Source organism: Winslowiella sp. 2C04 (assembly GCF_050037805.1).
GTDB classification, from domain to species: Bacteria; Pseudomonadota; Gammaproteobacteria; order Enterobacterales; family Enterobacteriaceae; genus Erwinia; species Erwinia toletana_A.
In genome coordinates, this window is record NZ_CP188300.1 from 2,703,016 (window position 1) to 2,818,096 (window position 115,081).

Annotated in this window: 114 protein-coding genes and 1 tRNA gene (2 of these 115 running past the window's edge); 47 read left to right on the forward strand and 68 right to left on the reverse strand. The window is 52.4% G+C overall.

All coding sequences use genetic code 11. The annotated features are described in order from the left end of the window. Nucleotides 1–367: the 5' portion of a DUF421 domain-containing protein gene (locus tag ACP3TC_RS12050; protein WP_313857688.1), read on the reverse strand. 284 nt of this gene lie to the left of the window's left edge; only the first 367 of its 651 coding nucleotides appear in the window; its start codon is at nt 365–367; its stop codon lies beyond the left edge, outside the window. A 518-nt stretch (nt 368–885) separates the two neighbouring features. On the opposite strand from ACP3TC_RS12050, the gene ACP3TC_RS12055 reads away from it, so the two are divergent. Then, the gene (locus ACP3TC_RS12055) at nt 886–2,916 is read left to right on the forward strand and encodes a choline transporter (RefSeq protein ID WP_313857163.1); all 2,031 of its coding nucleotides are present in this window, start codon (nt 886–888) and stop codon (nt 2,914–2,916) included. A gap of 108 nt (nt 2,917–3,024) precedes the next feature. Here the strand turns inward: ACP3TC_RS12055 and ACP3TC_RS12060 are convergent, their stop codons facing one another. The 3 genes from ACP3TC_RS12060 to ycgZ form a co-directional block, all read right to left on the reverse strand. Beyond that, complete coding sequence (locus tag ACP3TC_RS12060) at nt 3,025–3,279, reverse strand: biofilm/acid-resistance regulator YmgB/AriR (RefSeq protein ID WP_313857162.1); 255 nt, start codon at nt 3,277–3,279, stop codon at nt 3,025–3,027. A gap of 215 nt (nt 3,280–3,494) precedes the next feature. Then, the gene (locus ACP3TC_RS12065) at nt 3,495–3,788 is read right to left on the reverse strand and encodes a hypothetical protein (protein WP_313857160.1); all 294 of its coding nucleotides are present in this window, start codon (nt 3,786–3,788) and stop codon (nt 3,495–3,497) included. A gap of 197 nt (nt 3,789–3,985) precedes the next feature. Next, complete coding sequence (gene ycgZ / locus ACP3TC_RS12070) at nt 3,986–4,231, reverse strand: regulatory protein YcgZ (protein WP_313857159.1); 246 nt, start codon at nt 4,229–4,231, stop codon at nt 3,986–3,988. Nucleotides 4,232–4,594: 363 nt separating this feature from the next. Between ycgZ and ACP3TC_RS12075 the strand changes: the two genes are divergently transcribed. Next, nucleotides 4,595–4,798, forward strand: a complete 204-nt coding sequence (locus ACP3TC_RS12075) for a hypothetical protein (protein ID WP_313857157.1) — start codon at nt 4,595–4,597, stop codon at nt 4,796–4,798. A 16-nt stretch (nt 4,799–4,814) separates the two neighbouring features. On the opposite strand, the gene ACP3TC_RS12080 is transcribed toward ACP3TC_RS12075, so the two are convergent. From ACP3TC_RS12080 to hisN, 5 genes are all read right to left on the reverse strand, one after another. Further along, nucleotides 4,815–5,072: a biofilm development regulator YmgB/AriR family protein gene (locus ACP3TC_RS12080; RefSeq protein WP_313857156.1), complete on the reverse strand. Its 258-nt coding sequence runs from the start codon at nt 5,070–5,072 to the stop codon at nt 4,815–4,817. Between the two features lie 317 nt (nt 5,073–5,389). Beyond that, complete coding sequence (gene lldD, locus ACP3TC_RS12085) at nt 5,390–6,532, reverse strand: FMN-dependent L-lactate dehydrogenase LldD (RefSeq protein WP_313857155.1); 1,143 nt, start codon at nt 6,530–6,532, stop codon at nt 5,390–5,392. Beyond that, entirely contained in the window at nt 6,529–7,326 is a 798-nt protein-coding gene (gene lldR, locus ACP3TC_RS12090) for a transcriptional regulator LldR (RefSeq protein ID WP_426816529.1), read from the reverse strand. Before lldR ends, lldD begins: the two co-directional genes overlap by 4 nt. Before the next feature lie 208 nt (nt 7,327–7,534). Continuing rightward, nucleotides 7,535–8,701 (reverse strand): MFS transporter, encoded by a 1,167-nt coding sequence (locus tag ACP3TC_RS12095; RefSeq protein ID WP_313857153.1) that lies wholly within the window; start codon nt 8,699–8,701, stop codon nt 7,535–7,537. 33 nt (nt 8,702–8,734) lie between these two features. Beyond that, on the reverse strand, nt 8,735–9,529 hold the full coding sequence (gene hisN, locus ACP3TC_RS12100; RefSeq protein WP_313857151.1) for a histidinol-phosphatase: 795 nt from the start codon (nt 9,527–9,529) through the stop codon (nt 8,735–8,737). Nucleotides 9,530–9,625: 96 nt separating this feature from the next. On the opposite strand from hisN, the gene ACP3TC_RS12105 reads away from it, so the two are divergent. After that, a complete protein-coding gene (locus ACP3TC_RS12105; protein ID WP_426816530.1) occupies nt 9,626–10,396 on the forward strand; it encodes a DeoR/GlpR family DNA-binding transcription regulator in 771 nt (256 codons plus the stop codon). Between the two features lie 57 nt (nt 10,397–10,453). On the opposite strand, the gene ACP3TC_RS12110 is transcribed toward ACP3TC_RS12105, so the two are convergent. After that, a complete protein-coding gene (locus ACP3TC_RS12110) occupies nt 10,454–11,884 on the reverse strand; it encodes a 6-phospho-beta-glucosidase (protein WP_426816531.1) in 1,431 nt (476 codons plus the stop codon). A gap of 15 nt (nt 11,885–11,899) precedes the next feature. Next, a complete protein-coding gene (gene ascF, locus ACP3TC_RS12115; protein ID WP_313857147.1) occupies nt 11,900–13,360 on the reverse strand; it encodes a PTS cellobiose/arbutin/salicin transporter subunit IIBC in 1,461 nt (486 codons plus the stop codon). Nucleotides 13,361–13,709: 349 nt separating this feature from the next. Here ascF and ACP3TC_RS12120 point away from each other — a divergent pair, with 349 nt between their 5' ends. Continuing rightward, complete coding sequence (locus tag ACP3TC_RS12120) at nt 13,710–14,732, forward strand: LacI family DNA-binding transcriptional regulator (protein ID WP_426816532.1); 1,023 nt, start codon at nt 13,710–13,712, stop codon at nt 14,730–14,732. On the opposite strand, the gene ACP3TC_RS12125 is transcribed toward ACP3TC_RS12120, so the two are convergent. The 3 genes from ACP3TC_RS12125 to ACP3TC_RS12135 form a co-directional block, all read right to left on the reverse strand. After that, complete coding sequence (locus tag ACP3TC_RS12125; protein ID WP_313857145.1) at nt 14,725–15,804, reverse strand: RHS repeat-associated core domain-containing protein; 1,080 nt, start codon at nt 15,802–15,804, stop codon at nt 14,725–14,727. The genes ACP3TC_RS12120 and ACP3TC_RS12125 overlap by 8 nt on opposite strands. 184 nt (nt 15,805–15,988) lie before the next feature. Next, on the reverse strand, nt 15,989–17,509 hold the full coding sequence (gene exaC / locus ACP3TC_RS12130) for an acetaldehyde dehydrogenase ExaC (protein WP_313857144.1): 1,521 nt from the start codon (nt 17,507–17,509) through the stop codon (nt 15,989–15,991). Between the two features lie 132 nt (nt 17,510–17,641). Next, nucleotides 17,642–18,547, reverse strand: coding sequence for a LysR family transcriptional regulator (locus tag ACP3TC_RS12135; RefSeq protein WP_426816533.1), 906 nt, complete (start codon nt 18,545–18,547; stop codon nt 17,642–17,644). A 131-nt stretch (nt 18,548–18,678) separates the two neighbouring features. Here ACP3TC_RS12135 and ACP3TC_RS12140 point away from each other — a divergent pair, with 131 nt between their 5' ends. Next, nucleotides 18,679–20,001, forward strand: a complete 1,323-nt coding sequence (locus ACP3TC_RS12140) for an MFS transporter (RefSeq protein ID WP_313857142.1) — start codon at nt 18,679–18,681, stop codon at nt 19,999–20,001. A gap of 16 nt (nt 20,002–20,017) precedes the next feature. Next, nucleotides 20,018–21,115 carry a tartrate dehydrogenase gene (locus ACP3TC_RS12145; RefSeq protein ID WP_313857141.1) on the forward strand — a complete coding sequence of 366 codons (1,098 nt, stop codon included), beginning with the start codon at nt 20,018–20,020 and terminating at the stop codon, nt 21,113–21,115. A 39-nt stretch (nt 21,116–21,154) separates the two neighbouring features. Here ACP3TC_RS12145 and ACP3TC_RS12150 read toward each other — a convergent pair whose 3' ends face one another. Continuing rightward, the gene (locus tag ACP3TC_RS12150; RefSeq protein WP_313857140.1) at nt 21,155–21,865 is read right to left on the reverse strand and encodes a glutamine amidotransferase; all 711 of its coding nucleotides are present in this window, start codon (nt 21,863–21,865) and stop codon (nt 21,155–21,157) included. A gap of 209 nt (nt 21,866–22,074) precedes the next feature. On the opposite strand from ACP3TC_RS12150, the gene ACP3TC_RS12155 reads away from it, so the two are divergent. Next, nucleotides 22,075–22,968: a DMT family transporter gene (locus tag ACP3TC_RS12155; protein ID WP_426816534.1), complete on the forward strand. Its 894-nt coding sequence runs from the start codon at nt 22,075–22,077 to the stop codon at nt 22,966–22,968. Nucleotides 22,969–23,022: 54 nt separating this feature from the next. On the opposite strand, the gene ACP3TC_RS12160 is transcribed toward ACP3TC_RS12155, so the two are convergent. From ACP3TC_RS12160 to ACP3TC_RS12175, 4 genes are all read right to left on the reverse strand, one after another. Continuing rightward, nucleotides 23,023–23,571 carry a TorD/DmsD family molecular chaperone gene (locus ACP3TC_RS12160; protein WP_426816535.1) on the reverse strand — a complete coding sequence of 183 codons (549 nt, stop codon included), beginning with the start codon at nt 23,569–23,571 and terminating at the stop codon, nt 23,023–23,025. Nucleotides 23,572–23,607: 36 nt separating this feature from the next. After that, nucleotides 23,608–24,345 carry a phosphatase gene (locus ACP3TC_RS12165; RefSeq protein ID WP_313857136.1) on the reverse strand — a complete coding sequence of 246 codons (738 nt, stop codon included), beginning with the start codon at nt 24,343–24,345 and terminating at the stop codon, nt 23,608–23,610. Nucleotides 24,346–24,400: 55 nt separating this feature from the next. Continuing rightward, a complete protein-coding gene (gene ghrA / locus ACP3TC_RS12170; protein ID WP_313857135.1) occupies nt 24,401–25,342 on the reverse strand; it encodes a glyoxylate/hydroxypyruvate reductase GhrA in 942 nt (313 codons plus the stop codon). An 85-nt stretch (nt 25,343–25,427) separates the two neighbouring features. After that, complete coding sequence (locus ACP3TC_RS12175; RefSeq protein WP_426816536.1) at nt 25,428–26,897, reverse strand: peptide MFS transporter; 1,470 nt, start codon at nt 26,895–26,897, stop codon at nt 25,428–25,430. A 233-nt stretch (nt 26,898–27,130) separates the two neighbouring features. Between ACP3TC_RS12175 and ACP3TC_RS12180 the strand changes: the two genes are divergently transcribed. Then, nucleotides 27,131–27,218, forward strand: a tRNA-Ser gene (locus ACP3TC_RS12180). 241 nt (nt 27,219–27,459) lie between these two features. Here ACP3TC_RS12180 and ACP3TC_RS12185 read toward each other — a convergent pair. After that, nucleotides 27,460–27,903, reverse strand: a complete 444-nt coding sequence (locus tag ACP3TC_RS12185; protein ID WP_426816537.1) for a DUF3237 family protein — start codon at nt 27,901–27,903, stop codon at nt 27,460–27,462. Between the two features lie 265 nt (nt 27,904–28,168). Between ACP3TC_RS12185 and ACP3TC_RS12190 the strand changes: the two genes are divergently transcribed. Continuing rightward, a complete protein-coding gene (locus ACP3TC_RS12190; protein WP_426816538.1) occupies nt 28,169–28,996 on the forward strand; it encodes an aminoglycoside phosphotransferase family protein in 828 nt (275 codons plus the stop codon). A 162-nt stretch (nt 28,997–29,158) separates the two neighbouring features. Here ACP3TC_RS12190 and phoA read toward each other — a convergent pair whose 3' ends face one another. Next, complete coding sequence (gene phoA, locus ACP3TC_RS12195) at nt 29,159–30,571, reverse strand: alkaline phosphatase (RefSeq protein WP_426816539.1); 1,413 nt, start codon at nt 30,569–30,571, stop codon at nt 29,159–29,161. A 304-nt stretch (nt 30,572–30,875) separates the two neighbouring features. Between phoA and treA the strand changes: the two genes are divergently transcribed. From treA to ACP3TC_RS12210, 3 genes are all read left to right on the forward strand, one after another. After that, nucleotides 30,876–32,495, forward strand: coding sequence for an alpha,alpha-trehalase TreA (gene treA, locus ACP3TC_RS12200; RefSeq protein WP_426818274.1), 1,620 nt, complete (start codon nt 30,876–30,878; stop codon nt 32,493–32,495). Between the two features lie 77 nt (nt 32,496–32,572). Further along, nucleotides 32,573–33,853: an MFS transporter gene (locus ACP3TC_RS12205; RefSeq protein WP_426816540.1), complete on the forward strand. Its 1,281-nt coding sequence runs from the start codon at nt 32,573–32,575 to the stop codon at nt 33,851–33,853. Between the two features lie 259 nt (nt 33,854–34,112). Continuing rightward, the gene (locus tag ACP3TC_RS12210; RefSeq protein ID WP_313857125.1) at nt 34,113–36,233 is read left to right on the forward strand and encodes a TonB-dependent siderophore receptor; all 2,121 of its coding nucleotides are present in this window, start codon (nt 34,113–34,115) and stop codon (nt 36,231–36,233) included. Nucleotides 36,234–36,296: 63 nt separating this feature from the next. Here the strand turns inward: ACP3TC_RS12210 and ACP3TC_RS12215 are convergent, their stop codons facing one another. Continuing rightward, complete coding sequence (locus tag ACP3TC_RS12215) at nt 36,297–36,545, reverse strand: GlsB/YeaQ/YmgE family stress response membrane protein (protein ID WP_313857123.1); 249 nt, start codon at nt 36,543–36,545, stop codon at nt 36,297–36,299. A 10-nt stretch (nt 36,546–36,555) separates the two neighbouring features. After that, nucleotides 36,556–36,753, reverse strand: a complete 198-nt coding sequence (locus ACP3TC_RS12220) for a DUF883 family protein (protein WP_313857122.1) — start codon at nt 36,751–36,753, stop codon at nt 36,556–36,558. 210 nt (nt 36,754–36,963) lie between these two features. Here ACP3TC_RS12220 and ACP3TC_RS12225 point away from each other — a divergent pair, with 210 nt between their 5' ends. Then, nucleotides 36,964–37,701 (forward strand): flagellar brake protein, encoded by a 738-nt coding sequence (locus ACP3TC_RS12225; protein ID WP_426816541.1) that lies wholly within the window; start codon nt 36,964–36,966, stop codon nt 37,699–37,701. A gap of 70 nt (nt 37,702–37,771) precedes the next feature. Here the strand turns inward: ACP3TC_RS12225 and ACP3TC_RS12230 are convergent, their stop codons facing one another. After that, on the reverse strand, nt 37,772–38,986 hold the full coding sequence (locus ACP3TC_RS12230; RefSeq protein ID WP_426816542.1) for an oxalate decarboxylase family bicupin: 1,215 nt from the start codon (nt 38,984–38,986) through the stop codon (nt 37,772–37,774). A gap of 580 nt (nt 38,987–39,566) precedes the next feature. Here ACP3TC_RS12230 and ACP3TC_RS12235 point away from each other — a divergent pair. Next, a complete protein-coding gene (locus ACP3TC_RS12235) occupies nt 39,567–39,881 on the forward strand; it encodes a SelT/SelW/SelH family protein (protein WP_426816543.1) in 315 nt (104 codons plus the stop codon). 7 nt (nt 39,882–39,888) lie between these two features. On the opposite strand, the gene ACP3TC_RS12240 is transcribed toward ACP3TC_RS12235, so the two are convergent. The 4 genes from ACP3TC_RS12240 to emtA form a co-directional block, all read right to left on the reverse strand. Continuing rightward, nucleotides 39,889–40,869, reverse strand: coding sequence for a LacI family DNA-binding transcriptional regulator (locus ACP3TC_RS12240; RefSeq protein WP_313857118.1), 981 nt, complete (start codon nt 40,867–40,869; stop codon nt 39,889–39,891). A gap of 63 nt (nt 40,870–40,932) precedes the next feature. Next, the gene (locus tag ACP3TC_RS12245) at nt 40,933–41,988 is read right to left on the reverse strand and encodes a sugar phosphate isomerase/epimerase family protein (protein ID WP_313857117.1); all 1,056 of its coding nucleotides are present in this window, start codon (nt 41,986–41,988) and stop codon (nt 40,933–40,935) included. Between the two features lie 23 nt (nt 41,989–42,011). Beyond that, the gene (locus tag ACP3TC_RS12250) at nt 42,012–43,241 is read right to left on the reverse strand and encodes an MFS transporter (RefSeq protein ID WP_426816544.1); all 1,230 of its coding nucleotides are present in this window, start codon (nt 43,239–43,241) and stop codon (nt 42,012–42,014) included. A 230-nt stretch (nt 43,242–43,471) separates the two neighbouring features. Next, the gene (gene emtA, locus ACP3TC_RS12255; protein ID WP_426816545.1) at nt 43,472–44,098 is read right to left on the reverse strand and encodes a membrane-bound lytic murein transglycosylase EmtA; all 627 of its coding nucleotides are present in this window, start codon (nt 44,096–44,098) and stop codon (nt 43,472–43,474) included. Between the two features lie 233 nt (nt 44,099–44,331). Here emtA and ldcA point away from each other — a divergent pair, with 233 nt between their 5' ends. Both ldcA and ACP3TC_RS12265 read left to right on the forward strand, forming a co-directional pair. After that, nucleotides 44,332–45,258 (forward strand): muramoyltetrapeptide carboxypeptidase, encoded by a 927-nt coding sequence (gene ldcA, locus ACP3TC_RS12260; RefSeq protein WP_426816546.1) that lies wholly within the window; start codon nt 44,332–44,334, stop codon nt 45,256–45,258. A 26-nt stretch (nt 45,259–45,284) separates the two neighbouring features. After that, complete coding sequence (locus tag ACP3TC_RS12265) at nt 45,285–45,947, forward strand: MBL fold metallo-hydrolase (protein WP_426816547.1); 663 nt, start codon at nt 45,285–45,287, stop codon at nt 45,945–45,947. A 15-nt stretch (nt 45,948–45,962) separates the two neighbouring features. On the opposite strand, the gene ACP3TC_RS12270 is transcribed toward ACP3TC_RS12265, so the two are convergent. Beyond that, nucleotides 45,963–46,382, reverse strand: coding sequence for a GNAT family N-acetyltransferase (locus ACP3TC_RS12270; RefSeq protein WP_426816548.1), 420 nt, complete (start codon nt 46,380–46,382; stop codon nt 45,963–45,965). Nucleotides 46,383–46,415: 33 nt separating this feature from the next. After that, nucleotides 46,416–46,799, reverse strand: coding sequence for a hypothetical protein (locus ACP3TC_RS12275; RefSeq protein WP_426816549.1), 384 nt, complete (start codon nt 46,797–46,799; stop codon nt 46,416–46,418). A 209-nt stretch (nt 46,800–47,008) separates the two neighbouring features. Between ACP3TC_RS12275 and ACP3TC_RS12280 the strand changes: the two genes are divergently transcribed. Both ACP3TC_RS12280 and ACP3TC_RS12285 read left to right on the forward strand, forming a co-directional pair. Then, nucleotides 47,009–47,221, forward strand: coding sequence for a KTSC domain-containing protein (locus tag ACP3TC_RS12280; RefSeq protein ID WP_426816550.1), 213 nt, complete (start codon nt 47,009–47,011; stop codon nt 47,219–47,221). A gap of 201 nt (nt 47,222–47,422) precedes the next feature. Beyond that, a complete protein-coding gene (locus ACP3TC_RS12285) occupies nt 47,423–48,145 on the forward strand; it encodes a dienelactone hydrolase family protein (protein ID WP_426816551.1) in 723 nt (240 codons plus the stop codon). Between the two features lie 34 nt (nt 48,146–48,179). Here ACP3TC_RS12285 and ACP3TC_RS12290 read toward each other — a convergent pair whose 3' ends face one another. Further along, nucleotides 48,180–49,202, reverse strand: coding sequence for an alpha/beta fold hydrolase (locus ACP3TC_RS12290; RefSeq protein ID WP_426816552.1), 1,023 nt, complete (start codon nt 49,200–49,202; stop codon nt 48,180–48,182). Nucleotides 49,203–49,365: 163 nt separating this feature from the next. Between ACP3TC_RS12290 and dld the strand changes: the two genes are divergently transcribed. Next, complete coding sequence (dld, locus tag ACP3TC_RS12295) at nt 49,366–51,060, forward strand: D-lactate dehydrogenase (protein WP_313857103.1); 1,695 nt, start codon at nt 49,366–49,368, stop codon at nt 51,058–51,060. 113 nt (nt 51,061–51,173) lie between these two features. On the opposite strand, the gene ACP3TC_RS12300 is transcribed toward dld, so the two are convergent. The 3 genes from ACP3TC_RS12300 to ACP3TC_RS12310 all read right to left on the reverse strand — a co-directional run bounded on the left by ACP3TC_RS12300 (nt 51,174) and on the right by ACP3TC_RS12310 (nt 52,915). Beyond that, nucleotides 51,174–51,860: a helix-turn-helix transcriptional regulator gene (locus ACP3TC_RS12300; protein ID WP_313857102.1), complete on the reverse strand. Its 687-nt coding sequence runs from the start codon at nt 51,858–51,860 to the stop codon at nt 51,174–51,176. A 26-nt stretch (nt 51,861–51,886) separates the two neighbouring features. Beyond that, nucleotides 51,887–52,297, reverse strand: coding sequence for a GNAT family N-acetyltransferase (locus tag ACP3TC_RS12305; RefSeq protein WP_313857101.1), 411 nt, complete (start codon nt 52,295–52,297; stop codon nt 51,887–51,889). 393 nt (nt 52,298–52,690) lie between these two features. Next, nucleotides 52,691–52,915 carry a YgdI/YgdR family lipoprotein gene (locus ACP3TC_RS12310; protein WP_313857100.1) on the reverse strand — a complete coding sequence of 75 codons (225 nt, stop codon included), beginning with the start codon at nt 52,913–52,915 and terminating at the stop codon, nt 52,691–52,693. A gap of 239 nt (nt 52,916–53,154) precedes the next feature. Between ACP3TC_RS12310 and ACP3TC_RS12315 the strand changes: the two genes are divergently transcribed. The 3 genes from ACP3TC_RS12315 to ACP3TC_RS12325 all read left to right on the forward strand — a co-directional run bounded on the left by ACP3TC_RS12315 (nt 53,155) and on the right by ACP3TC_RS12325 (nt 54,495). Further along, a complete protein-coding gene (locus ACP3TC_RS12315) occupies nt 53,155–53,487 on the forward strand; it encodes a hypothetical protein (protein ID WP_426816553.1) in 333 nt (110 codons plus the stop codon). Between the two features lie 103 nt (nt 53,488–53,590). Further along, a complete protein-coding gene (locus tag ACP3TC_RS12320) occupies nt 53,591–53,926 on the forward strand; it encodes a hypothetical protein (protein ID WP_313857097.1) in 336 nt (111 codons plus the stop codon). A 311-nt stretch (nt 53,927–54,237) separates the two neighbouring features. After that, nucleotides 54,238–54,495, forward strand: a complete 258-nt coding sequence (locus tag ACP3TC_RS12325) for a biofilm development regulator YmgB/AriR family protein (protein WP_313857095.1) — start codon at nt 54,238–54,240, stop codon at nt 54,493–54,495. A 59-nt stretch (nt 54,496–54,554) separates the two neighbouring features. Here ACP3TC_RS12325 and ACP3TC_RS12330 read toward each other — a convergent pair whose 3' ends face one another. Continuing rightward, a complete protein-coding gene (locus tag ACP3TC_RS12330; protein WP_313857094.1) occupies nt 54,555–54,731 on the reverse strand; it encodes a hypothetical protein in 177 nt (58 codons plus the stop codon). 483 nt (nt 54,732–55,214) lie between these two features. Beyond that, nucleotides 55,215–55,646, reverse strand: a complete 432-nt coding sequence (locus ACP3TC_RS12335) for an OsmC family protein (RefSeq protein WP_313857092.1) — start codon at nt 55,644–55,646, stop codon at nt 55,215–55,217. 137 nt (nt 55,647–55,783) lie between these two features. Between ACP3TC_RS12335 and ACP3TC_RS12340 the strand changes: the two genes are divergently transcribed. Continuing rightward, a complete protein-coding gene (locus ACP3TC_RS12340; RefSeq protein ID WP_313857091.1) occupies nt 55,784–55,963 on the forward strand; it encodes a DUF2158 domain-containing protein in 180 nt (59 codons plus the stop codon). Nucleotides 55,964–56,253: 290 nt separating this feature from the next. After that, nucleotides 56,254–57,528, forward strand: a complete 1,275-nt coding sequence (locus ACP3TC_RS12345; protein WP_426816554.1) for a cytosine permease — start codon at nt 56,254–56,256, stop codon at nt 57,526–57,528. Between the two features lie 43 nt (nt 57,529–57,571). Here the strand turns inward: ACP3TC_RS12345 and ACP3TC_RS12350 are convergent, their stop codons facing one another. Then, the gene (locus tag ACP3TC_RS12350; RefSeq protein WP_426816555.1) at nt 57,572–58,120 is read right to left on the reverse strand and encodes a hypothetical protein; all 549 of its coding nucleotides are present in this window, start codon (nt 58,118–58,120) and stop codon (nt 57,572–57,574) included. Between the two features lie 268 nt (nt 58,121–58,388). On the opposite strand from ACP3TC_RS12350, the gene ACP3TC_RS12355 reads away from it, so the two are divergent. Beyond that, on the forward strand, nt 58,389–58,709 hold the full coding sequence (locus ACP3TC_RS12355; RefSeq protein WP_313857088.1) for a hypothetical protein: 321 nt from the start codon (nt 58,389–58,391) through the stop codon (nt 58,707–58,709). Between the two features lie 50 nt (nt 58,710–58,759). Here ACP3TC_RS12355 and ACP3TC_RS12360 read toward each other — a convergent pair whose 3' ends face one another. Beyond that, nucleotides 58,760–58,885 (reverse strand): hypothetical protein, encoded by a 126-nt coding sequence (locus ACP3TC_RS12360; protein ID WP_313857086.1) that lies wholly within the window; start codon nt 58,883–58,885, stop codon nt 58,760–58,762. Between the two features lie 275 nt (nt 58,886–59,160). Next, nucleotides 59,161–60,411 (reverse strand): NADP-dependent isocitrate dehydrogenase, encoded by a 1,251-nt coding sequence (icd, locus tag ACP3TC_RS12365; RefSeq protein ID WP_313857085.1) that lies wholly within the window; start codon nt 60,409–60,411, stop codon nt 59,161–59,163. Between the two features lie 101 nt (nt 60,412–60,512). Here icd and rluE point away from each other — a divergent pair, with 101 nt between their 5' ends. The 8 genes from rluE (at nt 60,513) to ACP3TC_RS12405 (ending at nt 68,439) form a co-directional block, all read left to right on the forward strand. Then, entirely contained in the window at nt 60,513–61,169 is a 657-nt protein-coding gene (gene rluE, locus ACP3TC_RS12370) for a 23S rRNA pseudouridine(2457) synthase RluE (RefSeq protein ID WP_426816556.1), read from the forward strand. Nucleotides 61,170–61,220: 51 nt separating this feature from the next. Beyond that, entirely contained in the window at nt 61,221–61,694 is a 474-nt protein-coding gene (locus tag ACP3TC_RS12375; protein ID WP_313857082.1) for an NUDIX hydrolase, read from the forward strand. A 41-nt stretch (nt 61,695–61,735) separates the two neighbouring features. Continuing rightward, the gene (gene mnmA, locus ACP3TC_RS12380; RefSeq protein WP_426816557.1) at nt 61,736–62,842 is read left to right on the forward strand and encodes a tRNA 2-thiouridine(34) synthase MnmA; all 1,107 of its coding nucleotides are present in this window, start codon (nt 61,736–61,738) and stop codon (nt 62,840–62,842) included. 83 nt (nt 62,843–62,925) lie between these two features. Further along, nucleotides 62,926–63,567 (forward strand): high frequency lysogenization protein HflD, encoded by a 642-nt coding sequence (gene hflD / locus ACP3TC_RS12385; protein WP_313857078.1) that lies wholly within the window; start codon nt 62,926–62,928, stop codon nt 63,565–63,567. 50 nt (nt 63,568–63,617) lie between these two features. After that, on the forward strand, nt 63,618–64,988 hold the full coding sequence (gene purB, locus ACP3TC_RS12390; RefSeq protein ID WP_426816558.1) for an adenylosuccinate lyase: 1,371 nt from the start codon (nt 63,618–63,620) through the stop codon (nt 64,986–64,988). Nucleotides 64,989–65,113: 125 nt separating this feature from the next. Next, on the forward strand, nt 65,114–65,782 hold the full coding sequence (gene phoP / locus ACP3TC_RS12395) for a two-component system response regulator PhoP (protein ID WP_426816559.1): 669 nt from the start codon (nt 65,114–65,116) through the stop codon (nt 65,780–65,782). 3 nt (nt 65,783–65,785) lie between these two features. Beyond that, on the forward strand, nt 65,786–67,246 hold the full coding sequence (phoQ, locus tag ACP3TC_RS12400; RefSeq protein ID WP_426816560.1) for a two-component system sensor histidine kinase PhoQ: 1,461 nt from the start codon (nt 65,786–65,788) through the stop codon (nt 67,244–67,246). A 68-nt stretch (nt 67,247–67,314) separates the two neighbouring features. Continuing rightward, nucleotides 67,315–68,439 (forward strand): cupin domain-containing protein, encoded by a 1,125-nt coding sequence (locus ACP3TC_RS12405; RefSeq protein ID WP_313857073.1) that lies wholly within the window; start codon nt 67,315–67,317, stop codon nt 68,437–68,439. A 55-nt stretch (nt 68,440–68,494) separates the two neighbouring features. On the opposite strand, the gene pepT is transcribed toward ACP3TC_RS12405, so the two are convergent. Next, nucleotides 68,495–69,721 (reverse strand): peptidase T, encoded by a 1,227-nt coding sequence (gene pepT / locus ACP3TC_RS12410; RefSeq protein ID WP_426816561.1) that lies wholly within the window; start codon nt 69,719–69,721, stop codon nt 68,495–68,497. 423 nt (nt 69,722–70,144) lie between these two features. On the opposite strand from pepT, the gene potA reads away from it, so the two are divergent. The 5 genes from potA to potD all read left to right on the forward strand — a co-directional run bounded on the left by potA (nt 70,145) and on the right by potD (nt 74,864). Further along, nucleotides 70,145–71,260: a spermidine/putrescine ABC transporter ATP-binding protein PotA gene (potA, locus tag ACP3TC_RS12415; RefSeq protein ID WP_313857070.1), complete on the forward strand. Its 1,116-nt coding sequence runs from the start codon at nt 70,145–70,147 to the stop codon at nt 71,258–71,260. Further along, nucleotides 71,244–72,104, forward strand: coding sequence for a spermidine/putrescine ABC transporter permease PotB (gene potB / locus ACP3TC_RS12420; protein ID WP_313857069.1), 861 nt, complete (start codon nt 71,244–71,246; stop codon nt 72,102–72,104). Before potA ends, potB begins: the two co-directional genes overlap by 17 nt. Beyond that, entirely contained in the window at nt 72,101–72,877 is a 777-nt protein-coding gene (gene potC, locus ACP3TC_RS12425; protein WP_313857068.1) for a spermidine/putrescine ABC transporter permease PotC, read from the forward strand. Before potB ends, potC begins: the two co-directional genes overlap by 4 nt. Nucleotides 72,878–73,047: 170 nt before the next feature. Next, a complete protein-coding gene (locus tag ACP3TC_RS12430; protein WP_313857067.1) occupies nt 73,048–73,689 on the forward strand; it encodes a pentapeptide repeat-containing protein in 642 nt (213 codons plus the stop codon). Nucleotides 73,690–73,820: 131 nt separating this feature from the next. Beyond that, on the forward strand, nt 73,821–74,864 hold the full coding sequence (potD, locus tag ACP3TC_RS12435) for a spermidine/putrescine ABC transporter substrate-binding protein PotD (RefSeq protein WP_426816562.1): 1,044 nt from the start codon (nt 73,821–73,823) through the stop codon (nt 74,862–74,864). A 101-nt stretch (nt 74,865–74,965) separates the two neighbouring features. Here the strand turns inward: potD and cobB are convergent, their stop codons facing one another. From cobB to lolC, 5 genes are read right to left on the reverse strand one after another with little or no spacing between them, the layout of a single operon-like run. Next, nucleotides 74,966–75,799: a Sir2 family NAD+-dependent deacetylase gene (cobB, locus tag ACP3TC_RS12440; RefSeq protein ID WP_313857064.1), complete on the reverse strand. Its 834-nt coding sequence runs from the start codon at nt 75,797–75,799 to the stop codon at nt 74,966–74,968. A gap of 14 nt (nt 75,800–75,813) precedes the next feature. Then, a complete protein-coding gene (nagK, locus tag ACP3TC_RS12445) occupies nt 75,814–76,722 on the reverse strand; it encodes an N-acetylglucosamine kinase (RefSeq protein ID WP_426816563.1) in 909 nt (302 codons plus the stop codon). Between the two features lie 24 nt (nt 76,723–76,746). After that, the gene (lolE, locus tag ACP3TC_RS12450; protein ID WP_313857061.1) at nt 76,747–77,991 is read right to left on the reverse strand and encodes a lipoprotein-releasing ABC transporter permease subunit LolE; all 1,245 of its coding nucleotides are present in this window, start codon (nt 77,989–77,991) and stop codon (nt 76,747–76,749) included. Further along, complete coding sequence (gene lolD, locus ACP3TC_RS12455) at nt 77,991–78,695, reverse strand: lipoprotein-releasing ABC transporter ATP-binding protein LolD (protein WP_313857059.1); 705 nt, start codon at nt 78,693–78,695, stop codon at nt 77,991–77,993. Before lolD ends, lolE begins: the two co-directional genes overlap by 1 nt. Then, nucleotides 78,688–79,887: a lipoprotein-releasing ABC transporter permease subunit LolC gene (gene lolC, locus ACP3TC_RS12460; protein WP_313857056.1), complete on the reverse strand. Its 1,200-nt coding sequence runs from the start codon at nt 79,885–79,887 to the stop codon at nt 78,688–78,690. Before lolC ends, lolD begins: the two co-directional genes overlap by 8 nt. 254 nt (nt 79,888–80,141) lie before the next feature. On the opposite strand from lolC, the gene ACP3TC_RS12465 reads away from it, so the two are divergent. The 4 genes from ACP3TC_RS12465 (at nt 80,142) to ACP3TC_RS12480 (ending at nt 85,103) form a co-directional block, all read left to right on the forward strand. Next, the gene (locus tag ACP3TC_RS12465) at nt 80,142–80,351 is read left to right on the forward strand and encodes a hypothetical protein (protein WP_313857054.1); all 210 of its coding nucleotides are present in this window, start codon (nt 80,142–80,144) and stop codon (nt 80,349–80,351) included. Nucleotides 80,352–80,487: 136 nt separating this feature from the next. After that, nucleotides 80,488–83,931, forward strand: coding sequence for a transcription-repair coupling factor (mfd, locus tag ACP3TC_RS12470; RefSeq protein WP_426816564.1), 3,444 nt, complete (start codon nt 80,488–80,490; stop codon nt 83,929–83,931). A gap of 328 nt (nt 83,932–84,259) precedes the next feature. Beyond that, complete coding sequence (locus ACP3TC_RS12475; RefSeq protein ID WP_313857680.1) at nt 84,260–84,742, forward strand: cold-shock protein; 483 nt, start codon at nt 84,260–84,262, stop codon at nt 84,740–84,742. A gap of 115 nt (nt 84,743–84,857) precedes the next feature. Then, the gene (locus ACP3TC_RS12480; RefSeq protein ID WP_313857050.1) at nt 84,858–85,103 is read left to right on the forward strand and encodes a YmjA family protein; all 246 of its coding nucleotides are present in this window, start codon (nt 84,858–84,860) and stop codon (nt 85,101–85,103) included. 88 nt (nt 85,104–85,191) lie between these two features. Here ACP3TC_RS12480 and ACP3TC_RS12485 read toward each other — a convergent pair whose 3' ends face one another. From ACP3TC_RS12485 to hinT, 8 genes are all read right to left on the reverse strand, one after another. Continuing rightward, on the reverse strand, nt 85,192–85,731 hold the full coding sequence (locus ACP3TC_RS12485; protein WP_313857049.1) for a glycine zipper 2TM domain-containing protein: 540 nt from the start codon (nt 85,729–85,731) through the stop codon (nt 85,192–85,194). Nucleotides 85,732–85,992: 261 nt separating this feature from the next. Further along, nucleotides 85,993–87,297 carry an NAD(P)/FAD-dependent oxidoreductase gene (locus ACP3TC_RS12490; RefSeq protein ID WP_313857048.1) on the reverse strand — a complete coding sequence of 435 codons (1,305 nt, stop codon included), beginning with the start codon at nt 87,295–87,297 and terminating at the stop codon, nt 85,993–85,995. 221 nt (nt 87,298–87,518) lie between these two features. Further along, nucleotides 87,519–88,061, reverse strand: a complete 543-nt coding sequence (gene ycfP, locus ACP3TC_RS12495; protein ID WP_426816565.1) for an alpha/beta hydrolase YcfP — start codon at nt 88,059–88,061, stop codon at nt 87,519–87,521. 96 nt (nt 88,062–88,157) lie between these two features. After that, nucleotides 88,158–89,207: a beta-N-acetylhexosaminidase gene (gene nagZ, locus ACP3TC_RS12500; protein ID WP_313857679.1), complete on the reverse strand. Its 1,050-nt coding sequence runs from the start codon at nt 89,205–89,207 to the stop codon at nt 88,158–88,160. Nucleotides 89,208–89,294: 87 nt separating this feature from the next. Then, nucleotides 89,295–90,122 (reverse strand): thiamine kinase, encoded by an 828-nt coding sequence (gene thiK, locus ACP3TC_RS12505; RefSeq protein WP_426816566.1) that lies wholly within the window; start codon nt 90,120–90,122, stop codon nt 89,295–89,297. Continuing rightward, nucleotides 90,106–90,672, reverse strand: coding sequence for a penicillin-binding protein activator LpoB (gene lpoB / locus ACP3TC_RS12510; protein WP_390902535.1), 567 nt, complete (start codon nt 90,670–90,672; stop codon nt 90,106–90,108). Before lpoB ends, thiK begins: the two co-directional genes overlap by 17 nt. A gap of 43 nt (nt 90,673–90,715) precedes the next feature. Next, nucleotides 90,716–91,084 (reverse strand): YcfL family protein, encoded by a 369-nt coding sequence (locus tag ACP3TC_RS12515; protein ID WP_313857043.1) that lies wholly within the window; start codon nt 91,082–91,084, stop codon nt 90,716–90,718. A 20-nt stretch (nt 91,085–91,104) separates the two neighbouring features. After that, nucleotides 91,105–91,455: a purine nucleoside phosphoramidase gene (hinT, locus tag ACP3TC_RS12520; protein ID WP_313857042.1), complete on the reverse strand. Its 351-nt coding sequence runs from the start codon at nt 91,453–91,455 to the stop codon at nt 91,105–91,107. A gap of 367 nt (nt 91,456–91,822) precedes the next feature. Between hinT and ACP3TC_RS12525 the strand changes: the two genes are divergently transcribed. Together ACP3TC_RS12525 and ACP3TC_RS12530 are read left to right on the forward strand one after the other, a co-directional pair. Then, nucleotides 91,823–93,415 carry an MFS transporter gene (locus tag ACP3TC_RS12525; protein ID WP_426816567.1) on the forward strand — a complete coding sequence of 531 codons (1,593 nt, stop codon included), beginning with the start codon at nt 91,823–91,825 and terminating at the stop codon, nt 93,413–93,415. A gap of 9 nt (nt 93,416–93,424) precedes the next feature. Next, entirely contained in the window at nt 93,425–94,564 is a 1,140-nt protein-coding gene (locus tag ACP3TC_RS12530) for a glycoside hydrolase family 88/105 protein (RefSeq protein WP_313857039.1), read from the forward strand. Nucleotides 94,565–94,638: 74 nt separating this feature from the next. On the opposite strand, the gene ptsG is transcribed toward ACP3TC_RS12530, so the two are convergent. From ptsG to yceD, 14 genes are all read right to left on the reverse strand, one after another. Next, nucleotides 94,639–96,072, reverse strand: coding sequence for a PTS glucose transporter subunit IIBC (gene ptsG, locus ACP3TC_RS12535; RefSeq protein WP_313857038.1), 1,434 nt, complete (start codon nt 96,070–96,072; stop codon nt 94,639–94,641). A 293-nt stretch (nt 96,073–96,365) separates the two neighbouring features. Continuing rightward, nucleotides 96,366–97,169 carry a metal-dependent hydrolase gene (locus tag ACP3TC_RS12540; protein ID WP_313857036.1) on the reverse strand — a complete coding sequence of 268 codons (804 nt, stop codon included), beginning with the start codon at nt 97,167–97,169 and terminating at the stop codon, nt 96,366–96,368. Nucleotides 97,170–97,173: 4 nt separating this feature from the next. Further along, nucleotides 97,174–98,178, reverse strand: a complete 1,005-nt coding sequence (gene holB / locus ACP3TC_RS12545) for a DNA polymerase III subunit delta' (RefSeq protein ID WP_426816568.1) — start codon at nt 98,176–98,178, stop codon at nt 97,174–97,176. Continuing rightward, on the reverse strand, nt 98,178–98,810 hold the full coding sequence (tmk, locus tag ACP3TC_RS12550; RefSeq protein WP_313857032.1) for a dTMP kinase: 633 nt from the start codon (nt 98,808–98,810) through the stop codon (nt 98,178–98,180). The genes holB and tmk overlap by 1 nt, the downstream gene beginning before the upstream one ends. Beyond that, nucleotides 98,800–99,822: a cell division protein YceG gene (yceG, locus tag ACP3TC_RS12555; RefSeq protein WP_313857031.1), complete on the reverse strand. Its 1,023-nt coding sequence runs from the start codon at nt 99,820–99,822 to the stop codon at nt 98,800–98,802. The genes tmk and yceG overlap by 11 nt, the downstream gene beginning before the upstream one ends. 15 nt (nt 99,823–99,837) lie before the next feature. Next, complete coding sequence (pabC, locus tag ACP3TC_RS12560) at nt 99,838–100,635, reverse strand: aminodeoxychorismate lyase (protein WP_426816569.1); 798 nt, start codon at nt 100,633–100,635, stop codon at nt 99,838–99,840. Nucleotides 100,636–100,777: 142 nt separating this feature from the next. Next, nucleotides 100,778–102,019: a beta-ketoacyl-ACP synthase II gene (gene fabF / locus ACP3TC_RS12565; RefSeq protein ID WP_313857028.1), complete on the reverse strand. Its 1,242-nt coding sequence runs from the start codon at nt 102,017–102,019 to the stop codon at nt 100,778–100,780. 87 nt (nt 102,020–102,106) lie between these two features. Continuing rightward, nucleotides 102,107–102,343 carry an acyl carrier protein gene (gene acpP / locus ACP3TC_RS12570; RefSeq protein WP_052897872.1) on the reverse strand — a complete coding sequence of 79 codons (237 nt, stop codon included), beginning with the start codon at nt 102,341–102,343 and terminating at the stop codon, nt 102,107–102,109. A gap of 154 nt (nt 102,344–102,497) precedes the next feature. Further along, nucleotides 102,498–103,232, reverse strand: coding sequence for a 3-oxoacyl-ACP reductase FabG (gene fabG / locus ACP3TC_RS12575; protein ID WP_052897871.1), 735 nt, complete (start codon nt 103,230–103,232; stop codon nt 102,498–102,500). A gap of 13 nt (nt 103,233–103,245) precedes the next feature. After that, nucleotides 103,246–104,175, reverse strand: a complete 930-nt coding sequence (fabD, locus tag ACP3TC_RS12580) for an ACP S-malonyltransferase (RefSeq protein ID WP_426816570.1) — start codon at nt 104,173–104,175, stop codon at nt 103,246–103,248. A gap of 16 nt (nt 104,176–104,191) precedes the next feature. Continuing rightward, nucleotides 104,192–105,145 carry a beta-ketoacyl-ACP synthase III gene (locus tag ACP3TC_RS12585; protein ID WP_313857026.1) on the reverse strand — a complete coding sequence of 318 codons (954 nt, stop codon included), beginning with the start codon at nt 105,143–105,145 and terminating at the stop codon, nt 104,192–104,194. A gap of 6 nt (nt 105,146–105,151) precedes the next feature. After that, a complete protein-coding gene (gene plsX / locus ACP3TC_RS12590; RefSeq protein WP_313857025.1) occupies nt 105,152–106,186 on the reverse strand; it encodes a phosphate acyltransferase PlsX in 1,035 nt (344 codons plus the stop codon). Nucleotides 106,187–106,212: 26 nt separating this feature from the next. Then, entirely contained in the window at nt 106,213–106,383 is a 171-nt protein-coding gene (rpmF, locus tag ACP3TC_RS12595) for a 50S ribosomal protein L32 (RefSeq protein WP_072133164.1), read from the reverse strand. 14 nt (nt 106,384–106,397) lie between these two features. Beyond that, complete coding sequence (gene yceD / locus ACP3TC_RS12600) at nt 106,398–106,919, reverse strand: 23S rRNA accumulation protein YceD (protein ID WP_052897865.1); 522 nt, start codon at nt 106,917–106,919, stop codon at nt 106,398–106,400. Nucleotides 106,920–107,063: 144 nt separating this feature from the next. Here yceD and ACP3TC_RS12605 point away from each other — a divergent pair, with 144 nt between their 5' ends. Further along, nucleotides 107,064–107,654 (forward strand): Maf family protein, encoded by a 591-nt coding sequence (locus ACP3TC_RS12605; RefSeq protein ID WP_313857677.1) that lies wholly within the window; start codon nt 107,064–107,066, stop codon nt 107,652–107,654. A gap of 45 nt (nt 107,655–107,699) precedes the next feature. Here ACP3TC_RS12605 and rluC read toward each other — a convergent pair whose 3' ends face one another. Continuing rightward, nucleotides 107,700–108,650 (reverse strand): 23S rRNA pseudouridine(955/2504/2580) synthase RluC, encoded by a 951-nt coding sequence (gene rluC / locus ACP3TC_RS12610; RefSeq protein WP_313857023.1) that lies wholly within the window; start codon nt 108,648–108,650, stop codon nt 107,700–107,702. 572 nt (nt 108,651–109,222) lie between these two features. On the opposite strand from rluC, the gene rne reads away from it, so the two are divergent. Together rne and ACP3TC_RS12620 are read left to right on the forward strand one after the other, a co-directional pair. Further along, entirely contained in the window at nt 109,223–112,648 is a 3,426-nt protein-coding gene (rne, locus tag ACP3TC_RS12615) for a ribonuclease E (protein WP_426816571.1), read from the forward strand. Between the two features lie 496 nt (nt 112,649–113,144). Further along, nucleotides 113,145–115,081: the start of a hypothetical protein gene (locus tag ACP3TC_RS12620; protein WP_426816572.1), read on the forward strand. Its footprint extends 3,709 nt past the window's final position; only the first 1,937 of its 5,646 coding nucleotides appear in the window; it begins with the start codon at nt 113,145–113,147; its stop codon lies beyond the right edge, outside the window.

Here is a 115,081-nt window from a genome sequence, read left to right on the forward strand (position 1 = left end):
GTGAGGTGATATTCAGAATATCGATTTTGTTCTGTTTCTGAAGGATATTCTCCATCATAAACCGACCCTTTTTGATAATCGGTATCGGTTCTCCAATGGCAACGATTCGAAAGAAGCTGATGTGCTTGGTCACTGAATTAAGCAGCGAGATTAAGCTAACGCCGATAAGCAATACAATAAGGTACTGATAAAGTGGGATAGTATCACTGTATATCACTCCACCTATCACCCCACCCAGCACAAAGTTACCAATAAAGTCTACCGGGGTCATTTGGGACAACTGAGTTTTACCTGACAGATTAAGATGAAGAATGACAATAAAAAAACCAATAATAAATTTTACTAAAACTATTCCATAGTATTCCACTGTGTCTCTCTCTTGCTGATCTATCCGGGTAACAGCACTGCTGGTAGCTGAGGAATCGCGGGATAATTCGCGAAAAATGAGCTTCCCGCGCGAATAGATATGATAAGACATTCGGTCCATCTCTGCATTGCTTTACCCGATGAGTCGTAATTTGTGGTTAAAAATTAAGCAACGGAGCGCTTATTTCCTCGCGCCAGCTTACCGCTGCTGCTGATTAAATAATTGCATCAGGCCACGTATTCTGCGGCATTGGCCACCAATTATATCAGTCTCGAAAAAGTCAACCGGCTAAAGTTTTTTATATTGACCGTTCAATATAACCATCATAGCTGTTAGTCTGAAAGGGTGAATAATTTCAGGCGTAAACGAAACGGCGTGCCAGGATTATTGTCTGTTAACCACTGTGATAAACACCCAGTACACGGATGATTTGAAGGGTTATATCCATTTCCAGATTTTGTATGCCGTGTCAGTCTTATTCACTGAGATATTTGTAATAGCTTAACCAGAGGTAATTGATGAACAATCCACCTGCCGAAGAAAAAGACAAAATCAACCCTGTGGTGTTTTACACCTCAGCCGGGCTGATTTTAGCGTTTTCTTTAATGACTATTTTTTACAGCGATCTGTCAGCCAGATGGATTCTGAAGGCGGTTAACTGGGTATCAGCGACATTTGGCTGGTATTACATGTTAGCAGCGACTGTCTATATTGTTTTCGTGCTATTTGTCGCCTGCTCGCGCTTTGGCTCGATAAAGCTCGGCCCGGAGCAGTCAAAACCGGAATTCAGCGTGCTCAGCTGGGCCGCGATGCTGTTCGCCGCGGGTATCGGTATCGACCTGATGTTCTTCTCGGTCGCAGAACCTGTCACCCAGTATATGCAACCGCCTGAAGGCGCAGGAGAGACGTTTGAAGCTGCGCGTCAGGCAATGGTATGGACACTGTTCCACTACGGTCTGACCGGCTGGTCGATGTATGCTCTGATGGGCATTGCGCTCGGCTATTTCAGCTACCGTTACAACCTGCCCCTGACCATCCGTTCAGCGCTCTACCCTATCTTTGGTAAGCGCATTAATGGCCCGATTGGCCATACGGTGGATATCGCGGCGGTAGTCGGCACCATTTTTGGTATTGCCACAACGCTTGGCATCGGTGTAGTGCAGCTAAACTACGGTCTGAAAGTGCTGTTCGATGTGCCCGAAGGATTAGGCGCACAGACTGCGCTAATAGTCCTGTCGGTGGTGATCGCGACCATTTCCGTCACCTCCGGTGTTGATAAGGGTATTCGTATCCTTTCAGAACTCAATGTCGCACTGGCATTGGGGCTAATCCTGTTCGTACTGTTCGCCGGTAATACGGAGTTCCTGCTTAACGCGCTGGTGCTTAACGTTGGCGACTATATTAATCGCTTTATGGGTATGACGTTGAATACCTTTGCTTTTGATCGCCCCACTGCGTGGATGAACAGCTGGACCCTGTTTTTCTGGGCCTGGTGGGTGGCATGGTCACCGTTTGTTGGCCTGTTCCTGGCGCGTATCTCACGCGGCCGTACCATCCGCGAATTTGTGCTTGGCACCCTGATCATACCCTTTACCTTTACCCTGCTGTGGCTCTCGGTATTTGGTAATGCCGCACTGTATGAGATCATCCACGGTAATGCCGGTTTCGCACAGGAAGTGATGTCGCATGCTGAACGCGGTTTTTACAGCCTGCTGGCGCAATATCCGGCGTTTAAACTCAGTGCCTCAGTCGCTACCATCACCGGTATGCTGTTCTATGTGACCTCTGCCGACTCCGGCTCGCTGGTGCTGGGTAATTTCACCTCGAAGCTTAAAGATATCAACAGCGATGCGCCTAACTGGTTGCGTATCTTCTGGTCGATCACCATTGGTGTGCTGACGCTGGGGATGTTGTCAACCAACGGCATTACTGCACTGCAGAACGCCACGGTAATTATGGGGCTTCCGTTTAGCTTTGTGATCTTCTTTGTGATGGCAGGACTGTATAAATCATTGAAAGTAGAAGACTACCGACGCGTCAGTGCGAATCGCGATACTGCGCCTTATCTGGTCAGCGGACAGGATCGACTGAGCTGGAAAAAACGTCTTTCTCGCTTAATGAATTATCCGGGCACGCGCTACACCCAACAGATGATGGAAACCGTGATGTTACCTGCCATGCAGGATGTGGCTAAAGAACTCGAGCTGCGCGGCGGAAAAGTGACGCTGGAGAAAATGCCACCGGCTGATGATGAAAATCTGGGCCACCTGGAATTACGCGTGAATCTGGGTGAAGAGCAGGATTTTGTTTATCAGGTCTGGCCGCAGCAGTATTCAGTACCGGGCTTTACCTACCGCGCACGCAGCGGTAAATCCACCTACTACCGTCTGGAGACTTTCCTGCTTGAGGGCAGTCAGGGCAATGATTTGATGGATTACAGTAAAGATCAGGTGATTATTGATATTCTTGATCAGTATGAACGCCACCTGAACTTCATCCACCTGCATCGTGAAGCACCGGGAAACAATATCACCTTCCCGAATGTGTAAATAAGCCTACCGCAGGCCAGATTATTATCTGGCCTGCGTTGTTCAGGTGACTAACAGTGTATATTTCTTCAGGAAGGGGGAATTACGGGGAACAGTCGATGCAACGTACTAGAACATCGGATCGTCAGGTGTACGGCTCACAACAAGCTCCAGCGCTTCACGATAGATATCTTGCGTAACCGGGTCTGACGTGGTTTCCAGTTTTTCAATCAGCTTCAGGATAACCGCTTTATTGGTCACGTGATTTCCAGAAGCGACAATTTCCTTTATAGCTGCACCAATAAACTCAGCTTCGGCTGAATGCTCTCCACCGACGTTATCAATGTAATCAGAAAGCTGACTTTCAGTAGACGACTGCTGCATGGGTAATTCCTCAGACTCTAAATAGTTCATCCGGCCGGGCTGCAAAACGTATATGCCATTAAATCGCTATCCGGCTGTTGTGCAGCATCTTTCAGGTGAGATAGCATGACTACCCCTCCCGCGACACAAATTAGTTGTTTCGATCTTGGGTTAACTCTCTGACTATCAGAGGGTTTACCCCGGATAAAAGCATAGAATGAGATTTCCGTTTCTGCTCAGTGTTTTTTTGTACCGTCAGCGGGTCCGTCGCTGGTAAACAAATGCACGACGTTGTCTCTGTCACGTATTTCATGCGTCATACGGTTTTGAGTGTCGGGCTGGCTGGCTCTCACTTCGTGAATTGCGCGTTGGCAGGCACGACGTTTCACCGCATCAACTTCTGCTTTCGCCATTAATTGCAGTTGATGTATCAAAGCAGCGTTGCTGATCACACCATCGGCACGGATGAGCGTAAGTACAGCTTCGCCCATCATAATATCGGTTAATTTTTCTTCATCACTTCTGTTCATAACAGCTTCTCTGAATCTGAATCAGTTACGCGCCCCTGGGTGGTCAGAGACAGTTACTTGAGCGGGATTCGCTTAAGCGATTCCAGGTCGGGTCCGGCGGAGAAAAGACTCCAGGCGAACACAGACCTGTCAGAATATTTGGGCTGAATAATCGGGGTGGGCACAACAGTAATTCTGAAAACATAACAGCGTATTACTCAGTCTCCACGGCCAAACAGCATACCAATAAGTTCCTGATAATGTCTTTCCTGCTCCTGGGTACTGCACAGCTCCAGACGGGTAAGTAACTTTGCACAAATTGCCTTGCGATTGATATTTTTACCGGCACGCAGAATCTCAACAACGATCAGACCCAGCGTCTCTTGCTGAGACGGTAAACTGGCCTCATTAAAATATTGGGCAATGTTCTGGTCTGGTTTAGGGTTAAATCCATTCTGCCGCATGTGTCTGCCCTCAAAGGAGTAAAGTTCAATAAGCACCCAAGTCTGCCTGGGAGACTAAGTTATACAGATTTGTAAAACATGTACAGGAATTCTGATTAACTACCGAAATGATTTTTATGCATAAAGTGCTAACTCAACGATAACATGGAGTTAACTCATCCTGTATTGGATAATCCCGCGGAACAATCGGCGATGAACAGGAAAAAAATTATACAAATTTGCTTTCTGCCTGCACCAGGTGCAGTTATTTAATCTGCTGCTGGTCGCGTTATCCTGCGACCGCAATACAAAGATTACCGGGGGAAATAGTCCATATGAATATCTGGTGATATACTGTATGCATACCCATAAGCCGGAGGGAAAGTGCAAGGCAGTAATCTCAACCATCGCCAGCTAGCCCTGGAAGTCATTGGCAGAGCAGTATTTCAGCTAATAAAATCCGGTCAGGCCATCGAGCCGCGTAATATCATCCTGATTCTGCAGCTGCAAGGTGCGCAGGCCTCGAGTGAACAACAAAAACGAGTCTACCTGTTAGCCAGGCGTGTCGTAATCGAAGATCTGCGCTAAACGGCAACCGGATAATTCATTTCCCCTGAGAAACCACCAGCTCAAGGGCTTTACGGTAGATATCCGCCTGGACCACATCTTTTTCACGCTCCAGCTTATCAATCAGGTGTAAAATCACATCACTGGTTCTGACGTTGATTTTTAAGCTGAACAGCTCCTGATAAATTGAATCAATAACCGCATATTCGCTTTGGTAAAGATCATCAGTGTTTTTAAAATAATCAGTGATTTGTGTCTCTGTGCTATATTCTTTCGCGGCAATTTTTGCATGCATATTCAAACTCTCAAAAGTTAAGTTGCTCAGCCAGCAAAGCTGGCGCTGATGTACAACTTTAAAAGGGATCGTTAATCAACATACTGTGTTGACACGAAATAAATCTATACAACAATCTTATTTTTGTACAACTTCATCCGCATTTATTTATCTGGTCGGAGCTGTTTTTTATGTTCAACTTTAACTAAGCAGTTGAATAACATAAACAATCTATTTAATCAGGATGTACAACTTTCTTTAACTTATCCTCTACAATACCTCGTTACCCGCGCTCATCATTTAGTCATCCACGCCATAACATGGATGACTACGCGCCGTCAGGTTGGCAATGAGACCAGCGATTCACGGCTGATTTCGCCGACCGATTTCGCACCGGTTAGCGTCATCGCCACGCGCATCTCTTTTTCAATCAGTTCCAGCAGATTGACTACCCCCGCTTCGCCCGCCGCCGCCAGCGCATAGATGAATGCGCGTCCCAACAACACGCTGTCAGCACCCAGTGCAATCATGCGCACCACGTCGAGGCCGGTACGAATGCCGGAATCAGCAAGAATAGTCATATCCCCTTTTACCGCATCGGCAATCGCCGGCAGCGCACGGGCACTGGAAAGCACGCCATCGAGCTGGCGACCACCGTGGTTAGAAACGATAATGCCGTCGGCACCAAATCGCACCGCATCTTTAGCATCTTCGGCATCCAGAATGCCTTTAATGATCATCGGCCCTTGCCAGAACTCACGAATCCACTCCAGATCCTGCCATGAGATCGACGGATCGAAGTTGGCTCCCAGCCAGCCGATATAATCTTCCAGCGTGGTCGGTTTGCCGCGGTAGGCCGAAACGTTACCGAGATCGTGCGGTTTACCGTTTAAGCCGACATCCCACGCCCATTGCGGGTGCGTCATCGCCTGCAGCACGCGGCGCGCCGCCGCGTTTGGCCCGCTCATGCCAGAGTGAGCATCGCGGTAACGCGCACCAGGCACCGGCATATCAACCGTGAACACCAGCGTTTTAACGCCGGCGGCTTGCGCACGCTCCAGTGCGTTGCGCATAAAACCCCGGTCTTTCAGCACATACAGCTGAAACCACATCGGGCGATCGATAGCCGGTGCCACTTCTTCAATCGGACAAACCGAGACGGTCGAGAGAGTAAACGGAATCCCTTTCTTCTCTGCAGCGCGCGCCGCCTGCACTTCACCACGGCGTGCGTACATACCGGTCAGGCCGACCGGTGCCAGCACCACCGGCATCGCCAGTTTTTCACCGAATAGCGTGGTTTCCAGGCTCAGTGCCGACATATTTTTCAGCACGCGCTGGCGCAAGGCGATATCGGCTAAATCCGCAGTATTACGCCGCAACGTATGCTCACCGTAAGCCCCACCATCAATATAGTGAAACAGAAACGGCGGGAGCCTGCGCTGCGCTGCCGCCCGATAATCCGTTGAAGCGGAAATGATCATTTTTCGTCTTCCTTATGTTGTTTCAGTGCGTGACCCGGCAAACGCATCAATCGCTGCTGACGCGCTTCGTCTTCATGTAAGGTTTTCATCGTGTCGTGGACAAAGCCCAAATGGCTCATCGCCGCCTGGCGTGCCGCTTCGGCATCGCCATCGAGGATCGCCTGCAACAGCGCCTGATGCTGGTCGGTCAGTTGGGAAAAAATCTGCGGCTGGCTATACATCCGCTGGCGGCTTTGCAGTACTGTCGACTGCATCAGCTCAAAGAAACCGCGCATGGTCTGCAACAGCACAAGATTGTGCGAAGCCACCGCAATCGCCAGATGAAAGCGCACATCCGCCTGCGCGGCCAGTGCCGGATCATCACTGTCTTTAAGTTTCAGCGTGGCATCAAAGGCATATTTCAGCTGCTGTTTATCGGCTTCGGTGGCGCGGAGCGCGGCATACCACGCGGTACTCGCCTCAATCGCATGGCGTGCTTCAAGGATGTCGTAGCGGTAGTCCGGATCGTCTTCAATCAGCTGACGTAACGGCTCAACAATATTCAGATCGGTCCAGGGCACAATGGGTTCACGCAGTCGGGTACCGTCTCCGCGTCGGCTGATCAGCATGCCAACGCTGATTAGCTGCTGAATCGCTTCGCGCAGTGACGAGCGTGATACGCCCAGTTCGGCCGCCAACTGGCGTTCGGCAGGCAGCCGCATTCCGGCGAGGAGTTTTCTTTCATCGATCAATGCTTTCAGCCTGACCACCAGAGAGTCTGCCGGACGCGAAGGAGAGTGTTTACTGCTCATCATTTTCCTGACGGTTCAACTGGCAACAGACCAATACCAATATTGGTCCTACCAAATAAGCGTGATGAAACAGTAATGTTAATCTGGTGTGATTGGCATGCAACCCTGCAGCCAGCATTTTCGTCTATCTGTGAGCGACAACGACTTTTAACAGGAATTGGTAGGACCAAAAAGAGTCACTGCCCCGCAGAATGCGCGGCAGTGAGGCAGGCTACATTCTGACGCGGCGTGCCACCAACGCCACCACCAGCAGTAACAGAGCAACCAGCATAAATGCCACTGGCAGGCTGCTGTAATGGGCAACAAAGCCGATACTGGCAGGTCCGGCAAGCACCCCCATGTAACCCAATGTTGAAATTGCCGGCACAGCCACTACCTGCGGCATACTGGTTTGTCTGCCAATCGCTGAAAACATTATCGGCACAATATTGGCGCAACCGATACCGATCAGCGCGTATCCGCCCAGGGAAAATAACCAGTGTGGCACAAAGATAGTCAGGGCCAGGCCACCCGCAGCCACCACTGCACCGACCACCACCACTGGATAGGAGCCAAAGCGCGCCACAATGCGGTCGCCGGTTAAGCGGCCCAAAGTCATGGTGGCGGCGAAACAGGCAAAGCCCAGCCCGCCAGCCGAATCGGGCAGCTGGCGGTATTCAGTCAGGAACACGGCACTCCAGTCAAGTACTGCCCCTTCAGCAAGGAACACCGCAAAACAGATGGCTCCCAACAGCAATACCGCGCCGCGCGGCAGGGCAAAAGCGGGCCCTTCGGCAGGGTTGGCATAGTTAAGTAAACCACTGATACTGATCAGCAGCATTACCAACACCAGCAGCGCAATAATTAAGGTAGCGCTCAGCGGCGACAGGCCGAGCAGCATCATCCCGCTCATCGCCCCGGCACCGGCGATACCACCCACACTGTAAAAGCCGTGGAATCCGGACATAATCGGCTTTGGCGACGCTTTTTCAACGATTATCGCCTGCACATTCATGGCGCAGTCGGTAATCCCAATGCCGACACCAAAAGCCAGCAAGGCCAGTGCCAGCCAGCCGCTGTCAGGAATCACCGCCAGCAGCGGCATAATCAGACTGAAGATTAGCACCGAAACAATCAGCACCGCCCGGCAGCCAAAGCGCGTGGTCAGCGCTCCGGTTAAGGGCATGGCGATCAGCGCGCCGCCGCCGAGGCACAGCAGCAACAGCCCGAGAGTGCCGTCGTTTACGCCGGTATTGAGTTTGGCAAACGGCACCAGCGCCGCCCAGGCGGCAGTGGCGAAACCGGCGATGAAAAACATCAGGCGGGTAGCCGCTTGTTCACGCTTTGCCGGCGTAAAGTCGGCACTCTGCTGTGGCAGAGAGTTGGAGTAATCTGGCATTTTGCTATGTTCTCGTGCAGCGTGATTAAACGGTTAATATTGGCCGTTGAGTCGGTCCAGTACTTGCTGATGCAGCTTAGGACAGCCGCTGGCCACCACTGCCCCGCCCTTCTCGGCTCGCTGACCCTCCAGCGTCGTCACCACGCCTCCGGCTTGTTCAATCAGCGGGATCATCGCCACAATGTCATACGGCTGGAGGGAAAACTCCACGCAGATATCAATGCGCCCGGCGGCCAGCATCGCCATCGCATAACATTCGCCGCCGTAACGCGTCATCAGCGTCTGCTCCGCCAGTTGCGCAAACTGGATCTCCTCGTGCATTCCGGCCGGTTTCGGCGCGGTGGTATGCAGAATGGCCTGATCGAGCGACAGGTTTTTACGTGTCTGCAACAGCTGGTGCCCGTGAATACTGCTGGCCCACGACTGTTTTCCATCAGACCAGAACCGCTCGCCGGTATACGGCTGACTCATCATTCCCATTACCGCGTGCTCATTCTCCAGTAGCCCAATCAGCGTGCCCCAAACCGGCAAGCCGCAGAGATAAGGTCGGGTGCCATCAATCGGGTCCAGCACCCAGGTTAACGGGCCACCGCCACTGGTGCCAAACTCTTCACCCATAATCGCATGTTCGGGAAAATGCTGGCCGATTAGCGCCCGCATTACAGTTTCTGCTGCGCGATCGGCGGCCGTTACCGGATCAAAGCGGAATCCCGCTTTCGGTTTGCTTTCGACAGAGAGATCATCGGCGCGATAACGCGACAGGGTTTCTTTACTGGCGGCATTGGCCAGTTGATGAAAAAAGGAGATATCAGGAAGCTGTTGGCTCATATCGTCGTACCCTTAATCGGCATGGTAAAGTTGAAGGCGTTAGCGGTAATAGTTTATGCTCAGTTTTGCTCGATTTGTACAATTAAAGGAAATTTAATGCTCGATTATGCAGCTTTCCCACAGCAGCGGCAATCCCTGATTCGCCAGAAACTGCACGATGAAGGTCGGGTGGTCTGCGCGGACCTCGCGGTACAGCTACAAGTGTCTGAGCACACTATCCGCAGAGATTTGCAAGAATTAGCACGCGAAGGGATCTGCAAGAAGGTCTACGGTGGCGCGGTGAGCATCGTGGCGGAGTCGGGCCCCCTTAGCCACCGCGCACAGGATACCAGCGCTGAAAAAATTGCCATTGCCGCAGGCTGCGCGCGGCGGGTAAAAGAAGGTGGATGCATTTTTATCGATGCCGGCTCTACCAACCTGGCGATGGCGAAAGCGCTGGCACCGCAGCTGAAACTGACTGTGGTTACCAATTCACCGCTGATTGCTGTAGAGCTGATGAACCATCCGCATTACGAGGTAATTATGCTCGGAGGACGGCTACAGAAGCAGACAGGCGGCAGTCTGGGCGTCACGCCACAACAGCAGTTAAGCCATATCTGGTTCGATCAGGCTTTTCTCGGCGGCTGCGCGATGGATGCCGAAGCCGGACTGACAGTATTTGACTATGAAGATGCCGAATTTAAAAAGGCAGTCGTGGAACGCAGCAACGATATTATCGTTGCCCTGACTGGCGATAAAGTCCCCGGCATTGCGCGTTATTCAGTAGCGTTATGCGAAGAAATTTCATTGATGGTGGTGGACAAAAACCTGCCGGAAGAGAAGCTGATGGCGTTTAGCGCGAAGAATATTGCCATCGATTGGGTGTAAATCTGCCGACTGAGTGGCGAAAACGCCGCTCAGTCGACAAACCGTCGCCTGCAAAGATTAATCCAGATCCGCACCGTTGCTGGCGATCACTTTCTTATACCAGTAAAACGACTTCTTGCGGGTTCTGTTCAACGATCCCTGACCGCGATCGTCGCGATCGACGTAGATAAAGCCATAGCGCTTGCTCATTTCGCCGGTTGAAGCCGAAACCAGATCGATGCATCCCCAGGAGGTATAACCCATCAGCGGAACGCCATCATCAATTGCCTGCGCCATCGCTTTGATATGTTCACGCAAATAGCTGATGCGGTAGTCATCGTCGATGTCTCCCTGCGCGTTAATTTCATCCTTCGCACCCAGACCATTTTCAACCAAAAACAGCGGCTTCTGATAGCGGTCGTACATCATATTCATGGTAATTCGCAGCCCAAGAGGGTCGATACCCCATCCCCACTCGCTGGCCTGAATATGAGGATTCTTCAGCGACTTGACGATATTTGCTGCGCTACTGTTACCGTCATTCATATCTGCTGATGCGCAGCGCGAAGCGTAATAGCTGAAAGAGACGAAATCGACGGTATGACGCAGTATTTCACTGTCGCCCGGCTCGCTGACAACAGTCACGCCCTTCTCGCGAAACAGCCGTTTGGTATAAGACGGATAGCTGCCGCGTGCCTGCACATCGATAAAAAACAGGTTCTCGCGATCCTTTTCCAGCGCCGCCCAGACATCTTCCGGTTTACACGACCACGGATAAAAATTGCCCCCCGCCAGCATGCAGCCAACCTGATTTTGTGGATTGATCTCATGAGCAATTTTTGTCGCCAGCGCGCTGGCGACCAGCTCGTGATGCGCCGCCTGATATTTTACCTGATCCTGATTTTCGCCTTCCTCAAATACCAGCCCGGCGCCGGAGAACGGGCTATGCAGCAGGATATTAATTTCATTAAAAGTCAGCCAGTATTTCACCAGGCCATCAAACGCTTCAAAACAGGTACGGGCGTAGCGGGCAAAGAATTCCACCATTTTACGGTTGCGCCACGAACCGTACTCCCGGACCAGGTGCATCGGCACATCAAAGTGACACAGCGTGACCAGCGGCTCGATATTGTACTTCTTACACTCACTGAACAGCTGACGATAAAAGGCAATGCCCTCGGCGTTTGGCGTCAGTTCATCGCCATTGGGATAAATACGGCTCCAGGCTATTGAGGTACGGAATACGGTAAAGCCCATTTCTGCCATCAGGGCGATATCGTCCTGGTATCGATGATAAAAGTCGATGGCCTGATGGCTTGGATAGAACTCCTCGTCACGCACGGCAAAACGCTTTTCCTGACCGATTTTCACCGCCAGCCGGTGTTTCCCATGAGGGATCATATCCACCGTGGTGACACCTTTGCCCCCCTCGAGCCAGGCACCTTCCGCCTGGTTTGCGGCAATCGCGCCGCCCCATAAAAAATCGTCGGGAAATGTTGATGCTGACATTCGCGTCCTCTTATCTCAGTTAACTTTTATTGCACGCTGCGGCGCGTCAAAAGGGATTGCATCAGCGCCTGGCTGCTCGCTGTTTTCCACCGGAATATCCTCGAATCCCAGCAGCAAGGTGATGACAAACGACAGCACCACCGCCAGAATCATCACGCCAAAGACCCAGACAATACTCATCGGGTTGGTCGGATCGAAGAACTGCACGCTGGTAAACAGCCCCGGAGAGGCCATCGAGTGGCTGGCCAGCCCGGCAATACCGGCGATGCCGCCGCAGACAAAACCGCTGATCAGGCAGGCTATCAGCGGGCGTTTCAGCCGTACCGCCACGCCGTACAGTGCGGGTTCAGAAATACCGGCTACAATCGCCGAAGCCGCCGCAGCCAGCGCCGTCTGGCGCAGTTCCGGGTTTTTAGTCCGCCAGGCTACCGCCAGCGAAGAACCTCCCAGCGACAGGTTAGCGCCAATTTCTGAAGGCATCACCATGCCCTCTTTACCGGTTTCGGCAATGGTCTGAATAATGGTTGGAGTAAATACGCGATGCATTCCGGTCATCACCAGTAACGGCCAGATAGCGCCCATAATCGCCACCGATAGCCAGCCGAGATAGCTGTGAATGGTGTACACCAGCGCAGAGATACCGCTGCCGATCCAGATACCCAGCGGGCCGATCAGCATAATGGCGATCGGTGCCGCAATCAGCACGATCAGCATCGGTTTCAGGAAATTTTTGGTGACTGCTGGCGTGATGCGATCGACCCAGCGCTCAATATAAGAGAGCAGCCAGGTCATGCACAGCGCCGGGATGACGGTATAGGTGTATTTCACCGCGGTTATCGGGAATCCCATAAACTCCACCTGCTGGCCCTGTGCGGCCTTCGCCATCAGGTCGATAAAGTTCGGGTGAACCAGCACCCCGGCGATGGCAATCGCCAGTGACATATTGGTTTTGAATTTTACTGCCGCTGAGGCTGCCACCATTATCGGCAGGAAGAAGAATGCGCCGTCGCCAATCACATTCAGAATAATCAACGTCGAGGAGCCTTTCTCCAGCAGCCCGCTCATTTCGAGGATCATCGCCAGCAGCTTCACCATTGAACCGCCAATAATCGCCGGGATCAGCGGTGACATGGTACCAATCAGCGCATCGAGAATTCCTGCGCCAATGCGTTTCAGGGTCATTTTCTGTTTTACCGGCGCGGCGACGCGTTCGGTGGTTGTGCCAGACGGCAGCAGTTTCAGCACTTCGGCATACGCCTGTGAAACGTTATTACCCACAATCACCTGGCACTGGTTTTCATTCTGCACCACGCCCATCACACCTGAAATCGCCTTCAGGCGGGCGCCGTCGACCATGCTGGCATCGTGCAGCACAAAACGTAAACGCGTCATACAGTGTGTGACGGCTTCAATATTCCCGGTGCCACCGATGGCTTCAACAATCGATCGTGAAACTGCTTCAAAATTCTTTGACATGAGTAACCACTCTCTTGTAACGCACAATTATTATTAAATTCATATGGTTATAAAATAAAACCGCGTTACCGCATGACAGAGGGAAAATAGGTAACCGGTTCCACACGAGAATGTTCAACAATGCCGACCAGTTCAAGAGGCTTTATAGGTTAATTTTCGTTTTGTGATAGCGATCGATATTGAGTGAGAATTGCAGCAATGAGTGTCGCCAGTAAGCTTAAAAGCCGACGTCATGGGCGGTGAAGCGCTATAAACCGCTGTCCGCACTGCAAGATCAATATCAGAACAGTTATTTAGCCGTGACGAAATGTGTAGAATGGCAATAATTTCAAGGATTGCGGAACCAGCCATGTCGACCATGCAGCAAGTGGCAAAAAAAGCCGGCGTCTCGAAAGCCACGGTCTCACGTGTGCTATCCGGCAAGGGCTATGTCAGTGAAGCCACCAAAGAGCAGGTGTTCAGAGCGATTGAAGAGACGGGATACCGGCCTAATTTGCTGGCGCGTAACCTGGCCAGCAATACCTCACAGTGTATTGGTCTGGTGGTGACCAACACACTGTATAACGGCAGTTACTTCAATGAGTTACTTTCACAAGCCGCAAGGAAACTGGAAGCGAATGGCCGCCAGTTGATTCTGGTCGACGGGAAACACAGTGCCGAAGAGGAGCAGCAGGCGATTCAGTTTCTGCTGGATTTGCGCTGTGATGCCATCATTATCTATCCGCGATTTTTATCCGTCGATGCGCTGGACGTGATAATCGATCAGACAAAGCAACCGATTATGGTGGTGAATCGTAAACTGAGGAAGCATCAAAGCCATTGTATTTGCTGCGATCATAAAGGTTCCAGCTATCAGGCCACGCGCCATCTGATCGCGCGTGGCCACCAGCATATCGCCTTTATAACCGGCTCGCTCGACTCACCCACCGCCACTGAACGTCTGTCAGGCTACAAGCAAGCGCTGCTTGACTGCGGGCTGGCGATTAGCGAACCACGCATTGTGTCAGGAAAATGGAGTCCGTCCAGCGGCGCAGCGGCCGCCGAATCATTGCTTGAACGCGACATCAGCTTTAGCGCGCTGATCGCCAGTAATGATGATATGGCGATAGGCGCGATGAAAACCTTTACCGCAGCCGGCATTCGCGTCCCGGATGATGTTTCAGTAATGGGTTTTGACAACATTCCCACTGCGCCATTCCTGACGCCTTCGCTCTCCAGCGTCAAAGATCCGATCAGCGAGATGATCAACGAAGTGATAAACCAGTTGATTGCCATGCTGGATGGCGGCTGGTTATCCCGCGACAATCTGTTTTTATCTGAACTGCTGATCAGAGACTCGGTCTGCGACGGCCCTTTTAATCCCGCTAAGTGAAAAATCGTCTGCCGCGACAGCCTAATATTTGCAGGTCGTGATAATGGTAGCGTTGGGCAAGAGCGATCAGATGCCGGGTTTCTGCCCGTCGAACAGGCACGATAACATCGTAAGAATAATCAGGAGGTGAGTGCATCATTGCTAACGACACCGCATCTTCGCTAATTGGCATCAGATTGAGATTTTCAATCTGCGCGATGCCGCGATAAGTTTGTGAGAACAGAGGAATCTCAGCGCCAGTACTCTCTTGCAGATGCTGATAAATTCGCAACATATTCCATGCGCTGAGCGTCTCTCCCCGCCTGACGTAATAGCTCACCGACATCCCCTCAGGCAGCGTCACCCTTGCGGACCCATTAAGATATCTGGCGGGCAAAAAGCGGCTGTGTGAAACAAAAATCGCTTTATTATTACCTTCCCGACTGACATACCTGAGAAAAGATCTGTCCTCAATCTCAATTCGTTCAGGCGACATCGTCGCGATAACAAAATTTGGATTAAGCTGACTGCCGGAACGGTTCCCCAGGGTAAAAGAATTACCAGCTAACTTTCCATCCTGAGATGGCGTCAGCAGGCGATATCCCCCCCGCATCACACCACCGGCAACAGATAATATTCCACTGGCAAAAGACAGCCATCCGAGGATGGCTGAGATTCCCGGATGGTTATCGACGGTAACTGAACTGGCAACAGCGCTAATATCCGCCAGTAGCGTCGAACTACCGGTCAACAGCGACAGCTCCGAACTTGCCGCCAGCGCCGCGCTAAGGCTGGCCGCTGCCGCCAGTGATGCTCCCGCAGTAAACAGTGAACTGACAATACCAAGTATGCCAAGCCCTATCCCGGCAGCCGCCTGCCAGCTGAAATGGCCTGAAGGATCGCTACGGTTGATCGGGTCACCGTCGCACCATGCCGAGGGATTCATTCCCCCCGCATCAAAAGGGCTCCAGCTATCCGGGCAACTAAACCGCATTAGTGCCGGATTATAAGCCCGCAATCCATTACCGGGATGTAAGCAATGGCTGACGGGATCACGGCGCTCGCCGTTAAAGCTTGAAAGCACGATACTCATTTCGCCTCCGACTCCTGGATTATGTCGATAAGCAACAAGTAGCGTGGCGCAAGGCATCGGGCAATTAAACAAATACCACAGTTATCATTCTTGACTGCGGATCACGTTTCCAGAATAGCGCCGGAAATTTGGCAAGGACAGCATTAAAGGCGTCACCAACGCCTTTAATGCTGGTTTAATCGATTCAGAAAAAGCCCAGCGGCTCTATGCTGTAGCTTATCAGCAGGTTTTTAGTCTGCTGATAATGATCAAGCATCATTTTGTGGGTTTCACGGCCGATGCCAGATTTTTTGTATCCACCAAATGCGGCATGCGCCGGATAGAGATGATAACAGTTGGTCCAGACGCGTCCGGCTTTAATCGCCCTGCCTACGCGGTAAGCGCGGTTAATATCGCGGGTCCAGACCCCGGCACCAAGACCGTAAATCGAATCGTTAGCAATGGCAATCGCCTCAGCTTCATCCTTGAAGGTAGTAATACCGACCACCGGCCCGAAAATCTCTTCCTGAAACACCCGCATACTGTTATTTCCTTTCAGCAGCGTCGGCTGAATGTAGTAACCGCCAGCTAAGTCGCCTTCCAGTTTCTCAATGCCGCCGCCGACCAGCACTTCCGCGCCCTCTTGCTGCGCAATATCCAGATAAGAGAGAATTTTATCGAACTGCTGCTGCGATGCCTGCGCACCGACCATGGTTTCGCTGTCCATCGGATCGCCACGTTTAATGGTTTTTATCCGTTTCAGTACTGCGTCAATAAAGGGCTGATAGATCGACTCCTGCACCAGCGCGCGCGACGGACAGGTACAGACTTCGCCCTGATTAAGAAAACCCAGCACTACGCCTTCAGCCGCTTTTTCAATAAATGACGGCTCCGCCTGCATAATGTCTTCGAAGAAGATATTCGGTGATTTACCGCCCAGCTCGACGGTGGAAGGAATCAGATTTTTTGCCGCCAGCTCAAGAATATGCCCGCCGGTGGCGGTTGAACCGGTGAACGCCACTTTGGCGATACCTTTATGCGATGCCAGCGCTTCACCGGCTTCACGACCAAAGCCGTGCACCACGTTCAGCACGCCCGGCGGCACTAAATCGTTGACCAGTTCCGCAAACAGAGTAATCGAGAGCGGCGTCTGCTCTGCCGGTTTCAGCACCACGCAGTTACCTGCCGCCAGTGCCGGTGCCAGCTTCCACGCCGCCATCAGCAGCGGGAAATTCCACGGAATTATTTGCGCCACCACGCCCAGCGGTTCATGGAAGTGATAGGCGGCAGTAAACTCATCTATCTCTGCGGCGCTGCCCTCTTGCGCCCGTAGGCAACCGGCAAAATAGCGGAAATGGTCAACCGCCAGCGGTAAATCCGCCGCCAGCGTTTCACGCACCGGTTTGCCGTTATCCCAGGTTTCATTGACCGCCATTCTTTCCAGATTTTGTTCCAGCCGGTCGGCGATTTTCAGTAGCGTCAGCGAACGTACCTGTACCGACGTTTTACCCCAGGCATCTGCCGCTGCATGAGCGGCGGCGACGGCATTATCGACATCCTGCTGCCCGGATCGCGGAAATTCGCCAATCACCGAGCCATTAACTGGCGAGGTATTGGAAAAGTATTCACCCTGTACGGGGGCAACAAATTCGCCATTAATAAAGTTTCCATAACGTTGTTGCAGAGTGATCAGCGAACCTTTGTATCCTGGATATGCGTAACGCATGGTGTTTCTCCTGTCCATTTCACTGGCGCATAATTAACAATCAGATAACCCAAAATTAACATTGGCAGAAGAACGCCAGGATGTCAGATGGTATGCGGTGAAATTGTGAAGTGGCCGGAAATATCTTCAGCATCAGGCTGATAACGGTAGCTGCGCCATCAGGACCTCCAGCATTTTCTCGCGTAGCGGATCGCGCGCGTCGCGCATCCAGGCAACGGAGAGCGGCAGGCCATTAATCGCTCCGGCTCCGTTGCCGGTTAGCGGAATATAGCTGACATTGCGCGCCGGCATACGTGAAGTCCACTGCGGTACAATGACAATCCCCAGCTCTGCCGCCACCAGATTGATAATGGTCTGTTTTTCATCAGCAAGCTGGGCAATTCTGGCGCTTAAACCGGCCTCGGCAAACAGATTGATCGACAGGTCGTGGCTGTGCGGCCGCGATTTACGTTCCGGGACGATTAAGGGCTGATCCTGTAAATCAGAAATCTGTAAACAGTCACGTTTTGCCAGCGGATGACTCTGCGGCACTGCGACCACAATGGCTTCGTTAAATAAGAAACGCATTTCGATATCGCGCTCTTTTTTCTCCGGCGGTCGAATAAAGACCAGATCCAGCCGTCCTGATTTAAGCCGGGGTATTAAGCGCAGGGTTTTGTCTTCAAATATCTGTACTTCCACATCGGGATAGCGTTTGCGAAACGCCTGTAACAGTTGCGGAATTAAACCGGCAGCGGCGCTGTCGATGGCGCCAATCTTTAACGTGGTTGCCTGTTGTCGGCCCATCTGGCGATAGCGGCTGGCCAACGCATCCGCCTGTGCGATTAACAGTCTGGCGTCATCAAACAGTAACAGGCCGGTTGGCGTCAGCGCCACGTTACGTGTCGAACGAATAAACAGCCGGGTTCCCAGATCCTCCTCCAGCAGGCGTATATAGCGCCCCAGCGCCGATGGCAGCATTTCAAGTCGGTGCGCTGCATGTCCGAAATGCAGCTCTTCTGCCACCGCGATAAAACAGCGAAGTTGATGGAGGTCCATGCCAGCTTCCTTAAGGATTATATCAATTTTTTGTATAAACCACGGCTAATGATCGCCGGGAGATTTTCTTCATACTCAGTTCGGTAATGCCTGTCACTACCCTACATAAAATAAAAGAGGAAAACCTCATCATGACCTGCAAACTCGAAAATCGGGTATTGCGCAAAATTACCCTGCGCATTGTGCCCTTTATCATGATTCTTTATTTCATTGCCTTCCTCGACCGCGTAAATATTGGTTTTGCTGCGCTGACGATGAATCAGGAACTTGGTTTTTCACCCACGGTATTTGGTTTCGGTGCCGGTATCTTTTTTATCGGTTATTTTTTATTTGAAGTGCCCTCCAATTTAATCCTGCATAAAGTCGGCGCACGTATCTGGATAGCCAGGGTGATGATCACCTGGGGGCTGGTATCAGGTGCAATGGCGTTTGTGCAGGGCACCACCAGCTTTTACACCCTGCGCTTTCTGCTTGGGGTGGCGGAAGCCGGTTTCTTTCCCGGCATCATTCTCTATCTCAGCTACTGGTTTCCCGCCCAGCGCCGTGCGCAGGTAACCGCCATGTTTATGGCTGCCGCCCCGCTTTCCACCGCATTAGGCTCACCAATATCAGGTGCATTGCTCGAAATGCACGGGCTGTTCGGTTTCAGTGGCTGGCAGTGGATGTTTGTACTGGAAGCGGTGCCGGCGCTGATCCTTGGCGTGGTGGTGCTGTTTTACCTCACCGATCGTCCTGAAAAAGCCAAATGGCTGACCGATGAAGAGCGCGAATGGCTGGTCACCACTATGGCGGCAGAACAGGCGCGTCGTCCTCAGCAGCAGCATCAAAGCCTGTGGCGAGGGCTGGCGGATCGACGCGTATTGGCGCTGTCGCTGGTCTACTTTGGCACGTCGGCCGGTCTTTATACGCTGGGCATCTGGTCACCCCAAATTATCAAGAGCTTTGGTATGTCGTCACTGGAAGTCGGCTTTATCAATGCCATTCCGGCGGTACTGGCAGTGGGTGCCATGATTTGGTGGGCGCGCCACTCCGACCGCCGCAATGAACGAACCTGGCACGTGATCGCGGCCTGTCTGCTGGCGGCGCTGGGGCTGGTACTGGCGGGAATTGCCACCACAATAGTGGCGGTAATGCTGGCGCTGATTCTGGTCAATATCGGCATCAGTTCATCAAAACCACCGCTGTGGAGCATGCCAACGCTGTTCCTATCCGGTTCAGCCGCCGCCGCCGGTATCGCCACCATCAACTCCATCGGCAATCTTGGCGGCTTTTTTGGCCCGACGATTATTGGCGTAATCAAGCAACAAACCGGCAGCTATGCCAACGGACTCTATTTTGTCGCCGCACTGCTGGTGCTGTCGGCGTTACTGGTGCTGTGGCTCTCCTGGTCGCAGCGCAAACCGCAATCCAGTGGTAACAGCAATACCGCTGCCACTCAGACCCTGCATCATTAATTATAAGGATTTCACTATGCGTAACTACTCAATTGCCGCTATTCCTGCCGATGGCATCGGCCCCGAAGTGATCAATGCGGGTATTCAGGTTCTGCGCAGCCTCGAGCAGCGCTTTACCGACCTGCGCTTTAACATCACCTCATTTGACTGGGGTTCAGATTACTACAAACAACACGGTGTGATGATGCCGGAAGATGGACTGGCGACGCTGAAAAATTTTGATGCCATCTATTTTGGTGCCGTCGGCGCGCCGGATGTGCCGGACCACATTACTCTTTGGGGCTTACGTCTGCCGATTTGCCAGGGTTTTGATCAATATGCCAACGTTCGCCCGACGCGAGTATTGCCGGGCATCTCCTCACCGCTGCGTCATTGTCAGCCGGGCATGCTGGATTGGGTGATTGTGCGTGAAAACTCTGAAGGGGAATATTCCGGCCATGGCGGTCGTGCCCACCGTGGTTTACCGGAAGAGGTCGGCACCGAGGTGGCGATTTTTACCCGTACCGGCGTCACGCGGATCATGCGCTACGCGTTTAGCCTTGCGCAATCACGACCGCGTAAACAGCTGACGGTAGTGACAAAATCCAATGCTCAGCGCCACGGTATGGTGATGTGGGATGAGATTGCCGCCGAAGTGGCGCAGGAGTTTCCCGACGTCAGCTGGGACAAAATGTTGGTCGACGCGATGACGGTGCGTATGACTCTGCATCCGCAATCGCTGGACACCATTGTCGCGACCAACCTGCATGCCGATATTCTTTCCGACCTCGCAGGCGCACTGGCCGGCAGCCTTGGCGTTGCACCGACCGCTAACATCGATCCCGAACGCCGTTTTCCTTCAATGTTTGAGCCGATTCACGGCTCGGCTTTTGATATCACCGGTAAAGGCATTGCTAACCCGATAGCCAGCTTCTGGACCGCCGCACAAATGCTGGAGCATCTTGGCGAAACGCAGGCGGCGCAGGCGGTGATGCAAGCGATCGAGACGGTATGCCAGGCCGGAATAAAAACGCCGGATGTCGGCGGCACCGCCACCACTCAGCAGGTGACGAATGCCGTCGCGCTGACCATTCTGCAAAAGGTGGCCGTGCCGGAAGGTGAAACGATTGCCTGACGAAACAACGAGCACGCCGCGGGCGTGCTCGGTTAATGATTAACTGACCACCGCCTGAGGCAGCTGCGTGCCGCGATAAAATGCTTCGAGCAGCGAACGCGCCCAGTCGGTGCCCTGCAACGTTCCCGCCTCTGCAGTGATATTTTCTGGCAGGCAGGCGCTCATAATCTGCTGCGTAAACTCGGGATGGAACTGTACCGACAGTGCTGACGGTGAGTAACGAATGATCTGACATTCATCCATCGCCGAACGGGCCAGCACCTTAGCCCCCGGCGGCGCTTTCAGTACCGACTGGCGATGCGACAGCCACGCATCAAACTGTGCAGGTAGCGCAGAAAGCAGCGCATCACCCGCAGCCAGGTTATCCAACCGGTGCAGGCCGCGTTCCCAGCCGTGCGGATTATCCGCTACCGTGCCGCCCAGCGCGTAAGCAATCAGCTGATGCCCATAACAGACGCCGAGTAACGGCAGTTGATGATCAACTGCACCCCGCACCCATGCGGCGGTGCGCTCACTCCACTCGGCGTGATCGGTCACCATCGCCCAGGAACCACTGAGGATGGCACCCGAAACCGTCGCGTAATCGGGAAGTTGTTCACCAAGATGCGGGCGAAACACCTGATACTCAGCGCCCTGTAACTGTAATGCCTGAACAAACCAGTCAATCTGATCGCCAACCCGCGAACTGACTTCAGCAGGCGGAACTTCAAGTTGGATAATTGCCAACGGTGCGGTGTATAGAGGTGACATGCCGAATCAGACTCCTTGTCAACAGAAGATGCCATTACTGCCTGAATGTATCAGGTAACCGGTGCTCAGTCTGACACTTCCCCGTCGCCGCGTCTCATCACTTTTTCAGATTACCTAAGTCAGTTAACATAAAATAACTTACCCCCGGCAAGGAACATTCGTGTCATGATAAATCGGTGAGTTAACAACGCAACATTAAGGAATGCGTCGTGGCACTGCGTCATTTTTTTTTGGTTTTACTGGTGGTTTCTCTCTGGGCGTTTAATAACGTGGCGATAAAATGGGGTCTGCTTGACCTGCCGCCGCTGTTTATGACCTGCATGCGCTTTGTGGTGGTCGCGATAGTGCTGATCCCTTTTACCCGCGTCACCCGTGAACAGCTTCGTTACCTGCTGCCGCTGGCATTCACCTTTGGTTTCCTTCATTTTTCGCTGCTGTTTGTCGGCATCAATTATACCGACGCCGGAACCGGAGCGATTGTGGTTCAGCTGGGCACCCCGTTTGCCATGCTGCTGGCAATGTTGATTCTTAAAGAGAAACTGACGCTGATTCAGGTACTGGGGATTGCGATTTCACTGAGTGGTGTGGTGGTACTGACCGGCAGCCCAACTATTCCCAGTGGGTGGGTGCTGTGCCTGTTACTGAGCAGCGCGGCAGGTTGGGCGATCAGTAATTTGATCGTCAAAAAGTCACCGCCAATCAAACCGCTGACCATGACCGGCTGGATCTCGTTTCTGGCTATCCCGATTGTCGGGCTGGCTTCGTATCTGCTGGAAGCCGATCAGTTCAGCGCGCTTTCACACTCTTCCTGGCGCGGCTGGTTCGGCATTATGTACAGCGCGATTGGCTCGTCAATTATCGCCTATTCGTTGTGGTATGCGTTGCTGAAGCGATATAACGTCAATCTGATTATGCCCTACTCACTGCTGACGCCGGTGCTGGCGGTGACGATGGGAATAGTGGTGCTGGGCGACAGCATGAATACGTTTAAAGCGATCGGGGCGCTGCTGGTGATTGCCGGCACGGCGATTTCTGTGATCAATCTGCGAAGTTTACGGATGCATGCGCGCTTTCCACGGCTTTCCAGACGGCGTAAACCGTAATAAGCCAGCTGGCGGCAGAGTCATCAAACGATGACGAAAATGCCGCCGCTGAAATTAATTTACTTCTTCTAACTCGTCACGCATCGCCTGAATCGCTTCACGACTGATGGCCGCCAGCGTGCGGTAGAAAGGCGTGCTGGCGTGCGCTTCTACTTTGCCAAGGAATGCGCCGCACCACGGCATCAGATAGTCGTCAAACAGCGCGATTTGCGCCTGAATTTCGTCCTCTTCCGACTGATCTTCCAGCCATGAAGCCGCCAGCAACAGTGCACCGATATGGTCGGCTGGCGCATCGCTTAATGGCATGCCGCGCTGCTGCAAAAAACTGCGTACATCCGCTTCCTGCGGGCCATTTTCCCACTGTGAACCATACGGGGAAACCTTGCAGTCGCTGCCCACAAACAGCGCATTATAATCGGCGGCCAGCGCCTGCGGATCGCTGTTCTGTTGCAGGCGAGTTAACAGTTCATCCTGCTCCAGCGGCCATTGCTGCTGCAACTTGCCTTCACGCAACAGAGTAAACAGCGGCACCAGCAGCGGATCCTGCGGCTGACGATTATACAGCGAGCCGAGAATGCGGCAGATGATGGAGAACTCATTCATTCATTTTAGTCCAGTAAGAGATTAAAAGTGACAGCGTCACAAATCAGCAAATTCTTCGATGCGTTTGCCGGTGCGTTTTTCCAGAAAATCCAGTAAACGACGCGGCGTGACATTTAACACGCGTTCTTCCGGAAAATCCACTTCGCGCATAATTCGCAGGCAGTGTTCAAAGTTACCGAGGGTAAAGGCGGTGTGGGAATCGGAACCAAATGCCAGTCTTCCACCGGCATCGCGTACTGCCGCCGCAATCGCCCGGCAATTCGGCTCGCTGCCGGCGCGCGAGGTGGTAAACGATGAATTATTAATCTCCAGCGCCACATCATATTTCGCTGCCGCCGCCGCTATCGCCGGAATATCCACCGGGAACTTCGGATTGCCCGGATGGCTGATAATATGCACATCACCATTGGCCATCGCCGCAATCATAGCTTCGGTATGGGTGGCTTTATCCTGTGGCGCAAATACCGGCTCGTGAAAACCGGCTACCACCAGATCCACCGCATCCAGCATCGGACCGGTGCAGTCAATTTCACCGGCGGTATTTTTGATATTGGCTTCAATGCCGCGCAGAATGCCAACGCCTTCCACCAGCCGTGGCCAGATGCGCATATTAATAAAATGCCAGGCGTGTGGCGCATCCGCCATATCCGGCCCATGGTCGGTAATGGCGAACAGTTTGATGCCGTTGGTTTTGGCATGAACCACATAGTCGTGCAGAGTGCTGTAGGCGTGGGTACTGGCAACGGTGTGCATATGAAGATCAACGGGGTACATAGCGATTTTCTCCTTTTTTAATAAGGCAAGGATAGCATCCCTGCCCTTACAGAGGTTAATAACCGCGTGCGATATCCACTCGTCCTTCCGGCATTTCACCGGCTTCGCGCTGCTGGATTGATTTGGCAATAAAGTCCATCGCTTCTTCCGGCAACGTGACCGCAGCGTTATGTGGCGTAATCGCCACTCGCGGGTGCGACCACAGCGCACTGCTCTGCGGCAGCGGTTCCTGAACAAACACATCCAGCGCTGCCGCTTTGATTTCACCGGCCTCCAGTGCCGCCAGCAAATCATCTTCAACCAGGTGAGCACCACGCGCCAGATTCAGCACAAATGCTGCTGGATTAAGCTGGCTTAACAACTGACGATTGATGATCCCCGCCGTCTGCGGCGTATTTGGCAGCAGGTTAATCAGTACCTGAGTGCCATCAAGAAAATCGTTTAGCTGATCGGCCCCGTGATAGGTGGTGACGCCATCAATTTGCCTGGCAGTACGGCTCCAGCAGCGGATTGGGAAACCCCATGCTTTCAGACTTTGCGCCACATTACGCCCTAAAACTCCGGCGCCAAGAATGCCGATGGTGAACGCATTGCGACGGTAGTTTTTTAACGGTTGCCACAGCGCCTGCTGTTTTTGCAGCTGATAATCATCGAAGCGGCGAAACCAGCCCAGCACGGTATACACCGCATACTCCTGCATTTGCAGGCCCATGCCGGTATCTTCCAGCCGGAACAGCGGAACCGAGGCCGGCAGCATCTCAGGATGCTGTTTTAACTGGCTCAGAATATCGTCAACACCAGCGCCAAGGGCGAAAATCCCTTTCAGATCGCTGCGCCCTTGCAACATTTCAACCGGCGGTGTGCGTACCAGCGCGTAGTCTGCCGCGGCATTGTCGCCGGGTTGCCATTCACGAACGCGCGCTTGCGGAAGGCGTTGCTGTAAGCCGTTGATCCAAGTGGCTGCTTTAAAAGACGGATGATAAAAAATGATATCCACATTTCCTCCTGTTTTTTTCAAGGCTCAGGGATAATGGGCGTGCTGGCAAGTGAAAATTTCGGGGCAGCTAATCTGCCCCGTGGCATTACGGTCTGACCGGCGCTTGCTGAATCAGCTTGCGCAGCAGTGGTATCAGGCAAAGCATTAACAGGCCAATTGCCGCCGCACCCCAACCGAGAAGGCTGAAGATATGGCTGTAGCCCGGGTTGGTCAGCAGTGGCGTACTGCCGCTGTTATCCGGCATCCAGCCTGAAACATAGCCCGCCAGCACCGAGGCCACACCGGTGACCATCATCCAGCAGCCCATCATCACGCCCTGATAGCGCGCCGGTGCCAGTTTGCCAATCATCGCGTAACCAATCGGCGAAATCAGCAATTCCCCGATGCTCTGGAACAGATAGCTGATAACAATCCATTTAAACGCCACCATGCCATCACCGCCGGACAGCATGATACCCAACGGCAGCACCAGCATTCCCAGACCTATACAGAACAGTGAAGAGGCAAACTGCAAGGGAATATCAATGCGCCAGCCGCGCTCGCGCAGGTTGCGAAAGCCCATCGCCAGCAGCGGGCCGCCAATAACAATCACCAGCGTGTTAATATTCTGCACCCACTGCGGAGCAACATGAATGCCATAAACGTTAAGATTGATATTGTGCTCAACAAACAGCATCAGCCCCATCGGCGCCAGTTGATACAGCATCCAGAACACCAGGGAACCGATCGCCAGGATCAGATAAGCGGCCATCCGGCGCTGCTCTTCGCGCGGACGATGGCGCAGCGTGGTCAGGCACAGCAATAAAAACACCGCAATGCCCAGCACGATAACAAACGAGCCGGTAAAATCGGCGTGTGTCAGCATGATGCGAATCAGCGGAACCAGCAGTACCAGAATCGCCAGCCCGATCAGCATCCGCAGCCTGAACTGGCTTTTACTGGCCTGCAGCAATGGCGTATTGATATCTGCAAGGATTTTCCAGCGCAGCAGTGAGATGATAATCGCCAGCACATTGCCCACCGTGGCAAACAGGAACAGCGCCTGATAGTGCTCGGTAAGCTGGAAATAACCGGCTCCGGTAAAACCAATAAAGAATCCGAGGTTCATACCCGCGTAATTCCACAGAAACGCGCTCTCACGGCGGTTATCTTCCGGGGCAAAACGTTGGGTCAGCATCATATTGATACAGGTGACATTCAGGCCGCTGCCGGTGAGGAACATCGCCAGCCCCCAGTATAATCCATCGGCGCTCTGCCCGGAGAGCACCCAGCACCCCGCCACCTGCAACACCATTCCCAGCACAAACAGATTGCGGTTGCTGAGAAAGCGGCCGCCAAGATAGCCGCCGAACAGGTGCAGACCGTAGTTAAACGCGCCAAATACGCCCATCATGGTCGTGGCTTCGGCATTGCTGAATCCGAGACGTTTGGTGGCATACAGTACCAGCGTCGAATAGAGAACGGCGAAGCCGAGCGTGGCGAAGATCTGAATAAAGAAGAGTGCACCCGAACCGGCGGGAACGCCGTGTGGCTGCGCCTTTGTTACGTGATTCAAACTAACCTCTGTGATTTTCTTGCCAGAATAAGCGCATTATTATGCGCATTACTGCTCAATGATGCAGGATGGAAAATGTGATTAGTTATGTTTTTTGCCTCTTTCGGCCATTTTGCCAGCAACCTGCTGAAAAACTGTCTGAACGCATCACGGAATGACGAAAGTTCGTTGACGGCGCGGCGGGAAATCCCTACATTAGCCGCCGTCGACAAGTCAGTTGCCGACAACAATATGGTGAGGTGTCCGAGTGGCTGAAGGAGCACGCCTGGAAAGTGTGTATACGGCAACGTATCGAGGGTTCGAATCCCTCCCTCACCGCCATATTCTGTAAAAAAGCTCGAACTTCGGTTCGGGCTTTTTTGTTTTTGGCTGGCGGTGGAATTCAGCGACCGTCATCGTAAAGGTGAGCAGGCTATTGCCGCCAGTGGGCCATCGCGCCTCGCTACCAGGAACAGGCTGCGCTGGCGGCAAATGAATTGGGCGCCAGCATATTACCCTGCCCTGAGGGGCTATACGTTGCTCCGCAATGCATCACTGAAGAGCGTCAAAATCAATATCGATTTTAATCCTGTAAATACCCCTCCAGGACTAACTTTTTAGTTTCGAAATCAACATAACCAACAGACCAAACCTGATACAGATTTAAAATTTGATATTTTTCTGCGGATGTCGTGAGCTTTACATTTTCATAAATATTATGTCGGGATTCACCTTTAACGATATTTGCCACACCATCAGCAACAACGGCAATTCTGTCATCATCTGCAGTCTGAATTATGGCTCTGATATCCAGCTCAGCCCTACCGTCGGATCTTAAATAAACATAATCAACACCAGAGATAGTCCCCGTTACTTCGCCAGAGACTTTACCTTCGAATGAAATGAAAATTCTCACACCTTGCAAAGGTATTTCTTTTTTACCTGATAAAATATCTTCAAACGAAGTGCCACTGTCAATGACATCAGTTATGGTCATGTCATAGGTGATAATTTTCTTTCCATTCATAACACTACCTCTTTTGTAATCGATCATGTTCTCATCAGGCTGGTTGGCAGTAGATAGCAGACTTTCAGTGTTGCAACCGCCGAAATTTTAGTATAACTGGAATCTAACAGAATTAAGCCGCATAATTTTCTGTTATTGTAAAAAATAAGCATGCTTCTGAAAATGACAGGCAACCATAATGGCCGAAGGTATATAACAGTAATTTCACCGGCTACAATCGCTGACAGATCTGTCGTATACTGTCCCTTAACCGACAGGGAAATTAATGGATAAATTAGCCTTCAAACCCTGGTTGACGCGCTGGAAACTCATTCCAGATGGCCCCCCCTGCGTCACGCATACCTCACAACTCCTGCCGGTAAAAACAATCACAGGTGGCATAAAAGCCATGCTAAAAATTACCGATGACGAGTATGAACAAACCGGTAATGCTCTTATGGCGTGGTGGGGAGGAAATGGCGCGGCAGCGGTTATCGCCTGTGAAAATCAGGCAATTCTTCTGGAGCGTGCCACAGGACCCGCCTCTCTGTCCGCTATGTCCCGGGAAGGCCAGGATGCAGAGGCCTGTCGTATCCTCTGCCTTACTGCAAACCAGCTGCATGCAGGCCAGAAACGTCCGTTACCTCAGCTTATGCCTCTTCATGAGTGGTTTTGCGCTTTAAAACCAGCAGCGCGGAAATATGGTGGTTTTCTTATCCGCAGCGCAGAAATATCGGAAGAATTGCTATCCACTCCACGTGATGTGGTCGCATTACACGGTGACCTGCACCATGAAAACGTTCTTGATTTTGGCTCATCGGGCTGGCTGGCGATTGATCCCAAAGGGGTAAAAGGCGAACGAGGATTCGACTATGCCAATATTTTCACCAATCCGGATGCTGACAATCCCGTTCCCCGGGTCGCGACTGTGCCAGAAGTATTTGAACAACGGCAGGAGATCGTTAGTCAAATGGCAGGTCTGGACAGAGAGCGGCTTCTTATGTGGATAATTGCATGGTGTGGGCTTTCAACCGCATGGTCACTTGAAAGCAATGAACCAATTTCCACCACACCAGAAGTCGCTAGGCTGGCAATTGCCAAACTGCAGCAGTGACTGAAACTGTTCAGGTTAACCTTAGGGGTGAAATTCAGGCCAATTTTTCTGATGCCAGACCCCGTCTGTCACCCCAATGTTTCCAGCTTTAAATCGTGACCAAGCGCAAAAGCCCGAACGCGTGTTCGGGCTTTTGGCGGATTGTGGTATCGCTAACCCTCGTTAGTTCTGGGTAATGCCCATCGCCGCCCGCATGGTATAGAACAGGTCGGTCTGGTCGGTCAGGCCAACCACATTTGCAGCATGCGGGCCATAGGCGGCGATGCGCAATTGAGTGCCGGTATGTCCCTGAGAATCTTCCTCCGAGTTACCGTAGCTAATGGTCATCAGCCCACCCTCTTTGGTCTTCAGCGTCTGCGTCAGTCCCGGCGCCTTGCTGTCATTGGCAATGATCTGGCTGGAGTGCGCGTGATCTGCAGTAACGACCACCAGCGTATTGCCGTCCTTACGCGCAAACTCCAGCGCCTTCTGCACCGCCTCGTCCAGATCTACCGTCTCGCCAATCTGGCCACATGGGTTAGCGGCGTGATCCTGTTTATCAATTGACGCGCCTTCAACTTGCAGGAAGAAGCCATTTTGATTTTTGCTCAATAGCTCAATGGCCTTATCGGTCATCTGCGCCAGCGTCGGGGTTGAGGCCGGACGTTCTGCATTCACCTCACAGCGAATCGCTTCATTTGTCAGGTTACCGTGATAGCTGGCTTTAGGGCCTTTCCAGCGCACCGGCATATTGCCTTCAGCAAACAGCCCCAACACTGGCTTATCCTGATTTGCTTCGCTGATGGCGTTCATGCCGTTAAGATCGCTGACCCACTGGTAACCCCGCAGCTTTGCCTGTTCCTCCAGCGTTTTTCCCTGCCACTCACCGGCTTTCGCCGTTTCACTGAAGGTCTTAGCGCCGCCACCCAGCAGGACGTCAACGCGGGTATTTAACAGTTGCTCGGTAATCGAGCCTTTGCCGCCTTGCTCCAGCGCATTACTGGCACAGAGTTCCGTGGTTTTCGCCGGGCCGTAACATTTGCGCGAGGTCACATGTGCCATCTGCGCCGCCGGAGTGGCATCCTGCAATTCCGCAGTAGAGACGTTGCCGGTCGCTTTACCTGCCGCTTTGGCAATTTCCATTATCGTCGGATGATCTTTGCCGTTAACATCTACGCCAATCGCACCGTTATACGATTTCACTCCGGTACTCCAGGCGGTGGCCGAGGCGGCAGAATCGGTTACATAGTCTGGTTTATGGGTTTTCTTATCCAGCGCGTAGTGGGTGTATTGTCCGGTCAGCGGCAGCGCGTCAATGCCTTTAAAGAAACCGCCTGCGCCTTCGGCATAGTTACGCGCAGCGGTGATTTCAGAGTCACCCATCCCGTCACCAATCAGCAGGATTACGTTTTTCGCGGTGTGATTATTTAACGACGCTTTTAACGCCTCGGTTTGATCGCTGGTCAGGCGGCGTGCGCCACCTGGCTGCGTCAGATCGCCTTGAGCCGCGCGGCTGTAGGCAGCAATATCGGCGAAACAGCTGGTGGAAAACAGGGTAGCAATAACCGACAGGGTGAATAGTTTTTTATGTGACATCTTGCCATCTCTCCATGAGAAAAAGTTAACTAAGGTTTTCAGAGAGCGAGTTTGCTACAAAACCCTGTCAGTTTTGTGACACCGGCATGTCATTCTGATGTCAGTCACAGCGCCGCCTGATAACATTAAAACCATTAGCCACCTCACAGTTCGCGCCCTGCTTTCCAACACTTTGTAAAATTTCGTCTAAAGTTTTTCGAATGGTCAATTACTTACAGACCATGTCTGGTCTGGACAAGGAGAACTTCCGATGATGAGACGAGTTGATAACCGTCAATGGAAAGGGGCACTGTTGCTGCCGCTAATGTTTACCGGCGTGCTGGCGGGCATGACTTTGCCTGCGCATGCTGAAGATGATCAGCGCATGTTAACCAGCGCGCCACAGCCGCCCGATGTGCGTCTCGGTCCGTTGTATCACGCCGTGCAGTCGGCAAAGTTCTTTCCCGATCAAAAAACTTTCGCTGATGCGGTGCCAAAATACAGCCCCTCTTCGATTCTCGCCGACTGGCAGATGCAAAAATCTCAGCGTAATTTCGATCTGCGCCACTTTGTAGACAGCAATTTTATTCTGCCAGCCGACGGTGAAAAATATGTACCACCGCAGGGGCAAAGCCTGCGTGAACATATCAACGGATTGTGGCCCGTGCTGACGCGCACCACCGACAAAGTGAATCAGTATGATTCGCTGCTGCCGCTGCCGAAACCGTATGTCGTGCCAGGCGGCCGCTTTCGCGAAGTTTACTACTGGGACAGCTACTTCACCATGCTGGGGCTTGCTGAAAGCGGTCACTGGGATCGGGTGCAGGATATGGTGGATAACTTCGCGGCAGAGCTGGATAAATACGGTCATATTCCGAACGGAAACCGCAGTTATTATCTCAGCCGTTCTCAACCTCCCTTCTTTAGCCTGATGGTTGATCTGCTGGCGAAGCACGGTGGCGATGAGGTTTATGTCAAATACCAGCCGCAGCTGCAAAAGGAGTGGGAGTACTGGATGGCGGATGCGGAGACGGTAAAAGCTGGTGAAGCCAGCCAGCGCGTGGTCAAACTGAAAGATGGCGCGATCCTTAACCGCTACTGGGATGCGCGCGACGTGCCGCGCACTGAATCCTATATGGATGATATTACCACCGCACAGAAAGCGACCGACAGGAATAAAGCGGAACTGTATCGCGATCTGCGCGCCGGTGCGGCTTCCGGCTGGGACTTCAGCTCGCGCTGGTTTGATAAGCCTGACGATCTCTCTACCATCCACACCACCCGCATTGTGCCGGTGGATCTGAACGCCCTGCTGTATCACCTGGAAAAAACGCTTGCTCACGCCAGCAAACTGGCGAAACAGGATGACGCCAGTCAGCGCTTTGACGATCTGGCAAAAAAACGTCAGGAAGCGATTAACCGCTACCTGTGGGATGAACAGGATGGCTGGTATGCCGACTATGACTGGCAGAAAAACAGCGTGCGTAAACAGCTGACCGCCGCCACGCTGTTCCCGCTTTATCTGCAGGTCGCCAGCAAAGAGAAAGCCAGCCGCACTGCCGATGCAGTCCAGAAACAGCTGGTGAAAGAAGGTGGGCTGGTTACCACTAACGTCAATAATGGTCAGCAGTGGGATGCGCCAAACGGCTGGGCACCGTTACAGTGGGTGGCGGTTGAGGGCCTGAATCACTACGGCAAACAGACGCTGGCAAAAGATATCGGCATGCGCTTTCTGAAGAATGTGCAGGCCACTTATGACAAAGAGCATAAGCTGGTTGAGAAGTATGTCGTGGAAGGCAGCGGTCTGGGCGGCGGCGGCGGCGGTGAATATCCGTTGCAGGATGGCTTTGGCTGGACCAACGGCGTTACGCTAAAACTGATGGATATGTACTGCCCGAAAGATGTCACCTGTAATAACGTTAGTGATATCAGCAAAACCCAATAAGGATTGTGCACGTTAATCACTGCATATCCTCACAGCGGGAGCCGAAAACGGCTCCCCTCGACTGGCCCGGAGCCATCATGCAAGCACAAATCACTCGCTCAGCCAGTCGCCGTGCGCTCGTCGCCGGTTCGGTCGGTAATTTTATTGAATGGTATGAGTTTGGCGTTTACGGTTTTCTTGCCACGGTCATTGCCGGGAATTTCTTTCGCCTTGAGGGTGAAAGCGAGATAACCAGCCTGATCCTTACCTACGCCGCCTTTGCCCTCGCCTTCTTCTGCCGCCCGCTGGGCGCGATTCTGTTTGGGCGTATTGGCGATCGTATCGGCCGTAAGCCGACGCTGATAGCAGTGCTGATTATGATGACGCTGGCTACCGCCGCCATTGGGCTGATGCCGACATACGCTACGCTGGGGGTCGCTGCGCCGTTGCTGCTGACGCTATTGCGCATGCTTCAGGGGCTGTTTGCCGGCGGTGAGTTTGGCGGCGCAGTGGCACTGATGACCGAGTTCGCGCCGCGTGGCAAACGTGGCAGCTACGGTGCCTGGCAATCTTTTACCGTGGCGCTTGGTTTACTGGCCGGTGCCGGTGTTGTGGCGTTACTGGCTACATTACTGACCAGCGAACAGTTGCACAGCTGGGGCTGGCGCGTGCCGTTCCTGCTGGCCTTGCCAATGGGTCTGGTGGCGCTGTGGCTGCGCTTGCAGCTGGATGAAACTCCGAGCTTTAAACAGACGCAGCAGAATCTGCAACCCGCGCCGCTTTCCGGCGTAGTGAAAGCCATCGCGCTGGGAATTGGTCGCATGATGGGCTGGTCAGCAGCCGGTTATACCTTTTTAGTCGTGATGCCGTCATGGCTGCAAACCTCACTGCACGCCAGTTTCCAGCAGGCTTTGGTTGCCACGGTATTGGGAAATATTGGCTTTGCGTTGACCATTCTGCCAGCGGGTCGTCTTAGCGATCGCTATGGCCGCCGCCGCATAATGCTGCTGGCGATTGGCGCAGTGATCATTTTTACTTTCCCGCTGCTGGCGATTTTACAACAGCCTGAGGCATCCCTGTGGTGGAAGGCAGCGGCGGTGATGCTGGCCGGTGCGGTGGTCGGTTTGCTGGCCGGTCCCGGACCAGCGATGCTGGCAGAGATGTTCCCGACCCGGGTACGTTATACCGGATTAGGCCTGGCCTACTCCCTGTCTAATGCGGTGTTTTCCGGCTGCGCCGGTCTGATCATCACCGCGTTGATCAAGCAGACCGGCAATATCAATATTCCGGCATGGTATGTGGTCATCATTTCATTAATCAGTTTGATGGCGATCCTCACCCTACGCCCCGACGACCATCTGCGCGATCTCGAAAGTTAACCTCAGCCAGACAGCCCCGACGCTGTCTGGCCTGCAGCCGCCTCAACGCCTTTGTCTGTTTACTGCTCAGTTATGTTAATACCCCGATCTTTTTGTGTGAATAGATAAGCATAATCAATGCTTGAAACCGTTATCGAGAAAGATAATAATTATCATTAGATATATGTAAATGTAAGTCAATCGCATTGCCGCTGCGCGTCAGGCCGCGATCTTTTTGGAAATGGCGGCTCTATTACAATGAAACTATGGGATATCTAGAATGAGAATGGCTTTTACCTTAAAGCGTTCTGCTCTGCTTTGTTCAATTGCACTCACCGCACCAGCACTCTCTTTTGCAGAAGAGACCATGGTCGTTACTGCACAGCCAGCCGAAACCGCCCAGTCACCCACTTCAGGTTACACCGTAAAAAGCAGTACCGGTGCAACGAAAACCGATGAGCCGCTGATTACTACCGGACAATCAATTTCCGTGGTAACCCGTCAGCAGATTGAAGATCAGGGTGCGACCAACCTGAACCAGGCGCTGAACTATACGCCGGGGGTGTTCACCAACTTTGCCGGTGCCGCTTCACGCTTCGATACCATTTCTCTGCGTGGCTTCCACGGCGGTGACACCGACAACACCTTCCTTGACGGGCTGCGGGTGATGAGTGATGGCGGTAGCCATAACGTCTTGCAAGTTGATCCCTGGTTCCTCGAGCGCATCGACGTGATCAAAGGCCCCTCTTCTGCCCTCTATGGTCAGACAGTACCGGGTGGCCTGGTTAATATGGTGTCTAAACGTCCGCAGTTTACTGAGCAGGGCCATTTCCGCCTGTCTGGCGGCACGCAAAATACCAAAGGCGGCGCCTTTGACTATACCAATGCGATTAACGACCAGTGGGCATTTCGTCTGATTGGTATGACCCGCAGCAGCGATACTCAGTACGACCATACCCGTGAAGAGCGCTATGCGATTTCGCCCTCGCTGCTATGGCAGCCGGACGAAGATACCTCATTGTTACTGCGCGCATATTTGCAAAAAGATCCTTCGGGCGGTTATCACGGCTCGGTGCCGCTGGACGGCACCATCACCGATCACAACGGTAAAAGACTCAGCCGGAGCTTCTATGAAGGTGAAAGCTCTCTTGATCAGTACAAACGTACCGAGCAGATCTACAGCTATGAGTTCGCGCATCGCTTTAATGAAACCTGGTCTGTTCGCTCTAACGCCAGCTATACCCATTCGAACGTCAAGCTTGACCAGGTTTATCAGGCAGGTTGGGTCAGCCCGACCAGTGATGAATTAACGCGTTACTATTCCGGCACCCGCTCGTCGCTGGATGCTATGGCGATTGATAACCAGCTGGAAGCCGATTTTGCTACCGGGATGGTGGAACACAAAGTGGTGCTGGGTGCTGAGTATCATCAGTACAAAAACGATCTGTGGGATGGCGGTGCAACGGCCAGTAACCTGAATCCGTTTACCGGCGTTTCTGGCGGTACTGCGCTGAACTTTTATACCGATGATGATCTGACTCGTCGCTATCATCAGACCGGGCTCTATCTGCAAGATCTGATGAAAGTGGATCAGTGGCATATCGACCTGTCCGGTCGCTACGATCGTATCGTCGCAAAACAGGCCAATGATACTTCTGGTGATTCACGCCGCCGCTCGGACGATCATATCAGTGGCCGGGCGTCAGTGCTGTATGCCTTCGACAGCGGAATTTCGCCTTACGTCAGCTACAGCCAGGCGGTTACCCCAAGTTCGCTGACCGGGCCGGATCAAAACCTGCTGAAACCAAGCACCGCCGAGCAGTATGAAGCGGGTGTTAAATATCAGCCGGTGGGTACATCCGATATGTACTCGATTGCCGTCTATGATTTGACACAAAAAGATGTTTCCAGCCGCGACGTTATCAATGCGATTAACGTGCCGGCCGGTAAAGTGCACTCACAAGGGCTGGAGCTGGAAGCACGTAATCAGCTGACCCCGCGTCTGAGCACCATTGCTGGCTACACGCTGAACCACGTGCGCTTTAAAGAGACGCCGGATAACAACGATGGTCACACGCCATACCTGACGCCAAACCAAATCGCCACCGTCTGGGCGCACTACAAGTTTGATTATGGTCTGAGCGTCGGTGCCGGGGTGCGTCATATGGGCAAACAGTGGGCTGACAATGAAAATACCACCCGCCTGCCTTCCGTTACCCTGTTTGATGCTTCCGTACGCGCCGATCTTGGTGCCTGGAATAGCCAGCTGAAAGGGGCATATGTGCAGGTGAATGCCAATAACCTGACTGACCGCGAATATATTGCCGCCTGTTATGGTACTGGCTTCTGCTATAAAGGCGCTGAGCGCACTGTTGTTGCCACCGTCGGTTACGACTTCTGATAGTTAACTGACAGCCACAAAAAAGGGAGACTTGACGTCTCCCTTTTTTTCTATCTTTAGTGCTTAACTTTTGACTTTACGGTAGATAAACAGCACCACAATGGCACCGATTACCGCCACCACAAAGCTACCGAAGTTAAAGCCATCGACTTTACCAAAGCCGAAGAAGGTACTGATCCAGCCGCCGACTACCGCACCGATAATACCTAATACGATGGTGATGATAAAACCGCCACCGTCTTTACCTGGCATAATCCATTTCGCGATGATACCGGCGATCAGACCAAAAATGATCCATGAAAGAATTCCCATTTCCTGCTCCTTATTTTTTGCTAATTAACACACCAATCACCAAACCCAGCGCTGCACCAATGCCTACGCCAGCCCATGGATTCTTTTTCAAATAATCACAGGATTCGCTTGCTGCACTTTTCAGCTCATCACACAGTTCGCTGCCTGCTTCGCGGGAGCGTTCCTGAACCTGCTCAAGTTTTTTACCGGCTTCACGTTTTGAAAACATCACACTCTCCTGTTGATAAGCTCGCAGATGGCCGAGGCCCTATTGTGCCAATTAGTATAGGCGATAATTCTAACTCTGTGATTTAAATCTAAACTTTGACGAAAAAAACAGCGGGAGACGATCGATTATAAGTAAAGTCCGCCGCATTTAAGCCGATACTGATCGGGTAACGCTATCAGCAGCGATAAAGCCACCGCACCGGAGCAGGATGTGAAAGAGCAAGAAAAAGAGCAGTACCTGAAACGCGGCACGCTGGCAGTGCTGGGGGTACTGCGTGACCTCGAGAAACATCAGACCCCGGTGCGAATAGCCAGTGCTCGCGGTCAGTTTATCAGCCGCTTACTGTTTGTTGATCAACATCAGCTGGTTGTCGATTACGGCAGCAATCCGTATGACAATCAGCTGGCGTTACAGTCACAAGATCTGCACATTTCTGCCGAACCCCAGGGGGCCAAAGTGGAGTTCGCCCTCGACAGGCTTGATGCCGTGCAATATCAGGGCTTACCGGCATTTTCTGCCCCGCTGCCGCCGTTATTGTGGCTGATTCAGCGCCGCGAGTTTTTCCGCGTGACGGCGCCACTGGAACCAGGCTTCTTCTGCCAGAGCCACTGGCCAGACGGCTCGGTTGCCCGTTTTCGCCTGCACGATCTGTCGCTGGGTGGTATTGGCGTACTGGCCGATGGCGCTTTACCACCGACACTCGGCTGCGGCGAAATACTGAAGGGTTTACAGGTGGAACTTGGGGAATATGGTCAGTTTACAGTCGATGCGCAGCTGCTGCATATTGGCGAACGCACCACTATCAGCAGTAAAAATGAAACGGTGGTAACGCCACGGCTGAGCTTACGCTTTGTTGCGCTGACCGCCACCGTGGAAAGAGAGCTACAGCAGGTAATTTTCGCTCTGGAGCGACTGGCACGCGATAAGGCCAGACGTTTTGCCGATTAGCGAGCGCGGTGAAGGATTACGGATACGCTGCGTCCGGTTTAAAAACGGCCGGATAACCGGCCATTAATCTTTATTTCACCACGGGATTTTTGATTAATGAGAGTGCCTGCATAAAGTTGTCATCCAGCCTGAGATGCTGTTTAACCAGTTCCGGCGGTGTGCTGGCAAGCCACTGGTTTAAGGAGATATCGGCATAATAGTCGCTTTTAAACAGCTCGAGAAAGCGCAGCGGTGTGCTGCCGGTGTTCTCGACATAGTGACCCATCGCGAAAGGTACGTAACCGACATCACCCGCCCGATAATCAAAGGTTCTTGCCTGTCCGGACGAGGCAAAGACCCCCATCCGCCCCTCTCCTTCAAGATAGTATTGCCATTCATCATTATTAGGATGCCAGTGCAGTTCGCGCATTCCGCCGGGTTCAATTTCCACCAGCGCAGCGGCGATGGTTTTTGAAACCGGGAAATTGGATGAGTCGGTAATACGCACCGTGCCGCCAGGCGCCTTGATCGGGCTTTGTGCCATCATGCGGTGAGTAAATCCGGTTTTAGATTTTGCTGAGCCTTTGATGCTGTCAGAGGCCAGGCTGCCCGGCACGGTACCGGCAAAGATATACTCATCCTGCGGTGACGGCAGGTTTGCGAACGTCGAGACCGGTACCTTAAAGTTTTTCGCCAGCACATCGGCGGGAATATGTTTAAACCAGTCTGACAGCAGGAAAGTACTGTCCTCATCGAAGTTTCCGTCATCGAAGGCGATTAAGAATTCACATCCGTCAGGCCCCAGCCCCTGAATTGAGTGCGGTATGCCGGGTGGAAAGTACCACAGGTCGCCGACGCCAATATCGTCAACAAACCAGCCACTCTCCGCATCAAATGCGGTAACCCGTGCCTTACCGTAGGTCATATAGGCCCACTCCGCTTCCTTATGCCAGTGCAGTTCCCTGATGCCCCCGGCATTAAGACGCATATCGACGCCGGCAATAGTGGTTGAAACGCCCAGTTCCCGCTGAGTGACCTGACGGGTCCAGCCTCCGCTACTTTTCCGCACGTGCGCATCGCTAAAGGAATAGCGCAGATTGGGTAAGGTACCGCTGTCGGTATCCGGCGGGTTTAGTATGTCCGGATTTTCTGCTTCCCTGATCGGATCATGCGGACCCGGGTCGCGGTTAGCGTTGGCCGGATAGGTTTTAACGTTATTATCGTGTGCATGAACCTGACCGGTAGCCAGCGCTACCGTACCGCCCGCAGCAAAGGCCATGAACGTTCTTCGTGAGAGTTTATTCATTAAAGATATTCCTTGATCCTTGTAAGGTTGCGCTGAGATTCTGTTCCTCAGCAGAATATCTATAATACGGATGGCTAAAAAAACTGTTGCCGAGATGTAAAATTTTGCAGGCTTGCCGAGTAATGGCAATGTGACCAACAAGCTCTTATCCGCTCTTTTTTCAGCAAGTTGTTTAACAACCGTATATCTGACCTCAGTAAAAAAGTGGTTAAATAGCACAAATTATTAACAACTCACTTATAGCGCTGGCCTGAATGCATCGAGGCTGAAAAACATTTTGAAGCATTTTACTTTCTAATGTATTTCGCGATGGTTGCTCTCTGATTATCCGCCTCGACGACGTTGCTCAACGGTAATTCTCTTGGGTGAATAGCATAAATTCGACCTTACCCTCAGCGTAAGTTTCCGGCAGCGCACCGTTGCAGCATCTTTCCCATCATTTATCCGGCAATGCGGCCAGCCTGCAACTCATGATAGAAAACCATCAGTCACTGAGGGCGATACATGAAAAAGCTGGAAAGCCTGCCGGGATCGGGCAAACTGATGATTCAGCAAAACGTTAGAAATCAGGAAATAAACGATGAAAACTCTGCCGGTGGTGACGATAACCTACTGTTCACAATGCAACTGGCTGCTGCGCGCGGCGTGGATGTCGCAGGAACTGTTAAGTACCTTCAGTACCGACCTGGCGCAGGTAACACTGATTCCGGCGACCGGTGGTATTTATCAGATTACCGTGGATGACCAACTGATTTGGGATCGCAAAACCATGGGCGGCTTTCCGGATGCGGCAGAGATTAAGCGCCGACTGCGCGCGCAATGCTTCCCGGAGCGCGAGCTGGGACATATCGATAAAAAGAGCGACAGCGGGCCTGAGCGTAATGGCAACGGCTGAAGATTTACTACGCGCTACCGCGGACGATTAACTGCCAGTCCATCATAACGCGTTCGGCGGGTGAAAGCGGCGAATCGATCTTTTGCAGCAGCAGCGTAAAGGCTTTGCGGCCAATATCCCGCGAAGGTTGGGCAATGGTGGTTAACGGCGGTGACACCATTTCTGCTAACTCGCTGCCATCAAAACCGGCTACCGCGACATCCTGCGGCACCCGCAGCCCGAACTGAATGATCGCCGACATTGCTCCGGCCGCCAGAGTGTCCGACACTGCAAACACCGCATCAGGCCGCTGCTCGCCTGCCAGCAATTGTTGCATCGCACGCTTGCCGGCGTTGAAACTCAATTCGCTGGCATAGGCGATCGCCTGCCACTGTCGTTGACTGGCCTGTAACTGGTTTTGATAGCCCTGCTGGCGCAGCTGAGCATATTTGTAACTGAGATCGTGGTTAATCAGCGCAATGCGTCGGTGCCCCTTACCCACCAGATAGCGCACAACCTGCTGCGCAGCGTCGATATCACTGATTCCTACGCAGGAGATGTCGCCCGCATCGGCATATTCCGCGCACTGAACCCAGGGCGTGGTGCCGATTAATTGTGTCAGTTCCGGCAGTTTGCTGAAGGCGTCCATGGTGATAATGCCGTCGACCATTTTACCGGCCAGCAGTTGCAGGCTGGAACGCGAGCGTTCAATGTCAGAGCCAGAATTACTCAGCAGTATGCGATAACCATTTTTCTCCGCCTGCTCCTCAATCCCCTTCACCACCTCGGCGCAAAAAGGATTTGAAATATCAGAGACCATCACCAGAATCATCGAACTGCGTGCGGTGCGCAGCTGGCGTGCCAGCAGGTTCGGCTGATAGTTACTCTCGCTGATGGCCTGCAGGACCCTGGCGCGATTTTGTTCCTTTACGGAATCACTGTTATTCAGCACCCGCGAAACCGTAGCGACAGAAACGCCCGCCAGCCGGGCGATTTTTTGAATGGACATGAGGGAAGCACTTCCTGCAAGGAACCTGATGTTACACAGGCTACCATAAATTCATCAGGCGCTCTAAATCAGCCCAAGTTGCGCACGCACGCTGGCTGAGCAATCTTCCTGCGCCGCAAAATCATCAAAGGCGCGATCGGCGACCGGAATAATATGACGCTGAATAAATTCAGCACCTTCACGCGCGCCGCTGTCGGCATCTTTCAGGCAGCACTCCCATTCCAGAACAGCCCAGCCGTCATAATCATACTGCGCCAGTTTGCTGAAAATACCGTTGAAATCGATCTGCCCGTCACCCGGCGAACGGAAACGCCCGGCACGATCGATCCAGCGCTGGTAGCCGCCATACACGCCACTGCGTCCGTTGGGCAGAAACTCTGCGTCCTTCACGTGGAAGGCTTTAATATGTGCATGATAGATATCAATAAACTGCAAATAATCAATATGTTGCAGATGAAGATGACTGGGATCGAAAAGTATATTGCAGCGCGGATGATGGTTCACTGCGGCCTGAAAACGCTCCCACGTCACGCCATCATGCAAATCTTCACCTGGATGAATTTCATAACAGACGTCCACACCATGGTGGTCAAACTGGTTCAGCACCGGCAGCCAGCGGCGCGCCAGCTCGGCAAAAGCTTCGCTCAGCAGCTGCGGATTGTGAGGCGGCCAGGGATAAAGATAGGGCCAGGCAAGGGAACCGGAAAAAGTTGCATGCGCGCGCAGGCCAAGTTTCGCCGATGCCGACGCCGCCTTTTTCACGCTGTCGATGGCCCATTCCGTTCGGCGGGCACTGTTGCCGCGCACCGCTGCGGGGGCAAAGCTATCGAACGCCACATCATGCGCCGGATGCACCGCAATCAGTTGGCCCTCAAGATGGGTCGACAGCTCGCTCACTACCAGTCCGTATCCCGCCAGTAGCCCTGTGACTTCATCACAATAAGTCTGACTGGTTGCCGCTTTTTCCAGGTCGAATATTGCCGGATGGTTACAGGGTATCTGTAGCGCTTTATACCCCAGCGCTGACGCCCACTTCGCCAGCCCATCCAGCGAATTGTAGGGAGCCTGCTGACCAATAAACTGTGACAAAAATATACCCGGACCTTTTAACGTTTTCATCTCCACCTCCAATAAAAAACCTCTTAATCCCGATACTTGAACGAGAAGAGGAAAATAATAGCGATTACCGCTGCTGCAACTGCCGGGATCCACCAGAACAACGCCCAGTTTTCCGCTGAGACCTGACCGGCAACCACCCTGTTGTATAGCGCGCCGGAAATCTGTGAGCCGAGCAACATGCCAATGCCATAGGTAAACATCACCACCATGCTCTGCGCCTGCCCCTTCACTTTTTCGCCTGCAATGCGATCGGTGTAGATAAACCCCACCACAAAGAAAAAGTCGTAACAGACACCGTGCAGCAGGATGCCGAGATAGATCAGGGCGCGGGTTTCATCGTTCATCCCCATAGCAAACAGCGCATATCGCACAAACCAGGCGCACATGCCAATAAACAGCATGTATTTGACGCCGAGACGGCGAAACAGCAGCGGAATTACCAGCATAAAGAAGATTTCCGACATCTGGCCGAGTGACATCAGGGTGCTGACATTTTCAATTCCTGCATCTGCTAACCACGATGCGGTAAAAGCGTAATAAGTGCCAAGAGGAATGGAGATCAGCGTGGCGCACAGCGCGAAAATAAAGAAGTGGCGGGTTTTCAATAGCGCGAAGGCATCAGCACAAAACAGATCGCGCAGTTTCAACGGCAGCCCTTTTGCCGGTGCCGGGGTATGTGGCAGCGTCAGGCTGTACACCGCCAGCACCACTGAGCAGATGGCAGCGAGCGAGAAAATTGACACACTGGCGGCGATACCGGTGAAGCCGATAAAAATGCCCGCCACGATCCAGCCGATGGTGCCGAATACGCGCACAATGGGAAAACTTTTTTCGCTGCTGGCAAGGCTGTGAAACGCGATATTATTGGTCAGCGCCAGCGTTGGCATATAGCAAAGCGTGTAGCCAAACAGCAAGCCGATCAGCAGCGCGCCATTTTCCGCAATCAGCGCCTGCGGTACGAACCACAAAATCACCGCGCCCGCCAGGTGCATCACCGCCAGGACTTTCTGCGAGGGGAAAAAGCGATCCACCAGCATACCCAGCACAAACGGCGACAGGATCGAGGCAATTGGCCCGGCAGAGAAAGCATCACCAATCAGCAACGCCATATTGTGCTGCGTCATTACCAGACCCAGGGTTACAGACCAGCTGCCCCAGATAAAAAACTGCATAAACATCATCAATGACAGGCGCGGAATAAGCATCCGCTGCTGCACAGTCGGGTTATCTGAGCGTTGCGTTGTGAATACCATATTATCCTCGCCAAAAAGTAATCGATTACATTAAGCCTGCAAGTAAAGTAATCGATTACAAAATGCCGTTCTTTTGTACCGATCACATTTCGGCAATGTCACCGATTGTTGATCATCAGGATTTTTCAGCTGAGGGGGTTATCTGGCTAAATAGGATCGAGCCAGCGATTCGCTGAGAGAAACAGGCAAAATGCCGGTCGCCACCGCTTGATGCGTGAAGACCGGCAAATTTAGATGGTGCGGTAAGCTGTGGTGACTTTCCACAGATAGCGCGGTGCCTGTGCCGCCGGGTGCTTGTCCTGCACGTGCTGGTAAAACTCCTGCGGCGTCATATCGTTGATCATCGCAATCGCGCGCTGACGATCGGACGAGAAAGTTCGTAACAACGCGCCGGCCCCATTGGCATAAGAGACAATCGTGGCATAGCGTAAGGTCTCCGGATCGCGGATCCCGGCCAGCTGCTTCGACTGTAAAATACGCAGATAAGCGGTGCCGATGTCGATATTTTTAGCCGGATCGCGCAGCTCTGAACCACTCGGTTGCCCGTGCCGTCCCTGATGGCGGTAAACTTCGCGCCCGGCGGTAGAGGCTTTAATCTGCATTAAACCAACGGCATTCGAACGGCTTACCGCCGTTGGATTGCCGCCGGACTCTACGCTGATAATGGCAGTAATCAGCCGCTCATCAACGCCATAGTGGCTGGCTGCGTTTTCGGTAAAGATTGACCAGGCCTGTGAAACCTTTTGCGGTGGGGCTTTGGTTAAGGCTGTTTGTCGCTCCGCAGGCGCATGCTGCGGTTTTTCACTGGCGCATCCTGCCAGTAACAGTGCACATAACATCAGCGATCGGGTTTTCACGCTATTCTCTTCCTCGGAGCCACTTAATCGCGCTCAATCATACTGACTGGCTTAGTATTAAATATTGCCGTTTATCTGAATTGCTTTGAAAACAGTGGCCAGTGGTGACTTCACGCCCGCTTTTCGTCATCATCAAGCGAATGAGACAGTAAATAGTGGCAAATGATTCGCGGCCTGTCATTAATTTTTAGACCGTTCGCCATGATTGTTCACTTAGAGGGAGAAAACCGAGCATGATCTCTGCAACTTCTCGCAGCATTCGACTGATCGCACCCAGCGGTTATTGTCAGAATCAGGATGCTGCCTGGCTGGCAGTTGAACGACTCAGCGCCCAGGGGCATCAGATAGAAAATAGCGCCGCAATTCTGCGTCGTTTTCAGCGCTTTGCCGGTGATGACCAGCAACGCCTGAACGATATCAATTCGCTGGCCAGCCTGCCTGTGCTGCCCGATATTGTGCTGGCGGTGCGCGGCGGCTATGGCATCAGCCGCCTGCTGGATGACGTCGATTATCCGGCGCTGGAACAGCGTCTGAGCGGACAGCCGCTGGCCATCTGTGGCCACAGCGATTTTACTGCGTTGCAACTGGCGCTGCTAAGCCGCAGCGGATTAACCACCTTTAGCGGGCCGATGCTGACCGGTAATTTCGGAGCCGGGACACTCTCCCCCTTCACCGAACGCCATTTCTGGCAGGCGATGACGTCAGCGCAATTCGATATTGAATGGACAACCGACGCACCAGATACCTGGGCCAGCGGTACACTTTGGGGCGGCAACCTGGCGATGATCGCTTCCCTGGTCGGCACGCCGTGGCTACCCACCTTCGACGACGGAATTCTGGTGATCGAGGATGTAAATGAGCATCCGTTCCGTATCGAGCGCATGTTATTGCAGCTGCACCAGAGCGGTATTCTGGCGCGCCAGCGCGCAATTATTACCGGTAGCTTTACCGGGGCAACTCTCACTGAATACGATCAGGGCTTTGATTTTCCCAGCGTCTGGGACGGAATTCGTCAGCTAACCGGCCTGCCGGTAATTAGTGGTCTGGCGTATGGTCACGACTATAATACCGTTACGCTGCCGCTGGGTGCGCGGGCGACAGTGCAGGTCAGCCGTGGAGCCAGCCGGCTGACTGTCAGCGGGCATCCAACGCTGCGATAAGCCGTTTACGTCACCAGGACATCACTATGAAGCCGCTTTACGAAGATCTGTGGATTTCAACCCCGGAATTTCCGGCGGCAGACCCGCAACCCGAATTGATGATGCACGGGTTTTTATTGCGTCATCCGCGCGGCAATCTGCTGATTTCACGCGTCGAACATCCGCAAGATCATACAGCCTTAGCCGATCTCGGCGGCGTGATGCGCCACTATCTGACCCACTGGCACGAAGCGTCACCCGGCGCGCTGGCGATTCAGCAGCGCTTTAACAATCCACTGTATTGCCATGTGCGATCGCTCGGTCAGGTCAGTCGGATCGTGGAACCGGACGCCACCTTCTCGACGCAAGAGAGTCATTTCGGTGATTTTCATATACTGCCCTCACCCGGCCATACTCCCGGTAGCTGTAGCTACTACTATCAATCGCCTTATGGCAAACGGTATTTGTTTGTCGGCGATACCCTCACTCAGGATAATAGCGGTTGGAGGACGTTAATCGTGGCGGAAAGCAATTGGCTTGATCTGCAGAATACGCTGAAGCACTATCGCAGCTTACAGCCGGATGTGGTGCTGATGAGTTCTACCCGGGCACATCTTTCATGGCAGGAAGTCAATCCGCAACAGTGGCAGCAGGCAATAGAAGAGGCGGAGCGGTCGCCACTGGATATGCGTGACGACCCGATCTACTGATAATTTCTGCTGGCCTCAGGCCAGCAGTGATTTAGTCAGGTAGTAACGCTGATGCACGCGCGGATAGTTTTCGAGGGTTAAACGCAACTGGTAGCCCTGCTTTTCATAGAAGGGACGCGCCTGAAAACTGGCGGTATCCACCTGCGCATAAAGGCAACCACGTTTACGTGCCTCCTGCTCAGCGGCCTGAATCAACTGGCGACCCACCCCCTGCCCGCGCAGCGTATCACTGACCCACAGCATATCAATGCGCAACCAGTTTCCCGCCGTCGACCCGGTCAATCCCGCCAGTTTGTTATGCTTCTCATCGGTAAAAAACAGCCCAATCGGCTTAATTTCATCCATATTGATATACTGCGAATTAAAACTCACCAGCCCGGCTTTCACCTCATCCAAATCCTGTTGACTGGGGGTGGCGGTAACAGTTAATTGCATCTTCTTGCTCCTTTCAGCACTTTAATCGTCGTTTCAGGAGTGGCTCTGTAGCGAACCCTCATAGCGTTCCAGCGAAATTGCATCGGTTTCGCGATCGCGGGTGCGTGAACATGACACTAATTCACTACTGCCGCTAAATGCAAAAAAGGTTTCACCGGAACTTTTATCGACAATCAGCTGGTCGCCATTGCGAAAGCGGGTGATAGTGACTTTATCGCCGCCGTTGATTTGTGAACGCTGTTTACCGGAGGCCACCTGAAAATGATGATTCGGCCACATCGCTGTCGTCAGACCATACTGCGCACGTGAGATGGTCATGGTGGCGCGCCCCGGGCAGGTTATCTGAAATTCAGTGTCGCTGTGGGCAGGAAATGTACTGAATACCAGCAGACAGGCTGCCAGTGATTTAAAAGACATGTTTTTTATTCTCCGCTGCCGATGTTTTCTCTCTGAATTTACGCATTATTTTGCCACTCCAGCTTAGCACAGCCAAAAAAATGCTTCCGGAAAAATCCGATGGCGAAAAAATGAGCTATTATTACTGAGTAAAAATCAACCAACATTCCGACGTTAAGCATCCTAACGTCACAGGATAACCATGTCGGGTTGCCAGGAGGGGGTTATTTATGAAACGACGTAGTGTTAATTCATCAAAAATTCATACTGTTGCTTATGATATGGAAAACAAGCTACTGGAAATTGAATTTCAACAGCGCGATATTTATCGTTACCAGCAGGTCCCGCTGACGGTATTCCATCTGCTAATGGCTTCCGAGTCAAAAGGACAATTTTACGCTGAAAATATCCGGCATCACTATCCCGCAAACCGCATAGTCTGATGTCGATTTAATCAGTAGCGGAAAGCGCCGCCTGGCCTCTCCGCTACTCTGCCAATTGCTTCGCCCGCCCTGACGACATGCCTGATAACAATTTAATCGTCTTAATAACAATATCAAGGTGTTGTTATCTTTCCCGCAGTTTAAAATCAGCGGCAGTTAAACAGTGTATTCCACAACCATTGCCCGAAATAAGAGGCCATTATGAGCAATATTGAAGTTAAAAACATTGATTACCAGGCGCAAGGTAAAGCATTACAGGGGCGTCTGGTCTATCAGCGCGGCCAGCAGGCGTCACAACCCGGTCTGGTGATGGCTCCCAACTGGATGGGCGTCAGTGATAACGCGGTTGAGCTGGTCAAACAGGTGGTGGAACAAGGTTATGTCGTACTGATCGCTGACTTATACGGCGCTGATGTCCGCCCGACCAATGCCGAACAGGCGGGTGCGGCAATGCAGTCGGTGAAAGATCAGCCGCAGGAACGTGCGCGTATGCAGGCCGCGCTGGATGCGCTGATTGCGCAGAGTGATGCGCCGGTAGATTCGCAAAACGTCGCCGCCTTCGGCTTCTGCTTTGGCGGACACTGCGTGCTGGAACTGGCGCGCAGCGGTGCCCCCTTGAAAGCGGCGCTGTCATTCCACGGCACGCTGGATACTACCGACCCGGATGGTGCGAAAAACATCCGCGCTGCGGTGCTGGTACTTGATGGCGCAGCAGATCCGCTGGTACCGCGTGAACAACTGCCGGCTTTCGCGGCCGAGATGACTGCCGCTGGCGTCGACTGGCAACTATTGAGCTTTGGTGGCGCAGTACACTCGTTCACCGATCCGCATGCTAATGTGGCAGGCGTCAGTATGTATCATCCTAAAGTCAGCCAGCGCGCGTTTCAGGCGATGTATAACCTACTGGATGAAGTGATGTCCTGATAGTACCGGGCGCGCCAGCTTTGTCAGAGCGCGCCTAAAACCACTCCTTATGCGGCGGATTTGCTAACGCCTCAATCAGCTTGTGGTGAAAGGCCGGTGGATCTTCCATCTGCGGTGCATGTCCCATGCCAGGAAAAGCGATCAGCTTTGCATGGGGAATCATCCCGGCGACCTCTTTACCTAACAGATTATAATGACCCAGGCGCGCCTTAACCTCTGCCGACGCAATATCGCTGCCGATAGCGGTAGTATCTGCGGTGCCGATCATCAGCGTGGTTGGCGTCACTAAATCTTTAAATTCATACCAGACCGGCTGTGTAAAAATCATGTCGTAGATCAGCGCCGAATTCCAGGCCACCCGCTGTTTGCCTGGGCCGTTGTTCAGACCCGCCAGCATATCTACCCACTTGTCATATTCCGGCTTCCACTTGCCGCCGTAATAGGTTTTCAGCTCATACTGTTTAATACTTTCCGCACTGACCTTAAGCTCGCGTTGATACCACTGATCAACACTGCGCCACGGCACGCCTTTCGCTTTCCAGTCTTCCAGCCCAATCGGATTGACCAGCACCAATTGTTCGACGTTTTTCGGATACATCAGGCTGTATCGCGTGGCCAGCATGCCGCCGGTGGAGTGACCGATAATAATGGCTTTAGGGATATTCAGCTTGGCCAACAGCGCATGGGTATTCTCCGCCAGCTGTTGAAAGCTGTATTGATAGGAAGCCGGTTTGCTCGAACTACAAAAACCAATCTGATCTGGCGCTATTACCCGATAACCGACGCGGGTCAACGCGGTAATTGTCTGTTGCCAGGTCGCACCGCAAAAGTTTTTGCCATGCATCAGCACTACCGTATGGCCGTTGGCCTTACCTGACGGCGCGACGTCCATATAACCCATCGTCAACTGCTGAGCTTGCGAGCTAAAACTGAAATGTTGAAGTGGCCAGGGCCAGCTGAAACCTTGTAATTCTTCACCGTATTGCGGCGTGGACTGCGCGGCGACAGCAGAGGTTATCAGCGTTGCCGTCAGCAACAGGTGGCGCAATTTCAGCATGTTTAAGCCCTTGTTTGAATAGCCGTTACTGGCAATTTTAGCATCTAATCGACATTTTTCTTGTTACACCGTTGTTACAATAGATCAGGCAGCAACTGAACTGCCCTCAGATGAAGGCAGCAAATAACAACAGTGAAAGTTAATTCATTCAGGAGCAGTTTTGATGGCGAAGGATTCAGAAATACTCACTCAGTTGCACAGTATCCTGGCAGATGACCAGCTGTTGACCCGTGAAGATGATAAAGCCTATTACACCAAGGGTTTTCGCGTTGGTAAAGGTCAGGCGCTGGCAGTGGCGATCCCGCAGTCGCTGATGCAGCTGTGGCAAGTGCTGCAGGCGTGTGTCCGCTGCGATAAAATCATTCTGATGCAGGCATCAAATACCGGAGTGACCGGCGGCTCGACGCCGGACGGCAATGACTACGATCGAGAGGTTATTATTGTCAGTACCCGCCGTATTAAAGGGGTGCAGGTGATTGATAATGCCCGGCAGATTATTGCCTTTCCCGGCAGTACTCTGACCGAGCTGGAAAATGCGCTAAAACCGCATCATAAAGAGCCACATTCAGTGATTGGTTCTTCGTGCATTGGCGCGTCGGTAATCGGCGGCGTATGTAATAACTCCGGCGGTTCATTGATTCGCCGTGGCCCGGCGTTCACCGAAAAATCGCTGTTTGCGCAAATTAATCCCGATGGCAGTTTATCGTTGGTAAACCACCTCGGCATCGATCTCGGCGCGGGCGCTGAAGAGATGATTCGTCGGCTGGAGCAACAGCAGTATACCACCGGCACCGCCGCTGATTGGGAGGGCAAAATCTGGGCCGATGATTACGCCGCAATTCTCCGCGATACCGCGGCGGATACTCCGACGCGCTACAACGGTAACCCGCAGTATCTGCACGACAGCGCTGGCAGCGCCGGTAAAGTGGCGGTTTTTGCCGTGCGATTGTCCACCTTTGAGGCCAGCGATAACACCGACAGTTTCTATATTGGTACGAATAATGAGAGCGAGTTGGTCGAACTTCGCCGCTATTTGCTGGAAAACCTAAGTGAACTGCCGTTGCAGGCAGAGTATATCCACCGCAACGCCTTTGATCTTACCGTGCGCTATGCCAAGCATATGTACTGGGCGATAAACCGGCTCGGCCCGGAAGCGTTACCGTCGCTGATGGCCAATAAAGCGAAGTGGGATGTGCGGGTGAAAAAGCTGCGCATTTTGCCTGCTAATTTTGTCGACAAAGTGCTGCAACTGGCGAATAACCTTACGCCGAAAATGGTGGCGAAACGGATCCTCGATTATCGTGACCGCTTCGAACATCATCTGATGATTAAAGCGGATGCACGTCACGCAGCTGAACTGCAAAACCTGCTCAGTCAGTTCTTCGCTACAAAGTCGGGACAGTTTTTCCGGTGTGACCCCCGCGAGGAAAAAGATGCGTTTCTGGTGCGTTTTGGCGTCGGTGGCTGCACCATCTCATACTGCGACTATCATGGCATCAGTGCCGATCAACGGCTGATCGCCTTTGATGTGGCGCTGCGCCGCAATGACAGCCAGTGGCGCATCACTTTGCCGCCAGAACTACAGGCGCAGGTGCTGGAAGACTCCTGCTGCGGCCATTTTTTCTGCTTTGTGAATCATCAGGACTACATTCTGAAACCAGGCGTCGATGCACAACAGTTTAAGCATCAGGTGCTGGAGTATCTTGATCAGCGCGGCGCTCGCTACCCTGCCGAGCACAATGTCGGCCACCTGTATCATGCATCGGGAGAGTATGAGCAGCATATGCGCCATCTCGATCCAACCAACAGCTGCAACCCCGGCATTGGTAAAACCAGTAAGAAGAAATTCTGGCAATAATCATATCACCCCCTCCCCTGCGGCGCACGGCGCTCAGAGGAGGGGCAGGCATCAGCGATAAGCCCCGCGATTAAGCTTAATTTTTAGCGCTATTTTCGTTGCCTGAGCGTTAATTAAATAAACAGCACGCCTTTTTCCATCAGGCGATCGGGAATGTAATTATTTAAGCTGGCTTCTTTGCAGTATTCCTCAAACTGGCGCAGGGTGTGAACTTCCGCTTTTTGATAAATGCTATAGACGCGATTTTCGATGGTTTTTGGGCTGATATTGTAAATAATTGCCATCTCTTTTGTCGATAACCGTTGCAGCATAAGAAAGATGATATCCAGCTCTGCACGCGTAAAAATGCTGTCAGGGACTTCGGTGGTCAGCACGCTCGGTTTTTGCTGATTGATATAAATCAGCGGTGATAATGTGTTGAGAGGTTTCGCATTCCACAATACGCCAATAACTTGTTTTTCATCATTAAATATTGGTAATTTCTCACAGATAAATGGCATCAGCGAATCTCTGCCATACCAGTAATGTGTCTCAATTACCGTCACCCTGCTCTGCATCAGCTCAGTTTTCTTATCGTGCTCAATCATCGCTTCCGCGCAGTCAGTCCAGTCGGCTGGAAACTCTTCATCAAGCCTGCCCTCTATTTCAAAGCTGACAGGCGTGTGGGTATAACGAAAAGCGGCCTGATTCATATAGAGATGACGCGATGCTAAATCCTTTATTCCCCATGGCTCATCAAGATGTTCAGTCATGGCAATCAGCGTATTAAAATAGATCGTGTTCTTTTGAGAAGAGTCCATTCCCACCTCGCAGTATCGAAGACTGATTACAAATTTTTCGCTAAATAATGACGCGTATGTTTATGAGCATATTCAGCTAATTTTCCGTAAGCCTGATATCCCAACTTTTCATAAAACCCTTTGGCCTGAAAACTGAAAGTATCGACATACGCCATGTGGCAATCGCGTTTAATGGCTTCAGCTTCGGCCTGTTTCATCAGCTGATGACCCAGCCCACTTTGCCGGTATGCTTTATCAACCCACAAATATTGCACCTCAAGCCCACCCCACCAGGTGCGCGCCACCAAACCCGCTATAATGTGTTGAGTGTCGTCAGTGAAGGTCAGGAACAGCGGACGAATATCAACTTTATCAATGGTATCGTTATGCGCCCAAAGGCTGGAGATAACAAACACTTCGTCTTTAGGATCAGGCATGTCGGTAATGTTAATTTTCATTTCCGTACCATACTGGTTAAGTTAGCTTTTAGGGAACAAACTATTTTATAAGCATTTAATTCACTTGGTTTTTTTTCAGCAGATTTTCAAGAGGGAATACCACCCCTTCCAGAATTGGTCAGCAGTGATTATGCTTAAAGATATACAGGGATTGGGCAAAAGCTACAACCCTTTTCATAAGAAAAGCTTATCAGTCTAATTATTACAATATTACGCCACACCAGAGGCTCACCAGGGAATCCTCTTTTTTAATAGCGTTTATAAGATCAGACAGGGGTGATTGAACCCGGCTTGTCAGTAGGAAAACGCGTAACAAAGGGAACATTATCAGGCAGGAAGTCAGATCGGGAGCAGACTACCCGACAATGCCAGGTAGTCTGTTTTATTGCGGGATTATCCGCCGAACTCAGACATCTCTTTGATTTCTGAACGATTAATCTGCTGCTCTTTACCCTGGGCATCTTTATAGGTAATCATACCGGTATCGCTGTCCACCTGTGGTTTACCGTCAGCAACAATCGTGCGGCCATCATTGGTGTGCATGATATGATCATTGGCACAGCCGCTAAGGAACAGGCCGATAGCAATGGCTGAAGCGGCTAAAATTGTCTTTTTCATCTATAACTCCATGTCGTGGGTCCGTCTTTAGGTTCCTGTTAAGGGTAGCCTGTCACACAACTTTGGTTTAGGTATTGATGCGCAACACTTTGTTTTACAGATAATTCCGAGAACAGTGATTGTCTCGCACCAGTATCAAATATTGGGTTTGCCGCTTAACGTCTCGCGCTATTATGCGGATATACGTTACGGACAAAACCGCCGATAACCTGGCCCTCACTGGCATAAGTAGCAGAACGATGTTAAAGATGAATCAAGCAATAAAAATGGTCATTATCACCATCCTATTGTCCGGCTGCGCATTAAAACACTATCCGAAATCAACACCGCTCACGACACAGGAATCGGCTGCGCTGGACTGCCCTGCCACCGAGGCTGAAATCGCCAAAATGCACAGCACCCAACAGGAAATAACGCAAACCGGGGCGTTCAGCACGCTAACGGTGATCGGTTTTATGCTGGATTTTGGTATCGGCAACGGGATCGCTAAAAATCACGCCAGTCATTCAGCTAACGAGAGACTGAGTCAGCTTGAGGCACTGAAAACGATCAAATGCCCGTTGACAGGTTAAACACGCAGCTTTGCCGTACTCTGGCCTCAAACGGTTTAGATAAGGCGCCATTTATCCGCTACGCTTTACCTTGTGAGGTTCTGATTTAATAAGGAATGTAATCATGAGGCTGTTTCGGTTAACTGTTTTGGCTGGCGCAATCGCACTGGCAGGCTGCTCGACGGACTATCAGGGCAAGCAGTGTGTCGGTAAGGTGGAAAGTTTATCCGGTCAGCCATTGGGCCAGACGCAGGCGTTAGTGATAGACCGGTTTAACTCTTTTACCGTCACCACCTCACAGACCAAAATTGATAGTGGTACGCTTAAAACCAGCGATCGCACACTTTATCTGCCCGCCGCAGTGACGCGCGAAGGCTATCTGGCACAACGGCTGTCAGACAATCGCTTCTGCCTGATCGATTCACCCAAAAATCAGATGGTCACTTACACCTGTAAGTGACCGGATGAGTGCCGCTGCCGTCGGCTCGCTGATGAGTGGCGGCAACCCGGATTACTTCTTGAGACCTCCCCTGCTGCATCTTTTACCGCACGAAATGATCAAACCACAGTTGTACAAAATTCACTTCTCTGTATAAGTTTAGTGCGCATTAACTTATTTAACGCACGCTAATTTTTCTGATTACTTCCCGCCTTGTCAGCACAAGGATTGCCCGGCGATATTTTTTATTTGTCATTATGCAGTTCGAATAACTCGTTCCGGTTTTATCCTGCAGCTTATCGGCCAAAAACAATATTCAAGAGGCTCTACACATGCACAAAAAAGACGTCAGCCCTGCAAATATCGCCGGAAATTTTATTCAGTCAGACGATCTGCATCACAGTAAATCAAAGGTTACCGCCGGAAATAGGGATGAGTATGCCGTGAGCCAGCACTCAGCCAATAATAAAGTGGTTATCCTGAAATTACGGGAAAAACTGGAAACCGAACAGGATAGAGTGATGCTTGATATCTATCGTCAGGCTTTGGAGATAGTGGTACAGCGCACGCCAGACGATATTCTGGCCTGATGTTGCCGGACGCCAGGCTGGATATCATCCGCCTGGCTTGTACAGTTATCAGTTTTGAATCAACCAGGTTTGGTGTTGGTAGAAGGAGGTGGCTCCGCCGGACTCAAACTAATGGTAAAGGGGCGATTGGCGGTGCGACGAATGGCGTTGTAAACCTCGCCTTTAATGCTGTTCGCGTCATTATCGAATGCGCGAAAAACCGGCGAAATAAGAGGATTATTATCTATTTTCGACATAACAAGCTCCATTTGTTATTAATAACGTCCCTGCCGATCAATAACCTGGCGATCATGCAGTAGACGCCTGGCCAGGACAATGCCTGATACCGCTCAGCACTCTTTTCCCCATCCGTCAGAGTAAAAATTCAACCTTAATCGCTGAATACGGTGCCGACGGAGGTTGATTCAGAAGCGCATTGCCTGCAATGCTGTCACTCTCCTGTCAGTGTCAGAATATTCTCATTGGTGAGTTTTGCAAGATATGCCGCAGTACGGCATGAATAAACATTATTACAGTAATGATGTTTAATAAATTCCGGAATAATTTTCATCAATTTTGACCGGATTAGCAGAGTGAAGAGTTATCAACGATATTATCAGTCGCTGCATGTTGCCGATATCAATTTCCGCTCAATGCACGCTCCGGCAGCGGAAACTATCGCCGGAGCATGAGACCTGACTGGCAACTGTAATCCTTTGCCATCAAAGCCACTGAGTCAATTAATTATCCAGCTGATACTCAAGCGTTATCTCAGCCTTAAGCAGCTTAGAGACCGGGCAACCGGCTTTCGCCTGGTTGATAATTTTATCGAAGGTTGCGTCATCGATTCCGGGTAATTTAACCTGGCTTTTTAACGCCACTTTGCTGATAGCAAAGCCACCGTCGACCTTATCGAGCGACACATCAGCTGTCGTGTCGATACTTTCCGGCACGAAACCTTCTTCACCCAGCATCAGAGATAACGCCATTGAAAAACAGGCAGAGTGTGCCGCGGCGATCAGTTCCTCGGGATTGGTGCCAGCCTTGCCCTCAAAGCGGGTGTTAAAGCCATACGGCTGCTGTTCAAGCGCTCCGCTCTCGGTGGAAATGTAACCCTTACCTTGCTTGATATTACCTTCCCAGTGAGCCTGTCCTTTTTTATGAATGGTCATGTTGTCCTCCGGTTTTTCTGCATGAACAACCAGTATAGAAAACTTTCAGTGATGCGCTGGTGAATATTTAACCAGTTGAACTTGCAAAACGGCCATAGCTGGCCGTTAATAAAACAGTCAACCTGTGGAGAAAAGTGATGTTTAAACCCGAAGATATCGTTCAGTCTAAAACCGGTGGTCCGAAAATGGTGGTGCTGCAAGTTGAGGGAGATAGCCTGTGGTGCGCGCGTATCGATGATGCAACGAAGAAAGAAATCAAGGTCGCGGCCGACTCAGTCAATCATTATCAAGAAGATGGCGACTTTGGCGTCTGCTGATTAACAGATGGGCCATCTGAAAAATCAATTTTTCAGAATGGCCCTGGTAGCGCTGGCGCATTAGCAGGCAGCCAGTTTTTTCTGAACGCGTTCAGGTTTTTTATTATTTAACGCCCCCGCCAGGGGAAAAGTGTTGTTGCCTCGCAACATTATCGGTATATATAAGCATTAGTAGATTTAATCAATATGCTTTTATCTACTATGCTGTCAATTTAATTAAATGCACGGAAATAATTAGCCTTATTAGGATGTTTTTCCTGACAATCTGAACTCACTCAAGGAAGAGTACGATGGTAAAAATTGAAGATTATCCGTTAAGTCGTGTGCCTCAGAATAAAAGAGTTTCATTTTTAAGCGTGGCGATAATTCATCTTGGTATGCTGACCGCACTGGACCAATTTATGCTGGGCGCAGTACTGGGCCACAGAATGACCCTTGGCGAAGCGTTTATTGCCATATCAGCAGGTAGCTTGATCTTCGCTGTCGCCACTTTGGGTCTGGGGCTGGCCGGAATGCGCGAGGGCGTATCCGGTAGCCTGCTGGCTCGCTGGTGCGGCTTTGGTCGCATCGGTTCAGTGTTGGTTGGGCTGGTCATCGCCATCTGTTTACTCGGCTGGTTTGGTATCCAGAATGCGATATTTGCCCGCTCACTTGATTTTGCGCTACAAGGCAAGCTTGGGTTTATTCTGTCTGCCAGCCTGACCGGTATTTTTCTGACAATCCTGGTGGCATTTGGCTTTCGGGCATTACGCTTTACCGCGCGCATTGCGGTGCCGATGTTTATTATGCTGGTGGCCTTTATTTCATTTACTACCTTAAGCGGAATCAATACCACTGAAATCATCGCCCAGCCGCCAGTTGGAGAGCCGCTTTCTCTCAGTGAAGGTATTACGATGGTGGTCGGCGGCGCGATAATCGCCAGCCTGATCACGCCGGATCTGACGCGCTATTCACGCAATAAAAAACAGGTGTTTAATATTACGCTGCTGACCATTCTTGTCAGCCAGTATATCGTCAATGGGCTGGCAATACTGATTGCCAAAACGCTGGGGACGGCTGATGTCGTCACCATGATGGCACAAACCGCCGGCGGCATTGGCCTGTTAGTGGTGGTATTTTCTACCCTGCGCGTTAATGATATTAATCTTTACTCATCGTCATTGGGTATCACCAATGCCGTCGAAGGGGTTTTCGGTAAGAAACTGAAATACTCAACCACCACCCTGGTTATCGGGTCTGTCGGAACATTGCTGTCGGTTTTGGGAATACTGGAGCACTATGCTGATTTTCTCAGTTTGCTGGGGGTTATTATTCCACCGATTATCAGCGTAATGATGGTTGACTACTATATTTTGCGTAACCACCGTAGCGTGCTGGATCGCAGCCGGGAAAACGGTATCTTACCGGATTCAACTCCGGTTATTGGCTGGCTGGCGGTGATTTCATGTGCAGCAGGAAGCGCTGCAGGAATAATGATTACGGCTGGAGTACCGACACTCAACTCGCTGGTAATTGCAGGGGCACTCTATTATTTATTAAGTAAACTGAAAACATTAATGCATTGAGAACCGGTGCTGTCCGCCAATGGCGGACAGCACCTTGAGCAGATTATGACGTCACTACTGGTTCCGCACTGCCTCCTCTATCGGCCAGAGCTTTAGCCTGTTCGCGATTCAAAAAGAGTCGCGAGAATTCATTGAGTTTCGACATATCCGGTTCGACTTTTAATATTTCAAGCCCTGCGCTGAGTCCGGCGTTGTACAATTTAGCATCGCCCTCTTTGGTTATATCCGTCAATCCTTTAACAAATTCCATTCCGCGCTTAATATTGACCACTGATTTATCATGGCCCGTCGAATTATTTGTACAAATCGCCTCCATTTTGTTTGCCGCAAAGGGTATAGCATGACATTTATCCGCTATATTCTGCCATCCGGCAAAATTAACTACCGCGGTGACGGCCGCACCAATCGCCATAAAACGATGATTTCGGCTGGGCATATGCTCGATATTACTGGTAATAAGCAGCGTTGGCGTCTTTCTGATCTCACGGTTAAGCAAGGACTCTTTTTGCATAACCTGTAAATCCACCGGTACATTTTTCACGTTGTTTGGCCAGGGAAAACCTTTGTTGCCTGTTTCCTGACGATTGCTCATACTGTATACATTAAGTAACACATTTGGATTTGAGTAATTATTGACTGAACTGATTGGCATAGTCATACCTGCTCTGCTGTTTAAATACTGATAAACTAGCATCACGCCAGGCGTTTAACTTTTAAAAAAAGCTCAAATTTCGGATTTTACGCAACGGCAGAAATCGGCTGGCACGACACCGTAGATTTCCAGCCTTTCATTTAAGACAGAGTGATAGTGCAGCTTAAAATCCATCATTTATTATCGGCAGTCGGAGACTCCTTTTTATATGCAGAACAGATTAACATTGCGACTCTCTTGGCCTGTCAGCGAGTTTCTGCTTCCCGATCTGCGCGCGCTGCTGCCTGCTGAAAGTATCCAGTTTTTTTCCAATGAACTTGATGAACAATGGCACTACACCTTGCTGTGTATACCCGGCGATAAAAATTGCTCACTAATAGTTTCAGCAATCCTTGTCTGGCGACAACTGGGAAGAATTCATGCACTGCATTACAGTAGTGCTGCCGTGACAACGGAGGCTACGCATGCCAGCCAGGAGCAGCTGTTCGGATTACTGAATACGCCAGGCGCGGTAGTAAATATTTCGTAGGATTAGCATCATCGCCAGACGCCCGCTCTGCTGCGTCTGGCGACGAAAATTTAGTCGGCTTTAAACGGATCTTTTTTATCGTCTTCGCTGTCATCGCGCTTTCTGGGAATTTCGCCCTCTTCGTTCGGCGCTCCGCCTGCCGGTAAATCGTCTTTATCTTTGTGCTGTTGGCTCATGTCTGACTCCATTAACTTTGTAGGGTGTCAATAAAGTATAGAAAAGAATAACCAGATTGTTATTAATGTCTCTGGCAGGCTTTGTCGATCTGTTCTTATTCTGCTGTCAGGAGCAATGCGAAGAATGGCAGTGCCTTGCAATAAATGGCTTGCCTTAAGAATTTAACGCGGTGAGTTTATGAATTGTTTTGCTGCAGATTTGCAGAAGAAATAGTTGGCAGGGATAAAATTCACGGCAGCGTTAACTGCCGTGAAATATTTCGGATGATGCGTGATTACATATGCTTAATCATTGCATCGCCAAACTCTGAGGATTTCAGTAGCTTAGCGCCGTCCATCAGACGTTCGAAATCGTAAGTTACGGTTTTCGCCGCGATGGCGCCTTCCATACCTTTAACGATCAGGTCGGCCGCTTCGAACCATTCCATATGACGCAACATCATTTCTGCCGACAGGATAACTGAACCTGGGTTCACTTTGTCCTGGCCCGCATACTTAGGTGCAGTACCGTGCGTCGCTTCGAACAGCGCACATTCGTCACCGATATTGGCTCCCGGTGCGATACCGATACCACCAACCTGAGCGGCCAGCGCATCAGAAATGTAGTCACCGTTCAGGTTCATACAGGCAATAACGTCATACTCAGCCGGACGCAGCAGAATCTGCTGCAGGAATGCATCGGCGATCACGTCTTTGATGACGATCTCTTTACCGTTGTTAGGGTTCTTGATTTTCACCCACGGGCCGCCGTCGATCAGCTCACCACCAAACTCGTCACGAGCCAGCTGGTAACCCCAATCTTTAAATGCACCTTCGGTGAATTTCATGATGTTGCCTTTGTGCACCAGAGTAACCGAGTCACGATCGTTAGTGATCGCATACTCAATCGCCGCACGCACCAGACGTTTAGTTCCCTCTTCTGAGCACGGCTTAATACCGATACCACACTGCTCAGGGAAGCGAATTTTCTTCACGCCCATTTCGTCTTTCAGGAACTTGATCACTTTGTCTGCTTCAGCAGAGCCCGCTTTCCATTCGATACCCGCATAGATATCTTCAGAGTTTTCGCGGAAGATCACCATATCGGTATCTTCTGGACGCTTAACCGGGCTTGGTGTGCCCTGATAGTAGCGTACCGGACGCAGACAGATATAAAGATCGAGCTGTTGACGCAGGGCAACGTTCAGAGAACGAATACCGCCACCGACCGGGGTGGTCAGCGGGCCTTTAATGGCAACGCGGTACTCTTTAATCAGGTCGAGAGTTTCTTCTGGCAACCAGACATCCGGACCATACAGCTCGGTAGATTTCTCACCGGTATAGATTTCCATCCAGGAGATTTTTCGCTCGCCGTTGTAGGCTTTCTGCACAGCGGCATCAACCACTTTGATCATCACTGGTGAAACATCAACCCCAATACCATCACCTTCGATAAAAGGAATGATAGGATTGTTTGGAACCACCAGTTTTCCCTGATCCAGGGTGATTTTTTGACCTTCCGCCGGAACAACTACTTTGCTTTCCATTAACCTCTCCTTCGAGCGCTTTTTTGTTAATGATTTGTAAGATGCGCGTCAATACTACTTGAATATTAACTCCGCGCCAATCACCACAGCTTTGCGTTATAATGCGCTTATTGCCACAAACTGCAAAGACCATGCTGAAAACTCCCGTTAAGAATCACCGCGTTAAACGATTCAGCCGCCCTGCTGCGGCGAAAAACGCCGCTAAAGGCCCGCGCCGCGTCATTGTGTTCAACAAACCCTATGACGTGTTGCCTCAGTTTACTGATGAAGCAGGCCGCGCCACGCTGAAAGATTACGTGCCGGTCACTGATGTCTACGCAGCCGGGCGTCTCGACCGCGACAGCGAAGGACTGATGGTGCTGACCAACGATGGCGCGCTGCAAGCAAAGCTGACGCAGCCGGGCAAACGCACCGGAAAAATTTATTATGTTCAGGTCGAGGGCGCACCGCAGGAGAGCGATCTACAGCCGCTGCGCGCAGGGGTGACTTTGAAAGATGGCCCGACATTGCCCGCTGACATCGAATTGGTCGATCAGCCCGACTGGTTATGGCCGCGTCAACCTCCGATTCGCGAACGAAAAGCCATTCCCACCAGCTGGTTAAAAGTGACGCTGCATGAAGGGCGCAACCGTCAGGTGCGGCGAATGACGGCTCATATTGGCTTCCCGACCTTGCGGCTGATTCGCTTCGCCATCGGCTCGATTCAGCTGGATAATTTAGCCTGCGGTGAATGGCGCGATATCAGCGCGAAACTTTAGTGTTGACGTCGATAATCTCATAACCTGCGGTTAACAATTGCGGAGAATCCTATGTTTAAACCTAATGTTACCGTCGCCTGCCTGGTACACGCCGAGGGTCAATTATTGGTGGTGGAAGAGACGATTAACGGTGTCGCTACCTGGAACCAACCTGCCGGTCATCTTGAGGCGAATGAAACTCTGATTGAGGCCGCTGAACGCGAACTGTTCGAAGAGACCGGTATTCAGGCGTCGCCCGCGGCGCTGCTGCGGGTACATCAATGGATTGCACCCGATAACACGCCGTTTTTACGTTTTCTTTTTACCCTCGATTTGCCCTCCCGGCTGGCAACCGCGCCGCAGGATGATGATATTGATCGCTGCTGGTGGCTGACGCCACAGCAAATTCTGCTGGCCGATAATCTTCGTTCACCACTGGTGGCGGAGAGCGTACGAATCTGGCAAACGGGCGAGCGTTATCCGTTGACGTTATTGCAGGCGTTTCAATGGCCGTTTTGCGAGGGTGCGCCAGTCGGCGACGCGTGATAGAATATGCCGCCTGTTTTATTCCTTATCGTGAGTGTGTCATGTCTGACAACAGCCAGAAAAAAGTGATCGTCGGAATGTCCGGCGGCGTCGACTCTTCCGTTTCCGCATGGTTACTGCAACAACAGGGCTATCAGGTCGAAGGCCTGTTTATGAAGAACTGGGAAGAAGATGATGGTGAGGAGTACTGCACCGCTGCCGAAGATCTGGCTGATGCACAAGCGGTTTGTGACAAACTGGGTATCCGCCTGCACAAAGTTAACTTTGCCGCCGAGTACTGGGATAACGTGTTTGAGCATTTCCTTGAAGAGTACAAAGCTGGCCGCACGCCGAACCCGGATATCCTGTGCAATAAAGAGATCAAATTTAAAGCCTTCCTCGAATTTGCTGCGGAAGATCTTGGCGCGGACTTTATCGCCACCGGCCACTATGTGCGTCGCCAGGATGTTGACGGCAAGAGCCGCCTGCTGCGCGGCCTCGACGATAATAAAGATCAGAGTTACTTCCTCTATACCCTCAGCCATCAGCAGATTGCCCAGAGCCTGTTCCCGGTTGGCGAACTGGCCAAGCCAGAAGTGCGCCGCATCGCTGAACAGCTGGAGCTGATTACCGCGAAGAAAAAAGACTCGACCGGCATCTGTTTTATCGGCGAGCGCAAATTCCGTGACTTTTTGGGCCGCTACCTGCCAGCTCAGCCGGGCAAAATTATTAACGTTGATGGCCAGGTCGTTGGCGAACATCAGGGGCTGATGTACCACACCCTGGGCCAGCGTAAAGGCTTAGGCATTGGTGGTCTGAAAGAGAGTAACGACGATCCGTGGTATGTGGTTGACAAAGATGTCGCCAATAATCTGCTGGTGGTGGCGCAGGGTGCCGAGCATCCACGCCTGATGTCGGTTGGTCTGATCGCTCAGCAACTGCACTGGGTCGATCGTGAAACGCTACGCGAGCCATTACGCTGCGTGGTGAAGACACGTTATCGTCAGGCCGATATTGATTGTGTTATTACTCCGCTCGACGACCAGCGTATCGAAGTACGCTTTGACCAGCCGGTTGCTGCGGTAACCCCAGGCCAGTCAGCGGTGTTTTATCTCGGGGAAGTTTGCCTCGGTGGCGGCATTATTGAAGAGCGCTTACCGCTGTTGTAAGGCGGGCGTTATCGTCGCCCTTCTCAATGTTTTGCACGTGATGTAATGACGGCGTCATCGCCGACGCGTAGACAGGAGTAACCGTGGCCAAGAATTATTATGATATTACCTTAGCGATGGCTGGCATCTGCCAGTCGGCGCATCTGGTACAGCAACTGGCACATCAGGGCCATTGCGACGGCGAAGTCATGCAGGTCTCGCTGAAGAGCTTGCTGGATTTAAATCCATCGTCGACGCTGGCGGTTTACGGCGGTGATGAGGCCAATTTGCGCTTTGGCCTCGAAACCTTGCTGGCGATTCTGAATACCAGCAGCCGCCAGGGCGTCGGTGCCGAACTGACGCGCTACACGCTGAGCCTGATGGTGCTTGAGCGCAAGCTGCACGGCAATAAGCAGGCGATGGACGAACTGGCACGCCGCATCTCCCAGCTTGACCGTCAGCTGGCGCATTACGATCTGGAATCCGATACGCTGCTAAGCGCAATGGCAGCGATTTACGTTGACGTGATCAGTCCGCTTGGGCCGCGTATTCAGGTAACCGGTTCACCCGCGGTGTTACAGAATGCTCAGTTGCAGAGCAAAGTGCGCGCCACCCTGCTGGCCGGAATTCGTTCCGCGGTGCTGTGGCATCAGGTCGGCGGTGGCCGCCTGCAGTTAATGTTTTCCCGCAATCGCCTGACCAGCGAAGCGAAACGAATTTTAGCAAACCTCAGCCCGGCAGAGTAACGCCGGGTGTTCAGCCCAATACCTTGTAAAACGATCCAGGAGTTGCACTGATGGAATTATCCTCTCTGACCGCCGTCTCACCTGTAGATGGTCGTTACGGCGACAAAGTCAGCCCACTGCGCGCTATTTTCAGCGAGTACGGTTTGCTGAAGTTCCGCGTTGAGGTTGAAGTTCGCTGGTTACAGAAACTGGCCGCGACCGCAGAGATCAAGGAAGTTCCTGCATTTGATGCCGACGCAAACGCTTACCTTGATGCTATTGTCGCTAACTTCAACGAAGAAGATGCCGCGCGTATCAAAACCATTGAACGCACCACCAACCACGACGTTAAAGCGGTAGAGTACTTCCTGAAAGAAAAAGTAGAGCCGGTTGCAGCACTGCACGCCGTTTCTGAGTTTATTCACTTCGCCTGTACTTCTGAAGATATCAATAATCTGTCACACGCGCTGATGCTGGAAACTGCCCGTCGTAACGTGGTTATGCCTTACTGGCAGCAGATTATTGGCGCGGTAAAAGATCTGGCGCAACAGTATCGCGATATTCCCCTGCTGTCCCGTACCCACGGCCAGCCAGCGACCCCTTCTACCCTTGGTAAAGAGATGGCAAACGTCGCTTACCGCATGGAACGTCAGCTGCGTCAGCTGGAGCGTATCGAAGTGCTGGGCAAGATCAACGGTGCCGTTGGTAACTACAATGCGCACATCGCCGCCTATCCGGAAGTTGACTGGCATCAGCTGAGTGAAGCCTTTGTCACCTCATTGGGCATCACCTGGAACCCGTACACCACGCAGATTGAGCCACACGACTATATCGCTGAGATGTTTGACTGCATGGCACGCTTTAATACCATCCTGATCGATTTCGATCGTGATATCTGGGGCTATATTGCGCTGAACCATTTCAAGCAGAAAACCATTGCTGGCGAAATCGGCTCTTCCACCATGCCGCATAAAGTTAACCCGATTGACTTCGAAAACTCCGAAGGTAATCTCGGCCTGGCGAATGCCGTTATGCAGCATCTGGCCAGCAAACTGCCGGTATCACGCTGGCAGCGCGATCTGACCGACTCAACGGTGCTGCGAAACCTTGGCGTCGGCGTCGGTTATGCGCTGATCGCTTATCAGGCGACGCTGAAAGGAATCTCTAAACTGGAAGTGAACCGCGACCGTTTACTGGACGAGCTGGATCACAACTGGGAAGTGCTGGCAGAGCCAATCCAGACCGTGATGCGTCGCTATGGCATCGAGAAGCCTTATGAGAAACTGAAAGAGCTGACGCGCGGTAAGCGGGTCGACGCTGCGGGCATGCAGACCTTTATCGACAGCCTGGCGCTGCCTGAAGAGGAGAAAACCCGTCTGAAGCAAATGACACCGGCTAACTACATTGGCCGTGCGATTCAAATGGTTGACGATCTGAAATAATGTCCGGCGGGTCGATGCAAGTCGACCCGCGTTAATCTTTGGTTTACTTGCTTTATCCTATAATCTCAGCATATAAAGAGAGTGAATAATACCGGTTCACTCAGTTTGCGAGAAAGGAACGGCCTATGCGCGTTTTGGTTGTCGAAGATAATGCCCTGTTGCGTCATCACCTGACGGTGCAGCTGCGGGATATGGGACATCAGGTTGATGCCGCTGAAGATGCTAAAGAAGCGGATTATTTCCTTAATGAACATACCCCGGACATCACTCTGGTTGACCTCGGTCTGCCTGATGAAGACGGTATGTCGTTGATCCGCCGCTGGCGCACTCAGGACGTTAAGCAGCCGATTCTGGTGTTAACCGCACGAGATGGCTGGCAGGCTAAAGTTGAAGCACTGGAAGCCGGTGCCGATGACTATGTCACCAAGCCGTTTCATATTGAAGAAATCGTCGCCCGGATGCAGGCGCTGATGCGTCGTAACAGCGGCCTGGCGTCACAAATTATCTCACTGCCGCCCTTCCAGATCGACTTGTCACGTCGTGAGCTGACCATTAACGAGCAGCAAATCAAACTGACGGCATTTGAATATACTATTATCGAAACCCTGATTCGCAACACCGGCAAAGTGGTAAGTAAAGATTCGCTGATGCTGCAACTTTATCCCGATGCAGAACTGCGCGAAAGCCATACCATTGATGTCCTGATGGGCCGCTTACGCAAGAAAATTCTTGCTGAGTACAGCAAAGATGTCATTACTACGGTTCGCGGTCAGGGCTACCGCTTCGATCTCTGATTGATGTCACTGCTGCGTCGTTTTATCCCTTACTCACTGCGAGCGCGCTTCCTGCTGGCAACCGCTGCGGTGGTGCTGGTGCTGTCGCTTTCCTACGGGATGGTGGCAGTCGTCGGCTATGTCGTCAGCTTTGACAAAAACACCTATCGGGTAATGCGCGGTGAAAGCAATTTATTCTTTACGCTGGCTCAGTGGCGCAACGGCAAGCTGACTATCGCCCAGCCTGAGCGCATGACGCTTAATTTCCCGACGCTGGTGTTTATTTATGACGAGCGCGGCCATTTGCTGTGGCAGCAGCGTGATGTACCGGAGATTCGCGATAAGATTAAGCCGGAATGGCTGAAAAAGCCGGACTTCTACGAGATCGATACCAACACCAGCACCAGCCGCGAAGCACTGGGTAATAACGCCGATGCGCAAAGTAAACTGCACGCATACGACGACGATGGCAACAGCTCATTTACCCACTCGGTGGCGGTTAATCGCTATGATGCCACCACTAATCTGCCCGCGCTGACCATTGTGGTGGTCGACTCGATTCCACAGGAATTACAGCAGTCTGATATGGTCTGGGTATGGTTCAACTATGTCTTGCTGGTTAATTTACTGCTGGTCATTCCGCTACTGTGGCTGGCAGCGCACTGGAGTTTACGGCCTATCGGCTCGCTGGCCAGTCAGGTACGCGAACTGGAAGGCGGCACCCGTGAAACCCTCGATCCTTATCCGCCGCAAGAGCTTCGCAGCCTGGTCCGTAATCTCAATCTGTTACTGGATAATGAACGCCAGCGCTACACCCGTTACAGCACCACGCTGTCAGATTTAACCCACAGTCTGAAAACGCCGCTGGCGGTTCTGCAAAGTACCCTGCGCTCGCTGCGCGGCAGCAAAACCTTCACCATTGAGCAAGCTGAGCCGATTATGCTGGAGCAGATCAGTCGTATCTCACAGCAGATCGGCTACTATCTGCACCGCGCCAGTATGCAGGCCGATCATAATCCGCTGAAGCGCGAGCTGCATTCGGTCTCCGCACTGCTCGACAGCCTCTGCTCCGCACTGAATAAAGTCTATCAGCGTAAAGGCGTTTCGCTGTCACTCGACGTTTCGCCGGAGATCACCTTCGTTGGCGATCCTAACGATTTTATGGAAGTGATGGGGAATGTGCTGGATAACGCCTGTAAATATTGCCTGGAGTTTGTCGAAATCTCAGCGCGCCAGACTGATAACGTGCTGTATCTGATTGTGGAAGATGATGGCCCAGGCATTCCGGAAAGTAAGCACGACCTGATTTTCGTGCGCGGTCAGCGTGCTGATACCATGCGCCCTGGTCAGGGTATTGGCCTGGCGGTAGCGCGCGATATTCTCGAGCAATACGAAGGGGATATCCTCACCGGAACCAGTGAGTTAGGCGGAGCAAGAATGGAAGTGGTGTTCCAGCGACAAGAAGTGTCACATAACGGCGAGTAGCAAGCCACTGCACTTCACAGGCGAAGGGTATATACTTCCTGCAATTACTGCCTGAACTGGAACGTTATATGGATTATCAGCTCGATATCAACTGGCCCGAATTTGTGCAACGCTACTGGCAAAAACGCCCGGTGGTGCTTAAACGCGGCTTTAAAAATTTCGTCGACCCTATTACCCCTGATGAACTGGCAGGCCTGGCGATGGAGAACGAAGTCGACAGCCGCCTGGTCAGCCATAATGATGGGAAATGGCAGGTCAGCCACGGGCCTTTCGAGAGCTATGATCATCTGGGTGAAAGCAACTGGTCACTGCTGGTACAAGCGGTAGACCACTGGCATGAGCCTTCTGCTGCGCTGATGCGCCCTTTCCGCTTTTTGCCTGACTGGCGTACTGACGATCTGATGATCTCCTTCTCGGTACCCGGCGGTGGCGTTGGTCCCCACTTCGATCAGTATGACGTGTTTATCGTGCAGGGCACCGGCCGCCGCCGCTGGCGCGTGGGTGACAAAGTGCCGCTTAAGCAGCATTGCCCACATCCCGATCTGCTGCAGGTTGAACCTTTCGACGCGATTATTGATGAAGAGATGGAGCCGGGCGACATTCTCTATATCCCACCAGGTTTCCCGCACGAAGGTTACTCGCTGGAAAACGCCATCAACTATTCCGTTGGTTTCCGTGCGCCAAGCGGGCGTGAACTGATCAGTGGTTTTGCCGATTACGTACTGCAACGTGAGCTGGGTAGCCATCGCTTCAGCGACCCGGATGTTGCGGCGCGCGATCGTCCGGCAGAGATTTTGCCACAGGAAATCGATGGCATTCGCCAGATGATGCTGGAAGTGATCAATCAGCCGCACCAGTTTAATCAGTGGTTTGGCGAGTTTATTTCGCAATCACGTCATGAGCTGGATATCGCCCCGCCAGAACCGCCTTACCAGCCGGATGAGATTTATGATTCGCTGCAACAGGGCGACAAGCTGACACGCCTCGGCGGTCTGCGCGTTCTGAGCATCGGTGACGCCGTATTTATTAACGGTGAGCAGCTGGAAAGCGCACATCGTGACGCACTGATGGTGCTGGCAAATCAGCTGACGCTGGGGCAGGAAGACTTTGGTGATGCGCTGGACGACCCGTCGTTCCTCGCTCAACTGGCAGCGCTGGTCAACAGCGGCTACTGGTATTTTGGCGAAGAATAACCGAATCTTTTGAAAAACATTCTGGGCGGCCTGGTTGCCGCCCAGAATGTTGCTGCTATTTACGTTCCGCCGCTAACTGCGCAATACGCATGATTACCGCCACCGTTTTCTCCATATTTTCCAGCGAAGCAAACTCATGTTTGCCATGATAGTTATAACCGCCAGTAAAGATGTTGGGACACGGTAATCCCATATAAGATAACGAGGCGCCATCAGTACCGCCGCGGATGGGTTTCACCTGCGGTTCAATTTCACAATCGCGCATTGCCTGCAGTGCCAGCTCAATAACATGCGGATGAGCCTCGACCTTTTCCCGCATATTGTAATAACTGTCTTCAATTGTCACTTCAATAGCGCCCTTAGCCGGCAGCGCTTTGCTGAGGTCGCGGGCAATATCCTGCAGCAGTTTTTTGCGCGCAGCGAAGCCGTCGGCATCAAAATCGCGCACAATATAGTGCAGCTCGGCACGTTCGACGCTGCCTTTAATCTGATGCAGATGGTAAAAACCCTCATAGCCTGAAGTATGCTCCGGTACTTCCTGCGGCGGCAGCGCGGCATGAAAACGCGTTGCCACATCCAGCGCATTGATCATCACGCCTTTGGCAGAGCCAGGATGCACATTATTGCCGGTAATTTTTACCGTTGCCGAGGCGGCGTTAAAATTTTCAAATTCAAACTCGCCCAGGCCGCTGCCATCAATGGTATACGCCCAGTCAGCGGCAAAGGCGGCAACATCAAAATGTGCCGCACCTCTGCCAATCTCTTCGTCCGGCGTAAAGGCCACGCGAATTTCACCATGAGGAATATCACTTTGTGCCAGGCGCGCCATGGCAGTGATAATCTCGGCGATACCGGCTTTATCGTCAGCTCCCAGCAAAGTCTTGCCATCAGTGGTAATCAACGTATGGCCGATCAGCTGATGCAATACCGGAAACATCACCGGCGACAGCACCTCATCCCCAATCCCCAGCGCGATATCCCCGCCGCGATAATTTTCGACAACCTGCGGATTCACATTTTTTGCGGTGAAGTCAGGCGACGTGTCTATGTGGGAAATAAAGCCGATAACCGGTGTTGGCCAGTCGACAGTGGACGGTAAAGTCCCCATCACACAGCAATTGTCAGTCAGCGTGACGTCTTTAAATCCGAGTTCCTTTAGCTCGCTTTGCAATTCTTCTGCCAGCCGCCATTGCCCCTCGGTACTGGGAACCTGACGAGCATGACTCTTAGATTGCGTATCGAAAGAAACGTAGTGTAAAAAGCGATCGAGTAATCTGTTCATCTTTCGTCCCTCTGAATGCCTGCCGCTATTATGGAAAGCTTGATCGGTTAAAGTATTGCTTAAGGTCATAGGTTTTGAGCGTTCGCGCAATTAATTGCCGCTTATTTAGCAGGCATGCAACTTTGCCGCATTGAGAGCAGCGCGCTGTCAGGTTCTGCACGGCACGCCGATTTCGGTATTTATTTATCTTTCGATTGTGATACCGGTCATTATCTCGATGCGGGCACTCAGTTATATCTATCGTTAGTCGGCCACGGATGATTCTTCAGCCTGATGAATGTCACGCTGTCGCCAGGGTTGTCTCTTAGTTTGTTCGCACTGCCGGTAAGCAAAAAATAGCGGCTTTAACCAGGCGGGCTGCGAGTTTTTCAGGTATCATCGCTCCCCAATTTTAAACCTAACCCTTTGATTCAGGCAGCGAATATGATGCAAAAACACGCGCGCAAGCCGCTGGTCACGCTTTCAGGCATCAATAAAGCGTTTGACGGTAAGGACATAATTGCCAATTTTAACCTCACCATTAATCACGGTGAATTTATTACCCTGCTCGGCCCTTCCGGCTGCGGTAAAACCACTATCCTGCGCCTGATTGCCGGGCTGGAAGTCGCCGACCGTGGCGATATCGTGCTGGATGGCGAATCGATTACGGATACTCCGGCTGAGAATCGCCATATTAATACGGTGTTTCAGAGCTACGCACTGTTCCCTCATATGACGGTATTTGAAAACGTTGCTTTCGGCCTGCGAATGCAGAAAACCCCGGCAGATGAAATCACCAGCCGGGTGACGGATGCCCTGGCGATGGTGCAGCTGAACGACTTTGCGCAACGCCGTCCGCACCAGCTTTCCGGTGGCCAGCAGCAGCGCGTGGCCATTGCCCGCGCGGTAGTGAACCGGCCCAAAGTGCTGCTGCTGGATGAATCACTGTCGGCGCTGGACTACAAGCTGCGTAAACAGATGCAGAATGAGCTGAAAGCATTACAGCGTAAGCTCGGTATTACCTTTATCTTTGTGACCCACGATCAGGAAGAAGCGCTGACCATGTCCGATCGTATCGTGGTGATGCGTGAAGGCCAGATTGAACAGGACGGCACGCCGCGCGAAATTTACGAAGAGCCACGTAACCTGTTTGTCGCGCGGTTTATCGGTGAAATTAACGTGTTCAGTGCGGAAGTGCTGCACACGCTGGATAATCAGCGGGTGCGCGCGCGGGTTGAAGGTCGCGAATGCGATATCCTGGTGCCGTTTACCGTGCAGCCCGGACAACGACTCAATGTGCTGCTGCGTCCGGAAGATCTGCGGGTAGAAGAGATCAATGACGGTAACAATATCGACGGGCTGATCGGCTATGTTCGCGAGCGTAACTATAAGGGAATGACGCTGGAGTCCACCGTCGAGCTGGAAAACGGCAAGCTGGTGACGGTAAGCGAATTCTTTAACGAAGACGATCCTGATTTCGATCACTCGCTGAATCAGAAAATGGCGGTGAACTGGGTTGAAAGCTGGGAAGTGGTGCTCAAAGATGAAAACGACGCGTAAACGCTTTCAGAAAATAGTGATATTGACCATTGTCAGCTGGCTGGTGCTGTTTGTGTTCTTGCCCAACCTGATGATTTTCGTCACCAGCTTTCTGACCCGTGATGATGCCAACTTCGTCAAGCTGGTATTCACTCTGGATAACTACAGCCGTCTGGCCGATCCGCTGTATGCCGAAGTGCTGCTGCACTCGCTGAATATGGCGCTGATCGCCACCCTGAGCTGCCTGCTGCTCGGCTATCCTTTCGCCTGGTGCCTGACAAAGCTGCCGGAGCGCCTGCGCCCGCTGATGCTGTTTTTACTGATTGTGCCGTTCTGGACCAATTCGCTGATCCGCATTTACGGTCTGAAAATCTTCCTCAGCACTCGCGGCTGGCTCAATGATTTTCTGCTGTGGCTTGGCGTGATCGATAAGCCGTTCAGCATTATGTACAGCTCACAGGCGGTGATCCTCGGACTGGTGTATATCCTGCTGCCGTTTATGGTGATGCCGCTCTACTCCAGCCTGGAAAAACTGGATAAGCCGGTGCTGGAAGCCGCGCGCGATCTGGGTGCCAGCAAGCTGCAAACCTTTATCCGGATTATTCTACCGCTCACCATGCCGGGAATCGTTGCCGGATGTCTGTTGGTTCTGCTGCCGGCGATGGGGCTGTTCTTTGTTTCCGATTTAATGGGTGGGGCGAAAAACCTGTTAATCGGTAATGTGATTAAAAGTCAGTTCCTTAATATTCGTGACTGGCCGTTTGGCGCGGCCACCAGCGTGGTGCTGACGCTGATCATGGGGCTGATGTTGTTGATATACTGGCGTGCTGCACGTCTGCTGAATAATAAGGTGGTGCTGGAATGATGGCGCGCTGGTTACGTGGCGGCTTTATGACCGTCATATACGCCTGGCTGTATATTCCGATTGTGATTCTGATTATCAACTCATTTAATCAGTCCCGATTCGGCATAAACTGGCAGGGATTCAGCACTCAGTGGTACAGCCTGCTGCTGAATAACGACAGCCTGATTGATGCGGCGAAGCACTCGCTGATTATGGCAGTGCTGTCGGCCAGCTTTGCCACGTTGATCGGCTCGCTGACCGCCGTAGCGCTCTATCGCTATCGTTTTCGCGGTAAGCCGTTTGTCGGCGGCATGCTGTTTGTGGTGATGATGTCGCCGGATATCGTTATGGCGATTTCTCTGCTGGTGCTGTTTATGCTGCTGGGTATTTCACTCGGCTTCTGGTCACTGCTGTTCTCGCATATTACCTTCTGTCTGCCTTTTGTCGTTATTACCGTCTTTTCACGCTTAAAGGGCTTTGATGTGCGCATGCTGGAAGCGGCAAAAGATCTCGGTGCCAGTGAAATCACCATTTTGCGTAAGATCATTCTGCCGCTGGCGCTGCCAGCAGTCGCGGCGGGCTGGCTGCTGAGCTTTACTCTGTCGATGGATGACGTGGTGGTCTCATCATTTGTTACCGGTCCCAGCTACGAAATATTACCGCTGAAGATCTATTCAATGGTAAAAGTCGGCGTCTCTCCAGAGGTTAATGCGCTGGCGACGATTCTGATGCTGTTGTCGCTGGTGATGGTCGCCCTCAGTCAGTTATTACTGCGCGATAAAACTCGCCGTTAAACCGTTGCGGGGCAATTTTTTGCCCCGCAATAACGGCCTGATTGAAAAATATTCTATTAATTGACTCCGCCATTCAGGCGAAAAGCAGAAGATTTCTTTTATCGGATAGATAATTCTGGACGGCACAAAGCCGGTGGCTTTCTCATCCAGAATACAAATCAGGAATCAATATGGAAATTAATAGTAATACCTCAGTAATAAACAATTTTTCCGCAGATGCCTCGGTAAGTAATAATAATTTAGCTATCCTCAGGCAGCCGCTATCGTCGGGCATGAAACAGGATGAAGCGATCGATCTTAAAAACAGAAAAAATCACGCGCTGACCGTAATGCTGTCTGAGCATACCTCCGCTAACCCGGTGAACTTAACAAATTTGGATCTTAGTGGCATGGACTTAACCGCGCATAACTTTAACTGGGTACAGCTGGAAAGCAGCGACTTGAGTCACTCGATTATTACTGGTTGTCCATTCCGCGAAGCCTCACTCTGCTGTGTCAATATGCAACATGTCGAGGCCGCAGGCTGCGATTTTACGCATGCAGAAATGTACGCCATTAATCTCAGTGACAGTAATTTGCAGCATGCCACGCTGAATGAAGCTAATCTGGAAGAAGCCATATTGACGAGGGCTGATCTTACTCATGCCAGTCTGCAAGATATTGATATTGAGCAATTTGCAGACTTTGATGATGCAACAATGCGCGGAGCCCAGCTGCAAAGATCCAATCTCGAAAATGCCTCGATGCGTAATGTTGATCTGACTGACGCGGATTATTCTGAAACCCGTCTGCCGGCCTCCAGCTATGCATAATCTTAATAATCTGTTTGCCGGTTGGCATCGCGGCTGCAACCTTGACCTCGCCGCTCTCTGGCATATAATCCCGAACAAACGACATCGGGTCAGGTATCCATATTGGCAGCCTGCCTCTGGGAGAAATTATCATGAAAAAGTGGTCACACTGGCTGGCAGCCGGCGCGCTGGCGTTCGGATTACACAGCGCACAGGCAGACGACAGCAAAACGCTCTACTTCTACAACTGGACGGAATATGTTCCGCCGGGACTGCTGGAACAATTTACTAAAGAGACCGGCATTAAAGTCATTTACTCGACGTATGAATCTAACGAGAGTATGTATGCCAAGCTGAAAACGTATAAAGACGGTGCCTACGATTTGGTGGTGCCTTCCACTTACTTCGTTGCCAAAATGCGCAATGAAGGCATGATACAAAAAATAGACAAAAGCAAACTGTCGAACTTTACTAATCTCGATCCGGTGCTGCTGAACAAATCGTTTGATCCGAATAACGACTACTCGATCCCCTATATCTGGGGGGCGACCGCGATTGGCGCAAATACGGATGTTATTGATACCAAAACCGTTACCCGCTGGGCCGATCTGTGGAAGCCGGAATATAAGCAGAGCCTGCTGTTAACTGACGATGCCCGCGATGTTTTCCAGGTAGCTTTACGTAAACTCGGTTACTCCGGCAATACCACCGATCCTGAACAGATTAATGCCGCCTATGAAGAGCTGAAAAAGCTGATGCCTAATGTGCTGACTTTTAACTCAGACAATCCAGGCAGCCCTTATATGGAGGGTGAAGTTAATCTGGGCATGGTGTGGAACGGTTCGGCTTACGTCGCACGTCAGGCCGGTACGCCGCTGGACGTTATCTGGCCGCAGGAAGGCGGCATCTTCTGGATGGACAGTCTGTCGATACCGGCTAACGCGAAAAATGTAGAGGGTGCGTTGAAGCTGATTAACTTCCTGCTCCGCCCTGACGTCGCGGCAAAAGTAGCCGAAACCATCGGTTATCCGACGCCAAACCTGGCGGCGAAAAAACTGCTGCCGAAAGCGATGTCCGGCGATCCGTCACTGTATCCGAGCGATGAGGTGATCAAAAACGGCGAATGGCAGGATGATGTTGGCGAAGCCAGTATGCAGTACGAAACCCTGTTCCAGAAGTTAAAAGCCGGGCGTTAAAATGCAGATTCGGCACGGGCGTGGTTCTCGCCGCCCGTGCCGTTGATCTCTGCCCTGCAGATCCTCTGTACCGAAGCTGAAGCGGCTCCCGAACAGAATGATTACTTATACAGCCCCAGCAAAAATGTGCGCACGTACAGCGGTACTACTTGACTGGCCGGACCGTATTTTTTCTCTTCGAACTCGCTACCCACCTGGCTTGGCTCCAGATTCAGCTCTACGGTATGCGCGCCCTGTAATTTGGCCTCGTGGACAAAACCCGCCGCCGGATAGACATGGCCCGAGGTGCCGATAGCGACAAAATAATCAGCCTGTTCAATCGCCTGATAAATCTCATCCATTTGCAGCGGCATTTCTCCAAACCACACCACATGCGGGCGCAGCACCGCAGGAAACTGGCAGCAGTGGCAGCGATCGCCTGGCTTAACATCTTCAGTCCAGTCAAGAATCTGCCCACTCATCGAACAGCGCACTTTCAGCAGTTCGCCGTGCATATGAATCACCCGCTCGCTGCCGGCTCGCTCGTGCAGGTTATCAATATTTTGCGTCACCAGCAGAAAACCGTCACCCAGTACCGATTCCAGCTCTGCCAGCGCCTGATGCGCGGCATTGGGCTGGATTTCCGGCTGCTGCAACTGCTGACGGCGGGCGTTGTAAAATGCCTGCACCAGCGCCGGATCGCGGGCAAAACCTTCCGGCGTTGCCACATCCTCAACCCGATGCTCTTCCCACAGGCCGTCACTGGCGCGAAAGGTACGAATACCCGACTCAGCAGATATCCCGGCTCCCGTCAGAACTACCACGCGCGGCAGCGGATGTGCTGCCAGCTCAGCGCTACGATCACGCTCGAAAATGCGCTGACGAAAGCGTTGATGAATCTGACGCTTGGTCTTTTTGTAGCGTGCGAGTCGCAGTCGGCGACGGGGTGTGCGCATAAAAGCTCCTTTAATTACTTAAGATGAAGGAATGCGGCGCCGCGCATTCCTCCTGCATCGCCATGTCGGGCTTTCGCAAAACGCGGTGGTTTAGCCACCGGTAACAGGTACTTCGCTACCCGCTGTTCCAGCCCGTCATAGAGCGCATCAAAATTAGACAATCCCCCGCCCAATACCACCAGGTGCGGATCGAGCAGCGTCAGCAAATTGCCAAGGCAAACGGCCAACAGTTCACAATATCGCTCGGTATGGGCCTGCGCCAGTGTATCACCCTGATAATAACGGGTGATAATTTCAGGTGCACTGAGAGTCTGCTGATAATGATGCTGCCAGAGCCAGGAAAAACCCGGCCCGGAGAGATAGGGTTCAATACAGCCGCGTTTACCGCAGCCGCACATTTGTAGCGGAATATCGTGACCGAGCACCTCAAGGGCATCAACTGGCAAACGCATATGCCCGTACTCGCCGGTAATGTAGTTACGCCCGGTCACCGGTTTACCGTCAACGATCAATCCCCCGCCAACGCCGGTGCCGAGAATCAGCCCGAACACCACCGGACAGGCCTGAAACTCATCGTCCCAGGCTTCGGAGAGCGCAAAGCAGTTGGCATCATTATCGATGCGTACCTCGCGCTGTAGCCGTTGCGACAGATCGGCCCCAAGCGTTTTACCACGCGCGGCCGGCACGTTAGCGGTAAACAGCGTGCCATCGTCCGGAACCGGCAAACCCGGTACGCCGATACCGATGCTACCGCGTTGACCGCAGACGCTGTCGGCCTCCAGCACTAATTGTTCCAGCGTCGCCAGCAGCTGCTGATAATCATCGCGCGGCGTCGCCACGCGTTTGCTCCACCGCTGCTGGCGTTGAGCATCGTAAACACCAATGGCGATTTTGCTGCCGCCCATATCGAGGCCGTAATACATGCGCTATCCCCTTCGGTATCGGTATTATTGTCCGCTTAACACCCGGGCCGGATCAATACGGCTGGCGCGACGCGCCGGATACCAACTGGCCAGCAGGCTCAGCACAATCGCCGTTGCCAGCACTGATATCACGTCGGTCCAGTGCAGTTCTGACGGCAAAAAGTCGATAAAGTAGATATCACCGGAGAGGAACTGATGGCCAATCAGCTTTTCAATACCGTTAATGACGCTGGTCAGATTGAGCGCGGCCAGCACGCCGACCACTACCCCAGTGACGCTGCCCAGCAGGCCCGCCATCAGGCCATACCAGACAAAGATGGCGCGGATCAGCCCATCTTTGGCGCCCAGCGTACGCAGCACCGCAATATCGCTGCTTTTATCTTTCACCGCCATGACCAGCGTCGACACGATATTAAAGCAGGCCACCCCGATCACCAGCACCATCGCCAGATACATAATGGCGCGGATCATCTGAATATCACGGTACATATAGCCGTATGTTCCTACCCAGCTGCGCAGATAGACATAGGACTGGGTGACTTCACCGGCATCGCGCACCAGTTTATTCGCGCTAAACGGATCGTTAACTTTGATGGCAATTCCGGTGACGTTGTCGCCCATCGCCAGATACTGCTGGGCATCCGCCAGTGGCACCATTGCCAGACTGTGATCGAGCATGCCGCTAAGCTGCAAAATGCCGCTCACCTGCAAGCGCACCCGCTTCGGCTGCAGCAGTTTATGTTCAGTATCACTGTTGGGAATCATAATCGTCAGCCAGTCGCCCTGCTTCAGGCCGAGCGATTTTGCGACCCCACTACCAATAATCACCTGCTGCTTGCCGGCAGCAAAGCTGGACCAGGCGTTATTCTGCACAAATTTTGGCAGCGCACTGAGCTGCATTTCCTGTTGAGGATCAACACCCTTAACCTGAATTGCCTGCAGTTTGGCTCCGCTTTCGATCAGACCGGTGAAATTAATATAAGGTGCAGCGGCGGCAATACCTGGCACTTTTTCAATCCGCGGGATCATCTGCTGCCAGCCGCTAAATGGCTGATTAACCGGTTCGATTTCACCGTGCGGAACCACCGCCAGAATGCGGTTATTCAGCTCACGTTCAAAACCGTTCATTGCGCTCAGGCCGACGATCAATACCGCCACGCCCAGTGCAATACCGACGGTGGAAATTACCGAAATCAGTGACACCATGCCGCCACGCCGACGGCCACGGCTGAAACGTAAACCCAGCAGCAGCGATAACGAAGCAGCCATTACAACGCTCCTGCCAGCGTCAGTTCACCACTCAGCTGACCGTCACGCATCTCCATCTGACGCTTCAGACGTTTGGCAAGATGCAGATCGTGGGTCACGACCAGAAAAGCAGTGCCCTGACGCACGTTCAGTTCACCCAGCAGATCGAAGATGGCATCCGCGTTACGTGCATCAAGATTACCGGTCGGTTCATCGGCCAGCACCAGACGCGGATTGTTTACCAGCGCACGGGCAATCGCCACGCGCTGACGTTCGCCGCCCGACAGTTCAGAGGGACGATGCGCGGCGCGTTTTTCCAGGCCTACCGCGCTTAACATCGCCCGGGCTTTTTCCTGCGCCTCAACTTTATTCACTTTACCGATCAGCAGCGGCATCGCCACGTTTTCCAGCGCGGTAAAGTCCGGCAGCAGATGGTGAAACTGATAGATAAAACCGAGCTCGCGGTTACGCAGTTCGGCTTTGGCCGATGAAGAGAGACTGTTCAGCGACTTGCCATCAAACACCACCTCACCGGAAGTGGGTGAGTCCAGACCGCCAAGCAGGTGCATCAGGGTACTTTTGCCGGAACCCGAGCTACCGACAATCGCCATCATTTCACCCGGCTCAATGCTGAATGACACATTGCGCAGCACATCGGTCTGGACGCTGCCTTCCTGATAGCGTTTGCACAGATCGTTACACTGCAACAGGATCGAATTACTCATAGCGTAAAGCCTCAGCGGGTTGTACGGCGGCAGCGCGCCAGGAAGGATAAAGCGTCGAAAGCAGCGCCACCACCATTGCGGTCAGCGCAATGGCGACTACCTGCCACGGCGAAATCGCCACCGGCAGCGCGGCACCATCGAGGAACATGCCAATCACCGGCATCAGATTATTAAGCTGGCTGGCCAGCAATACGCCGAGCAACGCTCCGAGCAGCGCGCCGATAATCCCGGCGCTGGCACCCTGCACCATAAACACCATCATAATCTGACGGCGCGTCAGGCCCTGGGTTTGCAAGATCGCCACTTCACCCTGCTTCTCCATAATCAGCAGGCCCAGCGAGGTAATAATGTTAAATGCGGCTACCGCCACAATCAGGCTCAGCAGCAGGCCCATCATATTTTTCTCCATGCGCACCGCCTGGAAAAGCTCGCCTTTGCGTTCGCGCCAGTCTTTCCACACCATGCCGTCAGGCAGTTTTTGCTGACTGAGGGTATCGACACTCAGCGGCTTATCAAGCCATAAACGCCAGCCGGTGATATTGCCCGCCGGATAGCGCATCAGGCGTGAAGCATCCTGCTGGTTGACCAGAATCTGATAACCATCCACTTCACTGTTGGCGGCAAAGGTGCCGATAATATTGAACAGGCGCTGGCTTGGCAGACGGCCCATCGGGGTAAACTGGCTGGCAGACGGCACCATCAGACGAATTGAGTCGCCGCGTTTAACCCCGAGTTGCCCGGCCAGTTGCTCACCGAGAATGACGTTGTACTGCCCCGCCTGCAGATCCTGCTGCTTGACATTAACCAGATACGGCGTCAGCGGATCCTGCTCATCAGGCTGGATGCCAAGCATCACGCCGACCGCCACGCTTCGCGCGCTTTGCAGCACCACATCACCGGTGGTTAACGGCGCAACGCGGCTGACTCCCTGAAGTTTCAGGCTCTCTGCCGGTAATTGTTGAGGATTGACCGACCCTTTGTCGCTGGTAATCAGCGCCTGCGGCATCAGGCCAAGAATATTGTTTTCCAGTTCGCGCTCGAAACCGTTCATAACCGACATAACGGTAACCAACGCCATCACGCCCAGCGTGATGCCGATAGTGGAAAGCCAGGAGACAAACCGACCAAAGCGGTCTGACGCTCGTCCGCGCATGTAGCGCAGACCGATAAATAACGCAACAGGTTGATACATGTAATCCGTCTTGTGGCGGTTGCTAATGCAAAGTGTTAAGGATGATAAAGGAGCAGCCCGCTTTATGGAACCACTAAGCCTCTGAGTATGCTGGAAACCCTGTAAAGATAGTGCAGGCGAGCGACTGAATGCTGAAATAATCAACAGTATCGCGGTTTTAATGCCCCTTTTTCCTACAGGGGTATAAGCAATAAACTATAATCAGTGTCAGTCAGAGAGGTTTTCTTGCGCTATTCAGGCACCGGAGTTGTACCATGTTCAGGTATCCCAAAGGCAGTATCGTCAAACATAAAACCGGCCATATCAACGGTATGGTGGTTAACATCTTCGATCAGGGGGATTCTCCCACCGGCTATTACGTCAGATGGGATGATGGCAACCACAGTTACCATCTGGAAGCCGAGTTGTGCTGGGCGAATATCGATCGGCCCAAAATGCACTACACTCAGCAGTCAACGAAATAGCGACCGCTTGCTGGTTTCATCAGGTCTTCGCGCATGATTCGTATGAATAAAATTCCGCTCGCGATCAGGTGATCCCTGGCGCGTTCTGTGAAATCATTACCGCCATAGAATTAATCAAGAGAACGTCGAACCGACTATGCCAGAACAGACTCGCTATTCCCTGCCTGAGAAAGCCGGCGATCGCTCCCTGCTTGGGCAGCTGACCGGTGCGGCTTGTGCCGTTGAATGTGCTGAAATTATCGAACGTCATCACGGGCCGGTAATGTTAATCGCCCCTGATATGCAGAATGCGCTGCGCCTGCAGGATGAAATCCAGCAGTTTACTGACCAGCCGGTGATTAGCCTCGCCGACTGGGAAACGCTGCCGTTCGACAGCTTCTCGCCGCATCAGGAAATCATCTCATCGCGCCTTTCGACACTGTATCAGTTACCGGCACTGCAACGCGGTGTGCTGATCCTGCCAGTTAACACGCTGATGCAGCGCGTTTGTCCGCACAGCTTTTTACATGGTCACGCGCTGGTCATGCAAAAAGGACAGCTGTTATCGCGTGATACGCTGCGCAGCCAGCTGGAGCAGGCAGGCTATCGCAGTGTTGATCAGGTTATGGAACACGGCGAGTACGCCACGCGTGGCGCACTGCTCGATCTCTATCCGATGGGCAGCGAACAGCCTTACCGTATTGACTTCTTTGATGATGAAATCGACAGCCTGCGGGTATTTGACGTCGATTCGCAGCGCACGCTGCAAGAAGTTGAAGCGATTAATTTACTGCCGGCGCATGAATTTCCCACCGATAAAGCCGCTATCGAACTGTTTCGCAGCCAGTGGCGCGAGAAGTTTGATGTAAAACGTGAAGCCGAACATATCTATCAGCAGGTCAGCAAAGGTACACTGCCTTCCGGTATCGAATACTGGCAGCCGCTGTTTTTTGATCAACCCCTGCCGCCGCTGTTTAGCTATCTGCCGGACAACACACTGATCGTGAATACCGGCGATCTGGAAAGCAGCGCTGACCGTTTTCTGCTTGATGTGAATGCGCGCTATGAAAATCGCCGCGTCGACCCGATGCGTCCGCTGTTAGCGCCGGAAAACCTGTGGTTACGCACTGACCAGCTGTTCAGCGAGCTAAAGAACTGGCCACGGGTTCAGCTCAGCAGTGAAATATTGCCAGCCAAAGCCGCCAATACCAATCTGGATTATCAGCCTTTACCGGATCTTGCGGTCCAGGCGCAGGCAAAAGCGCCACTGGATAATTTGCGCCGTTTCCTTGAAACATTTAGCGGGTCGGTCATCTTCTCGGTTGAAAGTGAAGGCCGCCGCGAAGCATTACTTGAGCTGCTGGCGCGTATTAAAGTACTGCCAAAAACCCTTCACCGTCTCGATGAGGCTGGCCAGTCGGGTCACTATCTGATGATAGGTGCCAGCGAACGCGGTTTTATTGATGGCCTGCGCCAGCGTGCCTTAATCTGTGAAAGCGACCTGCTGGGCGAACGCGTCACGCGTCGCCGTCAGGACAGCCGCCGCACCATCAATCCGGACGTGTTAATCCGCAACCTCGCCGAACTGCATGAGGGCCAGCCGGTGGTCCATCTGGAACACGGTGTCGGACGCTATCTGGGGATGACCACGCTGGAGACCGGTGGCATCAAGGCAGAATATCTGATGCTGGCTTATGCCGGTGACGCCAAATTATATGTGCCGGTCTCCTCGCTGCATTTAATCAGCCGATACGCTGGCGGTGCTGATGAAAATGCGCCGCTGCATAAATTGGGTAGCGATGCCTGGTCACGCGCGCGCCAGAAAGCCGCCGAGAAAGTGCGTGATGTTGCGGCAGAACTGCTGGATATCTACGCGCAGCGAGCTGCCAAAACCGGTTTCGCCTTTAAACACGATCGCGAGCAGTATCAACTGTTTTGCGAAACTTTCCCGTTTGAAACCACACCGGATCAGGCGCAGGCAATCAATGCCGTGCTCAGTGATATGTGTCAGCCGCTGGCGATGGATCGCCTGGTGTGTGGTGACGTCGGCTTTGGTAAGACTGAAGTGGCGATGCGCGCCGCCTTCCTGGCGATTGAAAACCATAAACAGGTAGCGGTGCTGGTGCCAACCACCCTGCTGGCGCAACAGCATTACGATAACTTCCGCGATCGCTTTGCCAACTGGCCGGTGCGCATTGAGATGCTGTCCCGTTTCCGTACCGCCAAAGAACAGGCGCAGATTCTTGAACAGGCGAGCGAAGGCAAGATTGATATTCTGATTGGCACCCATAAGTTGCTGCAAAGCGAGATTAAGTGGCGCGATCTGGGATTACTGATTGTCGATGAAGAGCACCGCTTCGGTGTACGTCATAAAGAGCGCATTAAAGCGATGCGTGCTGACGTGGATATCCTGACGCTGACCGCCACGCCCATTCCGCGTACGCTAAATATGGCGATGAGCGGCATGCGCGATCTGTCGATTATTGCGACCCCGCCGGCGCGCCGTCTGGCGGTGAAAACCTTTGTGCGCGAGTATGACGATCTGGTGGTGCGTGAAGCGATTCTGCGCGAAATCCTGCGTGGCGGCCAGGTTTATTATCTGTACAACGACGTTGAGAATATTGAGAAAGCCTCACAGCGGCTGGCGGAGCTGGTGCCGGAAGCGCGCATTGCCATTGGGCACGGCCAGATGCGCGAACGCGATCTGGAACGGGTCATGAACGACTTCCATCATCAGCGCTTTAACGTACTGGTGTGTACCACCATTATTGAAACCGGCATTGATATCGCCAGCGCCAATACCATTATTATTGAGCGTGCGGACCACTTCGGCCTGGCGCAGCTGCACCAGTTACGCGGTCGCGTCGGGCGTTCGCACCACCAGGCTTACGCCTGGCTGCTGACGCCGCATCCGAAAGCAATGACCACCGATGCCCACAAGCGGCTGGAAGCCATTGCCTCGCTGGAAGATCTTGGCGCAGGCTTTGCGCTGGCGACTCACGACCTGGAGATTCGCGGTGCCGGAGAATTGCTGGGTGAAGACCAGAGCGGCCAGATGGAAACTATCGGTTTCTCACTGTATATGGAACTGCTGGAAAATGCGGTCGATGCCCTGAAAGAGGGCCGCGAACCGTCGCTTGAGGATCTCACCAGCAATCAGACAGAAATCGAACTGCGTATGCCATCGCTGCTGCCGGACGATTTTATTCCGGACGTCAGCACCCGCCTGTCCTTTTATAAACGTATTGCCAGCGCCCAGACCGACAGCGAGCTGGAGGATCTGAAAGTCGAACTGATCGACCGTTTCGGCCTGCTGCCGGATGCGGCGCGTAATCTGCTGGATATCGCGGCGTTACGCTTAACCGCTCAGAAGCTCGGCGTGCGCCGCATTGAAGGCAATGAAAAAGGTGGCTTTATTGAATTCGCTGAGAAGAACAAAGTTGATCCCGGCTGGCTGATTGGTCTGCTACAAAAAGAGCCGCAGCACTGGCGTCTGGATGGCCCAACGCGACTGAAGTTTATTCGCGATCTCAGCGAGCGAAAATTACGCATGAAGTGGATGCGCGATTTTATGACGCAGCTGCTGGAGAATGCGGCTTGACTGGCCGATGCTAACCGGACTTAAATTCAATGCCTGGCTGAAGAGTCAGGCATTTTTTAACGGCGGCGTAAAACGGTTAACCAAAGCATTTCTGAATTTTCTTTCCAATGGCATGGCCGCTAATCCAACGGGGTTTTGCCTCACGCGATCGTTATCAGAGGATGTCGGGGATCATCAGGCTAAAGCTGACACCTCAACCTGCCCGCAGCCCCCTCGCCTGACTGAAATTTATCGTCCGGACTGAGAGCAAAGACGTGGTCTATGCAGGCATTGTGTTTTACACTGCGCGCAGCAAAAACTGAGTAGATAAACGATTAAACAGGCGGTAATAGCGATGAACGGAACGATCACAACCTGGTTTCAAGATAAAGGTTTTGGATTTATCAAAGATGAAAACGGTGATAACCGTTATTTTCATGTGATTAAGGTCGCTAACCCGGAGTTGATTAAAAAAGATGCGGCGGTGACGTTCGAACCCACCACCAATAACAAGGGCTTGTCAGCTTATGCTGTAAAAGTTGCACCAGAAAGCAAATACATCTATATCGCCGGCGAGCGCATTAAGCTCACATCGATTAAGTCTTATCTGGTTTACAGCGAAGAAGTGCCTGCCGATACCGGCATCGATAAAGAAAATGCAGTGCTGTCTGTGGGTCTACTGATGAACAGCATCAGGCCGAAATCATCCGCCAAGCCCGGTGAAATGCGCTCGCTGAAAAAACTGGCGATCACCACCTTCCAGGGAACGACGTTAATTTTCTCGGAAGATGAGATAGACGTGGATGACACGGTGAAAATGCTTAAGGTCTAAAGCATTATTTTTCGTTTTTCCGGTTGCTTCGCTGAAATAACGAAGTAAGAATTTACTATTCAGACCAGATGGCGCATACAGCAACTGATACAGACATTGACCCGTAGAGGCTATTATGAGCAATGAAGTACCGATTAAATATTATGACATCGTGGATGAGTATACGACGGAATCCGCTGAACCGGTAAGCGAGTCAGAACGTGACCCGCTGGCACACTATTTCCAGCTGCTCATCACTCGCTTAATGAATAATGAAGAAATCAGCGAGGATGCGCAGAAAGAGATGGCCAGTGAAGCCGGTATCAATGAACGGCGTATCGATGATATCGCCACGTTCCTTAATCAATGGGGTAATGAGTAGCTGCGGTTGACACATCACAAAAAAAATCCGCAAACCAGAAGGTTTACGGATTTTTTATCAGAATAAACCAGCGTTAATGCGCGCCAGTTTACGCCTTATTATTCAGCATCAGCTGGCCTTTACTGTCCAGCGGAATACGGGTCCCCGGATCGTTTTCCATCCGGACTTTGCCCTGCTGGTCGCCGATTTTGTAAGTGACATCGTAACCCAGCATTTTATCATGCTTATCGTAGACCGTTTTGCAGCGCTGCTCGGTGGTGGTGTAGGTATCACGATCCTGCATAGCGCCCTGAACCTGATTACCACCGTAGCCACCGGCCAGTGCGCCAGCAACCGTGGCAACATCACGACCACGTCCACCGCCAAACTGATGGCCTAACACCCCACCGGCGACGGCACCTAATACTGAACCGGCAATACGGTTTTCATCCTGCACCGGGCGACGGTGCGTTAAGGTGACGTTACGGCACTCCTGACGCGGATTTTTGATGGTTTCTTTAATCGGCGTTGCCGAGAGCACCTGAGCATATTGCGGGCCACTGTCAAACATATTCATTCCGGCGACCGCAGCAACACCCAGAGCAGCTGCAACACCAATTCCAATACCCGCCAACATTGATTTATTCACAGGAAATCCTCCTGACATTGTTACCGCGCATTGTTTTGCCATTGCGCGTTCCCTTGCAATTTTGGCCGACTCGGCGTGCGCGACGCGCCGTGGTACATACTGTGGATTTTGCAGAAACTGCGGCAGCGGAACAATCAGACAAATGGACGAATGTAATAAGGAAAGTCTTTTAGGAGTGTTCCTGGAAGCAGGTATTTGATAACAACGTTGGCGGCAGCTTAATTATGTTCTGAAATGGCGGGAATAATCCCGCCATATTACTTAGTGCAGTTTCAGGCGCGGGCGAATCACCCGGTTAATACTGCCTACCAGCATCATCAGGCCGGTTTTGAAATAACCATGCAGAGCAATCTGATGCATACGATACAGCGAGATGTAGACGAAACGCGCAATGCGCCCTTCCACCATCATCGAGCCACGCATAAGATTACCCATCAGACTTCCAACGGTAGTGAAACGGGACAGTGAAACCAGTGAACCATGATCTTTATAAACGTAAGGTTTCAGCGTCTGCCCTTTCATCTGAGCCAGAATATTTTCCAGCGCGCGTGACGCCATCTGGTGCGCCGACTGGGCGCGTGGCGGCACAAAACCGCCGCCTGGCAATGCACAGGATGCGCAGTCACCAATGGCATAGATGTTTTCATCGCGCGTGGTCTGCAAGGTCTCATTGACCACCAGCTGATTGATGCGGTTGGTTTCCAGACCACCGAGATCTTTCATAAAGTCTGGCGCCTTGATACCGGCGGCCCATACCATCAAATCCGCTTCAATAAATTCTCCGGACTTGGTGTTCAGCCCTTTTGCATCGGCACTGGTCACCATAGTTTGCGTCAATACGCGCACGCCAAGCTTGGTCAGTTCCTGATGGGCAGCAGTCGAGATACGCGGCGGTAACGCTGGCAGGATACGCTCACCCGCTTCGACCAGCGTCACGTTTAATGCCTGATTATCCAGGCCTTTATAGCCGTAGCTGTGCAGCTGTTTGACCGCATTATGCAATTCAGCAGACAGCTCAACCCCGGTCGCTCCGCCACCAACGATGGCGATATTCACCTTCTCCTGCACGCCTTCATTCGATGAGAATTTCAGGAACAGGTTCAGCATTTCATTATGGAAACGACGGGCCTGCTGCGGGTTATCGAGGAAGATACAGTGGTCTTTAACGCCCGGAGTACCAAAATCATTGGAGGTACTGCCCAGCGCCATTACCAGCGTGTCATACGCCAGTTCACGCTCGGGCACCAGCAGTTCGCCCTGCGCATCGCGAATTTCGGCGAGGTGCAGACGTTTGGTTTCACGATTGAGATCGGTCACCGTTCCCAGCTGGAACTGGAAATGATGGTTGCGCGCATGTGCCAGATAACTCAGCGCATCAATGCCTTCATCAAGAGAACCGGTCGCAACTTCATGTAACAGCGGCTTCCACAAATGGCTGTGATTACGATCGACCAGCGTGATTTCGGCTTTGTTCTTGCGGCCCAGTTTGCGACCAAGCTGGGTTGCCAGCTCCAGTCCACCGGCACCACCACCGACGATGACAATTTTCTTCATTGGTGTAGTCAAACGACCCCCTCAAAATGTGAACCAATCGTTAATTAAAAGTTAAAATAATATCCTTAATTAACATAGGGTTGGCGAACTTAAATCGCTATCTGAAGGCAGGATAACATGGGCGGGTTACTTGGTCATACCAAAATTGATCGTGGTCAATTTTATTGATTAAAACTCAGATTATTACTCATAAAACTTATGATGGCCGATTGCCAGTCGGCCAAAAGCCGGTGTTAGCCGAGGGTTTTAAACGCTTTAATTCTTTGTAAATGCGGGGAAATATTCTTGAACTTATGGCTTTGCTCTTCATCCCAGACGATCTCATAAAAGCTCTGCAATATTTGTGCGCTGCGCTGATTATCCAGCGCTTCATCATGACGCGACAGCACTGTCAGGCAGCGATCGCGGTTCTTTTCGCGGAAGTTACTGACGCATTTTGTCGCGATATCCAGATACTCTTCCGGCCGGTCGATTTTGCCCGTCATGTTCTCGCCGGGAAACAGGTTGGGATTGACTATCACCTGGCGAATATCACAGAGAAAGCCGATTCTCTCCGCCCAGTATCCCCCCAGACCGACACCGCATATTAACGGGCGATCGTCGGAATTAAGCCGCAGCATCTTGTCAGTCTCTTTGAGTAAATGCTGCATATCATGTTTCGGATGCAGCGTGCTGTAGCTCAGCAAGCGGACATCAGGATCGATAAACTGCAGTTGCAGCACTTTTTCATGATTACCCGGACTATTTGAATCAAAACCGTGCAGATAGATGATCATTGTAATCCTCGCCGATGAGATGCAAACCAACTTTGATAGTATAACCTGCCAGCGCTGACGAAATTGATCGCTGACAGGTTTTGCATGATACCGCGGCTAGCGCTGGCTGAGTTCAGCTTTGTGGGCCAGCCACTGATCGTGCAGCTGGCTTAACTGATTATTCGCCGTTTTCCAGCGTGACGAGGCCAGCAACTGCTGGCGGGTAAAGGTTCCCCGATGATACAGCTGACTGACGCGCTCCGCCCTGCGCGGTGCCAGATTGTCCAGTACGCTAACCGCACCTTCACGGTTATTGCAGACCAGAATCATATCGCAACCGGCATCCAGCGACGCCTGCCCACGCTCGGCATAGCTGCCCATAATGGCCGCGCCTTCCATCGACAAATCGTCAGAGAAAATCACGCCATCAAAACCCAGCTCACCGCGCAGCACGGTTTTCAGCCAGTGTGGCGAACCGCTGGCCGGGCGCGGATCAACTTCCGTGTAGATAACGTGCGCCGGCATAATCGCATCCAGTGCTTGCTCATCAATTAACTGTCGGAAGATTTGCATATCATGCTGACGAATCTCAGCTTCGTCACGCCCGTCACGCGGCGTCTCTTTATGCGAGTCGGCACTGACTGCACCGTGTCCGGGGAAGTGTTTGCCAGTGGTTTTCATTCCGGCTTCATGCATGCCATCAATAAAACGGCGCGCCACGGCCAGGGCAATCGCCGGATCCTGATGAAACGAGCGCTCGCCAATTGCCGCGCTGATATGTCCAATATCCAGTACCGGCGCAAAGCTGATATCGATATCCATCGCGATCATTTCCGACGCCATCAACCAGCCGGCCTGCTGCGCCAGCTCACCTGCGGTGGCACTGTCGTGCAACGCGGCAAAGGACTGCATCGCCGGTAATGAAGTAAAACCCTCACGGAAACGCTGCACGCGTCCGCCTTCCTGATCGACCGCGATCACCAGCCGATTGCGCGAAGCGGCACGAATCTGGCGAACCAGTTCACGTAGCTGTTGCGGATCGTGGTAGTTGCGGGTAAACAGAATCAAACCGCCCACCAGCGGATGCTGTAATATTTCGCGCTCTTCCGCATCCAGTTCATAACCCTGTACATCCAGCATTACCGGGCCAGGCGTGGTCAACTCCATCATATTTGAGATTCCCGTTTAAAAGCAGGCGATCATGCCAGACGATCGCCAAAGTAGTTACAGATGGAAAAATGGCAACAGCGGCGATTAAACCGCCAGCCAGGCGTCAGCGGCAGCCTGATACAAATGAGGATCGCCACTTTGTTCGGCACGTAACTGATACCAGCTGGCCATCAGCAAGCGCAACCACGGCTGCCAGCGCCGCATCTGCCTGTGCAGTACATCCGCATCAATCTGATTATCAGCGGCATACTGCCTCACCAGCGTCGCGCATTGCGCCGCATTTAGCGGATTAGCCGCGGTGATTGCCGCCAGCTCTAACGCGATATCGCCGTCAGCGGCATACTCCCAGTCAATCAGGCGTAAGCGCGACCCGCACTGCAACAAATTGCCGGCATGGACATCCATATGCAGCGGCGCAATACGCAGTGGCCGGGGCTCACCGCGCTGCTGTAAACGGCGCAGGGCGCGTAACCATTGGCAGTTACGCTGCTGGCATTGCTGCCAGTAGCTTTCCAGCAGCGGCAGCAGTTGCAGTCGGTAACCGCTCAGCGGTTGGTGATGCAGCTGGCCGAGTAGCCTTACCAGTTGATCAATCCGCGCGGCGAACTGCTTTTCATCCAGCACTTCGCCGTCCAGCCATTCCAGCAGTAACCAGTGCTGATTACGGCCAATCACCTGCGGCACCAGGCCACTGGCAGCAAAACGTTTAAGCAGCTGATACTCGCGACGACGGCTGACGAACGGAATCGGCTGCGGCGCTTCCCGGCGCGCCAGTATCCGTTGCTGACCAATCATCACGACGCCGGTTAAACCGGTCAGCCCGGCCAGCGGTGAAAAGCAACCGGCGGCCTTAGCCGCCGGGAACTGCTGGTCGATTAACCGTTGCAGTGCAGCATCAGTGCTGTACGTCACCGTTTCCAGACCAGATGATTTCGCCAGTCTGTACCAGCATCAGCTGCATTTGCAGCTCAGGAGATTTCACATCGCCCTGCGCATTGCTGTAAAGCACGTATTGCGCACCGACATAACGCGCCAGTCCAATCGCCTTACTGCGCGACGTCAGGCTGTCTTCCGCCGACAGGCCCAGCGTCTGTTTCGCGGTATTCAGCTGCTGCGGGGTGATCAGGGTAAATTTGCCGTTATTAGCCAGCGAATTTTGCAGTGCGCTGGTGGCTTTTGCCGTCTGCAGGCTACCGTTGGTGCTGTTTTTAATCCGGTCGACTAACAACACGCTGCCTGGCGTAACGCCTTCGGCCTGCAACATTTTTGCCACCAGTGGCTGCACGCTGGCATCCCAGTTGATGGTGACAATCTTCGGCGGTGGCTGCACGGTTTCACCCGGCTCAGGCTGTGCCGGTGGCTGTTCGACCGGTTGCGTCGGCTGTACCGGTTCAACCGGCGCTGGCTGCTGCTGTGATTGATCACCATTAATACAACCGCTGAGAATCAGCGCCAGTAACATCACGCCGGAAAGTTTATAAATACTGCTGGTCACAATTTTCCCCTTAGAGATAGAGATAAAGTCGCACTTTGCTGGCGGTTAGGTTACCCAGTTGCGAAGCGATTTCGACTTTAGCATGTGCAGGCACCACAATCGTCCGCGGGCGCTCAAAAGGCCGGATTTCCAGTCCTTTGTCGTCATACCAGTAAAAGCGATAATTAACCGTTACCGGTTTTTCCTGCTGATTAAACAGCACGGTGCTGGCACGCTGTTGACCGTCCCGTTCACTGATATCAGGCTCATCAGTAATGATCCCTGCTGACAAAACCGCAGACTCCATCACCAGTGACTGTGAAGTATTGATCATTGACTGTTCGCTGCTGCAACCGCTCAGGGCCAGCAACAGGGGTATACCGGCAAGCAAAGGCCGCATAATGGTGTTCCGCTGAGTAATCAATGTGAAAGCATCGGACCGAGAGGACGACCGCCGACCAGGTGCATATGGATATGATAGACCTCCTGACCACCATGCCGGTTGCAGTTGATAATCAGGCGGTAGCCATCTTCCGCAATCCCTTCTTCTTTGGCGATTTTGCCCGCCACGGTGATCATCCGACCCAGCGCCTGCTCATGGGCTTCGCTGGCATCATTAGCAGTGGCAATCAGCACATTGGGAATAATCAATACGTGAGTCGGTGCCTGTGGCGAAATATCACGAAAGGCAGTGACCAGCTCGTCCTGATAAACAATATCAGCCGGAATTTCACGGCGAATGATTTTACTGAAAATAGTTTCTTCAGCCATAGTGCAAATCCTTAGCAGAGAGATAAGTTAACGCAGTATGAGCGAGAAATTCGTTTTCTTTCAACCTTCAAGTCACTTTTCTTTCGCCAACTGCACGGCTTTACATCATTTCCCGCACTCACCGTCTCCACTCGACTCTTTTTGTGCGCCAGCTCGCAAATTTATCGTCCGCATCAAATAAAAATAAAACACTGTTTTATAAATTTAGACTCTGGTCAGCCTGCTCTTTGTATTTTTGCCACTTTTGCCGTCGGGCTTGCAGAATCGCGAAGGTTTAGCCGCCGCTCTCGCTCTACTTTCATGCCAGGCCGTATGCGTTTTCGGCCCCCCCAATTATTCACTAAGCGCTGACCAGGGAGTCTCTCACATGCCCTCTCGTAAGATTGGATTAGCTCATTATCTCGCTTATGGCTCCGGCGACTTCCTCGGCGCAGGCACCACTGCGCTGACGGCAGCCTGGCTACTCTACTTCTATACCACGTTCTGTGGACTGACGCCGATTGAGGCCACATTTATCTTCGCGGCGGCGCGCGTGCTGGATGCGGTCATCAGCCCGCTGATGGGCTTCCTGACCGACAACTTTGGATCTACCCGGCTGGGAAAACGCTTCGGTCGGCGCAAATTCTTTATCCTGCTCGGCATTCCTTGCGTGTTCAGCTACAGCCTGATGTGGGTTGGCGATATGAGCTATCTCTATTATTTGCTGACCTACCTGCTGTTCGACATCGTCTACACCATGATTCTGGTGCCGTATGAAACCCTGGTGCCGGAGATGACCGATGACTTTAAGAAGAAAACCAAATTCTCAGGGGCGCGCATCGCGCTGGCGCAGCTGTCAGCGATCCTTGCCGCCTTCCTGCCGGGCGTACTGTTAGGCATTTTTGGTAAAGATAACGCCATTTCGTTCTTTTACTCCAGCCTGGTGTTCTCGGTGATTTGCGCCGTGGTGCTGACGCTGGTGTGGTTGTATAGCTGGGAACGTGCGCCGGAGGATTTTTCTGCGGAGTCACGCCGGGCCGAAGAGGAAAAAAGTCAGCTGACCCTGATGCAGAGCCTGAAGCGGCTGTATGTCGAGCTGGCCTCCACTTTCCGCATTCGTATTTTCCGCCAGCACCTGGGCATGTATCTCGGCGGCTATATCGCGCAGGACGTGTTTAACGCGGTGTTTACCTGGTACGTGGTGTTTGTGCTGATGCAAAGCGCCCAGATCGCCTCGAATCTGATGGGCACGATGGCGATTCTGCAGTTTGTCGCGGTGATGGGCATGATCCCGCTGTGTATTCGCCTTGGGCCTGCACCGTCCTACCGCCTGGTGGTAATACTGTTTGGCTGCGCGGCCCTCTCCTACGCCGGACTGTGGTATGCCGGAATGAACGACAATCTGTCGCTACTGCTGGTGATTTCCGCAGTCGCCGGGCTGGGTCGTGGCGGAATCAACTATGTACCGTGGAATATCTACACGTACATCGCCGATGTCGATGAGGTGATCACCGGTCAGCGCCGTGAAGGCATTTTCGCCGGAATTATGACGCTGACGCGTAAAGCCTCACAGGCTGGCGCAGTGATGTTTGTCGGCATCGTATTGCAGCTTTCCGGTTTTGTCTCCGGCCAGTCGGTGCAAAGCGAAGCCGTTACCCATACCATCCTGCTGATCCTCAGCGTTGGCACCGTCTGCGTGCTGGCCATTGGCTTCTTTATCTCACTGCGCTTCAAACTGAATCTGCAAACCCACAGCACCCTGCGCGAAGAGACGTTAAAAATGCGCGAGGCGGGTCGTGCAGTGCCGGATCGCATCACGCCGCAGGCTCGCGCCACGGTGGAAGTGCTGGCCGGAATGCCTTACGAGAATCTGTGGGGTAACAACAATATTGGTTTCCTTAATCGCAACAAAGCACCTGCCCCCGCACTGCCAGGCGCAGACACGGGCGCAGTGCCCATCACTCACACGTTGAAAAGATAGGATCGAACGATGACGGTATTCCCTGTAAAACAGAGCGCGTTACTTCGCCAGCCCGAATTTCTGCTGCCACGTGAAGAGCTGACCCAGCTGATCGCCCGGCTGACTGACAACCTGGTGAATATCACTGATACCAGCGGCGAGTTTCTGCTGCGGCTGGATGATGGACGGGTGATCGACACCAAAGGCTGGGCGGGCTGGGAATGGACCCACGGCATTGGCCTGTATGGTATGTATCACTACTATCAGCAAACCGGTGACCCAAAGACGCTGGCGATTATCGACGATTGGTTTGCCGCCCGCCTCGCCGAAGGCACACCGACCAAAAACGTCAACACCGTCTGCCCGTTTCTGACGCTGGCCTATCGCTATGAAGAGACCGGTAATCCAGCGCTGTTGCCGGTTCTGGAGCGCTGGGCAGAATGGGTAATGTACGAAATGCCTCGCACCAAGTGCAACGGCCTGCAACACATTGTTTATAATAATGAAAACCACCAGCAACTGTGGGACGACACGCTAATGATGAGCGTGCTGCCGCTGGCGAAAATTGGCAAGCTGCTGAATCGTCAGGATTACACAGAAGAAGCCAGCTATCAGTTCCTGCTGCATGTGCAGTATCTGATGGATCGACAGAGCGGCCTGTGGTTCCACGGCTGGACGTTTGACGGCCAGCATAATTTTGCCAATGCCCGCTGGGCGCGTGGCAACAGCTGGTTGACGATTGTGATCCCGGAGTTTATCGAACTGATGGACTGGCCGGAAAATCACGCCACCCGCCGCTTCCTGCTGCAAGTGCTGGAGACGCAAATTGCTGCGCTGCAACAGTATCAGCATGAAAATGGGCTTTGGCACACGCTGATTGACGATCGTGACAGCTATCCGGAAGCCTCTGCGACCGCCGGTTTTGCCTATGGCATTCTGAAAGCAGTGCGTAAACGCTATATATCGCGGGATTATCTGCCGATGGCGGAAAAAGCGCTGCAGGGCGTGATTCGTCATATCAATGCCGACGGCGAGCTGACGCAGGTCTCGTTTGGCACCGCAATGGGCAAAGATTTGGATTACTATCGCCAGATCCCCCTTACCTCAATGCCTTATGGTCAGGCGATGGCACTGCTGTGCCTGACAGAATATCTGCGTGTTTATCTCTGACGGTTATCGCTGCACGCATTCTCAGCCATAAAAAAGGGGAGCTTTCGCTCCCCTTTTTACCTGCGGAATCTGGCTTAGTGACTACGGATATAGTCGTCCATTTCCGTTTTCAGGTTGTCAGATTTGGTGCCGAAAATAGCCTGCACACCTGAACCTGCGACCACCACACCAGCAGCGCCCAGTTTCTTCAGGCCAGCCTGATCCACTTTCGCCACGTCGGCAACGCTGACGCGCAGACGGGTAATACAGGCATCCAGGTTAGTGATGTTATCTTTACCACCGAAGGCATTCACCAGGTTAGCCGCCATTTCGTTGGCAGCAGTAGTGCTCTGCTCGGTAGTCGCATCTTCACGACCCGGCGTTTTCAGATTCAGTTTGGCAATCAGTACCCGGAAGACGGTGTAGTAAACCAGACCGTACAGGATGCCGATAATCGGGAACAGCCAGATTTTGCTGCTGTTACCGCTCAGTACGATAAAGTCAATCAGACCGTGCGAGAAGCTGGTGCCGTTACGCATACCCAACAGAATACAGAGCGTAAACGCCAGGCCAGCCAGCAGCGCATGGATCACATACAGAATCGGCGCCACGAACATAAAGGCGAATTCGATCGGTTCAGTGATACCGGTCAGGAACGATGTCAGCGCAGCGGAGATCATGATACCGCCCACTTTGGCACGGTTTTCCGGCTTCGCAGAATGCCAGATGGCAATCGCAGCAGCGGGCAGTCCGAACATTTTAAACAGGAAGCCACCAGACAGTTTACCTGCCGTTGGGTCACCCGCCATATAACGTGGGATATCGCCGTGGAACACCTGGCCCGCTGCGTTGGTGTATTCACCAATCTGCATCTGGAAAGGTACGTTCCAGATATGATGCAGACCAAACGGCACCAGAGCACGTTCAACCACCCCGTAGATGCCGAATGCCATCACTGGATTCTGATAAGCCGCCCACTGGGAGAATTTCTGAATCGCCGTACCCACTGGTGGCCAGATAAATGACAGCACCACACCAAGGAAAATCGCCGTCATACCGGAAATAATCGGCACAAAACGTTTACCGGCAAAGAAGCCCAGATATTCAGGCAACTTAATGCGATAGAAGCGATTAAACATATACGCCGCGATGGAACCGGCGATAATACCGCCGAGCACACCGGTATCGGCAAGGTGTTGCGACGCTATCTCTTCTGGCGGAAGGTTCAGCACCAGTGGCGCTACAACGGCCATGGTTTTCACCATAATGCCGTAAGCCACTACCGCCGCCAGTGCCGAAACACCGTCGTTATTGGTAAAGCCTAACGCCACACCGATGGCGAAAATTAACGGCATGTTGGCAAAAACCGACCCGCCGGCTTCCGCCATAACGTGGGAGACAACGGCGGGCAGCCAGCTGAAGTTTGCTGACCCGACACCCAGCAAAATACCGGCAATCGGCAGAACCGATACCGGCAGCATTAGCGATTTACCAACCTTTTGCAGGTTTGCAAAGGCATTCTTAAACATATTGTGGTGCTCCTGAGTATGATTGCTTTTTTTATCGCGCAGTGCGCGTTGCAAAGGGGGGAGTTCCCTTTGCTGGTGGAGCGTCTGAGCGCTCTCTGGATTTATTACGAAGAGTAAAATAAATCGGCATTATTTTGTTTGATGGTTATCACGTTTCGTGGAACCAATCAGCGCAAACCAGAAAATTTATAGCAAATAACGCTAATATTTTAGCCAAAAAAAAAAGTGCATGCGCTATTTTATGGCGCTGCACTTTACGACTTTTCACTATTAATTACGAGCTATAAAAGAATTCAGGCGGATTGTTCAGCTCCGAGACGCGACATCGGAATATGAAACAGATCAGAGAAGTTTTGTGTCGTCGCCGCCGCCAGTGTATCCACATCAACGCCCTTCAGCACCGCCATATATTCCGCTACGTCGCGGGTGTAAGCAGGCTGATTCTCTTTACCGCGATGCGGTACTGGTGCCAGATACGGCGAATCGGTCTCGACCAGCATACGATCCAGCGGCACAAAGCGCGCCGCCTCACGCAGCGCTTCGGCATTACGGAAGGTGACAATGCCGGAAAACGAGATATAAAAGCCCATATCCAGCAGCTTACCGGCAGTTTCACGATCTTCGGTAAAGCAGTGCAGCACGCCGCCACAGCCTTCAACCTGTTCTTCGCGCAGGATCGCCAGCGTATCTTCGCGTGCATCGCGGGTGTGGACGATCACCGGTTTATTCATATCGCGGCCAACGCGGATATGCTCGCGAAAGGATGCCTGCTGGCGCGCTTTGGTTTCTGGCTGATAATAGTAATCCAGCCCGGTTTCCCCCATAGCCACCACACGAGGATCGGCAGCCAGCTGGCGTAACTCGGCGAAATCATACTCTTCAGCCTGGTTTAGCGGGTGTACACCGCACGAGTAAGCCACATTATGACGCTCGCCAATCAGCTGCTGCATCGCTTTATAACCCGGCAGAGTAGTGGCAACAGCCAGCATAAATTTAACGTCGCGCGCCGCCGCTTTGGCCAGAACATCATCGAGATTCTGGTGCACAGTTTCGTAGTTCAGGCCATCAAGATGACAGTGGGAATCAACTAAAAACATAAAATTACTCTCTGAAGCGTTGAACCGACGACATCGGTTTAAAAATTTGTTCCCAGCTTAACAGCTGTTCGGTTAACAACAGTTCGCGATTAACCGCTACCACATGCAGCAGCCGATCGCGGCAGGTCATCCAGCTTCGCAGGCTGCTGTCGAGCGCCGATGAGGGCAGCTGCTGGGCTATGTGTGCAATCAGCACCTGTTGATCGACATTGGCAACATACTGACCACCGCCCTGCTGCCACTTCATGGCATCAATCAGCAATGCGCACAGCCAGCCAATACGTGCCGCGGCATCCTCATGATTAAGCACTGGCAGTAAGCTCAGCAAATCCTGTTGCAACGCGGTGGAGAGCTGGCTGCACAGCAGCTGACGCTGCGCCCAATGCTTTTCGTCCAGCAGCGCCAGCGCCGCAGCCGGCGCGCCGCTGCTCAGGCGCAAGGCGGTGGTGCAGGCCTCGCTGGAAGCCGGCGTCTGTTTTTGCAACCAGCCAAGACTCTGCGCCTCGAGTGGCGGAGAGAGATGCCAGCTAAAGCAGCGGCTGCGCAGTGTCGCCAGCAGGCGTTGCGGCTCGCGGCTGCTGAGAAAGAACCAGGTATTTTTCGGCGGTTCTTCCAGCGTCTTCAACAGCGCATTGGCCGCGGCCTCAGTTAACTGCGCCGCATCAGGCAGCCAGACCACTTTCGCGCCGCCCTGCTGGGCATGGTGATAAAGCTTTTCGCTGACGCTACGTACCGCATCAATACCCAGCGAACTTTTGCCCTTTTCCGCTTCAAGCTTATACCAGTCAGGATGCGTACCCGCCTGCATCAGCTGGCAGCCGTGGCAGCGTCCGCAGCTTTTCAGCCCGTCGCGTTGCAGACACATCAACCAGCGGCTTAACGCCCATACCAGTGCATCATCCCCCATACCCGGCAGCGCCTGAATCAGCAACGCGTGATGACCACGATCGCCCTGATGCTGCTCAACAATTTGTCGGTAAGGTTGATTCAGCCACGGATACCAGTTCATTATGCCTGCTCCGTCAGCCACTGCTGCAATACCGACTGAAGTGACGCTGTCACTTGCTCAATATTTTGCGTCGCATCAATGGTTTTAATCCGTGGATCGGCAGCTGCCAGTTCCAGATAACGCTGGCGGGTGCGCTCAAAGAAATTCAGCGACTCTTGCTCGATACGGTCCAGCGCTCCCCGCGCACGGGCGCGTTGTAACCCGATTTCCGGCGTAACATCAAGATACAGGGTTAAATCTGGCGCAAAATCAGCCAGCGCGGTATCACGCAGCGCATCCATCAGCTGGCGATCGAGGCCGCGGCCCCCGCCCTGATAGGCTTGCGAAGAGAGATCGTGACGATCGCCCAATACCCAGGCACCCCGCGCCAGCGCCGGTTTGATCACCGTGTCCACCAGCTGAACCCGCGCGGCATACAGCATCAACAGTTCCGCTTTATCGGTTACCTGTTCGCCTTCAATACCTTGCTTTATCAAATCACGCAGTTTCTCAGCCAGCGGCGTTCCGCCCGGCTCACGGGTAAATACCACATCGCTGATGCCATGCTGCGTTAATACCGCAACCACCGCATCACGCGCCGTGGTTTTACCGGCACCTTCGAGACCTTCAATGACGATAAATTTACTGTTCATTCTTTTCCTTCAGTGCCTGACGATAAACCTGCACCGCCCGATTATGGCTGGCCAGATTAGTGGTAAAGGTATGTCCCCCCTTACCATCGGCAACAAAATAGAGGTAACTGGTTTTTAACGGATGCGCAGCCGCTTCAAGTGACGCCTTACCCGGCATCGCAATCGGCCCAGGCGGCATACCGCTAATCACATAGGTATTGTACGCTGTCGGCGTCTCCAGATCTTTGCGCGTCAGATTACCGTTATACTTTTCGCCCATGCCATAGATCACCGTCGGATCGGTTTGCAGCCGCATGCCGAGGCGTAAGCGATTGATAAACACCGACGCGACTTTGCTCCGCTCATCGTTAACCGCCGTCTCTTTCTCGATAATCGATGCCATGGTAACCAGATCGTTTTGGGTCTTGTACGGCAGATCGCGCATTCTGTCCTGCCAGATAGTGTCCACCAGCGTTACCATCCGCTGATTGGCGCGCTTCAGTAGCGCAACGTCGGTGGTATTCGCGGTATACAGGTAAGTATCAGGATAGAACCAACCTTCGACGCCATCGGCGCTGTCGAGCTTCAGCGCCTCTGCCAGCGTGGCAAACTGGTCATCTTTCAGCGTGTGCTTAATGTAAGGCGCAGCGCGCAATTCTGCCATCCACTCCTGCAGACGCGTACCTTCAACAAAGCGAATCGGAAATTGCGCTTCTTTGCCGCTGGCCAGCAGCGCCAGCATCTCACGCACTGTCATCTGCGGCTGCAAACGATAGGTACCGGCTTTAAACTTCGCCAGCTCTGGCTCCAGCTTCAGCAGTGCGCCAAACCAGATGCTGTGTTGAGTGATGTTATCATGCTCTAACTGCGCTTCCAGCGCGACGCGACCGGTTCCCGCAGGCAGAGTGAAAATGGTTTCCTGGTTAATCGCCAGTGGCGATGCAGCAAACTGGCGAATTTGCCAGTAACAGAAGGCGACAATCAGCGCCAGAATAACTATCGCCCCGGCGATAACTTTTCGCTTATTAATCATGCAATATCCATCTAATTAGCAATGAGGGCTTACCCGATCAAACAGCAGACGCGATGAGTAACGCCATTCTTCAATCTGATAAACCGGCAAAACGGGCATCAGTGCATTACAAATCAGCACTTCATCAGCACGGGCGAGTGCACTCATCTCCACGCTGACTTCCTGCCAGTGAAAACCCTGTTGCTCCAGCAGGCTAATAATACGCTGGCGCATTGTGCCACTGACGCCGGATTGCGTCAGCAGCGGCGTGAAAACCTGCTGCCCTTCACGCCAGAACAAATTGGCCGCACAGCATTCCACCAGCTTACCTGCGGTGTCAAGCACCAGCGCCTCGTCAGCACCAGTCTGCTCAAGTTGCGTACGGATCAGCACCTGCTCAAGGCGGTTAAGATGCTTGATGCCGGCCAGCAGCGGATTTTGTCCCAGCCGCACCGGGCTGAGTACCAGCCGCGCGCCACTTTCGCGTAGCCGGTGATAATGCGCCGGATAAGCCGAGATTGAGACAATGCGCGTCGGTAACTGACAGCCCGCCGCACTGTAACCTCGCCCGCCACTGCCGCGGGTAATCAGCGCCTTCAGTACGCCGTCATGTTGCTGTTGCGCCGCATAAACCATTTCAGCTTCCAGCGCGCACCAGTCAACGCCGTCAATCAATAACCGGCTGGCACCCTGTTGCAGACGCTGCAGATGGTCTGGCAGCCAGTCGATTTTACCCGCGCGCACCCGCGCGGTGGTAAAGCAGCCATCGCCAAACTGCACTGCGCGATCGCTGACTGCCAGTTTGTCCTGCCGTTCACCATTGATCCAGACCATGCCCTGCCCTGCCCCTGTGTGACCATTGTTTGCTTTTAATTTACCCGCCTGCGGCGCGAGAATTCTCCGAATGTCGCAGCGACATGATAAAGATAAAAAAAAGGCCCGCCAATGCGGGCCTCAGAGGTCAATTATCACAGAATTAAACTTTGCGGAAAATCAGCGACCCGTTGGTGCCGCCAAAACCGAAAGAGTTACACAAGGTGTATTCCATGCCCTTAACCTGACGAGCTGTGTGTGGTACGAAGTCGAGATCGCAACCTTCATCCGGATTATCCAGGTTGATGGTTGGTGGCACGACCTGATCGCGCAACGCCAGAATTGAGTAAATAGACTCAACGGCGCCAGCTGCACCTAACAGATGACCGGTCATGGATTTAGTCGAACTCACCATCACAGTTTTCGCTGCCGCACCAAATACCGATTTAACGGCCTGGGTTTCAGCTTTATCACCTGCCGGCGTCGACGTACCGTGCGCGTTAACGTAAGCGATTTGCTCCGGAGACAGTTGCGCATCTTTCAGTGCGTTTTCCATCGCCAGCGCAGCGCCTGCGCCATTCTCAGGTGGTGACGTCATATGATAGGCATCGCTGCTCATACCAAAGCCAACCACTTCCGCATAGATTTTCGCGCCGCGTTTTTTCGCATGTTCGTACTCTTCGAGTACAACCATGCCAGCACCATCGCCCAGCACAAAGCCATCGCGATCTTTATCCCATGGACGGCTTGCCGCCTGAGGATTGTCGTTGCGCGTAGACAACGCACGTGCCGCACCGAAACCACCGATACCCAGTGGGGTGCTGGCTTTCTCAGCGCCCCCTGCGACCATCACATCGGCATCGTTATAAGCGATAATACGCGCAGCTTGGCCGATGTTATGCACGCCAGATGTACAGGCGGTAGCAATAGAAATACTTGGGCCTTTCAGGCCATACATAATTGTCAGGTGACCGGCAATCATGTTGACGATGGTAGAAGGAACAAAGAATGGGCTGATTTTACGCGGTCCACCGTTAACCAGTGCGCTGTGGTTTTCTTCGATCAAACCTAAACCGCCAATCCCGGAACCAATTGCTGCGCCGACACGGCCAGCATTTTCTTCCGTTACTTCCAGGCCGGAATCCTGCATGGCCTGAATGCCAGCGACAATTCCATATTGAATGAAGGCATCCATCTTGCGCTGATCTTTGCGCGAGATAAATTCTTCACAATTAAAATCCTTTACTAAGCCAGCAAAACGCGTTGCGTAGGCACTAGTATCAAAATGGTCGATCAGGCTGATGCCACTCTGACCGGCAAGGAGAGCACTCCAGGTGGACTCTACGGTATTGCCGACAGGAGACAACATGCCAAGACCAGTCACAACTACACGACGCTTAGACACGTTCGTCCTCCAGGGAGGGAAAAAATTGACACTGTGTGAAAGGAAAAAAAAACTCAGGCGGTCGAGCGACCGCCTGATGATGTTCAATTAGCTCTGATGATTATTGATATAATCAATTGCAGCCTGAACAGTCGTGATCTTCTCGGCTTCTTCATCCGGAATCTCGGTGTCGAACTCTTCTTCCAGAGCCATTACCAGCTCAACGGTATCAAGAGAATCAGCGCCCAGATCTTCTACAAAAGAGGCAGTGTTAACAACTTCTTCCTGCTTAACGCCAAGCTGCTCGCCAATGATTTTCTTAACGCGTTCTTCGATAGTGCTCATACTATTAAATTTCCTATCAAAACTCGCTTTCGCGATGGTTTTCGTAGTGTATAAAATGTTGAAAAAGATGCAACTAAATCCCGGCTGGTCAAACCACGATTTTACGCTATTTTGCGGCTTTTGCCCCAAATAACGCAAATAGTTTTCGTGATTATCAGACCATATACATTCCGCCATTGACGTGCAGCGTTTCACCAGTGATGTACGCTGCCTCGTCAGAGGCTAAAAATGCAACGGCATTGGCGATTTCCTGAGCGTCGCCGAGGCGACCCGCAGGCACTTCCGCCAGAATGCCCGTACGCTGATCTTCGCTCAACGCACGCGTCATGTCCGTCTCAATAAAGCCCGGAGCCACAACGTTAACGGTAATGCCACGTGACGCGATTTCGCGCGCCAGTGACTTGCTGAAGCCGATCAAACCCGCTTTTGCTGCAGCGTAGTTTGCCTGGCCCGCATTACCCATAGTTCCAACAACAGAACCGATGGTAATGATACGACCCACGCGTTTTTTCATCATCGCGCGCATTACCGCCTTGGAAAGGCGGAACACAGAAGTCAGATTAGTGTCCAGGATATCCTGCCACTCATCGTCCTTCATACGCATCAGAAGATTATCACGCGTAATGCCAGCATTATTGACTAAAATATCCACTTCGCCAAATTCAGCACGAATATTTTCCAACACGCTTTCAATGGAAGCAGAGTCGGTAACGTTCAGGAGCAAGCCCTTACCGTTATCACCCAGATAAGCGCTAATCGCATCTGCGCCACTTTGGCTGGTCGCAGTACCAATCACTTTAGCACCACGTGCCACCAGCGTTTCCGCAATAGCACGACCAATGCCGCGACTTGCACCGGTTACCAGCGCAATTTTTCCTTCGAAGCTCATGTTTTTCCTCGTGTTATTGTTCAATAGCCGCTGACAGGCTGGCCGGGTCATTAACCGCCGCCGCCGTCAGGGTGTCGACAATACGTTTAGTCAGCCCGGTAAGAACTTTACCCGGACCCACTTCCAGCAGCGAAGTCACGCCCTGCGCCGCCATTAATTCGACACAGCCAGTCCAGCGAACCGGGCTGTAAAGCTGGCGCACTAAGGCACTGCGAATCGCTTCAGGCGACGTTTCGCATTTTACATCAACGTTATTCACTACCGGGAATTTTGGCGCATTAAAGGTAATATTTTCCAGCGCTACCGCCAGTTTATCCGCTGCGGGTTTCATCAGCGCACAGTGCGACGGCACGCTTACCGGCAACGGCAGCGCACGTTTTGCGCCAGCCGCTTTACAGGCTGCGCCAGCACGTTCAACCGCTTCTTTGTTACCAGCAATCACCACCTGACCCGGTGAATTGAAGTTCACCGGTGAAACAACCTGACCCTGAGCAGACTCTTCACAGGCTTTTTGAATCGACGCATCGTCGAGACCAATAATCGCCTGCATTGCACCGGTTCCCGCCGGAACCGCTTCCTGCATCAGCTTGCCACGCAGTTCAACTAATTTGATCGCTTCAGCGAAATCCAGCACACCAGCACAGACCAGAGCAGAATATTCGCCCAGGCTGTGGCCTGCCATCATCGCTGGCGCTTTGCCATCCTTTTCCTGCCATACACGGTAGATGGCGACAGAAGCAGCCAGCAGTGCCGGCTGGGTTTGCCAGGTTTTATTCAGCTCTTCAGCCGGACCCTGCTGCGTTAACTGCCACAGGTCATAACCCAGCGCAGCGGAAGCTTCACGGAACGTGCTCTCAACGACAGAATTTTCTGCCGCCAGGTCAGCAAGCATGCCAACAACCTGAGATCCCTGTCCCGGGAATACCATTGCAAATTGCGTCATTATAAGTTCCTGTTAATCAAAAACGAACCAGCGCCGAGCCCCAGGTGAAACCGCCACCAAAGGCCTCCAGCAGAATCAGCTGACCGCGTTGAATACGTCCATCACGCACCGCTTCATCAAGCGCTGCCGGTACGGAAGCGGCAGAGGTATTACCATGACGATCAAGCGTCACCACCACTTTTTCCATTCCCATACCCAGCTTACGGGCGGTTGCGTTGATAATACGCAGGTTGGCCTGATGCGGCACCAGCCAGTCAAGCGCTTCACGATCAAGGTTGTTCGCTTGCAGCGTTTCTTCAACGATATGGGCCAGTTCAGTCACCGCCACTTTGAAGACTTCGTTGCCGGCCATTGTAAGATAGGGTACTTCTTGCGGATTTGCCCGATCCTGATTCGCCAGCGTCAGCAGTTGACCGTAACGGCCATCGGCATGCAGATGCGTGGAAATGATGCCCTGCTCTTCGCTGGCACCCAGCACCACTGCGCCTGCGCCATCACCAAACAGAATGATGGTGCCACGATCTTCCGGATCCAGCGTACGCGCCAGCACGTCTGCGCCAATCACCAGCGCATGCTTAACCGCGCCGTTCTTAATGTATTGATCGGCTACGCTCAGTGCATAGGTAAACCCTGCACAGGCGGCAGCGAGGTCGAATGCTGCTGCATCCTTGATGCCCAGCATTTGCTGAATCATACAAGCCGAGCTTGGGAAAGCATGGCTTGAGGAGGTTGTCGCGACGACAATCAGCCCGATATCATCTTTATCAACGCCCGCCATCTCCAGCGCGCGCTCAGCGGCGTGGAAGCCCATCGTGGCAACGGTCTCATCCGGACCGGCAATGCGGCGTTCACGAATTCCGGTGCGGGTGACAATCCACTCGTCCGTCGTTTCGACCATTTTTTCCAGATCGGCGTTAGTCCGCACCTGTTCGGGCAAATAGCTGCCCGTACCGATAATCTTCGTATACATGTACGCTCAGTCACTCTTAGGTAATACAGCCTCAAGGCGGGCAGCAATTCGCTCAGGAACTTGCCGCCGCACCGCCTGCTCTGCCTGTTGTATCGCCACAGCAAATGCTTGCTGATTTGCCGCGCCGTGGCTCTTAATTACGGTGCCACGCAATCCTAACAGACAAGCGCCATTGTACTGGTCGGGGTTGAGGTGACCAAAGCGTTTCGCCAGGCGTTTTTTTAAAAAACGCCCGAGCAATGTCATCCACCACGCCCGTTTTTTTCCTTCGCCGGAGGGTTTCAACAGCGAAAGAAACATTCTTACCACGCCTTCCATAGTCTTCAGCGTGACGTTGCCCACGAAACCGTCGCAGACTAAAACATCCGTTTTACCGGTCAGAAGGTCATTGCCCTCGACGTAACCAATATAGTTGATATCCGACGACTCCCGCAGAATTGCTGCGGCATCGCGAATGGTGTCGAGCCCTTTGGTCTCTTCCTGGCCGATATTGAGTAAAGCAACACGGGGTTGCGCTATCTCAAGCACCTGCTCGGCCATCACCGCGCCCATGATGGCAAACTGCACCAGCATCGCGCTATCGCACTCTACATTGGCACCCAAATCCAGCACCACGGTTTTACCCTGTTGCTGATTCGGCAGCACCGTCATCAGCGCCGGACGATCGATACCGTCCAGCGGTTTTAATAACATCTTGGCCAGCCCCATCAGCGCTCCGGTATTACCGGCACTGATACAAGCCTGCGCCTTACCCTCTTTGACCAGCTCCAGCGCGACGCGCATTGAGCTTCCGCGACTGTTGCGGATGGCCTGGGACGGTCTGGCATCACTGGCAATAACCGATTCGGCAGGGATAACCTGCAGACGCCCTTGTAACGCGGAATCAGCTTTGGCAAGTGATGACGAGATTTTGTCGGGATCGCCGACCAGAAGAAGATGCAGCTGCGAGTTAGAGGCCAGTGCCTGCATTGCGGCAGGCACTGTCACGCAGGGACCGAAGTCCCCGCCCATGGCATCTATCGCCAGGGTCAAACGTGTCAAAGTATCGCCTTGCGTATTCGCAAGAATTACTTAGCGATGACCTTGCGACCGCGGTAGTAACCATCCGCAGTGATGTGGTGACGCAGATGAGTTTCGCCAGAAACTTTGTCTACGGAAAGAGTGGAAGTGGTCAGAGCATCGTGAGAGCGACGCATGCCACGCTTGGAACGGGTTGGTTTATTCTGTTGTACGGCCATGGACCTTACTCCTATTACTTACGCTTTAAACTGGCTAATACGGCAAATGGATTTGGTTTTTCTGCCTCTTCAGGCAACTTTCCAAAAACCATGTCCGCCTCGGACACTTCACAGTGTTCAGAATCATGAACCGGAACGACCGGCAATGCGAGGATGATTTCATCTTCGACAACTGCCAGCAGATCAATTTCGCCAAACTCGTTGACGTTGATCGGCTCGTACGCTTCCGGCAGTGCTTCAGCCTGATCGTCATTGACCACCGGACTAAAACAATACGTTATGTGGACCTGGTGAGGGAAAGACTTACCGCAACGCTGACACGACAGGGTTACAGCAACCTCAGCGGTGCCATTCAGCACAGCGAGACGCTGGTTGTCGATAGCGAACGACATGGTACATTCCACATCACTATCCACGCTGACTACAGACTCGGCAACGCGCTCCACCTGTTCAGGTGTGTAAATGCCTTGATAATCAAGGCGTTTTTGAGCCGTACGTACCGGATCAAGAGTCAGGGGTAATTTTACCTTTTGCATAGGGCGCGCATATTAACTTTGTAACGACGTAGAGTCAAAGAAAAAGGCCGTTTAACAGCATCTTTCACCCATTATTCGCATCCAGTGCGGCGCATAGTTTAAAATGCCTTTATCCGATTCGCTATATATATTCCGCAAAAAATGATGACTAATTTAGTTTTAGCCTCCACATCGCCGTTCCGCCAGGCGCTGTTAAATAAACTTGGCTTACCTTTTATAACCGCTGCACCGCAGGTTGACGAGACGCCACTGGCGCACGAAACCGCGCCACAGCTGGTCTCGCGGCTGGCAGCAGCCAAAGCACAGGCGCTGGGCAACCACTACCCTGACCACCTGATAATCGGCAGCGATCAGGTTTGTGTACTAATGAATCAAATAACGGGTAAGCCGCATACCGAACAAAATGCCTGCGCGCAATTACGCCAGGCGAGCGGTCAGTCTGTTATTTTTTATACCGGTCTTGCACTTTATTCGAGCAGTAATCATCAGATAAAGACGATATGTGAAACTTTTACCGTTCACTTTCGTCACTTAACGGATGAAGAAATTCGCGCTTATGTCGCCAGAGAGCAGCCGCTTAACTGCGCTGGCAGCTTTAAAAGTGAAGGATTGGGCATCACGCTATTCGACAGGCTCGAGGGGCGTGACCCCAATACGCTGATTGGATTACCGCTGATAGCGCTGTGTGAAATGTTACGGCAGGCGGGTATGGACCCGTTGTTAAATGCGGTATAAGCCCTGACAACGGGAGCCGAAAACGGCTCCCGTGCTAGCGTGCCGTTATTTCTGACGTAATATCGCCAGACAGCGTTTCAGACTTTCATCCAGCGGCGCTTCCACCCGCATCACTTCACCGGTGTTGGGATGGGTAAAGCGTAAGGCCGCCGCGTGCAGGAACAGACGGTTAAGCCCGGTACCGGCCAGCTGGCGATCAAACTCGCGGTCGCCATAGCGATCGTCAAAGGCGATAGGATGACCACCATGCAAAGTATGCACACGAATCTGGTGGGTGCGACCGGTTACCGGACTGGCCTTTACCAGCGTCGCGTGCTGATAGCGCTCTTCTACCTTGAAGCGGGTTTCAGACGGCTTACCTTCGCTGCTGACGCGTACAATACGCTCACCGCTCTGCAAAATATTTTTCAGCAGCGGCGCCTGCACCACTTTCAGATGCGACGGCCACTGCCCGCGCACCAGCGCCAGATAATCTTTCTGCATATTTTTTTCACGCAGCTGCTCATGCAGCGAACGCAACGCGGAGCGCTTCTTAGCCACCAGCAAAATTCCTGAGGTATCGCGATCGAGGCGATGCACCAGCTCAAGGAAACGGGCATCCGGTCGCAGGGCGCGCAGCCCTTCGATTACCCCAAAGCTCAGGCCGCTACCGCCGTGTACCGCAGTGCCTGACGGCTTGTTCATCACCAGAATATGATCATCTTCATACAGGATGGCATCGGCCAGCGAGGCCACTTTTGCCAGCTTGGGTGAAACCGCGTCCTCTTCTCGCTCGGCAACGCGCACCGGCGGGATACGCACTTCATCACCCGCTTCCAGCTTATATTCCGGTTTTATGCGCTTTTTATTCACGCGCACTTCACCCTTGCGCAAAATGCGGTAGATCATGCTCTTGGGCACGCCTTTCAGCTGCGTGCGTAAAAAATTGTCGATGCGTTGTCCCGCTTCATCGGCGGAAATAGCGATCATTTTAACGGATGGCGTATTGGTTTTCATGGTCGGCGATTCTAATTAGTGAGGGGTAATAGCGCCACCTCTTTTTATGTGCTTAACTGACAGTCTGTCTTGTAAAGCACGGTTTATGAGCACTTTTTATGCGGTTTTTTGGCAACCTAAAAAAAACACGCATTAAAGCTGGAATAAACTTCTCAAGGCGGTAAAAGTCACCTTGCTATAACAAGGTTAGCAATGGAATAATGCTAGCGTTTTTTCACGCTAAATCTTGTGATACAAGTTAATAGCGATATAAAGGAATTTTGCCGGATAGCATACACACGCAGCAATGGCGTAAGACGTATTGTGAAATCAGGCATTTAGCGGGCTGCGGGTTGCAGCCTGGACGACAAGACGGGATAGACTTTCTCTGGTTATTCAGTAGTGGTTCCCCCTCGTAAAAGCGCTGTTTTTTCCGTATGAAAAACAGGCTACCGAGATTTTGCGCCCCTTAGCAGGCGACAACCGTGAGGTTGACGGCTTTGCGATGAGACACGGGGCCATCGGTTGTTCCTCGTCCAGCGTTACCATGCCCGTAGCTTTGTCACTAATGTAAGAATAATGAGTAAGTTACGATGAAAAGAATGTTGATAAACGCAACTCAACAGGAAGAGCTGCGTGTTGCCCTTGTTGATGGACAACGCCTGTACGATCTGGACATAGAAAGTCCAGGACACGAACAGAAAAAAGCCAACATCTATAAAGGTAAGATCACCCGCATTGAACCCAGTCTGGAAGCGGCATTTGTTGATTACGGTGCTGAAAGACACGGTTTCCTACCTCTGAAAGAAATTTCCCGCGAATACTTCCCAGCGAATTACAATTCACACGGCCGCCCGAATATTAAAGATGTGCTGCGTGAAGGCCAGGAAGTCATTGTTCAGATTGATAAAGAAGAGCGCGGTAATAAAGGCGCAGCATTAACCACCTTTATCAGCCTGGCGGGTAGCTATCTGGTTCTGATGCCTAATAACCCACGAGCCGGTGGTATCTCACGTCGTATCGAAGGTGATGACCGCACTGAACTGAAAGAAGCGCTCTCTTCGCTGGAACTGCCGGATGGCATGGGCCTGATCGTGCGCACCGCTGGCGTTGGTAAATCTGCTGAAGCCTTACAGTGGGATCTCAGCTTCCGCATGAAGCACTGGGAAGCGATCAAAAAAGCCGCCGACAGCCGCCCTGCTCCGTTCCTGATTCATCAGGAAAGCAACGTCATCGTGCGTGCCTTCCGTGACTATCTGCGCCAGGACATCGGTGAAATCCTGATTGATAACCCGAAAGTGCTGGAGCTGGCTCGCCAGCATATCGCTGCCCTGGGTCGTCCCGATTTCAGCAGCAAAATTAAATTGTACACCGGTGAAATTCCGCTGTTCAGCCACTATCAAATCGAATCGCAGATTGAATCTGCCTTCCAGCGCGAAGTGCGCCTGCCTTCTGGCGGCTCGATTGTTATTGATACTACCGAAGCGCTGACCGCTATCGACATCAACTCCGCACGCGCCACGCGCGGTGGTGACATTGAAGAAACGGCGTTCAACACTAACCTGGAAGCTGCCGATGAGATTGCCCGTCAGCTGCGTCTGCGTGACCTGGGCGGCCTGATCGTTATCGACTTTATCGATATGACCCCGGTGCGCCATCAGCGCGCGGTAGAAAACCGTCTGCGCGAAGCGGTACGTCAGGATCGCGCACGTATCCAGATCAGCCACATTTCACGCTTCGGCCTGCTGGAGATGTCGCGTCAGCGCCTCAGCCCGTCGCTGGGTGAATCCAGCCATCACGTTTGTCCGCGCTGTAGCGGCACCGGCACTATTCGTGATAACGAATCACTGTCACTCTCTATTCTGCGTCTGATTGAAGAAGAATCGCTGAAAGAGAACACTAAAGAAGTCCACGCGATTGTGCCGGTTCAGGTCGCCTCTTACCTGCTGAACGAAAAACGTGATGCGGTCAGTGCCATCGAAAAACGTCAGGGCGGTGTGCGTGCCATTATCGTACCTAACGATCAAATGCAGACTCCGCACTACTCGGTACTGCGGGTACGCAATGGCGAAGAGACGCAGACGCTCAGCTACCATCTGCCAAAACTGCATGAAGCTGAAATGGCGCTGCCTTCGGAAGAAGAACACGCCGAGCGTAAGCGTCCTGAGCAACCGGCACTGGCTGCTTTCGTGATGCCTGATGCGCCACCTGCACCGCAGGAAAAAGTCGCAGCTCCGGATGTTAACGTCACTCCTGTCGCCCAGCCTAAAACCAGCGCAACAGCCGCAGCTACGGCGCAACCTGGCTTTATTAGCCGCCTGATTAGCGGCCTGAAGAAACTGTTCGCCGCTGAAGAAACCAGCAAAGAGCAGGCTCCGCAGGCAAGCACTGAGCAGAAAGCAGACAGCAACAGTGAAGCGGCTCCGCAGCGCAATGACCGTCGCAACAACCGCCGCAACAATAATAACCGTCGCGATCGCAATGGTGAGCGTGGTGAACGCAATAACCGCGATAACCGCGATCGTAATAATGATAACCGTGATAATCGTGATAACCGCGATCGCAATAACGACAATCGTGATAACCGCGAAAATCGTGAGCCGCGTGAGAATCGTGAAGACAATCGTCGTAACAAGCGCCCGGTTGCTGCATCCGCTGAGCCACGTGACGACCGTCAACCACAGAGCGAAGAAGCACGCACGCAACAACGTGATGAGCAGCAGCAACAGCGTCGTGATCAGCGTGCCGAGCGCCAGCGTCGTCGTCAGGAAGAGAAACGCCAGCAGCAGCAAGATGCAGCGAAAGCTGAACAGCCGGTAACAGAAGAAACCGTTGTTCAGAACGCCGTTGAGAGCGAAGAAAATGTGCAGGTTATGCCGCGTCGTAAACCGCGTCAGCTGAGCCAGAAAGTGCGCTATGAGTCGGAATCCACTCCGGTTGCAAAAGAGCCCGTCGATGCTGTTGCGCAGCCAGAAGCGCCACCAGCGGCAGTTGCCTTACCGGCACCGGTCGAAGCAACCGTTGCGACTGATGAGCAGGATGAAGTGGACAACCGCGACAGCAACAATATGCCGCGCCGTTCACGTCGCTCACCTCGTCACCTGCGCGTAAGCGGTCAGCGTCGTCGCCGTTATCGTGACGAGCGTTACCCGGCACAGTCACCGATGCCTTTAGGTTTTGCTGCGGCATCACCAGAAATGGCTTCCGGTAAAGTGTGGGTTAGCTATCCGGTTACCCAGGCTACGGAAGATCACGCCCCGGTTGAATTGCAGAACACTGCCGTTGAGGAACAGCAACAGCCAGGCGCTGCTGCCGTTGCCCTGCCGCAGCATGATGCAGCGCCAGCCGTTGCTGAGCAGCCCGCTGTCGATAACTCGGTTACCGAAGTGGAACCAAAGCAACTGCCGGAACCCGAAGTCACGCTGGTTGAGACAGAAGAAACCGCCGCCATTGAAGTGCCGGTTGACCAGCAGCCAGCGGTGATCGTAGCCGCTGACGAGCCGGTTGCAGAGCAGATTGCTGCCGCCGCCGAGCCAGCTGACGAAGCCAGCAAAGCAGCAGCGGAAGTTGCTCCGACAGTTGAAGAAGCTGCGCCACAAGTCACTGCAGAAGTGGCCAGTGAAATTGCCAGCAACAGTGTGGCTGAGGTCAGTGAAACGCTCGAAGCGCAGGTTGAAGAAATCACCCATGCTGCAGAAGTCGCTGAGCCAGCAGCTGAAGTGACCAGCGCGCCGAAAGTGGCTGATGAAGCTCCTGCCGTTGCGTTTAATGAGCCACATGCTCCGGTTCCGGCTCGCGACGAAGCGGTTGTTGCGCCAGTTATTGCCGATGCTAACGCTCAGGTTAACTGGAAACACCATGCCAGCGCGCCGATGACTAAAGCGCCGGCACCGGTCTGGCAGCCAGAGCCTGCGCGTCACAGTGACTGGGTTCGTCCTGGCTTCGACTTTGACGGTAAAGGTGCAGCAGGCGGCCATGCTGCCAGTCATCATGCAACAGCACCGGCGACCAAACCCTAGTCGCTCAGGTTAAAACGCCCGGCTTCAGCGTCGGGCAGTTTCCGAGGCACTATCTGACACCCTGCCAGCTATCCGCTGTCAGGGTGTTTTTTTCACTTTTTCGCTATAACGCGATTAATGATTCGCAATACTGCCTCTTTTCTTCTCACTTCCATTTTCAGCGCAAATATCATCAAAATATGATATCCATAACAGTAAAAAATAAATAAACCACTCAAAAAAACCTGGGCATTAATATAAGATTAGCCTGAATCACTCAATTAACTCACTAAATTGAACATCACAAAAAACAAAGTGATTATTTTAGAATCTCACAAAAATAAATTAAACAAATAAGATCACAAATTACATGGTTAAAAACAATAATTTAAAATAGATGTTGTTTATTGCGAATTTTCTTTACTCGATTAATTACCGTTGTTATTTTTAATAAAACCCAGGAGCAATAATATTAAGCCAGCTGGCTTAATGCATTTCATTTAAAAAGGAGCTTAAAATGACAACTCAGCCTTATACTCAGGCGCACAATTTCTTTAGCGCCGTATCCGGCGGCGTCGATCCCCGTACCGGGCTTTTTATGTTTAACTTTCCCGTTAATAATTTTCACGGTAATAATACACTCGGGCCTGTATTTCCGCTGGCATTAAGCTATTGCCCACTGGACAGCGATAACGATTATCAGCTGGGTATTGGCATGACTCTCGGGGTGAGTTGCTATAATAGCAATAGTCGTAGCCTGATCCTCAGCTCCGGCGAGCGCTTTAAAATAGTTGAAGATGATGATGAAGAAAGCCAGCCAATTATTCGCCAACAAAAAATCGACAGTGTTCATTTCAACAAAAAAGATGATGGATATACCATCACTCACAAATCAGGTCTCATCGAAGTATTAGAGCAAAAACGCAGTGGCATTTATCTGCCGGTAACAATTCATAGCCCGATGGGTTATTACGTTGAGCTGAATTGGGAAATTAGTCCATGGCATAACAGACTGCTGGATATCAGCGACAGCAGAGGAAAAACAGTCTGCATTTTTACCTATGCGGCTGAAAACGTCGAAATAACGTTATGGCCTGATACCGCCGAAGAACAAATTATTGAACTGGCGCTAAAAAATGATTATCTGACCACCATTCGCAATACCAGTGTCACTCCGGTGCTGCAATGGGATCTGGCATGGGACAACGACACCCAGATCCATGAAAAAAATGTGCTGAACCAGGTCATCAGCCCAACCAAATTGATCCAACAAGTTGAATATACCAATGGCCTGATGAAATATTCCATTGACGATGTCAGCGGTTCTTATCCGGCCGTCACTACCTATCGCCAGTCCACGGCAGACAGTTCTCATATGGAACAGATTGTCCAGACGTTCAGTTATTCAACGGAAACTAATTATCTCGGCTACGGGGAGTCCTATTCTTCTTTTGCTGAAGACGATGATAACCTTTACGGCATTCTTAACCCTTACGACTACTCTTCGGTACAGACTCTGAAGGGTGACGGCAAGACGATTGCCGATCGGGTTATCGAGCGTCACTATAATAATTATCATCTGCTGGTTTCAGAAAAACACACCCAGGCTGGCAGCAGCAATGTGGTATTGAGCGAAACAGAATATTACGCCGTCATCGGCGAAGACTTTGACGATCAACCCAATACCTTTCAATTGCCTAAACAGCAATCTTCCAGCTGGACCAATGCTGCAGGCACCTCGCGGACAGAGACTACCCGCTTTACTTATGACGCCTTCGGCAATATCACCAATAAAGTGGCCTCCGATGGCACAGAGACCCGCTATACATGGTTTCCTGCCACCGGCGTGGAAAACCTCTGTCCGGCAGAACCCAACGGATTTACCCGCTTTATGCGTCAGCAGCAGGTAACGCCGCCAGCCGATAAATATCACGACACTCCGGTATTGAAAACCGATTACCAGTATCTTCGGCTGGACAGCTGGAACAACACCGCTCCGGGCTATGCGGTACTCCAGTCACAGGTAACGCACAGTGCTGATAACCTCGTATTGTCAGTCGAGAAATTTACTTATGCCACCGCTGCGGCTCTTGAAACTGGCCGCATGAAAAGTCAGGTTGTTGACGTTCACGGCAGCGACGGCAAAGTCTATACGCACAGCAAAGCCTTCACTTTTAGCGCTGACTATACCGCCGGCACCCTTGCTCAGCAGGTCCAGATTGACACCCATGATAAATTATCCCTCATCCATAAGCGCGTTCAGTCAGTCCACTCGGGGCAGCTGCTGTCAACAACCGATGCGGCGGGTAATACTGTCAAACTGGAATACGATCCGGCGGGCCGACTGATTAGCCAGATACATCATCCGGATTTACCGGCCTACACCGCCAGGGAGAGCTGGCAATATCTGCTTAACCCCTGCGCTGAGGGATTACCTCAGGTGGTGCACACCGA

Bases quoted from the DNA above. Each gene is read 5' to 3' on its own strand.
- treA (WP_426818274.1), top strand. From the start codon at position 30,876: ATGTTTACCGGCGTGCTGGCGGGCATGACTTTGCCTGCGCATGCTGAA.
- ACP3TC_RS12145 (WP_313857141.1), top strand. From the start codon at position 20,018: ATGCGTAACTACTCAATTGCCGCTATTCCTGCCGATGGCATCGGCCCC.
- potA (WP_313857070.1), top strand. From the start codon at position 70,145: ATGATGCAAAAACACGCGCGCAAGCCGCTGGTCACGCTTTCAGGCATC.
- ACP3TC_RS12125 (WP_313857145.1), bottom strand. From the start codon at position 15,804: ATGAGTATCGTGCTTTCAAGCTTTAACGGCGAGCGCCGTGATCCCGTC.
- ACP3TC_RS12280 (WP_426816550.1), top strand. From the start codon at position 47,009: ATGAAACGACGTAGTGTTAATTCATCAAAAATTCATACTGTTGCTTAT.
- ACP3TC_RS12515 (WP_313857043.1), bottom strand. From the start codon at position 91,084: ATGCGGCCTTTGCTTGCCGGTATACCCCTGTTGCTGGCCCTGAGCGGT.
- ACP3TC_RS12290 (WP_426816552.1), bottom strand. From the start codon at position 49,202: ATGCTGAAATTGCGCCACCTGTTGCTGACGGCAACGCTGATAACCTCT.
- potC (WP_313857068.1), top strand. From the start codon at position 72,101: ATGATGGCGCGCTGGTTACGTGGCGGCTTTATGACCGTCATATACGCC.
- ACP3TC_RS12150 (WP_313857140.1), bottom strand. From the start codon at position 21,865: ATGTCACCTCTATACACCGCACCGTTGGCAATTATCCAACTTGAAGTT.
- rne (WP_426816571.1), top strand. From the start codon at position 109,223: ATGAAAAGAATGTTGATAAACGCAACTCAACAGGAAGAGCTGCGTGTT.
- ACP3TC_RS12230 (WP_426816542.1), bottom strand. From the start codon at position 38,986: ATGAATAAACTCTCACGAAGAACGTTCATGGCCTTTGCTGCGGGCGGT.
- lolE (WP_313857061.1), bottom strand. From the start codon at position 77,991: ATGGCTGCTTCGTTATCGCTGCTGCTGGGTTTACGTTTCAGCCGTGGC.
- cobB (WP_313857064.1), bottom strand. From the start codon at position 75,799: ATGCGCACACCCCGTCGCCGACTGCGACTCGCACGCTACAAAAAGACC.
- rluE (WP_426816556.1), top strand. From the start codon at position 60,513: ATGCGCTTATTGCCACAAACTGCAAAGACCATGCTGAAAACTCCCGTT.
- ACP3TC_RS12320 (WP_313857097.1), top strand. From the start codon at position 53,591: ATGAGGCTGTTTCGGTTAACTGTTTTGGCTGGCGCAATCGCACTGGCA.
- ACP3TC_RS12405 (WP_313857073.1), top strand. From the start codon at position 67,315: ATGGATTATCAGCTCGATATCAACTGGCCCGAATTTGTGCAACGCTAC.
- ACP3TC_RS12465 (WP_313857054.1), top strand. From the start codon at position 80,142: ATGTTCAGGTATCCCAAAGGCAGTATCGTCAAACATAAAACCGGCCAT.
- ACP3TC_RS12110 (WP_426816531.1), bottom strand. From the start codon at position 11,884: ATGTCAGCATCAACATTTCCCGACGATTTTTTATGGGGCGGCGCGATT.
- ACP3TC_RS12095 (WP_313857153.1), bottom strand. From the start codon at position 8,701: ATGCCAGATTACTCCAACTCTCTGCCACAGCAGAGTGCCGACTTTACG.
- ACP3TC_RS12275 (WP_426816549.1), bottom strand. From the start codon at position 46,799: ATGTCTTTTAAATCACTGGCAGCCTGTCTGCTGGTATTCAGTACATTT.
- ACP3TC_RS12310 (WP_313857100.1), bottom strand. From the start codon at position 52,915: ATGAAAAAGACAATTTTAGCCGCTTCAGCCATTGCTATCGGCCTGTTC.
- ACP3TC_RS12055 (WP_313857163.1), top strand. From the start codon at position 886: ATGAACAATCCACCTGCCGAAGAAAAAGACAAAATCAACCCTGTGGTG.
- fabG (WP_052897871.1), bottom strand. From the start codon at position 103,232: ATGAGCTTCGAAGGAAAAATTGCGCTGGTAACCGGTGCAAGTCGCGGC.
- yceD (WP_052897865.1), bottom strand. From the start codon at position 106,919: ATGCAAAAGGTAAAATTACCCCTGACTCTTGATCCGGTACGTACGGCT.
- ACP3TC_RS12120 (WP_426816532.1), top strand. From the start codon at position 13,710: ATGTCGACCATGCAGCAAGTGGCAAAAAAAGCCGGCGTCTCGAAAGCC.
- ACP3TC_RS12525 (WP_426816567.1), top strand. From the start codon at position 91,823: ATGCCCTCTCGTAAGATTGGATTAGCTCATTATCTCGCTTATGGCTCC.
- nagZ (WP_313857679.1), bottom strand. From the start codon at position 89,207: ATGGAGTTGACCACGCCTGGCCCGGTAATGCTGGATGTACAGGGTTAT.
- ACP3TC_RS12315 (WP_426816553.1), top strand. From the start codon at position 53,155: ATGTTAAAGATGAATCAAGCAATAAAAATGGTCATTATCACCATCCTA.
- phoA (WP_426816539.1), bottom strand. From the start codon at position 30,571: ATGTCACATAAAAAACTATTCACCCTGTCGGTTATTGCTACCCTGTTT.
- dld (WP_313857103.1), top strand. From the start codon at position 49,366: ATGGCGAAGGATTCAGAAATACTCACTCAGTTGCACAGTATCCTGGCA.
- ACP3TC_RS12140 (WP_313857142.1), top strand. From the start codon at position 18,679: ATGACCTGCAAACTCGAAAATCGGGTATTGCGCAAAATTACCCTGCGC.
- tmk (WP_313857032.1), bottom strand. From the start codon at position 98,810: ATGAACAGTAAATTTATCGTCATTGAAGGTCTCGAAGGTGCCGGTAAA.
- ACP3TC_RS12060 (WP_313857162.1), bottom strand. From the start codon at position 3,279: ATGCAGCAGTCGTCTACTGAAAGTCAGCTTTCTGATTACATTGATAAC.
- ACP3TC_RS12345 (WP_426816554.1), top strand. From the start codon at position 56,254: ATGGTAAAAATTGAAGATTATCCGTTAAGTCGTGTGCCTCAGAATAAA.
- phoQ (WP_426816560.1), top strand. From the start codon at position 65,786: ATGTCACTGCTGCGTCGTTTTATCCCTTACTCACTGCGAGCGCGCTTC.
- ACP3TC_RS12350 (WP_426816555.1), bottom strand. From the start codon at position 58,120: ATGAGCAATCGTCAGGAAACAGGCAACAAAGGTTTTCCCTGGCCAAAC.
- ACP3TC_RS12330 (WP_313857094.1), bottom strand. From the start codon at position 54,731: ATGTCGAAAATAGATAATAATCCTCTTATTTCGCCGGTTTTTCGCGCA.
- purB (WP_426816558.1), top strand. From the start codon at position 63,618: ATGGAATTATCCTCTCTGACCGCCGTCTCACCTGTAGATGGTCGTTAC.
- ACP3TC_RS12065 (WP_313857160.1), bottom strand. From the start codon at position 3,788: ATGAACAGAAGTGATGAAGAAAAATTAACCGATATTATGATGGGCGAA.
- ACP3TC_RS12235 (WP_426816543.1), top strand. From the start codon at position 39,567: ATGAAAACTCTGCCGGTGGTGACGATAACCTACTGTTCACAATGCAAC.
- ACP3TC_RS12540 (WP_313857036.1), bottom strand. From the start codon at position 97,169: ATGTTTTTAGTTGATTCCCACTGTCATCTTGATGGCCTGAACTACGAA.
- lpoB (WP_390902535.1), bottom strand. From the start codon at position 90,672: ATGTTACTGGCGCTGATTCTCAGCGGTTGTATTAATGGTGATCAATCA.
- lolD (WP_313857059.1), bottom strand. From the start codon at position 78,695: ATGAGTAATTCGATCCTGTTGCAGTGTAACGATCTGTGCAAACGCTAT.
- ptsG (WP_313857038.1), bottom strand. From the start codon at position 96,072: ATGTTTAAGAATGCCTTTGCAAACCTGCAAAAGGTTGGTAAATCGCTA.
- ACP3TC_RS12270 (WP_426816548.1), bottom strand. From the start codon at position 46,382: ATGCAATTAACTGTTACCGCCACCCCCAGTCAACAGGATTTGGATGAG.
- ACP3TC_RS12355 (WP_313857088.1), top strand. From the start codon at position 58,389: ATGCAGAACAGATTAACATTGCGACTCTCTTGGCCTGTCAGCGAGTTT.
- ACP3TC_RS12240 (WP_313857118.1), bottom strand. From the start codon at position 40,869: ATGTCCATTCAAAAAATCGCCCGGCTGGCGGGCGTTTCTGTCGCTACG.
- ACP3TC_RS12185 (WP_426816537.1), bottom strand. From the start codon at position 27,903: ATGAATGGAAAGAAAATTATCACCTATGACATGACCATAACTGATGTC.
- lldR (WP_426816529.1), bottom strand. From the start codon at position 7,326: ATGATGAGCAGTAAACACTCTCCTTCGCGTCCGGCAGACTCTCTGGTG.
- lolC (WP_313857056.1), bottom strand. From the start codon at position 79,887: ATGTATCAACCTGTTGCGTTATTTATCGGTCTGCGCTACATGCGCGGA.
- ACP3TC_RS12210 (WP_313857125.1), top strand. From the start codon at position 34,113: ATGAGAATGGCTTTTACCTTAAAGCGTTCTGCTCTGCTTTGTTCAATT.
- potD (WP_426816562.1), top strand. From the start codon at position 73,821: ATGAAAAAGTGGTCACACTGGCTGGCAGCCGGCGCGCTGGCGTTCGGA.
- rluC (WP_313857023.1), bottom strand. From the start codon at position 108,650: ATGAAAACCAATACGCCATCCGTTAAAATGATCGCTATTTCCGCCGAT.
- rpmF (WP_072133164.1), bottom strand. From the start codon at position 106,383: ATGGCCGTACAACAGAATAAACCAACCCGTTCCAAGCGTGGCATGCGT.
- hinT (WP_313857042.1), bottom strand. From the start codon at position 91,455: ATGGCTGAAGAAACTATTTTCAGTAAAATCATTCGCCGTGAAATTCCG.
- phoP (WP_426816559.1), top strand. From the start codon at position 65,114: ATGCGCGTTTTGGTTGTCGAAGATAATGCCCTGTTGCGTCATCACCTG.
- ACP3TC_RS12325 (WP_313857095.1), top strand. From the start codon at position 54,238: ATGCACAAAAAAGACGTCAGCCCTGCAAATATCGCCGGAAATTTTATT.
- ACP3TC_RS12285 (WP_426816551.1), top strand. From the start codon at position 47,423: ATGAGCAATATTGAAGTTAAAAACATTGATTACCAGGCGCAAGGTAAA.
- ACP3TC_RS12190 (WP_426816538.1), top strand. From the start codon at position 28,169: ATGGATAAATTAGCCTTCAAACCCTGGTTGACGCGCTGGAAACTCATT.
- ACP3TC_RS12215 (WP_313857123.1), bottom strand. From the start codon at position 36,545: ATGGGAATTCTTTCATGGATCATTTTTGGTCTGATCGCCGGTATCATC.
- pepT (WP_426816561.1), bottom strand. From the start codon at position 69,721: ATGAACAGATTACTCGATCGCTTTTTACACTACGTTTCTTTCGATACG.
- ACP3TC_RS12430 (WP_313857067.1), top strand. From the start codon at position 73,048: ATGGAAATTAATAGTAATACCTCAGTAATAAACAATTTTTCCGCAGAT.
- acpP (WP_052897872.1), bottom strand. From the start codon at position 102,343: ATGAGCACTATCGAAGAACGCGTTAAGAAAATCATTGGCGAGCAGCTT.
- ACP3TC_RS12480 (WP_313857050.1), top strand. From the start codon at position 84,858: ATGAGCAATGAAGTACCGATTAAATATTATGACATCGTGGATGAGTAT.
- holB (WP_426816568.1), bottom strand. From the start codon at position 98,178: ATGAACTGGTATCCGTGGCTGAATCAACCTTACCGACAAATTGTTGAG.
- ACP3TC_RS12335 (WP_313857092.1), bottom strand. From the start codon at position 55,646: ATGACCATTCATAAAAAAGGACAGGCTCACTGGGAAGGTAATATCAAG.
- ycgZ (WP_313857159.1), bottom strand. From the start codon at position 4,231: ATGCGGCAGAATGGATTTAACCCTAAACCAGACCAGAACATTGCCCAA.
- potB (WP_313857069.1), top strand. From the start codon at position 71,244: ATGAAAACGACGCGTAAACGCTTTCAGAAAATAGTGATATTGACCATT.
- ycfP (WP_426816565.1), bottom strand. From the start codon at position 88,061: ATGATCATCTATCTGCACGGTTTTGATTCAAATAGTCCGGGTAATCAT.
- ACP3TC_RS12585 (WP_313857026.1), bottom strand. From the start codon at position 105,145: ATGTATACGAAGATTATCGGTACGGGCAGCTATTTGCCCGAACAGGTG.
- ACP3TC_RS12605 (WP_313857677.1), top strand. From the start codon at position 107,064: ATGACTAATTTAGTTTTAGCCTCCACATCGCCGTTCCGCCAGGCGCTG.
- ACP3TC_RS12105 (WP_426816530.1), top strand. From the start codon at position 9,626: ATGCTCGATTATGCAGCTTTCCCACAGCAGCGGCAATCCCTGATTCGC.
- mfd (WP_426816564.1), top strand. From the start codon at position 80,488: ATGCCAGAACAGACTCGCTATTCCCTGCCTGAGAAAGCCGGCGATCGC.
- mnmA (WP_426816557.1), top strand. From the start codon at position 61,736: ATGTCTGACAACAGCCAGAAAAAAGTGATCGTCGGAATGTCCGGCGGC.
- yceG (WP_313857031.1), bottom strand. From the start codon at position 99,822: ATGATTAATAAGCGAAAAGTTATCGCCGGGGCGATAGTTATTCTGGCG.
- ACP3TC_RS12340 (WP_313857091.1), top strand. From the start codon at position 55,784: ATGTTTAAACCCGAAGATATCGTTCAGTCTAAAACCGGTGGTCCGAAA.
- ACP3TC_RS12375 (WP_313857082.1), top strand. From the start codon at position 61,221: ATGTTTAAACCTAATGTTACCGTCGCCTGCCTGGTACACGCCGAGGGT.
- ascF (WP_313857147.1), bottom strand. From the start codon at position 13,360: ATGTCAAAGAATTTTGAAGCAGTTTCACGATCGATTGTTGAAGCCATC.
- ACP3TC_RS12245 (WP_313857117.1), bottom strand. From the start codon at position 41,988: ATGAAAACGTTAAAAGGTCCGGGTATATTTTTGTCACAGTTTATTGGT.
- ldcA (WP_426816546.1), top strand. From the start codon at position 44,332: ATGATCTCTGCAACTTCTCGCAGCATTCGACTGATCGCACCCAGCGGT.
- hisN (WP_313857151.1), bottom strand. From the start codon at position 9,529: ATGAGCCAACAGCTTCCTGATATCTCCTTTTTTCATCAACTGGCCAAT.
- pabC (WP_426816569.1), bottom strand. From the start codon at position 100,635: ATGGTCTGGATCAATGGTGAACGGCAGGACAAACTGGCAGTCAGCGAT.
- nagK (WP_426816563.1), bottom strand. From the start codon at position 76,722: ATGTATTACGGCCTCGATATGGGCGGCAGCAAAATCGCCATTGGTGTT.
- ACP3TC_RS12530 (WP_313857039.1), top strand. From the start codon at position 93,425: ATGACGGTATTCCCTGTAAAACAGAGCGCGTTACTTCGCCAGCCCGAA.
- ACP3TC_RS12265 (WP_426816547.1), top strand. From the start codon at position 45,285: ATGAAGCCGCTTTACGAAGATCTGTGGATTTCAACCCCGGAATTTCCG.
- ACP3TC_RS12160 (WP_426816535.1), bottom strand. From the start codon at position 23,571: ATGAATGAGTTCTCCATCATCTGCCGCATTCTCGGCTCGCTGTATAAT.
- ACP3TC_RS12250 (WP_426816544.1), bottom strand. From the start codon at position 43,241: ATGGTATTCACAACGCAACGCTCAGATAACCCGACTGTGCAGCAGCGG.
- ACP3TC_RS12080 (WP_313857156.1), bottom strand. From the start codon at position 5,072: ATGCATGCAAAAATTGCCGCGAAAGAATATAGCACAGAGACACAAATC.
- ACP3TC_RS12135 (WP_426816533.1), bottom strand. From the start codon at position 18,547: ATGGACCTCCATCAACTTCGCTGTTTTATCGCGGTGGCAGAAGAGCTG.
- ACP3TC_RS12360 (WP_313857086.1), bottom strand. From the start codon at position 58,885: ATGAGCCAACAGCACAAAGATAAAGACGATTTACCGGCAGGCGGAGCG.
- ACP3TC_RS12205 (WP_426816540.1), top strand. From the start codon at position 32,573: ATGCAAGCACAAATCACTCGCTCAGCCAGTCGCCGTGCGCTCGTCGCC.
- ACP3TC_RS12305 (WP_313857101.1), bottom strand. From the start codon at position 52,297: ATGAAAATTAACATTACCGACATGCCTGATCCTAAAGACGAAGTGTTT.
- lldD (WP_313857155.1), bottom strand. From the start codon at position 6,532: ATGATCATTTCCGCTTCAACGGATTATCGGGCGGCAGCGCAGCGCAGG.
- ACP3TC_RS12165 (WP_313857136.1), bottom strand. From the start codon at position 24,345: ATGTACCCCGTTGATCTTCATATGCACACCGTTGCCAGTACCCACGCC.
- ACP3TC_RS12300 (WP_313857102.1), bottom strand. From the start codon at position 51,860: ATGGACTCTTCTCAAAAGAACACGATCTATTTTAATACGCTGATTGCC.
- ACP3TC_RS12220 (WP_313857122.1), bottom strand. From the start codon at position 36,753: ATGTTTTCAAAACGTGAAGCCGGTAAAAAACTTGAGCAGGTTCAGGAA.
- icd (WP_313857085.1), bottom strand. From the start codon at position 60,411: ATGGAAAGCAAAGTAGTTGTTCCGGCGGAAGGTCAAAAAATCACCCTG.
- fabD (WP_426816570.1), bottom strand. From the start codon at position 104,175: ATGACGCAATTTGCAATGGTATTCCCGGGACAGGGATCTCAGGTTGTT.
- exaC (WP_313857144.1), bottom strand. From the start codon at position 17,509: ATGCGTTACGCATATCCAGGATACAAAGGTTCGCTGATCACTCTGCAA.